Annotated in this window: 117 protein-coding genes, 2 tRNA genes and 3 rRNA genes (2 of these 122 running past the window's edge); 40 read left to right on the top strand and 82 right to left on the bottom strand. The window is 43.6% G+C overall.

Features of this window, described 5'->3' with window-relative positions:
* Nucleotides 1-168 carry the final stretch of a TraR/DksA family transcriptional regulator gene (locus tag IMZ28_RS10255; RefSeq protein WP_197548499.1) on the top strand. It extends 171 nt beyond the left edge of the window, so 168 of the gene's 339 nt are visible here — the last part of the coding sequence; its start codon lies off the left edge, out of view; its stop codon occupies nt 166-168.
* Between the two features lie 133 nt (nt 169-301).
* Here the strand turns inward: IMZ28_RS10255 and IMZ28_RS10260 are convergent, their stop codons facing one another.
* The 5 genes from IMZ28_RS10260 to IMZ28_RS10280 form a co-directional block, all read right to left on the bottom strand.
* The gene (locus tag IMZ28_RS10260; RefSeq protein WP_197548500.1) at nt 302-529 is read right to left on the bottom strand and encodes a hypothetical protein; all 228 of its coding nucleotides are present in this window, start codon (nt 527-529) and stop codon (nt 302-304) included.
* Between the two features lie 88 nt (nt 530-617).
* Entirely contained in the window at nt 618-1,274 is a 657-nt protein-coding gene (locus IMZ28_RS10265) for a LexA family transcriptional regulator (protein ID WP_332061152.1), read from the bottom strand.
* Nucleotides 1,275-1,737: 463 nt separating this feature from the next.
* Nucleotides 1,738-2,937 (bottom strand): molybdopterin molybdotransferase MoeA, encoded by a 1,200-nt coding sequence (locus tag IMZ28_RS10270; RefSeq protein ID WP_197548501.1) that lies wholly within the window; start codon nt 2,935-2,937, stop codon nt 1,738-1,740.
* A gap of 97 nt (nt 2,938-3,034) precedes the next feature.
* Nucleotides 3,035-3,469 carry a molybdopterin synthase catalytic subunit gene (locus IMZ28_RS10275; RefSeq protein WP_197548502.1) on the bottom strand — a complete coding sequence of 145 codons (435 nt, stop codon included), beginning with the start codon at nt 3,467-3,469 and terminating at the stop codon, nt 3,035-3,037.
* 198 nt (nt 3,470-3,667) lie between these two features.
* The gene (locus IMZ28_RS10280) at nt 3,668-3,889 is read right to left on the bottom strand and encodes a MoaD/ThiS family protein (protein ID WP_197548503.1); all 222 of its coding nucleotides are present in this window, start codon (nt 3,887-3,889) and stop codon (nt 3,668-3,670) included.
* Between the two features lie 88 nt (nt 3,890-3,977).
* Between IMZ28_RS10280 and IMZ28_RS10285 the strand changes: the two genes are divergently transcribed.
* Nucleotides 3,978-4,625 (top strand): MqnA/MqnD/SBP family protein, encoded by a 648-nt coding sequence (locus IMZ28_RS10285; RefSeq protein WP_197548504.1) that lies wholly within the window; start codon nt 3,978-3,980, stop codon nt 4,623-4,625.
* Nucleotides 4,626-4,677: 52 nt separating this feature from the next.
* Here the strand turns inward: IMZ28_RS10285 and gltX are convergent, their stop codons facing one another.
* The 15 genes from gltX to IMZ28_RS10360 all read right to left on the bottom strand — a co-directional run bounded on the left by gltX (nt 4,678) and on the right by IMZ28_RS10360 (nt 22,412).
* Nucleotides 4,678-6,066: a glutamate--tRNA ligase gene (gene gltX, locus IMZ28_RS10290; RefSeq protein ID WP_197548505.1), complete on the bottom strand. Its 1,389-nt coding sequence runs from the start codon at nt 6,064-6,066 to the stop codon at nt 4,678-4,680.
* 119 nt (nt 6,067-6,185) lie between these two features.
* A complete protein-coding gene (locus tag IMZ28_RS10295; RefSeq protein WP_197548506.1) occupies nt 6,186-6,470 on the bottom strand; it encodes a ComEA family DNA-binding protein in 285 nt (94 codons plus the stop codon).
* A 58-nt stretch (nt 6,471-6,528) separates the two neighbouring features.
* Complete coding sequence (locus IMZ28_RS10300) at nt 6,529-8,310, bottom strand: polysaccharide biosynthesis protein (RefSeq protein ID WP_197548507.1); 1,782 nt, start codon at nt 8,308-8,310, stop codon at nt 6,529-6,531.
* Complete coding sequence (locus tag IMZ28_RS10305) at nt 8,310-9,407, bottom strand: aminotransferase class V-fold PLP-dependent enzyme (protein WP_197548508.1); 1,098 nt, start codon at nt 9,405-9,407, stop codon at nt 8,310-8,312. Before IMZ28_RS10305 ends, IMZ28_RS10300 begins: the two co-directional genes overlap by 1 nt.
* Nucleotides 9,408-9,411: 4 nt before the next feature.
* The gene (locus IMZ28_RS10310) at nt 9,412-11,532 is read right to left on the bottom strand and encodes an STT3 domain-containing protein (protein WP_197548509.1); all 2,121 of its coding nucleotides are present in this window, start codon (nt 11,530-11,532) and stop codon (nt 9,412-9,414) included.
* Nucleotides 11,529-12,131, bottom strand: a complete 603-nt coding sequence (locus IMZ28_RS10315) for an acetyltransferase (RefSeq protein WP_197548510.1) — start codon at nt 12,129-12,131, stop codon at nt 11,529-11,531. The genes IMZ28_RS10310 and IMZ28_RS10315 overlap by 4 nt, the downstream gene beginning before the upstream one ends.
* Nucleotides 12,128-12,712 carry a sugar transferase gene (locus IMZ28_RS10320; protein WP_408646987.1) on the bottom strand — a complete coding sequence of 195 codons (585 nt, stop codon included), beginning with the start codon at nt 12,710-12,712 and terminating at the stop codon, nt 12,128-12,130. The genes IMZ28_RS10315 and IMZ28_RS10320 overlap by 4 nt, the downstream gene beginning before the upstream one ends.
* 4 nt (nt 12,713-12,716) lie before the next feature.
* Nucleotides 12,717-13,928, bottom strand: coding sequence for a glycosyltransferase family 4 protein (locus tag IMZ28_RS10325; protein ID WP_197548512.1), 1,212 nt, complete (start codon nt 13,926-13,928; stop codon nt 12,717-12,719).
* On the bottom strand, nt 13,925-15,031 hold the full coding sequence (locus IMZ28_RS10330) for a glycosyltransferase family 4 protein (RefSeq protein ID WP_197548513.1): 1,107 nt from the start codon (nt 15,029-15,031) through the stop codon (nt 13,925-13,927). Before IMZ28_RS10330 ends, IMZ28_RS10325 begins: the two co-directional genes overlap by 4 nt.
* A complete protein-coding gene (locus tag IMZ28_RS10335) occupies nt 15,028-16,143 on the bottom strand; it encodes a glycosyltransferase family 4 protein (RefSeq protein WP_197548514.1) in 1,116 nt (371 codons plus the stop codon). The genes IMZ28_RS10330 and IMZ28_RS10335 overlap by 4 nt, the downstream gene beginning before the upstream one ends.
* 2 nt (nt 16,144-16,145) lie before the next feature.
* On the bottom strand, nt 16,146-17,402 hold the full coding sequence (locus IMZ28_RS10340) for a lipopolysaccharide biosynthesis protein (RefSeq protein WP_197548515.1): 1,257 nt from the start codon (nt 17,400-17,402) through the stop codon (nt 16,146-16,148).
* Entirely contained in the window at nt 17,403-18,488 is a 1,086-nt protein-coding gene (locus tag IMZ28_RS10345; protein ID WP_197548516.1) for a DegT/DnrJ/EryC1/StrS family aminotransferase, read from the bottom strand. It abuts the gene before it with no gap.
* The gene (locus IMZ28_RS10350) at nt 18,485-19,054 is read right to left on the bottom strand and encodes an acyltransferase (protein ID WP_197548517.1); all 570 of its coding nucleotides are present in this window, start codon (nt 19,052-19,054) and stop codon (nt 18,485-18,487) included. The genes IMZ28_RS10345 and IMZ28_RS10350 overlap by 4 nt, the downstream gene beginning before the upstream one ends.
* Nucleotides 19,054-20,016, bottom strand: coding sequence for a Gfo/Idh/MocA family protein (locus IMZ28_RS10355; protein ID WP_197548518.1), 963 nt, complete (start codon nt 20,014-20,016; stop codon nt 19,054-19,056). Before IMZ28_RS10355 ends, IMZ28_RS10350 begins: the two co-directional genes overlap by 1 nt.
* Nucleotides 20,016-22,412, bottom strand: coding sequence for a multiheme c-type cytochrome (locus tag IMZ28_RS10360; protein ID WP_232087476.1), 2,397 nt, complete (start codon nt 22,410-22,412; stop codon nt 20,016-20,018). The genes IMZ28_RS10355 and IMZ28_RS10360 overlap by 1 nt, the downstream gene beginning before the upstream one ends.
* A gap of 103 nt (nt 22,413-22,515) precedes the next feature.
* On the opposite strand from IMZ28_RS10360, the gene IMZ28_RS10365 reads away from it, so the two are divergent.
* The 5 genes from IMZ28_RS10365 to IMZ28_RS10385 all read left to right on the top strand — a co-directional run bounded on the left by IMZ28_RS10365 (nt 22,516) and on the right by IMZ28_RS10385 (nt 28,245).
* Nucleotides 22,516-23,334, top strand: a complete 819-nt coding sequence (locus IMZ28_RS10365) for a peptidylprolyl isomerase (protein ID WP_197548519.1) — start codon at nt 22,516-22,518, stop codon at nt 23,332-23,334.
* Nucleotides 23,335-23,344: 10 nt separating this feature from the next.
* Nucleotides 23,345-23,911 carry a dCTP deaminase gene (gene dcd / locus IMZ28_RS10370; protein ID WP_197548520.1) on the top strand — a complete coding sequence of 189 codons (567 nt, stop codon included), beginning with the start codon at nt 23,345-23,347 and terminating at the stop codon, nt 23,909-23,911.
* Between the two features lie 133 nt (nt 23,912-24,044).
* Nucleotides 24,045-26,243, top strand: coding sequence for a type I DNA topoisomerase (gene topA / locus IMZ28_RS10375; protein ID WP_197548521.1), 2,199 nt, complete (start codon nt 24,045-24,047; stop codon nt 26,241-26,243).
* On the top strand, nt 26,244-27,092 hold the full coding sequence (locus IMZ28_RS10380; protein WP_197548522.1) for a biotin synthase: 849 nt from the start codon (nt 26,244-26,246) through the stop codon (nt 27,090-27,092).
* Nucleotides 27,079-28,245: a cation:proton antiporter gene (locus IMZ28_RS10385; RefSeq protein WP_197548523.1), complete on the top strand. Its 1,167-nt coding sequence runs from the start codon at nt 27,079-27,081 to the stop codon at nt 28,243-28,245. Before IMZ28_RS10380 ends, IMZ28_RS10385 begins: the two co-directional genes overlap by 14 nt.
* Here the strand turns inward: IMZ28_RS10385 and IMZ28_RS10390 are convergent.
* The 13 genes from IMZ28_RS10390 to IMZ28_RS10450 form a co-directional block, all read right to left on the bottom strand.
* The gene (locus tag IMZ28_RS10390) at nt 28,242-28,898 is read right to left on the bottom strand and encodes a hypothetical protein (RefSeq protein ID WP_197548524.1); all 657 of its coding nucleotides are present in this window, start codon (nt 28,896-28,898) and stop codon (nt 28,242-28,244) included. The two genes, IMZ28_RS10385 and IMZ28_RS10390, sit on opposite strands and share 4 nt — an antisense overlap.
* Nucleotides 28,899-28,901: 3 nt before the next feature.
* On the bottom strand, nt 28,902-29,153 hold the full coding sequence (locus IMZ28_RS10395) for a hypothetical protein (RefSeq protein ID WP_197548525.1): 252 nt from the start codon (nt 29,151-29,153) through the stop codon (nt 28,902-28,904).
* Between the two features lie 15 nt (nt 29,154-29,168).
* Nucleotides 29,169-30,443: a phosphopyruvate hydratase gene (gene eno / locus IMZ28_RS10400; RefSeq protein ID WP_197548526.1), complete on the bottom strand. Its 1,275-nt coding sequence runs from the start codon at nt 30,441-30,443 to the stop codon at nt 29,169-29,171.
* Nucleotides 30,444-30,887: 444 nt separating this feature from the next.
* The gene (gene recA, locus IMZ28_RS10405) at nt 30,888-31,922 is read right to left on the bottom strand and encodes a recombinase RecA (RefSeq protein ID WP_197549857.1); all 1,035 of its coding nucleotides are present in this window, start codon (nt 31,920-31,922) and stop codon (nt 30,888-30,890) included.
* A gap of 222 nt (nt 31,923-32,144) precedes the next feature.
* Nucleotides 32,145-32,930 (bottom strand): energy-coupling factor ABC transporter ATP-binding protein, encoded by a 786-nt coding sequence (locus IMZ28_RS10410; RefSeq protein ID WP_197548527.1) that lies wholly within the window; start codon nt 32,928-32,930, stop codon nt 32,145-32,147.
* Nucleotides 32,923-33,462, bottom strand: a complete 540-nt coding sequence (locus tag IMZ28_RS10415; protein WP_197548528.1) for a hypothetical protein — start codon at nt 33,460-33,462, stop codon at nt 32,923-32,925. The genes IMZ28_RS10410 and IMZ28_RS10415 overlap by 8 nt, the downstream gene beginning before the upstream one ends.
* Entirely contained in the window at nt 33,455-34,096 is a 642-nt protein-coding gene (locus IMZ28_RS10420; RefSeq protein WP_197548529.1) for an energy-coupling factor ABC transporter permease, read from the bottom strand. Before IMZ28_RS10420 ends, IMZ28_RS10415 begins: the two co-directional genes overlap by 8 nt.
* 8 nt (nt 34,097-34,104) lie before the next feature.
* A complete protein-coding gene (locus IMZ28_RS10425; RefSeq protein ID WP_197548530.1) occupies nt 34,105-35,079 on the bottom strand; it encodes a transporter in 975 nt (324 codons plus the stop codon).
* Nucleotides 35,076-35,501, bottom strand: coding sequence for a hypothetical protein (locus IMZ28_RS10430; RefSeq protein WP_197548531.1), 426 nt, complete (start codon nt 35,499-35,501; stop codon nt 35,076-35,078). The genes IMZ28_RS10425 and IMZ28_RS10430 overlap by 4 nt, the downstream gene beginning before the upstream one ends.
* Entirely contained in the window at nt 35,498-36,169 is a 672-nt protein-coding gene (locus IMZ28_RS10435; RefSeq protein WP_197548532.1) for a DUF4198 domain-containing protein, read from the bottom strand. Before IMZ28_RS10435 ends, IMZ28_RS10430 begins: the two co-directional genes overlap by 4 nt.
* A 148-nt stretch (nt 36,170-36,317) precedes the next feature.
* The gene (locus tag IMZ28_RS10440) at nt 36,318-37,706 is read right to left on the bottom strand and encodes a hypothetical protein (protein ID WP_197548533.1); all 1,389 of its coding nucleotides are present in this window, start codon (nt 37,704-37,706) and stop codon (nt 36,318-36,320) included.
* 11 nt (nt 37,707-37,717) lie between these two features.
* A complete protein-coding gene (locus tag IMZ28_RS10445; RefSeq protein ID WP_197548534.1) occupies nt 37,718-39,454 on the bottom strand; it encodes a nickel-dependent hydrogenase large subunit in 1,737 nt (578 codons plus the stop codon).
* On the bottom strand, nt 39,444-40,646 hold the full coding sequence (locus IMZ28_RS10450) for a hydrogenase small subunit (RefSeq protein WP_197548535.1): 1,203 nt from the start codon (nt 40,644-40,646) through the stop codon (nt 39,444-39,446). The genes IMZ28_RS10445 and IMZ28_RS10450 overlap by 11 nt, the downstream gene beginning before the upstream one ends.
* Before the next feature lie 325 nt (nt 40,647-40,971).
* Here IMZ28_RS10450 and IMZ28_RS10455 point away from each other — a divergent pair, with 325 nt between their 5' ends.
* Together IMZ28_RS10455 and IMZ28_RS10460 are read left to right on the top strand one after the other, a co-directional pair.
* Nucleotides 40,972-41,838: a menaquinone biosynthesis family protein gene (locus IMZ28_RS10455; RefSeq protein ID WP_197548536.1), complete on the top strand. Its 867-nt coding sequence runs from the start codon at nt 40,972-40,974 to the stop codon at nt 41,836-41,838.
* 193 nt (nt 41,839-42,031) lie between these two features.
* The gene (locus IMZ28_RS10460) at nt 42,032-42,808 is read left to right on the top strand and encodes a UDP-N-acetylmuramate dehydrogenase (protein ID WP_197548537.1); all 777 of its coding nucleotides are present in this window, start codon (nt 42,032-42,034) and stop codon (nt 42,806-42,808) included.
* Between the two features lie 11 nt (nt 42,809-42,819).
* Here the strand turns inward: IMZ28_RS10460 and IMZ28_RS10465 are convergent, their stop codons facing one another.
* From IMZ28_RS10465 to IMZ28_RS10515, 11 genes are all read right to left on the bottom strand, one after another.
* Nucleotides 42,820-43,311 carry an Lcl C-terminal domain-containing protein gene (locus tag IMZ28_RS10465; protein WP_197548538.1) on the bottom strand — a complete coding sequence of 164 codons (492 nt, stop codon included), beginning with the start codon at nt 43,309-43,311 and terminating at the stop codon, nt 42,820-42,822.
* 87 nt (nt 43,312-43,398) lie between these two features.
* Nucleotides 43,399-43,992: a L,D-transpeptidase family protein gene (locus IMZ28_RS10470; protein ID WP_197548539.1), complete on the bottom strand. Its 594-nt coding sequence runs from the start codon at nt 43,990-43,992 to the stop codon at nt 43,399-43,401.
* A gap of 20 nt (nt 43,993-44,012) precedes the next feature.
* Nucleotides 44,013-44,492 (bottom strand): hypothetical protein, encoded by a 480-nt coding sequence (locus IMZ28_RS10475; RefSeq protein WP_232087477.1) that lies wholly within the window; start codon nt 44,490-44,492, stop codon nt 44,013-44,015.
* The gene (locus IMZ28_RS10480) at nt 44,414-44,992 is read right to left on the bottom strand and encodes a L,D-transpeptidase family protein (RefSeq protein WP_232087478.1); all 579 of its coding nucleotides are present in this window, start codon (nt 44,990-44,992) and stop codon (nt 44,414-44,416) included. Before IMZ28_RS10480 ends, IMZ28_RS10475 begins: the two co-directional genes overlap by 79 nt.
* Before the next feature lie 93 nt (nt 44,993-45,085).
* Nucleotides 45,086-45,607, bottom strand: coding sequence for a thiol peroxidase (gene tpx, locus IMZ28_RS10485; RefSeq protein WP_197548540.1), 522 nt, complete (start codon nt 45,605-45,607; stop codon nt 45,086-45,088).
* 85 nt (nt 45,608-45,692) lie between these two features.
* Nucleotides 45,693-46,115 carry a hypothetical protein gene (locus tag IMZ28_RS10490; protein ID WP_197548541.1) on the bottom strand — a complete coding sequence of 141 codons (423 nt, stop codon included), beginning with the start codon at nt 46,113-46,115 and terminating at the stop codon, nt 45,693-45,695.
* Nucleotides 46,116-46,117: 2 nt separating this feature from the next.
* The gene (locus tag IMZ28_RS10495) at nt 46,118-46,507 is read right to left on the bottom strand and encodes a DUF6858 family protein (protein WP_197548542.1); all 390 of its coding nucleotides are present in this window, start codon (nt 46,505-46,507) and stop codon (nt 46,118-46,120) included.
* A 380-nt stretch (nt 46,508-46,887) separates the two neighbouring features.
* Nucleotides 46,888-48,057, bottom strand: coding sequence for an NAD(P)/FAD-dependent oxidoreductase (locus IMZ28_RS10500; protein WP_197548543.1), 1,170 nt, complete (start codon nt 48,055-48,057; stop codon nt 46,888-46,890).
* A 9-nt stretch (nt 48,058-48,066) separates the two neighbouring features.
* Nucleotides 48,067-48,255, bottom strand: a complete 189-nt coding sequence (locus IMZ28_RS10505) for a hypothetical protein (protein WP_197548544.1) — start codon at nt 48,253-48,255, stop codon at nt 48,067-48,069.
* 9 nt (nt 48,256-48,264) lie between these two features.
* The gene (gene ccoG / locus IMZ28_RS10510; RefSeq protein ID WP_197548545.1) at nt 48,265-49,722 is read right to left on the bottom strand and encodes a cytochrome c oxidase accessory protein CcoG; all 1,458 of its coding nucleotides are present in this window, start codon (nt 49,720-49,722) and stop codon (nt 48,265-48,267) included.
* Nucleotides 49,723-49,724: 2 nt separating this feature from the next.
* Nucleotides 49,725-50,402: a recombinase family protein gene (locus tag IMZ28_RS10515; RefSeq protein ID WP_197548546.1), complete on the bottom strand. Its 678-nt coding sequence runs from the start codon at nt 50,400-50,402 to the stop codon at nt 49,725-49,727.
* Nucleotides 50,403-50,559: 157 nt separating this feature from the next.
* Between IMZ28_RS10515 and moaC the strand changes: the two genes are divergently transcribed.
* The gene (gene moaC / locus IMZ28_RS10520; protein ID WP_197548547.1) at nt 50,560-51,033 is read left to right on the top strand and encodes a cyclic pyranopterin monophosphate synthase MoaC; all 474 of its coding nucleotides are present in this window, start codon (nt 50,560-50,562) and stop codon (nt 51,031-51,033) included.
* A gap of 66 nt (nt 51,034-51,099) precedes the next feature.
* On the top strand, nt 51,100-51,369 hold the full coding sequence (locus IMZ28_RS10525) for an HP0495 family protein (RefSeq protein WP_197548548.1): 270 nt from the start codon (nt 51,100-51,102) through the stop codon (nt 51,367-51,369).
* 307 nt (nt 51,370-51,676) lie between these two features.
* On the opposite strand, the gene IMZ28_RS10530 is transcribed toward IMZ28_RS10525, so the two are convergent.
* From IMZ28_RS10530 to glmM, 4 genes are read right to left on the bottom strand one after another with little or no spacing between them, the layout of a single operon-like run.
* Complete coding sequence (locus IMZ28_RS10530; RefSeq protein WP_232087479.1) at nt 51,677-52,522, bottom strand: paraquat-inducible protein A; 846 nt, start codon at nt 52,520-52,522, stop codon at nt 51,677-51,679.
* Entirely contained in the window at nt 52,519-53,466 is a 948-nt protein-coding gene (locus IMZ28_RS10535; protein WP_197548549.1) for an esterase-like activity of phytase family protein, read from the bottom strand. Before IMZ28_RS10535 ends, IMZ28_RS10530 begins: the two co-directional genes overlap by 4 nt.
* Nucleotides 53,463-53,912, bottom strand: coding sequence for a signal peptidase II (lspA, locus tag IMZ28_RS10540; protein ID WP_197548550.1), 450 nt, complete (start codon nt 53,910-53,912; stop codon nt 53,463-53,465). The genes IMZ28_RS10535 and lspA overlap by 4 nt, the downstream gene beginning before the upstream one ends.
* The gene (gene glmM, locus IMZ28_RS10545) at nt 53,912-55,249 is read right to left on the bottom strand and encodes a phosphoglucosamine mutase (protein ID WP_197548551.1); all 1,338 of its coding nucleotides are present in this window, start codon (nt 55,247-55,249) and stop codon (nt 53,912-53,914) included. The genes lspA and glmM overlap by 1 nt, the downstream gene beginning before the upstream one ends.
* 178 nt (nt 55,250-55,427) lie before the next feature.
* Between glmM and rpsT the strand changes: the two genes are divergently transcribed.
* Together rpsT and prfA are read left to right on the top strand one after the other, a co-directional pair.
* Nucleotides 55,428-55,697: a 30S ribosomal protein S20 gene (rpsT, locus tag IMZ28_RS10550; protein WP_197548552.1), complete on the top strand. Its 270-nt coding sequence runs from the start codon at nt 55,428-55,430 to the stop codon at nt 55,695-55,697.
* 57 nt (nt 55,698-55,754) lie between these two features.
* Nucleotides 55,755-56,822 (top strand): peptide chain release factor 1, encoded by a 1,068-nt coding sequence (prfA, locus tag IMZ28_RS10555; RefSeq protein WP_197548553.1) that lies wholly within the window; start codon nt 55,755-55,757, stop codon nt 56,820-56,822.
* Nucleotides 56,823-56,957: 135 nt separating this feature from the next.
* Here prfA and IMZ28_RS10560 read toward each other — a convergent pair whose 3' ends face one another.
* Nucleotides 56,958-57,917, bottom strand: a complete 960-nt coding sequence (locus IMZ28_RS10560; protein ID WP_197548554.1) for an MBL fold metallo-hydrolase — start codon at nt 57,915-57,917, stop codon at nt 56,958-56,960.
* A gap of 258 nt (nt 57,918-58,175) precedes the next feature.
* Here IMZ28_RS10560 and IMZ28_RS10565 point away from each other — a divergent pair, with 258 nt between their 5' ends.
* On the top strand, nt 58,176-58,643 hold the full coding sequence (locus IMZ28_RS10565) for a hypothetical protein (RefSeq protein ID WP_197548555.1): 468 nt from the start codon (nt 58,176-58,178) through the stop codon (nt 58,641-58,643).
* Between the two features lie 75 nt (nt 58,644-58,718).
* Here IMZ28_RS10565 and soxZ read toward each other — a convergent pair whose 3' ends face one another.
* The 4 genes from soxZ to soxC all read right to left on the bottom strand — a co-directional run bounded on the left by soxZ (nt 58,719) and on the right by soxC (nt 62,055).
* On the bottom strand, nt 58,719-59,018 hold the full coding sequence (soxZ, locus tag IMZ28_RS10570) for a thiosulfate oxidation carrier complex protein SoxZ (RefSeq protein WP_197548556.1): 300 nt from the start codon (nt 59,016-59,018) through the stop codon (nt 58,719-58,721).
* A gap of 45 nt (nt 59,019-59,063) precedes the next feature.
* Nucleotides 59,064-59,519, bottom strand: a complete 456-nt coding sequence (locus tag IMZ28_RS10575) for a thiosulfate oxidation carrier protein SoxY (protein ID WP_197548557.1) — start codon at nt 59,517-59,519, stop codon at nt 59,064-59,066.
* A 93-nt stretch (nt 59,520-59,612) separates the two neighbouring features.
* A complete protein-coding gene (locus IMZ28_RS10580) occupies nt 59,613-60,743 on the bottom strand; it encodes a c-type cytochrome (RefSeq protein ID WP_197548558.1) in 1,131 nt (376 codons plus the stop codon).
* Nucleotides 60,724-62,055, bottom strand: coding sequence for a sulfite dehydrogenase (soxC, locus tag IMZ28_RS10585; RefSeq protein WP_197548559.1), 1,332 nt, complete (start codon nt 62,053-62,055; stop codon nt 60,724-60,726). Before soxC ends, IMZ28_RS10580 begins: the two co-directional genes overlap by 20 nt.
* Nucleotides 62,056-62,332: 277 nt before the next feature.
* Here soxC and IMZ28_RS10590 point away from each other — a divergent pair, with 277 nt between their 5' ends.
* Entirely contained in the window at nt 62,333-62,770 is a 438-nt protein-coding gene (locus IMZ28_RS10590) for an MOSC domain-containing protein (RefSeq protein WP_197548560.1), read from the top strand.
* Nucleotides 62,771-63,384: 614 nt separating this feature from the next.
* Here IMZ28_RS10590 and IMZ28_RS10595 read toward each other — a convergent pair.
* From IMZ28_RS10595 to IMZ28_RS10620, 6 genes are all read right to left on the bottom strand, one after another.
* Nucleotides 63,385-64,329, bottom strand: a complete 945-nt coding sequence (locus IMZ28_RS10595) for a DUF302 domain-containing protein (RefSeq protein WP_197548561.1) — start codon at nt 64,327-64,329, stop codon at nt 63,385-63,387.
* A 289-nt stretch (nt 64,330-64,618) separates the two neighbouring features.
* The gene (locus IMZ28_RS10600; protein ID WP_197548562.1) at nt 64,619-66,049 is read right to left on the bottom strand and encodes a DUF3373 family protein; all 1,431 of its coding nucleotides are present in this window, start codon (nt 66,047-66,049) and stop codon (nt 64,619-64,621) included.
* 780 nt (nt 66,050-66,829) lie between these two features.
* Nucleotides 66,830-66,945: ribosomal RNA gene (rrf, locus tag IMZ28_RS10605) — 5S ribosomal RNA — on the bottom strand.
* A 137-nt stretch (nt 66,946-67,082) separates the two neighbouring features.
* Nucleotides 67,083-69,961: ribosomal RNA gene (locus IMZ28_RS10610) — 23S ribosomal RNA — on the bottom strand.
* 293 nt (nt 69,962-70,254) lie between these two features.
* Nucleotides 70,255-70,331, bottom strand: a tRNA-Ile gene (locus IMZ28_RS10615).
* Between the two features lie 127 nt (nt 70,332-70,458).
* Nucleotides 70,459-71,973 (bottom strand): 16S ribosomal RNA (locus IMZ28_RS10620).
* Together the 16S, 23S and 5S rRNA genes with 1 tRNA gene alongside form the textbook arrangement of a ribosomal RNA operon.
* 374 nt (nt 71,974-72,347) lie before the next feature.
* Between IMZ28_RS10620 and IMZ28_RS10625 the strand changes: the two genes are divergently transcribed.
* The 5 genes from IMZ28_RS10625 (at nt 72,348) to pyrE (ending at nt 75,114) form a co-directional block, all read left to right on the top strand.
* The gene (locus tag IMZ28_RS10625; protein WP_197548563.1) at nt 72,348-72,536 is read left to right on the top strand and encodes a hypothetical protein; all 189 of its coding nucleotides are present in this window, start codon (nt 72,348-72,350) and stop codon (nt 72,534-72,536) included.
* Nucleotides 72,537-72,607: 71 nt separating this feature from the next.
* Nucleotides 72,608-73,297 carry a Bax inhibitor-1/YccA family protein gene (locus tag IMZ28_RS10630; RefSeq protein WP_197548564.1) on the top strand — a complete coding sequence of 230 codons (690 nt, stop codon included), beginning with the start codon at nt 72,608-72,610 and terminating at the stop codon, nt 73,295-73,297.
* A gap of 118 nt (nt 73,298-73,415) precedes the next feature.
* Nucleotides 73,416-73,748: a preprotein translocase subunit SecG gene (gene secG / locus IMZ28_RS10635; RefSeq protein ID WP_197548565.1), complete on the top strand. Its 333-nt coding sequence runs from the start codon at nt 73,416-73,418 to the stop codon at nt 73,746-73,748.
* A gap of 201 nt (nt 73,749-73,949) precedes the next feature.
* Nucleotides 73,950-74,507 carry a ribosome recycling factor gene (frr, locus tag IMZ28_RS10640; RefSeq protein ID WP_197548566.1) on the top strand — a complete coding sequence of 186 codons (558 nt, stop codon included), beginning with the start codon at nt 73,950-73,952 and terminating at the stop codon, nt 74,505-74,507.
* A 1-nt stretch (nt 74,508) separates the two neighbouring features.
* Entirely contained in the window at nt 74,509-75,114 is a 606-nt protein-coding gene (gene pyrE / locus IMZ28_RS10645; protein ID WP_197548567.1) for an orotate phosphoribosyltransferase, read from the top strand.
* Nucleotides 75,115-75,150: 36 nt separating this feature from the next.
* Here the strand turns inward: pyrE and IMZ28_RS10650 are convergent, their stop codons facing one another.
* The 9 genes from IMZ28_RS10650 to IMZ28_RS10690 form a co-directional block, all read right to left on the bottom strand.
* A complete protein-coding gene (locus IMZ28_RS10650) occupies nt 75,151-75,657 on the bottom strand; it encodes a PAS domain-containing protein (protein ID WP_197548568.1) in 507 nt (168 codons plus the stop codon).
* 195 nt (nt 75,658-75,852) lie between these two features.
* Nucleotides 75,853-76,410: a PulJ/GspJ family protein gene (locus tag IMZ28_RS10655; RefSeq protein ID WP_197548569.1), complete on the bottom strand. Its 558-nt coding sequence runs from the start codon at nt 76,408-76,410 to the stop codon at nt 75,853-75,855.
* Nucleotides 76,410-77,921: a GspE/PulE family protein gene (locus tag IMZ28_RS10660; protein WP_197548570.1), complete on the bottom strand. Its 1,512-nt coding sequence runs from the start codon at nt 77,919-77,921 to the stop codon at nt 76,410-76,412. The genes IMZ28_RS10655 and IMZ28_RS10660 overlap by 1 nt, the downstream gene beginning before the upstream one ends.
* A gap of 2 nt (nt 77,922-77,923) precedes the next feature.
* On the bottom strand, nt 77,924-79,936 hold the full coding sequence (gene gspD / locus IMZ28_RS10665; RefSeq protein ID WP_197548571.1) for a type II secretion system secretin GspD: 2,013 nt from the start codon (nt 79,934-79,936) through the stop codon (nt 77,924-77,926).
* Entirely contained in the window at nt 79,923-80,765 is an 843-nt protein-coding gene (locus tag IMZ28_RS10670; RefSeq protein ID WP_197548572.1) for a PDZ domain-containing protein, read from the bottom strand. The genes gspD and IMZ28_RS10670 overlap by 14 nt, the downstream gene beginning before the upstream one ends.
* Nucleotides 80,749-81,258, bottom strand: coding sequence for a hypothetical protein (locus IMZ28_RS10675; RefSeq protein ID WP_197548573.1), 510 nt, complete (start codon nt 81,256-81,258; stop codon nt 80,749-80,751). The genes IMZ28_RS10670 and IMZ28_RS10675 overlap by 17 nt, the downstream gene beginning before the upstream one ends.
* Nucleotides 81,252-81,653 carry a hypothetical protein gene (locus IMZ28_RS10680; RefSeq protein ID WP_197548574.1) on the bottom strand — a complete coding sequence of 134 codons (402 nt, stop codon included), beginning with the start codon at nt 81,651-81,653 and terminating at the stop codon, nt 81,252-81,254. The genes IMZ28_RS10675 and IMZ28_RS10680 overlap by 7 nt, the downstream gene beginning before the upstream one ends.
* Nucleotides 81,650-82,549, bottom strand: a complete 900-nt coding sequence (locus IMZ28_RS10685; RefSeq protein WP_197548575.1) for a hypothetical protein — start codon at nt 82,547-82,549, stop codon at nt 81,650-81,652. Before IMZ28_RS10685 ends, IMZ28_RS10680 begins: the two co-directional genes overlap by 4 nt.
* 7 nt (nt 82,550-82,556) lie before the next feature.
* Nucleotides 82,557-83,486 carry a hypothetical protein gene (locus IMZ28_RS10690; protein ID WP_197548576.1) on the bottom strand — a complete coding sequence of 310 codons (930 nt, stop codon included), beginning with the start codon at nt 83,484-83,486 and terminating at the stop codon, nt 82,557-82,559.
* Nucleotides 83,487-83,556: 70 nt separating this feature from the next.
* Here IMZ28_RS10690 and gspG point away from each other — a divergent pair, with 70 nt between their 5' ends.
* The 8 genes from gspG (at nt 83,557) to mobA (ending at nt 89,493) form a co-directional block, all read left to right on the top strand.
* A complete protein-coding gene (gene gspG / locus IMZ28_RS10695; RefSeq protein ID WP_197548577.1) occupies nt 83,557-84,003 on the top strand; it encodes a type II secretion system major pseudopilin GspG in 447 nt (148 codons plus the stop codon).
* 8 nt (nt 84,004-84,011) lie between these two features.
* Nucleotides 84,012-84,560, top strand: a complete 549-nt coding sequence (locus tag IMZ28_RS10700) for a type II secretion system protein (protein WP_197548578.1) — start codon at nt 84,012-84,014, stop codon at nt 84,558-84,560.
* Entirely contained in the window at nt 84,557-84,973 is a 417-nt protein-coding gene (locus IMZ28_RS10705; RefSeq protein ID WP_197548579.1) for a prepilin-type N-terminal cleavage/methylation domain-containing protein, read from the top strand. Before IMZ28_RS10700 ends, IMZ28_RS10705 begins: the two co-directional genes overlap by 4 nt.
* Nucleotides 84,974-85,057: 84 nt before the next feature.
* On the top strand, nt 85,058-86,272 hold the full coding sequence (locus tag IMZ28_RS10710; RefSeq protein ID WP_197548580.1) for a type II secretion system F family protein: 1,215 nt from the start codon (nt 85,058-85,060) through the stop codon (nt 86,270-86,272).
* Nucleotides 86,273-86,566: 294 nt separating this feature from the next.
* On the top strand, nt 86,567-87,325 hold the full coding sequence (locus IMZ28_RS10715) for a TIGR04219 family outer membrane beta-barrel protein (RefSeq protein WP_197548581.1): 759 nt from the start codon (nt 86,567-86,569) through the stop codon (nt 87,323-87,325).
* Nucleotides 87,325-87,813 (top strand): RDD family protein, encoded by a 489-nt coding sequence (locus IMZ28_RS10720; protein ID WP_197548582.1) that lies wholly within the window; start codon nt 87,325-87,327, stop codon nt 87,811-87,813. The genes IMZ28_RS10715 and IMZ28_RS10720 overlap by 1 nt, the downstream gene beginning before the upstream one ends.
* A complete protein-coding gene (locus IMZ28_RS10725) occupies nt 87,810-88,934 on the top strand; it encodes an MFS transporter (RefSeq protein ID WP_197548583.1) in 1,125 nt (374 codons plus the stop codon). The genes IMZ28_RS10720 and IMZ28_RS10725 overlap by 4 nt, the downstream gene beginning before the upstream one ends.
* The gene (gene mobA / locus IMZ28_RS10730; protein ID WP_197548584.1) at nt 88,924-89,493 is read left to right on the top strand and encodes a molybdenum cofactor guanylyltransferase MobA; all 570 of its coding nucleotides are present in this window, start codon (nt 88,924-88,926) and stop codon (nt 89,491-89,493) included. Before IMZ28_RS10725 ends, mobA begins: the two co-directional genes overlap by 11 nt.
* Here the strand turns inward: mobA and IMZ28_RS10735 are convergent.
* Nucleotides 89,480-90,397, bottom strand: a complete 918-nt coding sequence (locus IMZ28_RS10735; protein WP_197548585.1) for a LysR family transcriptional regulator — start codon at nt 90,395-90,397, stop codon at nt 89,480-89,482. The two genes, mobA and IMZ28_RS10735, sit on opposite strands and share 14 nt — an antisense overlap.
* A gap of 137 nt (nt 90,398-90,534) precedes the next feature.
* Here IMZ28_RS10735 and IMZ28_RS10740 point away from each other — a divergent pair, with 137 nt between their 5' ends.
* Nucleotides 90,535-91,602 (top strand): YeiH family protein, encoded by a 1,068-nt coding sequence (locus IMZ28_RS10740; RefSeq protein ID WP_197548586.1) that lies wholly within the window; start codon nt 90,535-90,537, stop codon nt 91,600-91,602.
* Nucleotides 91,603-91,790: 188 nt separating this feature from the next.
* Here the strand turns inward: IMZ28_RS10740 and IMZ28_RS10745 are convergent.
* From IMZ28_RS10745 to IMZ28_RS10765, 5 genes are all read right to left on the bottom strand, one after another.
* Nucleotides 91,791-91,866, bottom strand: a tRNA-Val gene (locus IMZ28_RS10745).
* 61 nt (nt 91,867-91,927) lie between these two features.
* On the bottom strand, nt 91,928-92,563 hold the full coding sequence (locus IMZ28_RS10750) for a tetratricopeptide repeat protein (protein WP_197548587.1): 636 nt from the start codon (nt 92,561-92,563) through the stop codon (nt 91,928-91,930).
* An 11-nt stretch (nt 92,564-92,574) separates the two neighbouring features.
* The gene (gene dapF / locus IMZ28_RS10755; RefSeq protein ID WP_197548588.1) at nt 92,575-93,321 is read right to left on the bottom strand and encodes a diaminopimelate epimerase; all 747 of its coding nucleotides are present in this window, start codon (nt 93,319-93,321) and stop codon (nt 92,575-92,577) included.
* Nucleotides 93,318-93,911: a dephospho-CoA kinase gene (gene coaE, locus IMZ28_RS10760; RefSeq protein WP_197548589.1), complete on the bottom strand. Its 594-nt coding sequence runs from the start codon at nt 93,909-93,911 to the stop codon at nt 93,318-93,320. Before coaE ends, dapF begins: the two co-directional genes overlap by 4 nt.
* A 3-nt stretch (nt 93,912-93,914) precedes the next feature.
* Nucleotides 93,915-95,588 carry a L,D-transpeptidase family protein gene (locus IMZ28_RS10765; RefSeq protein ID WP_197548590.1) on the bottom strand — a complete coding sequence of 558 codons (1,674 nt, stop codon included), beginning with the start codon at nt 95,586-95,588 and terminating at the stop codon, nt 93,915-93,917.
* A 140-nt stretch (nt 95,589-95,728) separates the two neighbouring features.
* Here IMZ28_RS10765 and IMZ28_RS10770 point away from each other — a divergent pair, with 140 nt between their 5' ends.
* The 5 genes from IMZ28_RS10770 (at nt 95,729) to IMZ28_RS10790 (ending at nt 101,215) form a co-directional block, all read left to right on the top strand.
* A complete protein-coding gene (locus tag IMZ28_RS10770) occupies nt 95,729-96,637 on the top strand; it encodes a vWA domain-containing protein (protein ID WP_197548591.1) in 909 nt (302 codons plus the stop codon).
* Complete coding sequence (locus IMZ28_RS10775) at nt 96,634-98,181, top strand: vWA domain-containing protein (RefSeq protein ID WP_197548592.1); 1,548 nt, start codon at nt 96,634-96,636, stop codon at nt 98,179-98,181. Before IMZ28_RS10770 ends, IMZ28_RS10775 begins: the two co-directional genes overlap by 4 nt.
* Nucleotides 98,162-99,301 (top strand): BatD family protein, encoded by a 1,140-nt coding sequence (locus IMZ28_RS10780; protein WP_197548593.1) that lies wholly within the window; start codon nt 98,162-98,164, stop codon nt 99,299-99,301. The genes IMZ28_RS10775 and IMZ28_RS10780 overlap by 20 nt, the downstream gene beginning before the upstream one ends.
* A complete protein-coding gene (locus IMZ28_RS10785; protein WP_197548594.1) occupies nt 99,298-100,245 on the top strand; it encodes an AAA family ATPase in 948 nt (315 codons plus the stop codon). Before IMZ28_RS10780 ends, IMZ28_RS10785 begins: the two co-directional genes overlap by 4 nt.
* A 142-nt stretch (nt 100,246-100,387) precedes the next feature.
* A complete protein-coding gene (locus IMZ28_RS10790; protein ID WP_197548595.1) occupies nt 100,388-101,215 on the top strand; it encodes a DUF58 domain-containing protein in 828 nt (275 codons plus the stop codon).
* Nucleotides 101,216-101,219: 4 nt separating this feature from the next.
* Here the strand turns inward: IMZ28_RS10790 and IMZ28_RS10795 are convergent, their stop codons facing one another.
* The 6 genes from IMZ28_RS10795 to IMZ28_RS10820 form a co-directional block, all read right to left on the bottom strand.
* Nucleotides 101,220-103,721, bottom strand: coding sequence for an AsmA family protein (locus tag IMZ28_RS10795; protein ID WP_197548596.1), 2,502 nt, complete (start codon nt 103,719-103,721; stop codon nt 101,220-101,222).
* A gap of 77 nt (nt 103,722-103,798) precedes the next feature.
* A complete protein-coding gene (locus IMZ28_RS10800) occupies nt 103,799-104,905 on the bottom strand; it encodes a calcium:proton antiporter (RefSeq protein ID WP_197548597.1) in 1,107 nt (368 codons plus the stop codon).
* A gap of 1 nt (nt 104,906) precedes the next feature.
* Nucleotides 104,907-105,560 carry a DUF3972 domain-containing protein gene (locus IMZ28_RS10805; protein WP_197548598.1) on the bottom strand — a complete coding sequence of 218 codons (654 nt, stop codon included), beginning with the start codon at nt 105,558-105,560 and terminating at the stop codon, nt 104,907-104,909.
* 494 nt (nt 105,561-106,054) lie between these two features.
* Nucleotides 106,055-106,690, bottom strand: coding sequence for a protein-L-isoaspartate(D-aspartate) O-methyltransferase (locus IMZ28_RS10810; protein ID WP_197548599.1), 636 nt, complete (start codon nt 106,688-106,690; stop codon nt 106,055-106,057).
* Nucleotides 106,691-106,744: 54 nt separating this feature from the next.
* Nucleotides 106,745-107,476, bottom strand: coding sequence for a carbon-nitrogen hydrolase family protein (locus tag IMZ28_RS10815; RefSeq protein WP_197548600.1), 732 nt, complete (start codon nt 107,474-107,476; stop codon nt 106,745-106,747).
* Nucleotides 107,477-107,487: 11 nt separating this feature from the next.
* On the bottom strand, nt 107,488-108,507 hold the full coding sequence (locus IMZ28_RS10820) for a ribonucleotide-diphosphate reductase subunit beta (RefSeq protein WP_197549861.1): 1,020 nt from the start codon (nt 108,505-108,507) through the stop codon (nt 107,488-107,490).
* Nucleotides 108,508-108,672: 165 nt separating this feature from the next.
* On the opposite strand from IMZ28_RS10820, the gene IMZ28_RS10825 reads away from it, so the two are divergent.
* The 3 genes from IMZ28_RS10825 (at nt 108,673) to folE (ending at nt 110,843) form a co-directional block, all read left to right on the top strand.
* Nucleotides 108,673-109,191 (top strand): hypothetical protein, encoded by a 519-nt coding sequence (locus IMZ28_RS10825; RefSeq protein ID WP_197548601.1) that lies wholly within the window; start codon nt 108,673-108,675, stop codon nt 109,189-109,191.
* Nucleotides 109,188-110,180, top strand: coding sequence for an A/G-specific adenine glycosylase (gene mutY, locus IMZ28_RS10830; protein ID WP_197548602.1), 993 nt, complete (start codon nt 109,188-109,190; stop codon nt 110,178-110,180). Before IMZ28_RS10825 ends, mutY begins: the two co-directional genes overlap by 4 nt.
* A gap of 84 nt (nt 110,181-110,264) precedes the next feature.
* Entirely contained in the window at nt 110,265-110,843 is a 579-nt protein-coding gene (gene folE / locus IMZ28_RS10835) for a GTP cyclohydrolase I FolE (RefSeq protein ID WP_197548603.1), read from the top strand.
* Here folE and IMZ28_RS10840 read toward each other — a convergent pair.
* Nucleotides 110,840-111,226, bottom strand: a complete 387-nt coding sequence (locus tag IMZ28_RS10840) for a SpoIIAA family protein (protein WP_197548604.1) — start codon at nt 111,224-111,226, stop codon at nt 110,840-110,842. The genes folE and IMZ28_RS10840 overlap by 4 nt on opposite strands.
* 204 nt (nt 111,227-111,430) lie before the next feature.
* On the opposite strand from IMZ28_RS10840, the gene IMZ28_RS10845 reads away from it, so the two are divergent.
* Together IMZ28_RS10845 and IMZ28_RS10850 are read left to right on the top strand one after the other, a co-directional pair.
* Nucleotides 111,431-112,633 carry a NifS family cysteine desulfurase gene (locus IMZ28_RS10845; RefSeq protein WP_197548605.1) on the top strand — a complete coding sequence of 401 codons (1,203 nt, stop codon included), beginning with the start codon at nt 111,431-111,433 and terminating at the stop codon, nt 112,631-112,633.
* Between the two features lie 100 nt (nt 112,634-112,733).
* The gene (locus IMZ28_RS10850; RefSeq protein ID WP_197548606.1) at nt 112,734-113,705 is read left to right on the top strand and encodes an iron-sulfur cluster assembly scaffold protein; all 972 of its coding nucleotides are present in this window, start codon (nt 112,734-112,736) and stop codon (nt 113,703-113,705) included.
* Between the two features lie 61 nt (nt 113,706-113,766).
* On the opposite strand, the gene IMZ28_RS10855 is transcribed toward IMZ28_RS10850, so the two are convergent.
* Complete coding sequence (locus IMZ28_RS10855) at nt 113,767-115,062, bottom strand: YifB family Mg chelatase-like AAA ATPase (RefSeq protein WP_232087480.1); 1,296 nt, start codon at nt 115,060-115,062, stop codon at nt 113,767-113,769.
* Between the two features lie 192 nt (nt 115,063-115,254).
* Here IMZ28_RS10855 and IMZ28_RS10860 point away from each other — a divergent pair, with 192 nt between their 5' ends.
* Nucleotides 115,255-115,343: the 5' portion of a hypothetical protein gene (locus IMZ28_RS10860; protein ID WP_197547849.1), read on the top strand. It continues 220 nt past the right edge of the window; only the first 89 of its 309 coding nucleotides appear in the window; it begins with the start codon at nt 115,255-115,257; the stop codon falls past the right edge of the window.

The raw sequence follows: 115,343 nt of genomic DNA on the forward strand, positions 1-115,343 counted from the left end.
GTACTTGATGAGTCCAAACTTCGTCTTATCAGACTTCAAAATGCGCTGCTTCGTATTGACAAGCCGGTGTTCGGCATCTGCATTAAATGTGATGACCCTATAGGTTTTGAACGGATGAAAATACGTCCTGAAAGTATACGATGTGTGGAGTGTGCAGGTAACAGGTAACTGTCAGGCAGCAAGATAACACAGGATAGGTTTTAAGGATCGCCACAAGGGCGACGACCCCTACAGTCGGAACGGTGCAGATTGATGTAGGGGTAACCCCTGTGGTTACCCTCTCAATATACTTTTTGACTCACTATATATACCCTCGTTTCACCATCCCCACCGCCATCGCAAGTGACATGCCGTCATTGTGATACCCTTCGGTATGACAGTTCTCACATGTATCTCCGCATTCAAAATTCAGATCTTCCACGATCTGCTCCCACTTTTCTATCTTATGTTCTTTAATATACTTGGCGATCTCCCCCAATGTCTTGTTATGACAATGGCAGATCATCATATCAGCAGTCGGCATTTCCATAAATAATAGTACCTTTTTATAAAAGCTTTTCGATAGGAAAGCATACCGAAACTATTCATTATTCACTATTAATTATTCATATTGAGAATCAAAGACTCTCAATATTCCCAACAACTTTCCCAACAATTGTCACCTCATCAGGTGCAAGGACTTCCGGAGAATAGGCCTTGTTGTCAGAAATAAGCTCTACCATGCCATCGGCTCTTTGACGGATGCGCTTAATAAAAAGCCCTGCCGTAGTTGCTGCAATAAAGATACCGTCTTTATTAATATTGGTCTGCGTTCTGTCCACAAAGACAATACTTCCATCCTGCAGTGTCGGCTCCATCGATTCTCCGTCCACATGAATCGCTTCAAGTTCTGTATTGCCCATTCCTACCATATTCTGCATGATCTTCTCATCGACCGTGATCGTTTCATAGTTCTCATCAAATACTTCTGCTCCCCCTCCGGCACTGGCCCGGATATCTGCAAAATAACGTACCTGAAAGAACTTCTCAGTCTGTTCTTTGAGCATATCAACTGTCTGATCAAAAAAGAGCCAGTTTACTGATATCTTTTTCAGTGCACAGAAAGCAAGTATCTCCTCATAAGGAATAGAGTTTCTTTTTTTCATGGTCGCAAAGGTCGCCTGTGGTATATTCAGTGCATTGGCTACATCTTTATCAAACACTTTTCCCCCGATCTTTGTCTCGGAGATCACATCTTTCAGTTTTTCTATAATTTCAGCCAGTGTCAACATCATCAAACTCCTTTTATATAGTATATATGTCAAATTATAGACTTTTTTTCTTAAAAGTATGACAATTTGACATATTTTAATATAAATATATAGCATTAATATATATTTTGTATAGAAAACAACTCAAGGAGAGAAAGATGGATTACAAATTGAACAAAGAACTACTCAGCTATGCAGTAAAAATGGGGTGTAAGACAGCAGCGGATTTCGCACTTTTTCTCAAAGCAAGGGAGTCTATTTTGGCACTATAAGTGCTAAGTGCAATTTTTCATAAGTGACCTTAAGCGGTCAAGAAGTTTGACTCAAAAAACTTATATTGCCCTACAAACTTTCCAGCATGGAGCAGGCAACTGACAACACATCAGTTCTTCTGCTTTTCTTTTTTTTCATTGCTTCGTTTCTCTTTTTTCGTTGTGCTGCTACAAAGAAAAAAGAAATGAAGAGGGATACAAGAGATAATAGTATCTCAATCTAAAAGTAAAACCATTACCTCATCACCAACTTCTTTTGACGTATCCTCTTCAGAGGTAAAAAGCAGGGCAATATCTCCAAGCATATTTGTAAGGATGGCAGATGTACCGACTTTCTTTCCCTTGAAGTCAACATAGTATTCTCCATGTATCAAAGAGACATTACAGGCAGTGAACTCCGCTTTTTTCGCACGCTTCACAAAAGGCTCTTTGAGCTTTGCTTTCACATGTTTGAGGGCAGACTTGCCTTTTTGAAGTTTTTCAATGAGCGGTACCACATAGACAAGAGCCATCACTGTCGCAGAGTAGGCAAACCCGGGCAGTCCAACAACAAACTTGTCTCCTTTACGTGCAACCATAATATGCTGTCCGGGTTTGACCCGCACACCTTTGAAAACCACTTCACAGCCAAGTTCAAAGATAACATCTTTGACAAAGTCAAAATCTCCTACACTCACGCCCCCTGTAGTCACGACAATATCACTTTTTTCCAACGCTTCCGAGACAGCTGCGGTAATACTCTCTTTATCATCTTTAATGCATCCAAGCTGCATGGAAATACCGTCATACTTCTTTACAATCGCCTCAATAACATAATTGTTTGAAGAGCGAATCTGGGCATCATTCATCTGAATCTCACCAAGATCAAGCAGTTCAGAGCCTGTAGAGAGTATGGAAACCGTCGGTTTTTCATAAACCAGGACATGGACAATATTCAAACTGGCCAAGACACCGATATGGGAAAAGTCTATTTTCGTTCCTGCCTCAATAAGTTTCTGGCCTTTGGCATAATTCTCCCCTATTTCACGGACAGCAAATCCCTGCGGAACTTCTTCTTTGATAAGAATCTCATCACCATCGATCTGTACATTCTCAATAGGGATAAGCGTATCAGCCCCTTCTGGCATCAGTGATCCCGTAAATGTCTTGATACAGGTGCCTCCTATCACCTTATCCCTAAGTGCCGAACCGGCCGGATTGATACTGGCAACTTTAAGTCTTCTCATCGCCTGATCTTCATGGATGATAGCATATCCATCCATTCCGGAAGTAGGAAATTCCGGTGAGTTGTGATCAGCAATAATATCTTCTGCCAGTACATAACCGACTGCATCCATCAAATAGAGTTTTTTTGTTTTATATTTACTGACCTGCAACCCCTCAAGGAGTGCCATTGATTCATCAAAATGCATCATGTTAAAAAAGTTCCTTTTTTAGGTAGTAGAAACAGGGAGTAGGGAGTAACAAAAGAAATTGCTACCTTGTTCCCTGCTCCCTACTCCTCATATAAAGTTATGCAAGCAATCCCGCACCGTCCATCGGGGTGCTTCTGTCTTCTGCATAAATTCGCTTCCCGTTCTTCACATCATACTTCCAGATAGGAGCATTTGCCTTGAAATCTTCTACAAATTCCTCAATGAGCTCTAAGGCTACACGTCTTTTGGGAGAGAACACTGCTGAAACATACGAAGAGGTATGTACAGGTACATCCCCAATGGAGTGTGCCATCTTCACCACTGCACCTCTTGCTTTGGCTCTTTCCTGCCAACTATCGAACCACTGTTTGAGTACCGGTTCATAGATATCAAAGCTGAGTGCCTCTATACCGTCTTCCGCACGGATCGTTCCTACAAATGGGATGTACGCACCATAGTTCGATTCCGCCTCCTCATCCAGCCATCTGCCAAAGATCTCTTTGACATTAAGGGGACCATTATAGAGTTCCATTTTAAACCTTTTTTAAAGCACTGAACATATTTCTCCGGGACGCTATGCCTTTGGTATATACGCTTACCCGTTCGATCCTACAAACGTGAAACTATCCTCATTTGCTTAACGTTTATGCCTTCGGCGGTTCGCTTCGCAAACATCACCTCCGGTTTCGACCCTACAAACGTGAAACTATTCACATTTGCTTAACGGGTCTCATCCTCCACAAACCGGGGGCAAAATTGAAACTCTGTCCCCGTCTTTAAGTGGTGTATTCAGATCTTTTACCATCGTATCATTCACTGCAACTGCACACTTCTCAAGCCAGGAAGCAACCACTTCATCTTCTTTAAGTTTTGCTGCCACGTCACCGAGTGTTAATGCTTCCATCTCCACCTGATCTTTCCCGATAGGTCCTAAAAATTCTACTTTTACCATCATTATACTCTTTCTCTGAATTGCGCTGATTATAATTCTTGTTTGGTATAATTACGCTTAAATTCAAAAAAGGAAGGGGCAATTCGATATGCTGTTCGGTTCTATATCCTACCTCAACCTCCTTCCTTTTCAGCTCTTTCTCAAACGCTACCTCAAAAGCACTTCCGCAAAAATGAGTTTCCGCTACAAGCGCGCTGTCCCGTCACAGATCAACCGAGCACTCAAAAGAAGAGCAGTCAATGCCGCATTCATCTCTTCGGTTGAATCAAAACAGTGTACCTGCACCGATCTGGGGATCATTGCATATAAAAAAGTCTACAGTGTACTGCTTTTGGAAGGAGAAAGCCAAAATGACCCGGCTTCTGCTACATCAAACCAACTGGCCAAAGTATTAAATATGAAAGGGAAAGTGCTGATCGGTGATGCTGCACTCAAATACTATATCAACGGAGGGAAAGGCATTGATCTGGCGGAAGCGTGGCATGAGCATACCGGTTTGCCTTTTGTCTTCGCCAGACTTTGCTATAACAGACATGGAAAGCAGATCCAAAAGCTGGCAAGACACTTCAGCCGTACAAAAGTAAAAATTCCACAGTATATTTTAAAAAAAGAGGCAAAAAAAAGAGGCATTACTGCCAAAGAACTTACCTGGTATTTGGAACATATTTATTACGAGATGGACTGGAAAGCGAAGCGGGGGTTAAAAAAATTTTTACAGGCAGCCGGTAGCCGGTAGCCGGTAGCCGGTAGCACATTTTTTATACCTGACCTTAACTACTCCTTGCTCTCTACTCTATCGTTGCAACCGCTCTTTCTATTCGTTCAATCGTCTCATCCACACCAATGATCGCCATGATCTCATCTAGTCCGGAACCTGTCATCGCCCCCAAAAGACTCACACGTAACGGTTGACCGATCTTTCCAAAACCGATCCCCTTCTCTTCTACAATCTTTTCAAGTACCGCATGGTAATCAGAAGGAAGATGCAGCGGCTTTTCCCAGGTTTGAAGCATTGCAATAAAATCGGTCAATATCTCTTTTGCTTCGCCTTTGAAAGCTTTTTTAACTGCTTTGGGATCATACTCTGTCGGCGTATGCAAAATAAGCCTGATCTGCTCTGCCAGTTCTACCAGTGTCTTGCCTCGCTCTTTGGTCGCATCCAGCAGCATCTCCAGCTTATCATGTTCAACGACATCTACACCAAAATCCTTCAAAAGCTCTGCAAGCTTAACGTTGGGTGTATTCTTGATGTAGTGGGCATTGAGCCAAAGAAGCTTATCAAGATTGTAACTGGAGGAAGATTTGTTAATATCCTTCGGGTCAAACAGTTCTATCATCTCTTCTAAAGAAAATATCTCCTGATCTCCATAGCTCCATCCCAAACGGACAAGGAAGTTCAGCAGTGCTTCGGGAAGGAAGCCCTGTGTTTTGTACTCCATCACATCTGTCGCACCGTCACGCTTACTCAGTTTTTTTCCCTGTTCGTTATTGATCATCGCCACATGATAGAACTTTGGTATCCTAAACCCTAATGCATTGTAAACTACGATCTGTTTAGGCGTATTGTAAAGATGGTCATCCCCTCTGATCACATCTGTCAGCCCCATCAAGGCATCATCGATCGCAACTACAAAATTATAGGTTGGGGTGCCGTCAGCTCTGGCAATAATAAAGTCATCCACTTCACTTGCGGCTATGTTGATCTCACCCTTGACACCATCTACAAACGATATCACTCCTTCCTGGGGTGCCTTGATACGGATTACCGGCTCGACACCTTCAGGCGGAGTACCGGTAAAGTCACGGTACCGTCCGTCATAACGAGGACGCTCTTTTTTGGCCATCTGTTCTTCTCTGAGTGCATCGAGCTCCTCTCTGGTCATATAGCACTTATAAGCCTTTCCTTCCTCAAGAAGCTGTTCGGTATACTGTTTATAAAGATCAAAGCGCTTGGATTGATAGACTGCTTCACCGTCATAGTCCAACCCAACCCAGTCAAATGCCTTAATGATCGCTTCAAGTGCCTCTTCTGAGTTTCTTGCCATATCGGTATCTTCAATACGGAGTAGAAATTTCCCGTTATTGTGTTTTGCGGTAAGCCAGGAAAAAAGAGCAGTTCTAAGACCGCCTATATGGAGATAGCCCGTTGGGGAAGGAGCAAAACGTGTGACTGTCATGATTGTACCTTAGTATCTGAGTTGCTGAAATTGTACCGAAAATGTGGTAAATATGGGATGTACCAAATAGGAAAGCAGGTTTTGGTCCGATAAAAGTATATTTTCTTTATTTATACAGTCTATATTCTCTTTTTCTTTTTAGCCACTTTTCTGACCCGTTTCTTTTTCACATCGTTTTTGACATTGGAAGCGATCTGTCTTCCAACTCCCTTGACACGCTGAAAATCTTCAAATGATTTAAATTTTCCATTTTGACGCTCCCTGATGATCGCCTCTGCCTTTTTTTCACCAACACCGTTGATCTGCATCAGCTCAGTTTTGGATGCCCTGTTCAATTTCTCCAGACTCATACCGAAACTCTTACTTGCCAACACCATCACTACCAAAAGTACTTTTTTCAACATCTTCTTCTCCTGTTCTGAAAATACTTTTACATTATAATCAAAGAATATAATGTAAAAATCATAATCCTTTATCATTATGAACAAATTCGGGAACGATCTTTTGCAGTATCTCTATTTTATTTTCTGTGCTCAGCAGCACTTCAATATCCTCTTCAAGCTGTTCAATGTCATAGTCTGATGGACGGGCGATAAAGATCGAACTGTATTTTGTCTTCTGTTCACTTTCGTCCAGCAACAGCTCTTCATAGAGCTTCTCTCCAGGGCGAAGACCAGTGAATACAATTTCTACTTCATCCTCTTTTCCGTAAAGACGGACCATCTGTCTGGCAAGGTCAACAATCTTGACAGGTTCACCCATATCCAGAATGAACAGCTCCCCTCCCTTTGCCATTGCTGCTGCCTGAAGTACCAGCTGGCATGCTTCTGGAATCAGCATGAAATAACGTGTAATTTCCGGATGGGTAACTGTCACCGGTCCCCCCTTCTCTATCTGCTGTTTAAACTTTGGAATCACCGAGCCGCTTGAGCCAAGTACATTGCCAAAGCGTACGGCAACAATTTCTGTCTCTTCTGCATCAACATTGCTTGCATACAGTTCTGTCACACGCTTTGTCGCCCCCATGACATTGGTAGGACGAACAGCTTTATCAGTTGAAATGAGCACTACTTTCTGGACTCCACAGGCAATACTGACATCAATGACATTCTTGCTTCCAAGTACATTGTTAAAAACCGCAGAAGCCTGATTCTCTTCACAGATAGGCACATGTTTGTATGCTGCCGCATGGATAACGATATCCGGGAGGATATCCTGGAACAGTGTTTCCAGACTTTCCCTGTCTGTCACACTAACAAGTTTCAAGGAGGCACTTTTGACCTCCTCTCCTATCTGGTAAAGGTTGAATTCACTGTTGTCGACCAGTGTCAATGCCTTCGCACCGAAATGCTGACACTGCTTGGTGATCTCAGACCCGATACTTCCTCCAGCTCCGGTGATAAGTATAGATTTCCCCCTAATAAAAGAGGAGATCAATGTCATATCGAGATCCTGCGGATGTCTTGCAAGCAGATCTTCAATAGAAAGGTCTTCAAGTTTTTCATGCTCTCCTCCCAATAGTCTAACCTGTTTTATCTCGTTAATCCCTGCCTGATTCAGTGCTTCAACAAGTCTTTTCAGCTCTTTCTGGCGAAGCGTTTGGGTGATGATAGCCGAAACAATCTTCTTTTCCTCGATCACACTTTCAAGATCACTGACTGCATAGACTTTAACATTGTTGATATAGGTATGCAAACTGCTGTCATCATCCAAAGAGATAATCGCTACGGGATAATAGTCTATCTCCTCTTTCAGAGCACTCTGTATCATTGTACCTGTCTTACTGTTCACCCCGATAATCAATGTCGGCTTGATCTTCTTGGTATACCGTCCTTCCTTCCAAACCCTCTTAGCAACACGGACCGTCCCGATAAAAATAAGAGAGAGAAAGAAGTCTATGATAATCACCGAACGGGGGAAAGGGTTGAACACTTCACGAAACAGTACATAAATGAGCACAAAAAATAGATACGCAGCTATATGTGCCTTGATAATGTTCTTTGCGTCAGAAAATGAGAAAAATCTCCAAATCACAGAATAGGATCTGAAAACATACAAAGAGGAGAGCTTTAAAACTGCCAAAACTGAAAAAACCAGCCAGAACGAACCTAGAAAACGCTCCGGTATATGAAAGTTAAAACGCAGTTCATAGGAAAAATAGAGTGTAAGCAAAGAGAGCAAGACATCTAGTACAAGAAAAAACAGTGTTCTTTTAAACGATGTAGGTCTTAACCAGTTTGTCATTACAGTATGCCCTTAATGATCATACAGATACGTATGAGTGATTCATCTGTCATGGCAGAACCGCTCGGAAGACATAACCCTTTTTGAAACAACCGTGCAGAAGTACCATCCTCATATCGCAATGCATCTTTGAACAAAGGTTGTAGATGCATCGGTTTCCACAGGGGTCTGCTTTCAATATTTTCAGCCTCCAAGGCCTGAATGACACGGGTCGGATCAGTATGCTCAAATGTAACGGTAGTCAGCCATCTGTTCCCTTCACTCCCTCCAATCTCCGGCATAAAACCAATCTCATCGATCCTTCCGAGATGTTCACGGTAGAGTGCGAATATCTCCCTGCGCCTCTTTACTCGCTCAGGAAGTACCTCCATCTGTGCCACACCAATAGCGGCAAGCACATTGGACATACGGTAGTTGTACCCAAACTCCCGATGTTCATAATGCAAAAAATCCTCTTTCGCCTGTGTGGAAAGGAACTTCGCCTTTTCAATCCACGCTTCATTATCGGAAACCAGCATACCTCCACCTGAGGTGCTCAGGATCTTGTTGCCATTGAAAGAGTATACACCTATATCACCGAATGTTCCGCTCTGTCTTCCATACAGGCTTGCCCCCAGTGACTCTGCGGCATCTTCGATCACAAAAATGCCCTCCCTTTGGCAAATATCCATGATCTCATCCATCTTTGCCATCTGTCCGTACAGATGTGTCACAATAAGTGCTTTGGGTTTTTGGGGAGCCTTTTCAATTGCCTCTTTTAACAATACAGGGGAGAGATTCCAGCTCTTATCACTGTCTACAAACACAGGATGGGCATGCTGGTACAAAATGGCATTGACTGAACCGATAAAAGTAAAACTCGAAGCCAACACATAGTCACCCGCACCAATACCCAGTACACGGAGAGCCAAATGCAGTGCTGCCGTTGCGGTGTTGGTCGCCAGGGCGTACTTTGCTCCGGTATAACGACAGATATCTTCTTCAAACCGGTTCACAAATACACCAAGTGGCGCAATGTAGTTGCTTTCAAACACCTCTGCAATATACTGTTGTTCTTTTCCGCTCATGTGGGGAGGAGAGAGAAAGATCCTGTCCATCCTGCTATCTCTTCAGTTTATAAATTCTGCTATAGGGTGAGGAGACAACCAGTTCGAACAGTTTTTTATCATATTTCCCCAAGATAAACATCTGCACATAGATAGAGTTGAAAGTCTGTCGATCCATCACAATAAATTTTCCGTAACTTTGCATATAGACAACAATGAATTCTCCATTGGGATGATAAAACTGTGACTGCAGTTTTATCTCACCGTTTTTATTCAGTGATGTTGCAATAAAGTACTTGACAGGTACCTTCTGTCGTCCCATTGCAAGCATTCCCTTTCTGGTATCAAAAACAATCCCGTTTGAAAATGTCAGCATACCATTTTTATTCTTGACTACACCAGCCGGATAAAAGGTACTCCTCCTCTCCTCTTTGCCCGTGTTCAGATCAAGATTTCCAAAGAGCATGACCGTAGGAAAGATATTAAGCATTCTGTAGGGAAGATACAGATAGATATCCCTAGTCTTAGGAGGCAGTTCATAGCTGCCACTTTCAAGTTCTTCCAAAAAAATGTTTGGGTCAACCTGATCTTTTTTCCCGTTTCTAAACAGCGTATCGGTCACGACAGAATAATTGGAATCCACATATGTCTCTACCGCCAGACGACTTAGGTTTGCCGCTAATTCAGGAGAAGTGCTCTGCATGATCTTGGAGATGATGAAGTTGTCGTTGTTGTGTTTTCCTCCGTCAATTAGTGTATTGGTATTAGAATAGTACCAAATAGGATACCCATAGTCCCACCAGCTGAGAGTATAATCTTTGGACTGTGCCATTTTATTGAGCTTGACCAGGTCTTCCACTTCCGGTTTGTTAAGTACTGTAGGTACTTTGTATCCGATGATATGCATAATATTCGGATAAAGCATTGCTGCTGTCGAGATGATAACAAAAGCATACTTAGCACGCTTATCTTTAAAAAGATCTCCTATGACAAAGAAAAGGTACACGGCACTCATCGCAGCGACCGGTACAGCATATACGGTAAAGCGCAATCCTCCCCAAAGTGCGAAGATACCGATACCTACTAGAGGAAGTGCCAAAATGAACGCCCGGTGCCTGATCACCAAAAGGATATAGCCAATAAGAGAGAGCACTACCCCCATCTGAGAACCAGAGATTCTATTGGCAAAGGTTGAAAAAGGGATCTGACCTGCTTCACGGACAGTTTGAACAACTGAGTAAAAATGCAGACCACTCTCTTTCGTTCCCGTTGAAATATAATTCGCTATCTTTCCAAGAAGTAGATGGAATACATTGCCAAAAAAGAGAAACGCAACAAACAGCATACCAGCAACAAGCATCGCTTTTTTCTGATCAAGTGTCGATCGCGGCAGTGCCATGTACAACACTACAAGCACCGCTATCTTGACTACATAAGAGAATGGAGAGACAAAAGGGAGTGGCAGGAGAGAGACAAATACCAGGGTTAAAGAGAAATAGGTTACTCTCTCATTACGATGATAGAAAACCATATAAAGAGCATACATGATCCCCATAGCATATACGATAGAAAGTCCGGAATCATACAGGAAAGGGTAGATTGCGATGGCAATCGCCGCATACAGTGCACTGCGCAAATTGAAATCCACTGTGCTTTTCATCAGGAAGAACAAAATGAACATGGGTGCCATTGCTGAGAACATATCGGTATCGTAGTAGCCTGTCATAGTACGGTTGTAGTAGCTCCATGCTATAGAACCTAGCAGTGCAGCAAAGAAACCCCACAAGGTTTTCCTATAAAGTCTCGCAATTAAAATGACCGGGATCACTACCAGACTTGAAACAACTGCCGGCATGTAGAGGATGACCGTCTCCAGTGAGAACGGTGTGATCTTCACCAACAGCGTAGTAAAAAAGATCACCCCGTAATCCCACATACCGAATACTCTAGGGTTATCCATATGCATACCAAAGAGCTCCTTTTGTGCACCGGAAGCAAAGAAGTAGCCATCATTGGTATTAATCATGAGTTGACCGTTCCAGTAAAAACTTGGATTGTCCTGAAGCTGGTACACCCAGATCATTCGTATAGCAAGACTAAAGATGTAGGCCAAAAGCATAAGTCCCAGCATCTGTTTAGTTGAAACCTGATATCTATTTACAGTATCGTTCTTCATGAAGTCAATTCCTTTATGGGTTTACACGGATTTCCGTAAGCAAGAATGTGGTTCTCTATGTTTTTAACAACGACAGAGCCGGCACCGATCACGGTATGAGAACCAACGGTAATCCCTTGAATGATACAACTGCCTATGCCTATATGACTATAGTCACCTATCTTGACACCACCTGCACAGGCAACCTGGGGTGCTATATGCACAAAATCACCTATACTGTTGTCATGTTCGATCACACAGGAGGTGTTGAGTATGCAGCATTTGCCTATGTCCGTATCGCTGTTGACAACCGAATTTGCCATAACTACCGTACCTTCTCCAACGATCACACCGTCTGCAAGTACTGCACTTGGGTGTACAAGTGTTTCAATGGACAAACCATGTTCCCGACATCTCCTGTAGAGTCTTGCCCTTACCTGAGCATTTCCTACACCAAGTGCAACAGGAATATCCAACTGCTGTTGTACGAACCTCTCAAAAGAGAGATATGTAGCAATACCGTCATCGATGAAAAGTATATCGTCATACCCATTTAATCTTGCTATATCCGCTACAACTTTTCCGTGTCCGCTTGCTCCATAGATTGCTATTTGTTTCATCTTCGGGAACCTTTGAACTTTTCTATGGTCACACTTGTATCCGAACTGATACCACTTCGGTCAAAGACTTTCAGAAAAGTCATCCAGAGGATCTTCATATCGAGCAAAAAAGACTGATGTTCCACATACCATACATCATAGTCAAACTTCTCCTCCCAGCTAATACTGTTTCTCCCATTGACCTGTGCCCACCCTGTGATACCCGGCTTGACATTATGCCTCTTTTTTTGTTTTTCATTGTAGAGAGGAAGGTACTCTACCAATAAAGGGCGGGGACCCACAAAGCTCATATCACCTTTAAGTACATTAAAAAGCTGAGGCAACTCATCAAGCGATGTAGATCGTATAAATTTTCCCATCTTTGTCAACCGTTTTTCATCTGACAACAGTCCCCCCTTTTCATCTGTTTCATCCGTCATGGTACGAAACTTATATATCTCAAATATTTTACCATCTTTCCCCGGTCGTTTCTGTTTAAAAAGTATAGGACTTCCCATGGTTATCACAATCAAAAGCGACACGATCATGTAAACCGGTAGCAAAAACACAATGAGTATCAACACCAGTACAACATCAAACATACGCTTAAGCATACTGTTCCTCCAGCTCTTTTTGAAGTACCGATTCCAGCTTGTCTGCCAGTACTTCAATAGTGTAGTATTTCTTGACATACGCTCTGCTTTGTTTACCGATTCTGTTTCTTTCTGCCTGTGACATACGGTAAACTTTAATCAGGGTATTTTTCAATGCTTCCGCATCATCAGGAAGAACCGTGAATCCGGCATTCGCATCTTTAACCGGATTATTCCTTACATTTGTAGCGAATACAATCACCCGTCCTGCTGCCATATAGTCATACAATTTGTTCATACTCATTCCGTATTTGTACAACGGAGAATCTTTCAAGCCAAGGTACAGTACATCACTTGAATGCAAAATAGTTCCGACTTCCTGTTTGGGTACGCCAGCCTCAAGGGTAATATTTTCAAGCTTTTTCTGTCTTATTATTGCATTAAGAGCCTCTTTCTGCGCCCCTTCTCCGACAATGCGGAAGCAAATCTCTTTTTTCTCCTTTAAAAGTTCCGCTGCCAAAATAAACACCTTGAGGTTGTTCGCAATCCCTATTGCTCCGGTATAGCTGATGACGAACTTCTCTCCTGGTTGTTTCTCTATATAGGGGATATTGGCAATATCCACACCGTTGGAGACCCAAACCACCTTCTCCTGTGGTACTAACTTTCCAATATGTTCATGAGCATACGGCAGTGTTGTGATGATCCTGTTCGCTTTTTTATAGAGATATTTCTCAAGCCGTCCAAGCAAGAAAATGAACGGATGCCATTTGGAAACACCCATATCGATCAGAGTTTGCGGCCAGATATCACGTACTTCCATGATAAATGGTGTATGATATCGTTTCGATAGTCTATAGGCTGCATATACGGCAAAAAGATGTACAGATGACCCGATGATGATATCCGGCTGTTGCAAATGAAGTGTCGGAATGATACGCAACACTTTATAGGTATAACTCAACATATTCTTGACTCTTGCCACACCGTTCCCAAAATACGGAGGTGTTTTTATCCAAATGAAATCTACACCGTCAATGTTTTCCTGAAGGTATTCCTGATCAGCATACTCCTTCATCTCTTTGTATTTAGCATAGTGAAAGCTCGAAGCGATAAGCGTCACACTGTGCCCTCTTCTGATAAGTTCTCTGGCAAAGTCATAATGTCTTGTCCCTCCACCCATCCGAGGAGTGAGTGCATGATGATTGAAGATCCAGATATTCATACCAACAACCCTTCATAAAGGGTATAGAGTTTTTGCTCTTCGATGCCCCAGTTGTATTTCTCTTTTACCGCTTTTTTACCACTTTCACCCATCTGCTGCGCCTCTTTTGAGTGAGACAGGATGTAGGTGATCGCTTCTGCAATCTCTTTGGGATCAAACGGGTCCACACAAAGACCACATGCACTCTCTTCAATGATGCCTCTCCAAAGAGCAATATCCGATGCGATCACAGGAAGTCCTGCCGCCATATATTCAAACATTTTTACAGGGAGTGCGTCTTTATAGTTAATGATGGGATGCAAAATAACAAGCCCTGCTTTTGAGGTACTCAGGAGCTTTGCGATGTCACTGCGTCCCAAAAAGCCCAGTTCATTGACCTTACCCCATCCTGCGTAATGCTTTACCTCCTTTTCAGTCTCCGGCTCACTGAACACTCCCGCAAGGTCCAGCATGATACCCTCTGTAAACTCCAGCGCTTTGACGATCTCTTTAATCCCCCGTATTTTGGCAATGCCACCGACATAACAGACAGCATCCTTTTTTTCCTGCCATGCTACTGCTTTTCCAAACTCTTGCAAAATCGGAAAATTATTAATATCTATACTGTTAGGATTGATATGGAGAAACTTGTCACGAATATACGGTGTTGCTGCAACAATGGCATCAAACTTTCTGCACACATGTTTTTCATATACTTCTACTGCTTTGGAAAGGACCATAAGCAGAAAGCTGTTCAGGTAGGGTTTACCCAATATCTGCTTTGGTAGATCTTCGTGAGCATCGAATATTACTATTTTCCCCAGTCTTTTAAGCTTTAATCCTATGGGTATCAGCTCTGGGTCATGCAGGTGGTAAATATCACTATCTAACTCAAATGCTTTTTGAAAAACCTGTTTAGTAGTTTTAAATATACGATTCACTCGCCCTTGTAGTCTTCCTACATCATAGATAGTTATACCATTTTTGAACTCATCGCCTTTACCGTCGGCTACGATCAGGCTGACCTCATAATGATCTTTCTTTGCTAAAGAGCTACACATTTTAACAAAAATACGTGTATCGTAACGGGGGTGTGCAGAGGTGAGATGGGTGATCTTTTTCATACAGGTTTTCCTTCAAAAACGGTTCTCCAAGCATCTATATTTTCACACCAGGCTGAAAGACTGGCAATGATCTTTCTGTTGACCTCAGTCCGGGCTCGCAGCGTATCCAGCTGCTGTACAGCAAAACTCAGCCGATCTGTCAATGCATCCAGTCTGTCTGTCTTTAGGTAGAACACTCCTGCATCATCAAAAGTTCTATATGGAAGCCATGATCCTGCAATGACAACATTGTTCGCATACAGAAACTCCTGCATACTCCCTGAAAAACTGTCCGTTTCAAGTACATTGATCATAATATCTGATGCCAGTTTAACATAAGCATTATCATCTCCATATAAAAAGGCTTCCAATACTACAAAGTCAAATTTGACACTAGCAAGTTTTTTAATGACCTCTCTTTTATATACATCATCACCGTAGGTAAGCGGAAAAACAAACTGACACTTTTTCTTTACATCACTCTCAAGTTGTTCGATCACCTTTATCATTTTAAAATGCTGTTGCGCTGAAGTGGCATTGTATCCGCAGGTAACGATGATCTTTCCGGTATCGTAACCAAGCTTCATGCGCATACTCTCCCGGTCAATATCACGCTTTTTATCTATGTACTCAAGTGTCTTCAGACCAAACCTACATATATGGCTTTTTTCAGAAAAGTCCTGATAGAAGTCTACAAACGCTTCCTTTGTCATTTCGTTGGTAAAGGTAACGGCATCGGCTCTCTGGTAGATCGGTCTCAATTTATTTCGAATCTGTACAGATGCCCTGTAAAAATCACTTCCGTAGGTGCTGATGACCAGTTTTGTCCGTATATGGCTGAAATATGGCATGAGCCAACGGTAATACCAACGATTGTAGTGAATGTTGACCACATCATAATCACCCCTTTTGATCACTTCCCATATAAAATAGAGACGAAAAAACATACTCGCTTTGGGCAGCTTTTTAAAAGATGCGAACTTCTTTGCCACGCTCTCATCCTGCTCTTCTTTTGTAAAGAGGTATAAATGTTCGAAATCCAAAAGTGTTACCTCGTCTCCACACCTTTCAAGTTCGTATTTCAACTCTTTGCCAAAGACAAGGGAACTGTTCGCAATTATCAGTATCTTCATCATCAACTCTTCAGGGATCTGAGCATCCAGTTCAGATTATATAGTAACACTGCGCTGTTGATAACAGACAAAGCTGCCAACGCACTGTACACTTCTCCTTGTATGGAAAAATAGTAAAGAACGCTGCTCAAGAGTGCCACATGCACAAAAGAGACCAGAAATGCTTTCTTCTGTGCTCCTACCAGGTTCGGAATGAATGCTATGGTTGACACAAGGACATTCAGAAAAAGAAATGGTGCAAGTATTTGCGTATACTGTCCGGCCTCTCTCCATGTCTCTCCGAACAACACACTGAAAACAGATGGAGCAAACAGCAGAATAACAAGAAATAGTAGTAAGACTTTTTTTCCTAGGGAGAAAAGCATCTTCATGGTAAAAAGGTAAGCATTCTCTTTTTTATGATACAGTGCTACGACCTGCTGGCTGTACACTTTTGCCGTCGCTCCCGCAAGAATCATCAGGGGCGTGAACACGATCATGAGAGAAAAGGAGTAGTACCCAACTACAGTACTCCCGAAAAACGGGGTAAAGAGATAGACCGGAAGATTGGAAGAGAGCGTAGAAAACAAGGCATGTGGTAAATTAAACTGCGGAAAACCCTTATATCTCTTTGCCAATGAAAACATTTTCAATCTGGAAACTTCATGAAAAAAGTTTTTCGTTGAGAAAATGTTTTTAGCCAATTTCACATTGGCACTCAACTGTGCTACAATCTGCCCGCTTATCAGTCCTGAAGCTCCTGATTTTGCAAACCCCATACCAAGCTGTATGGTTGCCAGTACAATCGCTTTGACGATCGACGCCTGAGCAATATCCCGATAATTCTTTTGCCGATTGTTAAACACACTCAGTTGATTGAATAATCCGACCACAAACACAGTCAATGGAATAAAATAAAGCCAGAAAGCCATCTGCTCGCTGTTAAACAAATGAACGATCCATTCACCGAAAATAATAATAATGAGCAACAGGCATAGAGAAAACGCAAGGTTGATCAAAAAAGAGAGTACCAGAACATTCATTACATCACTCGTTTTTTTAGGTAGCAGTAAAGCCATCTCATATCGCCCTGATGAGATCGTACTGAAGATACCTACAACCGCAACAAACAGTGCGAAAATCCCAAAATCCTCCGGTGTATACAGTCTTGTCAAAACGGGGCTGATGGCAAGAGGAATTGCCTGTGCAATAGTTGTTCCCGTCATCAGGGTCAATACATTACGAGAGAACTCCGATTTCGGTTTCAACCTGTGCAACAATTATAACTCCTTGACGATATATGCTACCTCATCATCCCTCACATAAGGATTCATCGGTAACGATATAATCTCTTTGCTCACCTGTTCCGCCACAGGAAAGTCTCCCTCTTCTCCGCCAAGATATGCGAAACACTCTTGCAAATGCAGAGGCATTGGATAGTGTACCGCCGTTGGAATGCCAGCCTCTTTTAATCCGGCTTGTACTTCATCTCTGTTTTTTACCCTAACACTATACTGAGCAAATACCGAGGTAGTATTTGCATCTATAAACGGCAACATCAAATCTTTTTCCTGAAGTGCTTGCGTATATTTCCGAGCTACTTCCTGACGCTTTTTGAGATCTTCAGCATAATACTTCAGCTTTACATTGAGCACAGCACACTGGATGGTATCCATTCTGGCTCCAAGCCCAATGTATTTGTGATGATAGCGTTTGTTCTGCCCATGCACACGAAGCATACGCATCTTTTCAGCCAGCTCCCCATCATTGGTCAATACTGCACCGCCGTCACCGAAACATCCCAGTGGTTTGGCAGGGAAAAAACTGGTGGTATATATATCACAGTGGTGCACTTCGGCTTTCCCTTTGTAGGTGGCACCGAAAGACTGGGCCCCGTCGATGATAACTTTCAGATCATGTTTCTTCGCAATTGTTCGGATCGCATCCATATCAGCTGGTTGCCCATAAAGACTTACAGGGATAATAGCTTTTGTTTTAGGAGTAATTTTTTCTTCTATCTTGGATACATTTATGTTATAACTCTTCTCATCAATATCTACAAAGACAGGCTTTGCACCTAAGAGTGCTATAGTTTCGGCTGTTGCTATAAATGTAAATGGAGTAGTGATGATCTCATCGCCGGGTTTTATATTTAGTGCCATCATAGCAAGAAGTAGGGCGTCTGTTCCACTAGAGCAGGTGATTACATGTTTTGCACCTGTAAAGTTTTGAAGGTTCTCCTCTAGTTTATATACCTCTTCTCCCATAATATAATTAGATTTATCCAATACATTATGAATTGCACTGTCTATCTCATTTTTATAAAGCTGATATTGATATTGTAAATTCGCAAAGTCTATTTTCATTTCTTTATTACCTTAAGATTCTCATCTATTAATTCATACGTTGCAAACTCATCTTCTGCTTTATTGTCTCTAAACTCTAAAGTATTCCCAGATATTCCTACCCAACCAATCTGACGAGCAGGGACTCCTACCATAAGAGCATAAGGGGAGACATCTTTTGTTATAACTGCACCACTTCCAATGAGTGCATACTCTCCAATAGTAACTCCACATACAATCGTGGCATTTGCCCCAATACTACACCCCTTCTTAAGCAGTGTCTTTTTAAACTCTTCTTTTCTCTGGATGAAGGCTCTGGGATTGATGACATTGGTAAAGACCATAGAGGGACCGAGGAATACATCATCCTCTATCTCTACACCTTCATAGACGGAAACATTGTTCTGCACCTTGACCCCATTGCCGACCCTGACTCTAGGACCAACAACACAGTTCTGTCCAAATGAACAGTTCTCTCCGATTGAAGTATGGGATAAAATATGACAAAAATGCCAGATCTTGGTATTGCATCCTATTTGAACATTCTCATCTACAAAGGAGGATTCGTGTACAAAATACCTAGACATCAAATGATCACCTTTTTACAGAAAGGATGATACTCTCCTTTCAACCCTACCGCCTCCAGATTTCTGATGGTAGAAACGGTATTGATCGAGGGGTAGGCTTCATCAAGCCCAAATCCGTTACCTTTAAGTATCTCTTCGTAGCTTCTGGTATGCAGATCTGCAAATCCTCCAGAGAACTCCAACTCTTCCCCATCCACAGCGATGGAGCGGTAGGTTCTCTGTCCCTGTGCTTTGATCTCATCAGGTATATAGTCATAATTGACCGAAAGGAACCAGCGTACATTGGCATGTTTGAGTTTGAAGGTTCCAGCATTGCAGTCAGGGGTCTTTACATTGACAATGTTCTCTTCAACCTCTCCGAAAATCCAGCAGAGCATGTCATAAAAGTGCACACCAATATTAGAAGCAATACCACCTGATTTGTCTTCATCACCTTTCCATGAAATAAAGTACCACTTACCCCGACTGGTCAGATATGTCAGATCAATCTCATAGACCTTGCCGGGGTCTTCTTCCAGTTCTTTTTGCACCTTCTCTTTCAATGCAATGATCGAAGGATGCAGTCTAAGCTGCAAAATATTGTAGACTCTATGCCCGGTCTCCTCCTCGATGATCTTTAACTGGTCAATATTCCACGGGTTAAGCACCAAAGGTTTTTCACATATGGCATCTGCGCCGCTTTTTAAAGCGAAACGGATGTGCGAATCATGCAGATAGTTGGGAGAACAGATAGAAACATAATCTATCTTATTCCCAGTATCTCTTCGCCACTTGTCCACGAACCTGTCAAAACGTTCAAACTCTACAAAAAAGTTCGCCTCGGGGAAATAACTGTCGATAATACCGACACTATCACACTTGTCCAATGCTGCTACAAGGCTGTTCCCCGTCTCTTTGATCGCTTTCATGTGTCGTGGAGCAATATAACCTGCTGCTCCTATCAGTGCAAAATTCTTACGCATTACTTTTTTCTCCTCCTTCTCATGAGCCAGTAGACAAAACCTCCACCAAACAATAATCCACCAAGAACCTGCACCCAGGCACTCAGTAAAATACTCTTGTTGACAAGTGTTTTGTGCATACTGTTGTCGATCTTGACACCAGCATATTTGGCCGTGTGTACAAGTAGCGAGACAGCAAGGTCTTCACTTGGCATCTCTTTATGGCACGCCAGACAGGTCCCGCGTCTGTCAAGCCTGCTGCGTGTTTCGTTGTCAAGTGCCTGGGAGAGTTTCCAGTGGTTGCCTACTGTTTGCAGTTGTGTACCGTTCTCGTCAAGCAGAGATGAGTAGTCGTGATTTAAGTTCGGTATGGCAGGGATCTGCTCATCAACTTGCTTTGGCAGTACTTTCTGGTCTGCGGTCATCAGGTCGACAATGGTCGTTTTACGCTGGTCGGCAAAATATTTTCCACTGTTTATCCCATACCCCAACGCTTTGGGTGAGTTGTGACAACTCTCACAGCTTCTGGACTTCTTGCTAACCGTATGAGGATGTACCGGTGACATTGTGATGGAGTTGACACCCTCTTTTGGAGTCTTGATACCTTTGCCCTGTTCGACCCCTTTGAGCTTCCATATGTGGTTTTGCAAGAGTGCATTTCCGTCTTTGCCGATCACCGTCAAGGTTACCTGACATCCCGGGATGGTCGGGGAGATACGTCCCTCCCCGTTCTGGCTCAATGCCGGATCTTCCCAACGCAGGTAGCTTCGTGTCTCGGTTACTTTCCCGTCAACCAAAAACTCCTTCAAACTCTCAACCTCTCCTGTCTTTCCATTGACATGGTGTTTGGAGGCAGCCAGGTAGTCGGGGTTTTGTTTTCCTTCAGAGTAGTCCACTTTAACATGACACCCATAACACTGCGGTGCCCAAGTGGCATGGCAGGTGTAGCACTCCATCCTGTCAATATGGGCAGCTATCTGATCCATCGCAATAAGCCCTTCTTCGGAGATCTTCTTCTGCTCCTTGAGCAGCTTAAGCGGTTTTAGCTCCACTGTTTTACCTGAGGCCAGATGCATGACCACTTTATTGCCTTTCCTAACAGCTTTTGTCAGCGGGTTGCCTCTTGCTGAAAGCAGGAAGCCGTCACCTGTATCTTTTGTAATATCTCCCTGCCTCAGATACTCTGCCAGTGTTTTGGTTGTCCCTCTGGCTTTACCCTTTTTTGGTTTGGTATCAAACTCATCGGAGTAACCAAGCGGCAGTTCCCATGGATACTTTGTTGTTGTCCCGTGACAATCCTGACACTCTATCTCCACTGCTCCGAGGTTGGCACCTCTGAAGAAACCGTCACCATGCATATCGTTGGAGGTATGACAGTCCTGACAGAGCATCCCTTTGGTATAGTGGATATCTTCAGTCAGATGCAGATAACGCTTGGTATGCAGTTTGGGCTGTCCATTGCCCTGGGCATCGAAAGTTGCCTGATACTCCGTCTCCATCAATCCTTGATAGCTCACCCCGATACGCTTTCCCCTGTTGTGGCATGTTGTACAGGTCTCTACCGGAATACCGGTATAATTAATATCATGTACCTGCACCTTGACCTTGCTGGAGGATTGGATAGCATGTACCAGCATATGTCCATCCTCTTTTTTGGAAACAGTTGGGTCTCCCCCCTCATACAATCCGGCATTGGAATAAGGAATATGGCAGGAAGAACATCCAATCCCACGGTAGTCTCCTCTGCGTTTACGCCCTTTCCCTCCGGTATGGCATCGCAAACACTCCTGCCTGAGATAGGTATAGACCGAGAGAGAGGGATCTTTCTCTACTTCGTCTGCTGTCGGTGCCCTGGGCAGCTCTTTGGTCTCTTCAGAGAACCCTTGCGGTTCAAGCTTCGCCAGTTGTTCCATATACTTTTTATAAGCCTCTATTCCCAGACGCTCATGCAGCTGGGGAGACTTTCCTCCGAAATTGGTGAACATATGGTTGTAACCGTCCTTGGCACCAAAACCCCAAAGTGCACCGTGTATCTTTCCCTGTTCTGTCGCCATCAGATTGTTCTCCTGGGCAGCAACCTGCTTCTCATGGCACATACCGCAGGTGTGTTCATTGATCCAGGGACTTCCCGGATAGGGATAGAAAGCTTTTGGCCCCTTGTGATTCTTAAAATACGGTAAAGTACCGCTGTGGGCATGATCTTTGTCAGGAGAATCCGGATTTCCTCCGTGACAAACTACACAGTCATTCCCCCGGACACCAGCTTTTTGGGCAACCTTAAAGATCTCCTGCATCATCTTGGACTGGTGGTCCCTTATGGGCTCTATGCCCTGATGACACTCCAGACAACTGTTCCTAGCCTCTGAAAAAAGCAGCGTACCTGCCAATATAAAAAGAAAAAGCATTTTTTGCAACATACTACAAACCTTACAATATTAAAAAATTATTATATCCAAAACCTAACTCTATCCATCCTTATGCTATAATTTTTGAAATTTACACGACAATTGGAACTTTTACATGAAAAAATCAATACTTTTTGCCTTTATGCTGCTGATCTCCTTCAGTCATGCCAGAATGGTTGATGCGATCGCGATGATCGTCGAAGGTGAACCGGTCACAACCGCTGAAATACGTGCAGTACAGTCCCAGGCAGGTATTTCCAGGCAGAAGGCAATCGATCTGCTTATCCAGGACCGGCTGCAAAAAGCTGCGATGAAAGAGATTGTTGTCCCAGAGAGCGATATCGATCGTGAGATCTCCAGAATTGCACAACAAAACGGTCTTACAATATCTAAAATGCAGAAAATTCTGAAACAACAGGGAACATCATGGAGCAAGTACCGGGAAAGCATTCGTAATCTACTGAAAAAAAGAGTCTTTTTCCGGGAAAAGGTCGCCCAAAACATTCCGACCCCAAGCAAAGACGAGCTCAAACTCTTTTATGAAAATCACAAATCGGAGTTCAAGATCCCTTCTGTCATCAATGTTACCGAGTATTCCGCACCCACAGAAAAGAAAATAAAACAGTTTCTAAAAGACAGGAATACCAAAGGGGTCCGAAGCAAAAAGATGGCCAAGCATACCAAAAATATGAATCCGGCACTTATGGGAATGCTGCTGCAGACACCTGAAGGGAAGTTCACGACACCGATCAATGCCGGTGACAGATATGTGGTCTACAGGGTCCGTTCCAAACAGGGCAGAGTACAAATGCCGTTCGAATCTGCACGTTCCGCCGTTACAGCACGCTGGAGACAGCAGCAGCAGGAACAGGCACTTAAAGACTATTTCAAAAAGATGAAAACTGAAGCCAATATTCAGATCATCCGCCGATAAAAGAGGAAATATGGGTTTAAAATCAGATAAATGGATACGTGAAAAGTCACTTAATGAAGCAATGATCACCCCTTTTTGCGAAGGACTTGTCGGAGAGGGTGTAGTCAGCTACGGGCTGAGCTCTTACGGATATGATATCCGGGTAAGTGACGAGTTCAAGATCTTTACCAATATCAATGCCGAAGTAGTAGACCCCAAAGACTTCAGTGAGAACAATGTCGTCGATTTCAAAGGGGATATCTGTATTGTTCCGCCAAACTCTTTTGCACTGGCACGGACAATAGAGTATTTCAAAATGCCTCGAGATACCCTGGCTGTCTGTCTGGGGAAAAGCACCTATGCCCGCTGTGGAATCATCGTTAATGTCACACCGTTTGAGCCGGGCTTTGAAGGGCACATTACCATCGAAATCTCCAACACCACCCCACTTCCTGCAAAGATCTATGCCAATGAGGGGATTGCCCAGGTACTCTTTTTGCAGGGAGATGAACAGTGTGAGACAACCTACTCCGACCGTAAAGGAAAGTATCAGGCACAGACTGGTATCACCCTTCCGAGAATCTTGAAAAAAAGCTAATATTTTATATGGTACTCTGTACCATATAGCTACACCTCTCCTCTTTTTTCTCAATAAAAGTGAAATAGACTTATATCCTTTTATTTACTTTTGTGCTACAATGCCAAAAATTTCTTATATAAAGTAAGTATTGATGAAAAACCTAATTATCGTCGAATCACCGGCAAAAGCACGAACTATTACCAATTTCCTTGGCAAAGACTTTAAAGTCATCGCTTCCAAAGGGCATATCAGGGACCTTCCCAAAAGTACATTTGGTATCACTATCGATGATGAAACAGGTGATCTTGTTCCCAAATACTCTATCCCAAGAGATGCCAATGCAACCGTCAAAGAATTAAAAAAGCTGGCAAAAGAAGCGGAAACTGTCTATATTGCAACGGATGAGGACCGTGAAGGGGAAGCAATAGGCTATCATATTGCCAAAGCAATAGGCAAAGAGCCTACCGAACTACCACGCATTGTTTTTCATGAGATCACCAAAAGTGCCATTGAACATGCTCTGGAGAATCCCAGAAAAATAGATATGGATTCAGTTGATGCACAGCAGACCCGAAGACTGCTTGACCGTATCGTAGGGTATAAGCTCTCTCCGCTGTTGGCAAGCAAGATCCAAAAGGGACTCAGTGCCGGACGTGTCCAGAGTGCAACACTCAAGCTGGTTGTAGACCGAGAACGTGAGATCAAAGCATTCAAGCCTGAAGAGTACTGGACCATCGATGCACTTTTCCAAAAAGAGATCGAAGCAGCCATCTATGACTATAACGGCCTGAAGATAGAAAAACTGACTATTAAGACCGAAGCAGATGCTCTGGAGATCGTCAATGCCGCACAAACAGAATCTTTTATTGTCTCATCCATTGAAAAAACCCAGCGGAAGACAAAAACACCGCCTCCCTTCATGACCTCAACGCTACAACAGGCAGCCTCTACACAGCTTGGTTTTTCTCCGAAAAAAACCATGATGGTTGCGCAAAAGCTCTATGAGGGAGTTAAAACAGACAAGGGAGTAATGGGTGTCATCACCTATATGAGAACCGACTCTCTTAATCTTGCGAAAGAAGCAGTCGATGCAGCCCGGACACATATTCAGAACATTTATGGAGACAAATATCTTCCGGCAAAACCAAAGAATTATGCAACCAAATCCAAGGGAGCACAGGAAGCCCATGAAGCTATCCGTCCGACTATGGTCGAGTTTGATCCAAAAACAGCAGCCGGCTATTTGGCAGCTGATGAGCTTAAACTCTACAAACTTATCTATAACCGTTTCCTCGCCTCCCAAATGACCGAAGCACTCCTTGAATCACAAACCATTCTCTTTAAGGGAGATAAGTGTACTTTTAAAGCGAGCGGAAGGAAACTGCTTTTCGACGGCTTTTACAAAGTGACCGGATACAGTGAAAAAGACAAACTGCTTCCTGAACTCAAAGAGGGGGAAGCTGTTACGCTTGACAAAATTAAAAAAGAGCAGCACTTCACCGAACCGCCGGCACGATACAATGAAGCAAGCCTTATTAAAAAGCTTGAGTCTCTGGGTATTGGACGGCCAAGTACTTATGCACCGACAATAACCATACTGCAGACCCGAAAATATATCGAGATCGAGAAGAAGCGTATACATCCTACCGAAATTGCTTTTACAGTCATAGAGATGCTTGAGAAGCATTTCCCGGAGATCGTGGACAGCAACTTTACCGCACAGATGGAAGAGACACTGGATAAAGTAGCAGAAGGAGAGACAGACTGGCAGACCATTCTAAAAGAGTTCTACACACCGTTCATTCAGAAAATAGAAGAAGGGAAAAAGAACATTAAAAGCCTCAAAGTAGCAACGCCAACAGGAGAAATGTGTCCAAAATGCGATTCCGAGCTTCTGCTTCGAAAAGGACGCTATGGTGAGTTTATAGCCTGTTCCAACTTTCCAAAATGCAAATATACCAAAAATACAGACGGTACTGAGGTGGAACAACCCGAAGAGACAGATGAAATCTGCGAAAAGTGCGGTTCGACAATGGTCATAAAGAACTCCAAACGAGGAAAGTTCCTTGCCTGTTCGGCATACCCAAAATGCAAAAATGCCAAATCCCTCACACCTCCCAAAGAGCTTGATGTTCCTTGTCCGGAGTGTGGCGGGAAACTGCAGGAGAGAGAAGGTCGCCGCGGAAAATTCTACGGCTGTACCAACTACCCCAAATGTAAGTTTATTGCAAACTTTGAACCAATGGACAGAAAGTGCCCCGAATGTGACTATATGATGGGGAAAAAGACACTCAGAGGAAAAGAGATCTATGAGTGCTTCAAATGCAAACACAGAGAAGAGGTGAAATAGATGCAGCCGATATTCTTATGTGCCATAAATAATATCCTCAGCGGCACCTGCCTTGAGGATTGCAAGTTCTGTACACAGAGTGTCCGTTACCATGCGGACATTGAACGCTATAACTATAAGCCGATCGATCAGATCGTAGAAGAGGCAAAGCAGGCAAAAGCACATGGTGCGCTGGGGTACTGCCTGGTTACGGCAGGAAAAGGACTCGATGACAAAAAGGTGGACTTTGTTGCACGGGCAGCAAAAGCGATCAAAGCAGAGATAGACGGCCTCAACCTTATTGCCTGTAACGGTACTGCATCCAAGGAACAGCTTCTTTATCTCAAACAGCATGGTCTTGACAGCTATAACCATAATCTGGAGACCTCAAAACGCTACTATCCGAATATTTGTCAAACCCATGAGTGGGAAGAACGCTATGAGACTTGTCTCAATGTCAAATCAGTCGGTCTGGCACTCTGCAGCGGGGGAATATTTGGAATGGGGGAGAGAGAAGAAGACCGAAATGACCTGCTGCAAGCCATAGCCTCACTTGAGCCGGAGTCTACACCCCTCAACTTTTATCATCCCAACCCTGCACTTCCTATCAAAACACGAAATATTGAGCAGGATGAAGCCATAGAGATCATACAAAAAGCGCGTCATCTGCTTGGGAATGAAAAACTCCTCATGGTTGCAGGAGGAAGAGAGCTTCTCTTTCATGGAGAAGAAGCAAAAATGTTCGAAGCCGGTGCCAATGCCATTGTCATTGGCAATTACCTGACCACACCGGGAGAAGCACCTCAAAGAGACAGAGAAGTCCTGGAGGCACTGGGTTATGAGGTAGCCACAAGCTGTGATAGACACTAACATACTTCTGATACTTACCCTCTCTCTGCTTATCTGGGGGAGCCCCTTTATGGCAAAGTTCCTGCGCCTTCCCATCCCCACGGTAGAGATCATACTCGGTTCACTCTTTGCCTATTTCGGACTTATCGGAGAGAACCAGTATTTTGACCTTATCGCAGAAGTCGGCTTTCTCTATCTTATGTTTCTGGCCGGTATGGAAGTGGATCTCAAACAGATTACCCGAAGTTCCCGCACCATACTGCGCCAGAGTATGCTCTTTTTGCTGCTCATGGCATCTTTCTCCATTGGTACTGGTCTTCTTTTTGGTTTAAATACTATTATTATTATCTCTATGCCTCTTATCTCTATCGGCCTTCTGGCATCCCTCTCCAAAACCTATGGAAAAGAAGAACCATGGATCAAACTGGCTTTCATTGCGGGGATTCTTGGAGAGATCATCTCTATTGCAGTCCTGACTATCTATGATGCTGCCACTACTACCGGATTGACCTTTGAACTACTGGAAAAGATCGGCTATCTTTCTGCTTTCATGTTCACTGTTTACATACTTTACCGCCTGTTGCATCTGCTCTTTTGGTGGTTTCCGGAACTTAAAAGCACTCTGGTACCCAAATTTGATACTTCTGACCAGGATATCCGTCTGGCTATGGCACTCTTTTTTATTCTTATCACCGTCATGCTGGCACTGGATCTGGAGTTGGCACTTGGTTCATTCATCGCAGGTGTAGCGATCTCCGCCTTCTTCCATCATGAGAAAGCACTGGAGATGAAAATGTCAAGTCTGGGATTTGGGTTTCTTGTACCGCTTTTCTTTATCCATGTAGGAGCATCATTTGATATACGTTCATTGGCTGTGGAGGGAGTGGTGACCGGTGCGCTGCTGATCACCTTTCTGATGATACTTTCACGTATACTGGCTGCTGTTGCACTGAAACATATCAACGGCTCAAGAGATGCTCTGCTTGTCGGACTGTCTCTCTCTATGCCGTTGACCCTGCTTGTGGCTGTTGCAACCATAGGATATGAAACAAAACTGCTGGATCTGCTAAGTTATTACCAGTTGATACTGGCCAGTATTTTCGAAATCCTGATAGTCATGGCAACTATCAAGATATTGCAGTCAAAACAGGTCAAGGAAGATCACACCTCTTAGTCGACCTCCTGTATCGCCTTTTTTAACTCCTCATCCGCTTTTTTGGCTGCTTCCATCTTTTCTCTGCTAATATTGATGTCAATGCTTGACTCCGCCTCAGGATCTGCTTTCACAGGTTCAGCTTTGGTTTCTACTGTTTTTACTGCCTCCGCTTCTGCTTTAGCTTTAGCCTCTTTTTCCAGTCTCTCCTTTTCGGCTTCCAGACGGGCTTTTTCCGCTTTCAGTCTTTCCAGTTCTGCTTCCTCTGCTCTTCTCTTCGCTGCAGCACGCTCTGCTTCAAGTTTAGCAAGCGCTTTCTGCTCTTTTTCGGCTTTCTCTTTTTCGGCTCTTCTCTTCGCTTCCTCTGCTTCTTTAGCCTCTGCTTCAGCTTTTCGTGCAGTATCATCTTTTATCTGTTCTTCTTTTGTTTTTTCTACACGGATAATCTCTTTGGTATCTTCCTCTGTCGCCTCTGCTTCTATTTCTTCTTCATCTTCTTCGTCTAGCGCCTCATCATCTGCTTCCTGTGCAGCAGCGATCACCTTGAGTTTTTCAAGTAAGACCTCCTGCTCTTTTTCGATCTTTTGAAAATTCTCATTCAGCTCAAAAGGGTTCTCAGAGGCATTTATACCTACTGCCGTTACCAATACCGCCAACCATACATATCGTTTCATCTTCTACTCCTTAGGTTCTAATTGTTTCAACTCAAAATACTCTTTCTGCAGCCTTTGATTCTCTGCTTTCAAGATTTGTGCTTCCTGCTTCAGTACCACCTTCTTCTCTTTAAGATGCTGCAGTACGGTCAACGAGTTCTCGCCATAGATCAAAATACCCACATAAATACCAAAAAGCAAAATACCGATGGTTGTAATAAGCAGTGTCTTGAGTGACAACCCTGCTAATCCTTCAACCACACCTGTATCTGCCAAAAGACTTTCTCCTTTCTATTTTTTAAAAATGGATGCACCCAGATACTCGAACTGTCCAAGTTCAGCTTCGATCTCCAAAAGCCTGTTATATTTGGCTATCCTGTCCGACCTTGCAGTTGATCCTGTCTTTATCTCTCCGGTATTGAGTGCCACTGCAAAGTCTGCGATAAAGGTATCTTCACTTTCTCCTGAGCGGTGACTCATCACACAGGTATAGCCTGAACGCTGAGCAAGACGTACCGTTTGCATTGTTTCAGAAACCGTACCAATCTGGTTCGGTTTGATCAGAATTGAGTTTCCAATCCCTTTCTCTATCCCTTCGGCAAGAATGGAAACATTGGTTACAAACAGGTCATCCCCTACAAGCTGTACCTTCTCTCCAAGTACTTCCGTCAGTTCTTTCCATCCGTCCCAGTCATCTTCACTCAAACCATCTTCAATGGAAACAATAGGGTACTTTTCACACATATCGGCATAGTAAGCGGTAAGTTCAGAACTTGTAAGCTCTCTGTTCTCTGACTTGAGTACATACTTTCCTTCCTCATTAATCAGTTCACTCGCCGCAACATCCAGTGCGATAGCAATCTCCTTGCCAGGCTCATACCCCGCTTTTTTAATTGCTTCCATGATTACCTGAATAGGTTCTTCATTGCTTTTAAGGTTTGGTGCGAATCCGCCCTCATCACCCACAGCAGTACTTTCACCCATACTGTCAATGATCTTTTTAAGATGGTGATAGACCTCTGCAGAGGCTCTAAGTCCTTCAGAGAATCTGTCAAACCCTACAGGCATGACCATATACTCCTGAAAATCTACAGAGTTGTTCGCATGCTCTCCGCCGTTGATGATATTAAGCATCGGCACAGGCATGACTACCGCATTGGCACCTCCAAGATAACGGTAAAGGGGCATTTTAAGTGACTGCGCCGCTGCACGTGCTACCGCCATGGAGACACCCAGTACCGCATTGGCACCGAGATTGCCATAGTTATGTGTCCCGTCGACCTCTTTCATCGTCAGGTCAATCTCTGCCTGGTTGAACGGACTGAGCCCTACAAGCGCATCATTGATTGCTCCGTTGACGTTCTCACATGCCTGGAGTACTCCTTTCCCCATATAGCGCTCACCGCCATCTCTGAGCTCGAGAGCTTCACGCTTTCCAGTACTTGCACCGCTTGGTACGATCGCACTGGCTACTGTGCCGTCACTCAAACTTACTGTTGCACGGACTGTCGGGTTACCCCTGCTGTCCATTACTTCTGTTGCTACCACATCATCTATAAAAATCATTATTTTCCTTTCCCATATCTTCATATTAAATAGTTATCTATTATTTTATCAAAATTAACCCTATACTTAAATGAGTCTGGAGATATCAATACCTGCTTGTCTGGAATTTCAACAGGGGCATATTACCTTTTTCAAATTCGCTATGGCAAGTCCTTCAAAAACCTGCCTTTATTATGAACGAAATTGCTGTATCAAAAATTAAAATGTTGAGTTGGTGCGATAATAAGAAAATGAAGTAAAAAAATGGTTTTGATAATATTGACTGAAGATCCGGCTGTCTGCGCCCCAAGTAGCGGTCAGCTTTGCTGCAAAAATCCGGAACTTCTATTTGGAAGAGCCGTACACTTCTCCTACAGCAAGGAAGATACTCTTGCACAAAGCTGTCATAGGCTGTAGGAAAGCCTGTTTTATAGAGAAAAGAAGATATCAGGAATAAGTATTGTACTACTCCTGCATCTCTTTCTCATCCACTATCAAGGCTTCTCCAAATCCAAGCGCCTCTTTGATCTTCCCTTCAATCTCAGTTCTAAGCTCAGGGTTCTCCTTGATAGTCAGCTTTGCATTCTCCTTTCCCTGTCCCAGTTTCTCTGCACCATAACTGAACCATGCACCTGACTTGTCAATAATGTCAAGCTTCACCCCATAGTCGATCAGTTCGCCTTCATAACTGATACCTTCACCGAACATGATATCAAACTCTGCCTGTCTGAATGGTGGAGCTACTTTATTTTTGACAACTTTTGCCTTCACACGGTTCCCTATCTGAGACTCTCCCTGCTTAAGTGTCGCGATACGTCTCACATCAATCCGTACCGAGCAGTAGAACTTAAGTGCATTTCCCCCTGTTGTCGTCTCAGGTGATCCATACCCCATAGTACCTATCTTCATACGGATCTGGTTAATGAATATTACTGTGGTATTTGTCTTATGCAGTAACCCGGTCAACTTTCGAAGTGCCTGCGACATCAAACGTGCCTGAAGTCCGACATGGGTATCCCCCATATCACCTTCTATCTCTGTTTTGGGAGTCAATGCTGCTACGGAATCTACAACGATCAGATCAACTGCACCCGAACGTGCCAGCGTCTCAAGAACATCCAGAGCCTGCTCACCGAAATCCGGCTGTGAAACCAGAAGGTTATCGGTATCTACCCCGAGGTTTTTTGCATAGACCACATCCAGTGCATGTTCCGCATCAATAAAAGCGCAGACCATATCTTTTGTCTGTGCCGAAGCAATGGTCTGTAGTGCCAGTGTTGTCTTTCCGGAAGATTCCGGACCGTACACTTCGATAATACGTCCCTGAGGCATACCGCCGATCCCCAGTGCCATATCAAGGCCCAGGGAACCGGTCGATATCGCCTCTATCGGTTCAAACTCTTTGTCTCCCAGACGCATCAGCGTTCCCTTGCCGAATGTCTTGTCGATCTGCTTGATCGCCATCTCCAGTGCTTTTTGTTTCTGTGCATCCATTGCCATTGTCATATCCTTATTCCTTTAGTTCTGTTTGAATTTTATCCAAATCTTGATTATTTAGTACCATTGTAAACAGCTTTTGAAAAAGAGGGATAAAATATGTCATATTGTCATATTTTTTACTCTAAACTCCCCTTTTAAAGCAAAAAATAGAGACATAATACAAAAGTACCGTTATAAGACGATACGATTACCGCCAAACGGCAGAGGAAAAAGAGAAATGAACTATCCCTTCCAGTCGTGCAGATGAAAATGGCTGTGCTCCATTCCTTTGTGTCGATGCTTGTGCTTATGAAGCAGATTGGCCTTCAGCAGCAGCTCTTTGTTTGAAAAAAGCTGTTCCAAAGCACCATCGAAAATCAACTCATGCGTTTTTGAAAGAACCAATGCTCTCTCTCCAAATTCATAGGCAAGACTGAGATTGTGTGTGGAAATTATAGTAGTGACCTCCATATCGTTCAACAGATCAATAAGCCAACCTGTTGTGGGTGGATCCAGATTGGAAGAGGGTTCATCCATCAGCAATACCTTCGGTTCTATGGCCAAAACAGCGGCCAATGCTACCCTCTGTTTCTCTCCACCGCTTAGATAATAGGGAGGTGTATCAAGATACTTCTCAAGATCGAACCGCTTGGCGATCTCTATTGCACGCTCTTCAACCGCATCAAAACCGAACTCCCGTAAACCAAACTCGATCTCCTCTCTGACCGTTGCATTGAACAAAAGGGTGTTAGGGTCCTGCATAAGGAACGCTACATCTTTCCTAAACGCTTTGGCCCTCTTTTTGAAATCTTTTTTTCTAACTTCACTGCCTTCAAAAACAAAATATCCCTTTTGGGAGAAAACAAGTGCATCCAAAATCTTCAGCAGGGTACTTTTCCCACTGCCGTTCACCCCAAGTAGAACAACCCGTTCTCCTTTTTTTATCTCAAAACTTATATCTTTTAAAAGCGCTTTTTTTCTCCCTCTGAAATCCTCATATTCAAAAAAGAGATTCTCTACCTTAATCATCAAAAAATCCTCTGCTCTTCATTCCCATACCAATCTCTGTACTGTTATGAAGTGTTTTGTTTAAAAAATAAAAGCTCATTGCCTTGAGCGATTTAAACCACTTGAGATAACCAAAACCATTCCATCTGGAGTGAACCCCCATCCAAAAATCGAGAAATGCCTTACGAAAAAGATATATTTGAGAAAAAGAGAGCGCCACCAGTGCTGCTGCCTTCTTGGGAAGGACTCTGAAGATATTGACCCTCTCCAGAAACCAAAAGCTCACATAAGTAAGTAAAAAGACCCTTAGGTTAAAAAGCACTAAAAAAGTATAATCCACCTCCTTATACAGACCCATCAGCAGATAAGAGAGTGATACAACCGTATTGAATACAAGAACGGAAAGCAGCGTCTTTTTTACAAGGTAGAAAAGGTCTTCTCTTGAAAGAATAAACACACCGGCCAATACCAGAGCAAGTATCAGCGTATTATGTATAAACGTAATGCCTGTAAGTGCCGCCAGATAGAGGTAGAAGTAGTTCTTATCATGCATTAAAAATCACTTTGAAGTTTTTTTTCAAAAATCTGTAAAGCGCTATGGTCACAATTCCTTCTGCCACACCGATCATCAAATGCGGTATCATAACCGCCAAAGTGGTTGTTTTAATATCAAACGGGAAAAAGAGTGCTTTACTGCCTTCCGAAGCAATAAGGGGCTGAAGTCCGAGTATAACCGCTATAAAAAGAGCAGAGAGATTGACACTCAGCCATCCGGCAGCAAACAGTGCAAGAGTTTCACTTCTGTTTTTTAACAGGCGAAAGATCAAGTGGGCACTGAAACTTCCGATAAACGCTATTGCCAGAATATTCACTCCAAGGGTGGTTATACCACCCTCTCCAAACAAAAATGCCTCTACAACCAAAACAAGCGATGTCGCCAAAAACGAAAGCCACGGAGCAAAAATAACCGCCAGAAGAGCAATGCCGCTCAAATGGGCTGATGTACCTCCCGGAAGCGGTATAGCTATCATCATGAAGACAAAACTCAATGCCGAAAGTGTTGCCAGAAAAGGGAGGGTTTCACTCTCAAGAGAGACTTTTTTTGATGCCAGATACCACAGCATACCACTTGCCGCATATGCCGGCAGATAGGTAAGCGGTGAAATAAAACCGTCAGGTATATGCATACATACTCCTAAAAGAGTGACGAAAAGGTAAAGATAAGTCTGGTTCTTTCATTTCCCTCCGCCCCCTGCTGCAGTGCTTCTTCATTTAGGTCTTTCCAGACAGGCACCTTTACTCCAACAGTAGCACTGACTGATTCATAAAAGAGCCTCAATCCAACAGTTGTATATAAAATATCACCACCGGTTGCTGTTTGGTCAACACCGTTTTCCCTGTCTCGACCAAGATGTAAAAAGTTTGCTTCCACAGTACCGTCTACTCTCAACTTTTTTTGCATATTGCTGTAGAACTTGTAAGAGAGTGCACTGTTTGCTCGTATTTCATCCCCGAACTTCATGGTTCCGCCGTCACTGTAGCTGCTTTTGAAAAATGTATTGTAGGATGTATCAAAGACCAGCGTTGTATCTCCCCCGAACCACTTTGTGGCACTTAGACCGACCATGAACGAAGGAGCACCGAAGCTTAACTGCATACCATAGTCATACAGGGTACCGTCCGGCTTCTTAACCGCTTTATCACCTGTCGGGATTGAGACATTAAAAGAGGTCGTAAAGTGCCAATCTTCCATATCATCCAGACTCTCGTTATCAGGTGTCAGCATTAAGCCGTCATCATACTTAAACCCCAGGACACCGGCGAACTTTATATCATGAAAACCGCTGGTACCGACACTTCCCTCCTCCTCTTTGGTGAAATAGGGTATAAACACATAAGCATCAAAATAGGAGGTTACGCCATACCCCAGAGCGTAGGTGAAATACTCATGCTTTTCCATCTCACCGTCTATCTGTGGCGTATCCAGTGTATATGAGATGTACTCTGCTCTTGTATATACCAAAAATTTACCCTCCGGCAAAGTAGCCGAGCTCGTAGTCTCCAATGGTGCTCCGGGACCTTCCAGCCCTGCTACTCCCAAAGAGGCAACGCCGTGATGGGCATAAGCCAAAGTTCCGGCAAGCAAAGATAGACAAACCGCTTTTTTCATTTCTTTCTCCTTTTAAGATAAAATTGCAACAATAGGAAAACCATGAAGATGACCGCAATACCTACAAAAAGCTTTTGAAATTTCTCAAAATTCGTTTTTGAGTACTCCTCTACTGCAAAATCCTCTCCGACCGTAATCCCTACCTCTTTCCCGTGTCCGTCTTCACTCATAGCTTTGATCTTCCACTTACCTGCTTTGTCAGGCAGAAATACGATACGGGAAAGGCTGTCTGTTCTTCCGACAGCAAAAGGTATATCACTGTCAGGTGCATAGATTTCATATTTTTGATAAGAGAAATCTGTATCTCCACCAAATGAAAATGTCACAACGATGGCTTGTTTTTCTACAACCGTATGGTGCAGGTCATGTGCCTGCAGCCATGAAGTACCCAGAAGAAGAAAAAAAATAGTTAGCGTTTTCATTCTTCAATCTCAAAGTTTAATGTTGCAGTTCGAACAGTTTCATCGGCGAGCTCTCTGTTTGCAGCCTTCTCTTTATAGGTTGCCTGTATGTTCTGCAAACCGCTGTGGCGGATACGTATATTTATCTTTCCCTCTTTGTTGCTAAGTCCCCGTACACTTCCGTCATACGCAACAGGTATGCCCGAAAGCGGCTTTTTATTGTAAAAAATCTGCAGGGTCGCCTTTTCTCCTGCTTTAGAAGGCCTTTTCAACAACACAAGTTCCAAGCCAGAGGAGAGAAGAGTATCGGAACTGCTGTCAACTCTCTTGACACTTTCAATACTCCTCCAACTTTTAAGAGACATTTTCAAACGGTTTTTGGGAAGGTTCTTAGTACCGTACGGGGTTTTTGTGAAGTATCCGTTATCTAATGTAATGCACAAAGCATCACAATGCTTACGGATACGGACCGGATATACCCTGGGAATATTCAGTGTTTCTGATTCAGTACCATGTTTACAAATGATCTCTTTGATCTTCTTTGGCGTATAAGGGATAATCTTATTCCCTTTGTGTTCCTGGCTAGGATGAAGGTGTCCATAGCGCAAAACAGATATCCTGTCTTGCTTTTCTATCCAAATATCATGTGCAATAACGCATAAAGGCAAAAGCAGTAACGCAAATTTCAAAATGATACTCCTGCAATCAAATAGATAGGAGCATCATAGAGGAACAAAAATAATAATGTTATTAAAATTATAACTTCTGCTCTATTTTAGGGACTAAATTTTTCTTTTTTCTGTATCTTTCATCTATTTTACATGCCACACGCAGAGTTTACCACTCTTTTCCGTGACAGTCATAACAACTTACATTATTTGCGATTTTGGTTCCCCGCAAATCTTTGCCATGACAAAGTGTACAACTGACAACCCCATTGTCTTCTACCCATTTTCCATGACCATCCTCATCCCGCCACTGCGATGTAAAGGGATGAACGATATCTCCATTGAAGGTCTTGGCAATAGTTTCACCAGGGTGGCAGGTAAGACAGTTATTGGCCCCTGTAATATTTGGTTCGCTTAAATTGGCATGGAGATCATGTATCGCATTTGTAAGAGAAGGAACCGTACTGAATCCACTGCCTTGAACCGCATTGATCCCATGACAGTCCGTACATGAAACACGCATGGTTTTGGATGTCTCTTCCAATCCTGCCGGATTATAGTCTTTCCCCACGGCTTGCAGTTGTGTCAAATAGTTCTGCACTGCATCCGGATACTCTTCATCATGCTTTCTTAAGATATTTATCTTATAGTCCTCTTCGGGGTCAGCAAGATTTGCCGGACCTGTTTTGGCATATGCCAAAGGGTATTTTGAATTTGAAGCATGACACACCATACAATTATTCGTACCACTATCATACATTATGATACGGTCTTTGGTGACAACTGTGCCATTTGCATCGCTGACTGCTTCTACCCAATAGGATGGATAGATATCTTTTTTGTCAACATACGTGACCGGTACACACTCATGTATCCACTTTTTTGCCGCTGTATCATACTGTAAGTCAACAGTCACATTTGAATTTCTTGCCTGTACTGCTTTGAGCGTATACCCCTCAGGATACATAGGTGTTGATGTATAGTCTACAAATCTTGTATCGATAGAGGTATGATACGGACGAAGTGAAAATATTTTATCTTGATTACAGACAGGGTTTGCATTGACCCTGGCATACACTCTTGGCGCTCTCCAGTCATGTAAACCATTATTCATACCAACCGGCGGAGGCATTGGTGTAGGTGTTGGCGTTGGTGTCGGTGTCGAGCACTCTTGTTCATAAAAATCACTCAGATCAAATTCACCATCATTTTTGTCAAGTGTGACAAGCATCGTTTTGTAACACGGTGTATCTGTCGTAATAAGAAGTTGACAGGTTGCATTTTCTGGCAGATCAAGTTCCACCTTGTCATTGACAGGTACATTCTCATCATCACTCTCTTTAACGCTGACTGCAGGATCTTTGTCAACCCCGATTTCTGCGGTATAGCCATTGTCGCAACTGACCATGATCGTTGTATCCGGCTGCACCTGGGTAACACTTAGCGTAACTGTCGTAGAAGCAGTGGTATCACTTGAGCTTCCTCCTCCCCCTCCACAAGCATTCATTAAAAATACCGTCAAGGTCAGTATTGTCAGTTTTGCAAATGTATTTTTCATTTTATCTCCTTTTACAGTCCACATATCGGGTCAACTTTAAACGATCCAAGCTCTTTCCCCCGTGTATCTACCACATGTACCGCACATGCGATACATGGATCAAAACTGTGTACCGTACGCAAAATCTCCAGTGGTTCATTGATGTTGGCCACTTTAAGACCTTTGATACTCTCTTCATAGGCTCCCAACCGACCCAAATGATCTCTTGGCCCTGCATTCCATGTCGAAGGAACTACCGCTTGATAGTTGGCAACTTTACCGTTTTCTATACGTATCCAGTGTCCCAAGGCACCCCTTGGTGCCTCTTCCACACCATATCCCTGTGCATTTTGGCTTACAGCATTGAAGTCAAATTTTGTCCAGCTTGTTAAATCCCCGGAAGCAATATTGGTATTGAGTTCATCAACCCAGTCGGTAATAATATCCGACATAAGTTCAGACTCCAATGCGCGCCCTATAGTTCTGCCTGCTGAACTATAGAGATGATCAACAGTTATGTTTGCACGGGTAATAAAATTGTCTACATATCCTTTAATACGTACATCTCCTCTTGCATATCCGACGATCATTCGGGCAAGTGGTCCCACCTCCACGCGCTGATCATCATAAAGTGGTGATTTTATCCATGAATATTTGTTATCTGTATCAAGATAGGCTACGCCATTGGTAATATTTTTAAATCCGGTATAATCAGGTGTTGTGGTACCGACGGAGGGATGTTCCGGAGATGGGGCAGCATACCATGCATGTGTTACATCCTCTGTCACAAGTGCAGGATCAAAATCAGTGACCTTTGTTAAATCACCATTATGAACGATCCCTCCCGGGAAAAGTTTTGCAGCCTGTTCAATGGGACCGTCATTGAGAGGAAACCCGCCATATACCAGAAAACTTTTTAGCCCGGCACCCGAACCGGCACTCATCTCATCTTTGTACATTTGAGCCAACATATACATATCCGGTATATAGGCACCTTTGATAAACTGACGTACTCTAAGTGCAAGATCTCTGAAAAGCTTCATGCGCTCCGGGTCCCGAATATCATTAATGGAAGTGATCCCGCCAACCACCAGACTTTGCGGGTGGGGGTCTTTCCCTCCTATAATGGTCATCATCTGCCCTAAATCTCTTTGAACTTCCAATGCCTGAAAATAGTGTGTAATGGCTACAAGATTTTGTGCGGGTGTCAACTTGTAACTGCTGTTACCCCAGTATCCATTACCAAAGATACCCAAACGTCCTTTTGCAACAAATTTTGCCAATCTCTCTTTCATCGCTGAAAATATCGCGGCATCTGCTGTCCATGGTGTCTCACCTGCAACATTGGCCCACTTTGCTGCCTCTGTAGCTGCAGCATGGGGATCTGCATCAAGTGCGGAGATGACATCTACCCAGTCAAGCGAATGAAGATGATAGTAGTGGACAAGATGATCATGCATAAAGAGTGCCCCTTGTATAAGATTACGCATAAGTCTTGCGTTAGCAGGGACCTGGACATTAAATGCGTTCTCAACCGCTTCGATACTTCTTTGAAAATGTGTTACCGTACAAACACCACAGATACGCATTGCCATCAGACCACAGTCTCTTGGATCACGTCCTTTTAGAATAGTTTCAATTCCTCGAAACATTGTTGATGAACAGAATACATCTACAACTGTGTTTGTCGCATCATCAATAACAGCCTCTATACGCATATGCCCTTCTATGCGTGTGATAGGATCAATTACTATATGTTTATTCGCCATGATATCCCTCCTGTGCAGACTCTTCCTGTGTTGCAGTTTTATAAGCAGCAAACAGGCCTATGCCTGCTGCGATTTGAAAATCTGAAGCAGGATTGTAGTTGGGATTAAAAGGCGTTGGTGCTTCAAATCTGTCAAATTTATCAAAAAATCCCGGTTCAGAACAGCCAATACACCCATGTCCTGCAGCAACCGGCCAGCTTGTTCCCCTGTTGTATTTTACTGTTGGACAGTTATTGAATGTTACAGGTCCTTTACATCCCATTTTGTAAAGACAGTGTCCAGCCTGTGCAGAAGCATCCCCCCACTCTTCCACATATTCACCCGCATCAAAATGCACACGCCTTTCACATGCATCATGAATACGGTAACCAAAAGCAAACTTGGGTCGCAAAAGCGAATCAAGCTCCGGCAGTTCTCCCGTCATAGCATAAAGCAGAATGACACCCAGCATATTCGCAGGGTTTGCAGGACAAGCCGGAATATTGACAATAGGTTTGTTGCTCACAATATCCATTACTCCTCTGGCACCGGTCGGGTTTGGTGCAGCTGCGGGGATACCTCCAAACGTAGCACATGTTCCTACAGCGACAATCGCTTTTGCATCAGCTGAAAGCCGGACCAGGTGGTCTACATATGTTTCGCCGCTTGTTCCTATGGTTCCATAGATACCGTTTTCGGCTGTAGGAATAGCACCTTCCACAAAAAGCAAATATTCATTTTTAAAAGTAGTCATGGCATTTTCCAGCTGCTGTTCTGCATGTTCACCAGAAGGTGCCATAAGCAATTCATGAAATTCAAGCGAGATAATCTCCAGAATCAATTCATCAACAGTAGGACCATCTGTACGTAAAAATGCTTCAGAGTTTCCTGCACAATCCTGAAGGTTTATCCAGATCACAGGCACCCTGTTCAGTACCTGTACTGTTTTAGCTACCAGGGGTTCAAAGAAACCGGGCAGCATCAACATAGCTGTTGTTGCACTCACCCATTTCATAAAATCACGACGATTATATCCCTCCTCGACCAATACCTCTTCCAGCTCATCTTCGGTAAAAGGGTTTACAGCCTGTAATGCATCAATACGCTCTTCACAACGCTTATACAGATCTTCATAGAAATCATCACCTTTATTGGTATCAATACCTGAAATCTTACTAAATATGGATTTTTGTATTGCCAAATCTTTTTCCATCTTTTATCCTTTTTTGTATGGATGTTGTAAACAATTATATTAATTTCTGAATTAGCGGAGTGTTATCTAAGTGGTACCGGCAGATGCATACCTTTAAACAGAGGATAGTGATCAGGCACTTGCTATCCTCCTTCCTAAAGCCTTCACCTATCAAAATCTTCCACATTCAGAAGGCTTAAAAAGCTAAATCCTTGTATGATAGATGCATCGTTCTGAACCAATGTGCTTGAAACAATAATCATTTTTACACAACAGTGATATACACTTATTTTACTCTTTGTCCCTATATGCTAAAATACACCAATCAAAATAAAGTGAGTCTCCCATGCCAAACCCTATCCAATTAGCGCATTCTCCTGATGCCGATGATATCTTTATGTACTATGCCATAAAATTTGGCTGGGTCAATACCAAAGGACTGAAGTTTGAAAATACTGGCCTCGATATCGAAACACTGAATGTAGAGGCACTCAAGGGAACATATGATGTCAGTGCCATCAGTTTTGGTATGTACCCTTTGATTAAAGAGGAGTATGCCCTGCTTCGCACAGCAGTCAGCTTTGGTGAGGGGTATGGACCAAAACTGATCCGCCGCAAAGACAAAAGGCTCAAGCGCAATTTCAAAGTAGCCCTTTCCGGACAATACACAACCAATGCCATGCTCTTTCGTATCTATTACCCTGATGCACGCCCGGTCTATATGGATTTTCTTGAGATAGAAGAAGCTGTCATAAACGGGAAGGTGGATGCCGGTGTTCTTATCCACGAATCAATCCTTGACTTTGACGAGAGCCTTGAAGTCGAAAAAGAGATATGGGATATCTGGGTCGAGCTTGCCGGAGAAGGCCTGCCGCTGCCCCTGGGAGGAATGGCCCTGCGACGCAGTCTGCCCCTGAACCGTGCGATCGATATTGAGAACATTCTGATCGATGGTGTCAAGATCGCGAATGAAAGAAAAGAGGAGCTTTGCACAAAACTTGAGGAGGACAGCCTCGTACGAATTTCAGATAAAATGCTTAAAAAATATCTGGACATGTACGCCTCCGATGAGTCTGTTCAACTCTCAGACCTGCAACTCAGAGCACTGGACAAACTTTATCAAATAGGCTTCGAATATAACCTTTGGAAGTGTCCGATCAAAACAGAAGACTATCTAATACCCAAAGAGTACAGCGCACTTCGTGCGAAGTAGGAAGTAGGAAGTAGGAAGTAGGAAGTAGGAAGTAGGAAGTAGGAAGTAGGAATGATAACACTAAATGAACTTTTGTCAAACTTAACAAAAACCAGCCTTTTTTCCTTTAATAATAAAGGCATTGCGCAGCAATGCATACCAACACTCTTCACTCTTTACTCTTCACTCTTCACTAAAAAACAAGGGGCACTCCTTGTTTTTTAAAATCATCGACTTTTCCAAATACTCCAGTATCAGGATCGGTCAGCCCACAGAAGTGCTGATGATAGAAAAAGATGATCCCATCCCGACAGACCGCTATCTTGTCGGCAGTGCGAATAATCTGCTCATCTCCCCGGCACCTCCGCCTCTGATGATGTTAAGCAAGGATTTTGCCTACTTCAGAGAAGCAAACGGTTTTTTGGAGATCGGTGCTGCAACGCCGACAGGACGTATTGTCAGTTATGCCAAAAAACATGATCTTGCGGGGTTTGAATTCTGTGCAAAACTGCCAGGTACATTGGGTGGTATGCTTGCCATGAATGCCGGAGTGAAATCCTATGAGATCTTCAATATCCTACACAGCATCCAGATCAATGGCGTATGGATAAAAAAAGAACTGATACCCCATGGGTATCGGTATGCCTTACTCGGAGGCATTGCTACAGCTGCAAAGTTCAAGGTCCGTTCCGGATTTGATCAGGAGACTCTTGAGACACTGCGTTCTCTACGTAGCAATCAGCCTCATGAACCCAGTGCAGGCTCTGCATTCAAAAACCCTCCCGGAGATCATGCCGGGAGACTGATCGAGGCCGCAGGACTAAAAGGATACCGGCATGGAGATATGGCATGGAGCAGTGTGCATGCCAATTTTCTGGTCAATCTGGGGCAAGGAAGCTATAGTGATGCGATCGTGCTCATCCATCTTGCGAAAGAGCGGGTCAAAGAAGACTTTGGGATCTTGTTGGAGGAGGAGATCAAACTCCTCTGATAGATATTTCTTTACTTGTTTTTGGTACAGCGTACACAACGAATATAGTTTGACTGGCTTTTACTTCTTTTATACTTATAGGCATCGGCCGGATATATCACGTAGTACTTCCCGTCCGATGTCGGCGTGGAGCTCCAGAAATCTTTATCTCTGAAGTTTTTAAACACCTCTCCTTCAATACGGTGAACTGCCATCAGTTCATCAACTGTCGGAAGTCTCCAGTCTCTGTACCCTGCATAATCGAGCCTGCGACAGTAATCTACCGCATGTCTCAGGTTACCTGCTTTACCAGCAGAGTATTCACGTGCATAGGCACCGTCCTCAGCATCTGTATAAGGTGCATCCTGCCACATCAGATTTGTATCGGAGTCAACATAGACTGTTTCAGCCTGACATGGGTTCCCGATCTTCGCAACTGCCGGAAGTGCCTTGGCTGCATTTCCGCCTGCAAATACAAATGATGCAGCCAATAAAATACCCAGACCTGTAACCATTTTTTTCATAGATTTCTCCTTCATAGCCCAATATTATTCAATATGATAATATAACCTTTCTCAAAGATAGCTAAATTTTCCTGCAGCCTCTGTCAATTAAGGATGAATTGTGATCGGTGTACCATTTCTTACCCCCTGCCAAAGCTGGAGCATTTTTTTGTTCGGTACCGCCATACACCCTTCTGTCCAGTCATGTGCAAGCGTATAGGCATCCCCTCTTCCGTCTGCATTCCACTTTGGCTGACCATGGATCGTGATATAACCCCCCGGACACACTCCTTTGGCTTTACATCTGGCAAGATCCTCTTTATTTGGATAGGAGATCATCAACGATCTGTAAAGCCTGGGATCACACTTCTTTCTCACAATCGTATAGGAACCCTCCGGTGTTCTGTAGTCTCCTGCCTGAAGCTTTGTTCCTTTATCTCCGTTTTTCCCAAGCGACATACGGGATTCAAATACTTTTTTACCATTTCTGTATCCTTCGAGTATACGCCTTGACTTATATGCCACCAATTGGTCTATACGTTGTTCCTGACGTATCTCTTTGCCCAGTGCAAGTTCTCTCAGGCACTCTTTTGTCTCATAGGGTGTTTTGTCAACCTTTCCGGTAAATACAGGTTTTCCACATCCCGCCATAAAAAACATCATTCCTGTCGCCAACAATGCCAATACAATTTTCAATTTCATTTCTCCTCTCTGATCTTTCATCATCCCCAATCCTCATTCTCCCGTCGTGCTTTATGTTTGTCTTTTTTGTAACTGCTTGCATTCTTCAGTTTTTGTAAACGATTGAGATTGCTCATCTCCGCTTCCCGTATATCATCAAAACACTCATCATCAAAACTATCCACTCTGCACGTGTCTCTGTAAAGCCGCTCTATATACTGTTTAAGCTGATGATGATACTCTGAGTCGAGCTGGACTGCTTCCCTCTCATCCAGTTTTTGCTTCAGCTGCTCAAATTTTACCGTAAACTCTTGAGAAGTGACCTTCTCATCTCTTAACATACGGAAAAGATTCTTGCTGATCTTCTCCAGTTCTGTAATATACTTCTGCCGATTGAACTTGTCTATCTGTTTCTGGGTATATCTGCTGATGTGACTCTCCTCTATTTGATAGTAACAGGAACACCTTCCCGTACGGCATACCAGAGCTGTTTCATAGCACTGTTTGTCACAGCCACACACCCTTGTGTCCAGTTGCGTGCAAGCGTATAGTTGTCACCGTGGCCATCAGCATTCCATGTCGGCTGAGCATGGATCGTAATACTTCCCCCCGGATCAACCCCACGTCTTTGTGCTGCTTCCACATCCTCTGGTCTTGGGTAGGAGATACATAGTGAACGATAGTATTTTGGTGAACATAGTTTACGATGTATCCAGAAGGTTCCTTCCGGTGTTCTGTTATCACCCTTTTGCATCTTATGCCCTATAGGGTTTTTGCCGAGAGAAACAGGAAAAGTACTTTGCACCTTTCCATTTCGGAAAAGATACATTTTCCGATCTTGCTTTACGACGACAATATGGTCTATTTTTTGGCTTTTGTCAAAATCTTTTGCTTCAAGCAGCTCTTTTTTACACTCATCCAGTCTATACTGATTTCCCTGTATATCAGGCTGTCCGCAGCCGTTAACCACCAAAAGCAGCAACAATACATAAAAAAAATGGGAAATCTGTCTCATATTCATGGGGTGATTTTAACAAAATAAAAATTAGGTTGAAATAAGGAAAGGGGAAAGAAGGGGGACAAAGCCCCGTTAAGGAGCTTTGAAAGAAGATAATTATGCGTTAGCAGCAGCTTTTGCAGCTTCGATCGCCTCTTCGTAGTTAGGTTCTTCAGTAATTTCAGGAACTACTTGTTTATAAGCAACTTTTCCGTCTTTACCTACTACAAAGATTACTCTTGCAAGTACACCGGCCAAAGGACCATCTGCCAAAAGTACACCGTAAGCGTTACCAAAATCTTTGTTTCTGAAGTCAGAACAAACTTTGATATTTTCAATACCGGCTGCACCACACCATCTTGCTGCTGCAAACGGAAGGTCCATAGATACAGTGATCACTTCAACACCTTCAAGGTTCGCTGCCTCCTGGTTGAATCTTCTTGTCTCTGCGTCACATACACCTGTGTCGAGTGAAGGTACTGCAATTACAAGTTGAACTTTACCTTCTCCACCTACCTGCTCATCTTGAAGCATTGGGTTGGAGTTTACTACTGTTACTACCGGAGCTGTATCTCCAACATTTACTTCATTACCTGCGAGATTACATACGATGTCATTTTTAAATGTTACTGTTGCCATTTAATATCCTTTAATTTAATTTGATAGTCGTAGTATGACCTAATTAGGATAAAATTAGTCTTAATTAGGATAAAATTGATCCTATTTAGAGATTTTTGTTTTTTTTCTGCTCTTTTTGGGTTTTTTCGATACGCTTCAATACCCTCTCAAATGCAGTCTCTTCGCTGTTCTTGTAATCAGACTGTATCTTATAGTAACACTTAAAGCCTTTTTTGATCTCCACCCGAACATATCCGTTAAAATCTCCGCCCACACTCTTGACCACAGGATTGTTGCAGTTACCCACACGATATCTGGTAAGCATTACATGATAAGGACACAAAGGATCATCCTTTCTGGCAAATGCTTTAGAAAGCGCTTGTCTCTCTTCTTTGATGTGAACCATATAGTGCAGGCAGGACGGAAAATTTTGTAATGAGGCTTGAGGAAACTGCTGATAAACAGGATACTCTTCTTTGCACCCTGCAAAGAAGAGAGAGATAAAAAAGATCAGGGCAAAACTTTTCACTTCTACTTAAGGAGTCCTTTGACCCACTGTTCCATTGCTTTATTGGCATCTGGGTTTGGTGCCTCCATAAAACTGACCACAAAAGCATCTTCCAGTTCTGCCACCCCGATAGAACGTGGGCGGATTGCCAATACTTCGGGTTTGGGAAGTACCTTGCCGAAACAACAGATAAAGTTCTTTGCCGCTTTAATCTCACTACTGATCTCCCCAACATCCAATGAAGCGGTATGCGTATAGTGGTCAAACTCTCCGATATAAGTAGCAACAGGATGCAGGTCAGCCTGCACTTTCAGATAGGTAAAGATCTCATCGATCGTCTGATAATCCGTCTCGCTCTTTTCGATCTGCATCGTAAAGACCGGATACTTTTCCATCACAGTAATTTGTTTCATTATATATACCTTTTTGTTGACTTTTTGGAATTGTAGCTACTTTAAATAAAGCAAAGCTTATGAAAGTAATAAGATTTTGATATATTTTTTTGATCTTTCTGTGCAGTTCAACTCCTGTAAACTACCTCTCCTGTCTGCGGTACTCTCCTGCTTCATTCAATACATCGTCTCCGGTTTCTGTATTGCAAAGGCAAAGCAGTTTGACTTCGTTTACATTGCCTCCCGGCCTTCACGGGTCGTTATGATCCTTCCTTCGGTGGTCTCTTCGAGACAGCACCTCCGGTTTCAAGCCTATGAACAAGAAACAATTCTTGTTCACTTACGGCTTTCACAGTTTCGACGCTACAAACGACACGCAGGTGTCGTTTGCTTCACGCGTCTCACATCCCAGGTAGTCTTGGGATCTTGCCTAGTTTGGAGTTACGGCAGTACCAGCCCCACCCTTTCTTCATCCAGTGACCGACTACCGGAAGCGGGATCATCTTCCCTCCTTTGCTGCTTCTGTACACAAATGCTGCTCCGTTTCCCGTATCCATTACACACAGAATATTCAAATGTTCCATATAGCTCTCTTTGGAATCGATATTTTGCTGATTCTGAAAAATATTGTAGGCTACATTACGTGCCATAACTTCTGCCACATGCCCCTGCTTTGCTCTCCACTCAGGTCCCATCAGTGATGCTGAATCACCGATGGCATAGATCCCATCAAAATCTTCTACTTCATTATACTCATTGGTCACAACAAAACCTGCTTCACTAAGCGGCAGTCCGGACTCTTTAAGAATAGTGTGTCCTGTACCTGCAGAGATGAACATAGTAAGGTCGGATTCGATCTTCTCACCATCTTCAAACAGAATACCATCTTCAACAAACTCTGTAATCTTTGAACCGACCTTCTTTTTAATATCTGTCATGCTGAACATCCTGTCCATCATCACAAGAGCTTTCTCTCCCATCTTCTGTCCCGGTTTCTCCATTGGAGCAAAGAAGGTAAGTTCAAACTTGTCACGCACTCCTTTCTTTTTCAGAAAATCATGTACATTGAACAATACCTCGAAAGCAGGTCCGCCACGTACTGCCGATGAATCTTTAGGGTTCCCGCCAAATCCGAAAGCGAGCTTTCCGCTTCCTTTGCGCACCAAGGCATCCAGACGATTAAAGAGTTCCGTTGCCTCTTCAGGTTTACCGCATATAGAGAGTGTATGCTCCATCCCCGGATGCTGCATCTTGTCCTGTCCCATCGCCACAACGATGTAGTCATACCCTTCAAGTGTACGTCCGCTCTCCAGAGTTACTTTTTTCTCTTTGGGCTCCAGTGCCGTGACCGGATCGACGATCAGTTTGAAACCATGTGCAAATGCCAGTTCATCCAAAGGCACAGCAACATCCTCCAGAGTGGCATCACCGGTCGGTATCCAAATCGATGTCGGGTAGATATAGAAAAAGTCCCTGTCGCTGACCAGTGTTACGTCCAACTCATTTTTTCGCAGATAGATCGCTGCTTCCACTCCTGCAAACCCACCACCCAGTACCAATACTTTTGTCATCTCAGGCTCCTAGTATTTTATAATATCTGTTCTCACTTTCAATGTATCATCAACCACACTGTTCATACTGATGATACTGTAAAGAGCACCAATAAGCAGACCGGACAGGATCACGATCCATACCGTCATACGCTTCTCTCTACTCTCCTGGTTATAGTAGTCTTCTATCTTCTCCAGTGTCGGTTCATTCTGCATCATATTCTCACCTTACTTTTTTAACAGGTCTGCACGTGGATAGACAAATACCGTATGTCTTGTGACCACGACCTTCTCTTTGTCATCTACTGCATACGCTTTGATCGTTACAGGAATCGGTACATCTTTACGTGCATTGTCCGCCAGTTTCTCTTTTGTTCTCAATACAACGACTTTCTTGCGTTTTTTGCCTGGTGCAATACTGAACGGCTCTTTTGGTCTGACAATCTCGATCTTCTCTTTCAGGTCACCCTCTATCTCGAAGAAGTAAGTATGTCTCTTGCTATCGGTATTGGCAAAGAGGAATATATAATCGTTCTCAATCTCTCCATTATCAAGGATCTTATAGAGTCTTGTTGTCTTGTTAATGTTCAACAGCATATTCTCCTTTGTGCTTCCCATAGCAAAAAGTGCCACAAGCACGAGTACCAACACTGTAAAGTATGCAATCACTTTCGGCCTGAAGATACGAGTCTTTCCTTCATGTCTCTCCGTCTCTCTTACACTCGACCATTGGACAAGGCTTGGTTTGCCCAATGCACCCATAACTGTTGTACAGGCATCCACACACTCCAGACAGTTGATACACTCAAGCTGCAGTCCTTTACGAATATCAATGTGTGTAGGGCAGACCGTTACACAGCTTTCACAGGTAGTACACTCTGCATTTGGATTGACAGCAAGCAGTTCTTTTTGCTTACTGAACTCCTTATGCCTTTCATTCCCATGCCCTTCATAAATCTCCCCTCCACGGATCGGATCATAGATCGCCATCAGTGTATCATCGTCATAAAGTACCGACTGTACACGGCTGTAAGGACAGATATAGATACAGAAGTCCTCTTTGATGAACACAATATCCGCGATCAAAAAGAGTGCTGTACCAACCAGCATTCCTATCAGTACCATATGTTCACTCGGGTTCTGTATATACTGGAAAAACTCTTCGGGAGGAACGAAATACCAGAGGAAATCTGCTGCCGCTATGAATGCCAGCACAGACCATAGCAGAATTGCGATCACCTTCTTAACCTTATTCTCCGGTTTGCTCATATCAGGTTCTTTCTGCTTATTTTTGATACGTTTGCGGAGTCCCAGAAGTTTTGTCTCGATAAAATCTCTGTAGATCACACGAAAAACCGTTTGAGGACAGGCCCATCCACACCATGCTCTCCCGCCCACTGCCGTCACAGCAAAGATACCAAGAAAAAGAAGCATAAGCAGGAACGGCATCAGATAGAGCTCCTGCATATCAAATGCTACACCGGCAAGGTGCAGTTTCTTATGGTCAAAGCTCAATAGGAACAGATGGTTTCCGTTAATGGTGATCCAAGGCATGACCAGTGCTATGACCGTTGCTGCCACATAGGCCCAGTAGCGCTTGATACGGTACGGTACCCACCCTTTTAAATACTCTTTTGCCTGGTTTTTTTTAGGCTTTTTCTCTTCAACTTCAACTGCTGCTTCCATAGCTATATCCTTTCTTCATTATGATTATTATTATCCTGTTCGAACGGACAGATCAGTACGGTGTTGTCCACACCGGGGATCTGCCGAGGCGAAGATATCTCCATCCAAGACCCTTCCACCAACTCCCTGATACCTCTTGACTCGATGTAATCCTTCAGTGAACTGCGGCTTACTCCCAGCTCTCTTGCAATGGCACTTACACTTTTTCCCTCTTTTAACAGAGAGATGATCTGCGGCTGATAGACATCGAACTTTGAAGAGGAACGGCTCCCTTTGGGACGACCGATCTGTCCTGTCTTGGCTTTCTGTGCCTCTCTGAGATCATTGAGCAGAGGAAAGACATCGACCAACACAGCCTCTTTTTTAATAACAGTCCCTGTATTTGCGATATAGAGAACGATTTCCCGGCTCAACATACAGTTGATCACCTTGACAAGCTCCTCTACTCCGTCACTCAGGATCGCCAAATGCTCGACTACAATCATATCTTCACCTTCATTTAAGGAGTGAAGGAACTTTTCGAACTCTTCACGCTCTTCAATGGGACGGTTCTTCGTACTGTACTCGATCACCTCTTTATCTATCTGTAACCCTTGTGTCAATGCAAAAGAGAGAATATTACGCTGCTGTTGGGACAGGTTGCTGCAATTTGGCATCTGTCTTAAATATGCATAAGTCATAATTCTCCTTTCTCATTTGTGGTATTCTACTCTTTTTGATGTTAAAAATCAATTATAAATTAAATATTATCGTCATTTTATTCTTTTTAACGTCATAGTGCATTTATTTTCGTCATTTTTTATGCTAAAATGCAAAAAACATTATTTAGGACAGATCGTGAACCTCACTCATTTAGATGACCAGAACAAGCCCAAAATGGTCGATGTTTCAGACAAAGACAATACCGTACGTATCGCTGTGGCAAGCGGTATCATAGAAGTAGGGAGGGAAGCCTATGACGCAGTGGTCTCCAATACGGCAAAAAAAGGCCCGGTCCTTCAAACCGCTGTTATTGCAGCGATACAGGGGACAAAGCAGACAAGTACACTCATTCCTATGTGTCATCCGCTTATGCTTACTTCAGTCAAAACAGACATTGAAGAGTTACCGGAACTACCTGGCTTCAAACTTACTGTCACTGCCAAGCTTAACGGACAGACAGGTGTAGAGATGGAAGCACTCACCGGTGTCAGTATCGGACTGCTTACCATCTACGATATGCTCAAAGCAATCGACAAAGGCATGGTCATTAAAAATATACAGCTTGAGCATAAAAGTGGTGGAAAGTCAGGTGATTTTAACCGAGCTTGACTAAAGTTGCATGCCTTTTGGAAGAAACTTTACTATAATCTATAAACTACAATAAGGAGTCTATCAATGGTATTGGACAACAACACACAAGAACAACCCAAAATAGAATATCCGACCCGGTGGGGGTTCAAGATCATCGGACAAGACAAAGAGAAGCTTAAAGCCTGCATCAAAGAGGTAATGGGAGAAAAGGAACATCTCTGTTCTCTCGGGAACAGTTCCCGAACAGGAAAATTCCATACCTATAATGCTTCATGTGTCGTTGAGTCCCAGGAAGAGAGAGACAGACTCTTCAAATGCTTTCAAGACCATGAAGATGTCAATATGGTGATCTGAAACAAAGATCATTAAAGCACCAAAATACCATCGGAACTGCCATACAGACAGCTATTACCGTACCAATTAAATACCTCAATCTTTGATGCTGCAATTTCATTCACAGACAAGGCAGATTTTCGCAGGACTAGCCGGAGGCTAATTCAAGAAAATCTAACGCCGTATGTGGGCGAAAGTGCTGCACCCTTCGGGGAGAACGATACGAGACAACCTGCACGCAAAAAAATCTTTGAATTACCTACGGGTAGTCCTTCAGGTTTTTTCACGCACATCTTGCCTCGTCTCGTTCTCTCAAAGTTTGAGGTATTTAGTTGGTGCGGTAATAAAATGCTTTTCCCCTCTCTCCTTGGTGCAGCATCCTCTCCGCACTCAGGCTTACCAGCATAGAGACGATCACATAGGCCAAAAAGAAATACAGCCCCACCTCAACCTCTGCCCGACTGACACTCTCTTTATTACCGGTCAGATAAACAAGGAAAGTCGCCACCACAAAGACATCGACCATCGACCATTTTCCGATCATTTTAAAAAACTTTACAACACCATGCGCAGACGGGCTCTTCATAAAAAGGCTTACGAACATCATGAACAATGTCTTCGCAAAAGGGATCAGTACGGAAAAGAGCAAAATGACCAGAGCGACCACACTCTCTCCACTTTCAAAGAGCTTCGTTATGGACCCAAGCACGCTTTTGGACTCAAATGAGAGTATCACGTCCCCCAGGTACTCCACCTCTTTATGGATCGTTACCATCAGTATCGGACTCAAGAGTCCGAAAAACAGTACAATCCCGGCAGCTGCTGCACCAAAAAAAGTAAATGCACGCAAAGAGAGGAGAGGGAAGAACGCAAGCAGTATTAACAGAAGTATCATTGCATTTCGTGTATACTCCATACTTTTGGCTTTGTGCCTCTGGAGCTTTTCCTTTGTCTTTTTCAGTCTTTCACGTTCCTTATTTTCATAAAGTCCGAACGAGAGCTTTTCCACCCACTCCCTGGCCCGATACTCTGCCAGTGCCTTCGCATCCATTTGTGCTGTCAGTGAAGCGGTATCTTTTTCATATGCTTTAGCCTCCTTATAGGCTTCCAAGCCCCAAAAAACAATACCTGCAAGCAGCAAGACCATCATACCGTAGAGCAGTATCTTTTTCACTCTTTCACCTCAAAGTAGATCAAAAGAGTACGCTGAAAAAAGTTGTCATTATCATCACTGACCATCACATAACGGTTTTTCCCGACTCTCGCCAAACCTTCAAAGTTATCGACACTCCAACCTTTATGAGTGTTCATTTTTGCCAGTACCTCTGTCCGGCACATCCCTTTCTTGCAATTTTTCAAATAGACTCTTTTCAGGGTCACTACAAAAGGGTTTGTCAAGCCTGTATAGGAACGTTCAAGGACCAGCAGATCACCACTCTCCATAACCTCAATAGCCGATACTGCACTTCTTCTCTCAGGTTCTGCTTTAAAGTGCCATTTTTTTCCGTTCAGTGCATAAACGGTCTGCTGTTTTTTATCATCCTGTTTCAGCGGCCATTCAGCAACAGTCAGAATACCATACTCCGGATGCCAGGCCAGCGCTTCAAGCGACTTGTTCCTTGAACGGTAGTTTTTGGGGTTCTGCAGCAGGGCAGGGATAGTATATTTTTTAATACGCTGTCCGATCTTATCAGAGTTTTTATGGAACCGGCCGATCTTCGCTTTTCCTTCAAAAGAGATCAGAAGTCGTCCTTTGGCATCGATCGTCATCCCTTCACTGTCTTTGGCCCATTTTTTAAATGCCTTGCCGCCTTTTTTAGTCAGATTCGCCGCTTCTATTGCTTCCAGCTCCTCTATCTTCTCTCCGAACCTGACATGAAAAACAAACAGTTTTCCCTCATCACTGATCATAAAGAGCTTCTGCGCTTTGGCCCAGTAGGCAACATCGGAGATTTCTGAGAATTTCAGCCCGTCGATCACACTATAGTTCAGCACTTTCTGATCCAAAATCCGTATACTTTGCGTACTGCCATTGTTATCAGAAGGGGTGATGTCGATCGTCCGTATCCCTGCAAAAAGATTTACCGCAAGAAGAGAGAGGAGTAAAAGATATTTCATGATGTTTTGGTTTTTTCCGGGAAAAGATAAACCATAATGATGATCCAGACAACTGCCAGGTCGATCGCAACATCTGCAAAATTGAAAACGGCAAAATTAAAGCCGCAATGCCAAGCCACATAATCAACCACCCCTTCATGTACGAAACGGTCATAGAGATTCCCCAGCGCTCCACCTATCAACAGGCCGACAGGAAAAGCATAACGCTTCATGTATCCCTCCTTCAGGACATAAAAGAGGATCATTGCGATCAACACTGCCTGGATCCACTTCAAATACGGTCCCATAAATGCAAACATCGAAAAGGCCACCCCTTTATTGAAGTGAAGTTCCAGGTCAATACACGTTCCCGGGCGGAAATACCCTTCCAGGAAGAGTGCTTTGATATTTTGATCAATAATAAAAGTACCGATTGCCACCAGCAAAAAAACAGAAAAAGCGCGCATTAAATGAGTACACCTTTAAAGAAGGCTACACTCTTCTCCATCATCTCTTCGAGTACCTTCGCATCTTTTCCCTCAAGCAACAGACGGACCTTGTTCTCTGTCCCTGAATAGCGGAAGAGATGCCGGATCCCTTTTGATTCGATCTCCATTTTGAGGTTTTCTAGTCCATCTATCTCCTCAAACGGCCGCTTCTCTTCTACCAAAAGGTTCACCAACATTTGCGGGTACGACTCATAGGGGTTGAAGGCTTCACTCGCTTTTTGTCCGGTGGTTACCAGGTAAGCCAGTGCCTGAAGCGCACTTGATATCCCGTCTCCTGTCTTTGCATAATCACTGAAGATAATATGCCCGCTCTGCTCTCCACCGAAATTGATACCCTTTTCCTGCATCAGCTTCACAACATTCTTGTCACCAACAGCAGAGCGGTAGAGCTTAAGCCCATATGAGGCAAGATACTCTTCCATCCCCTGATTGCTCATCACTGTAGCCACCATACCGTCTCCCCTGAGTGTTCCCTGCTCTTTCATATACACAGCAAGTACCGCCATCAGCTTGTCGCCATCGACTACTTCACCCTTCTCATCCACCAGCACAAGTCTGTCTGCATCACCATCCAGTGCGATCCCCAGGTCAGCACGTTTATCCAGCACAACTTTGGCCAGATTCTCCGGATACATCGCACCACACCCTTCATTGATATTGAAGCCGTCCGGTTCATCACCGATAACCACAACTTCCGCACCAAGCTCTTGCAATATGGTCGGACCGACAATATACCCCGCACCATTGGCACAATCGATCACTATACGCATTCCTGCTAAAGTCAGGGACTTGGGAAAGGAGTTCTTTATATGGACGATATAGCGCCCGATGACATCATCAATACGCTTGGATTTTCCAATCTCCTTTCCCGTCACTTGTGCCGCTTCAAGTGATTCTTCATTTCTATAGATCGTCTCGATCTTCTCTTCCTCTTCACGGTTAAGCTTATTCCCTTCGCTGTCGAAGAACTTGATACCGTTATCGTAGTAAGGATTATGACTGGCAGAGATCATGATCCCTGCATCACAACGCATATTCTCTGTCAAAAATGCGATAGCAGGTGTCGGCATAGGACCGATCTGGATCACATCAAAGCCTACTGCCGTCAAACCCGATACCAATGCATTCTCTATCATATAGCCGCTGCGGCGTGTATCTTTCCCTACCAGTATCTTGTTAGTCTTTGCAAACTGTTTGAAGTAGATCCCCGTTGCCATTGCCAGACGCATCGTATTGATCGCACTTACCTTTTTCCCCGCTTCCCCCCGTACACCATCTGTTCCAAAAAGAGTCACAATAAGTTCCTTGCCATAATTTATCAGACTTAATTTTATCGAAATTTCATTAACCTCCCTGATTTTAGCCTCTTTTAAGTTTATTAATAAATATTTAATCTTTTTTTAGATATTATTCGCCAACTATTTTCACTCTATAGTATATGAGTGTTACAACAATATCCAAAAAGGAATCCTAATGGCACACCACAAGTCAGCAAAAAAGCGTATTTTGCAAACGGCGAAGAGAACAGAAAGAAACAGATACTATAGAACACGTATCAAAAATATCGTAAAAGCGGTTCATGAAGCAGTAGCAGCAGCAGACAAAGAAGCTGCCGCTGAAGCATTCAAGATCGCAAACAAGCAGATCCACTCACTTGTAAGCAAAGGTTTCATCAAGAAACAGACTGCTGCAAGAAAAGTAAGCCGTCTTCACAAGATGGTAAACAATATCGAAGCTGCATAAGCAGTCTTCGACCTCCCCTTCAATATCTCAATTTAAAATTCAATACAAAGAACGCCTATGTTCAAAGAAAAACTTCAACCTTTTATCGATAGACACAATGAGATCAGTGAACTGCTGAGTTCCCCGGATATTGCCAGTGATATCAACCGCATGACAGAATTAAGCAAAGAACAGGCGGGACTTAATGAACTGGTAGAGAAAGCCAGGCGCTACATTGAAACAGCAGAAGCCATAGAAGAGAACAAAGAGCTTCTGGGTGATCCCGAACTGGGAGACCTTGCCAAAGAGGAGCTCTCCATACTTGAACCTGTACTCCCGGAACTCGAAGAGGAGATCAAGGTGTTGATGATCCCCAAAGACAAGAATGATGACAAGAATATCTATCTTGAACTTCGTGCCGGAGCAGGAGGGGATGAAAGTGCCCTCTTTGTTGCAGATATGTTCAAAATGTACACACGCTATGCCGAACAGATGGGATGGAGGGTTGAGATCGTCAGCTCCAGTGAGGGGACAGCAGGTGGCTACAAAGAGCTTATTGCACAGATCAAAGGAGAAGGTGTCTACTCCAAGCTCAAGTATGAGGCGGGGACACACCGGGTACAACGTGTTCCGGATACAGAAACACAAGGGCGTGTCCATACCTCAGCGATCACTGTAGCCGTTATCCCGGAGGTGGATGATGTCGAGGTAGATATCAAACCAAACGAGATCAAAATGGATGTCTACCGCTCCAGCGGCTGTGGAGGACAATCGGTCAATACTACCGACTCGGCTGTACGTCTTACACACATCCCTACCGGTATTGTCGTCGCGATCCAGGATGAAAAGTCACAGCACAAAAACCGTGACAAGGCAATGAAAGTACTCAAAGCACGTGTTTATGAAGCAGAGCTTCAAAAACAGCTTGACGAAACAGCCGGGCAGCGTAAACTTCAGGTTGGATCAGGAGATCGCTCTGAAAAGATAAGAACCTACAACTACCCGCAGAACAGGCTCACTGATCATCGCATTGGACTTACCCTCTATGCTCTGGATGATGTCATGAACAACGGGAACCTGCAGCTGGTCATCGACCCGCTTATTGCCCATGCACAGGCAGAAGCCATCCAGGAAGCAGGACTGTAGGCATCTGATCTCTTGGTGCATGAACACACACCCTGCATGCCAAACATATTACGTTGGTCTGTCAAAACAGGAGAACGTTTGGCAACACCTAAACCTGCAACACTCAATACCAAATAACACCAACAGTGTTACGGTTCATTCATCCATTGCCTCTATCTCTGCATACACTTTATCCAAATGGCGTCCCAGCGTATGTTCTATACCGTCCCATGCTTTATAGGCTTCCAATCGTGCCTTTACTTTATCTGCAACTTCATAAGGTTCCACTTCATCTTCATATGCTTTTGCTATCTCTTCTGTGATCACCTTCAAATAGGCAAGGTATGGTTCTACCGTCTCTTTTCTTCTGCCTGATTGTCCGTGTCCCGGTACATACATCTTCATTTCCGGTTCGGCCATGATCTCCTCAAGCAGCTTTCTGTTCCCAAAAACACTGGAGGTACTGTCAAAAGCACCAAAGCGTCCCCTCATTACATTGTCTCCCAAAAAGAGTGTATTTGAGTTGACATGTTCGATAAGCAGGTCAGTATCTGTATGTGCTGTTTTGGGATGTCTTACTACAAATATTTCACTGTCAACTTCTATTTTGTCACCCATCTTCAAGGCTCTTGTCGGATAGGCAAATTCCTTTGTGCCTTTGAGATTCCCGGTCATACGATCCAAAATATTATACCATTTCTCCGCCTCACCTGCCTTGGCCTCGGCTATCATATGCTCATCTGCATAAATAACCGCTTTGGGATACTTCTCTGCAATTGCCTTGTTGGCAAACCAGTGGTCACCGTGCTTATGCGTATTAAAGATCGCCAGGATCGGTTTTTTGCTGACATTCTCTATCTCTGAAAGTACTTTTTCCCCTATATTGTAGTTCCCTCCCGGATCAACAATGATCAATCCGTTCTTCCCTTCAATCACCGCAGGGTTGTTCATAAACCCTTCATTCTCTTTGTTCGGTTCAGTAACTGGTCCATGCATGACATAAATATTCTCATGCAGTTTTTCAAATTTGAACTCTCCGTATTTTCCCAATACAAAAGCATTCAGACCTGTCATCAACAATAGTACCCCTATCAAACTACCTGTTACTCTTTTCATTGTATACCTTCTCCATTTTCTTATTTCTTACTAAAATTATAGTGAATCCGATATAATAATCACCATAATCCCGAAATATGCATTAGAATCACTCGAAGTTCACCAAATGCTTGCGCTATAGGTGTTTGCAAAAAATTTGAGGTTAACCCAAAGGTTAATCGATGATTTTCTCGTAAATGGCTATGGTGCAATGATTTGTGTGAAATAGAGTGGTTTCTATTGCATAATTCGGGATAATATAATATCTTAGGAACAACTATGTCGCAATTTCAACAGATCGACTCAACTGAAAATATCCGAACTGTCATTAAAGCAGCTTTCGATACTGACCTGCCGCTTAGCGGTGGATGGGGATACACACAGGATATTGCTACACTGATTGATGACAATCCAGACAAACTTCCTCTCTCACAACTCGAGCATATGATCGCCTCTATGCGGGCATATCTTGAGATGAATCTGACACAGGAAAAAGCCAAGCGGTACGGAAGCATCAATCTCAGGGAAGTAGACAGAAGTGTCGTTGAAAAAGAGAAGCAGCTTTACCATAAAGTGATCTATGAGATCTCAGCCATGCGAGAAGAGGTCTATGCTGCTTTCATCGATGAATACAAAGAAGGGTACGGGAAAGAGAACTTTGACATAGCATTACACTTTCAACGCAGAAAAGAAGCAACACTCATTCGCAAAGAGATACACTGGTTCGAAGTGAGTCAAGTCATTTAAGTGATCCCTTGATCACTTAGAGTACCTGAATCCTTTGCCTGTCCCCAGGGATCAGGCAAAAAGAAAGTAAGAAGATTACTTTATCTTCTTGCTCTCTGTCACAGTTTTTCCCGAAAGATCTGTCCATGTAATCTCGATCTTTCCGCCTTTCTGTCCTTTAAACTTGAATTTCCACTGCGGGTTCTTGGACCAGAATTGACTTGTAGAGACATCATATACTACTTTATCACCCACTTTTGCAGAAATGTGCGTAATAAAGTTTGCTTCTTTCCCTTTTTTCTTTGCCTGGTCGTAAGTAAGCATGTCATGTTTAGCCATTACTTTTACGCCAATAACACCATTTTTTTCTTTTGCTTTGATTTTCATATTACCCATGATATTCCTTTATCTTTTCTCAATTCTTTACAAGTCGTGCAGGTCTTAACCTTCACATCCGCCAAGTGCAACTTCAAGAGTCATAGCACCCTTGTAGAATTTACCGTCCGCACCTTCGAGGATAGCTGTGATCGTACCGGATTTTTTCATCTTGATCTTAAACATATAGTCAATGATAGAGTCTTTGTCACATGAGAATACACATACTGTTGCTTCCGGGTTTGCATCCTGGAATACCGCTACAGATTTCGCTACAAGATCAGACTTCACTGTTACAGGGATTGCTCCTCCGTTACTTGCCACCTTTGGTGCTTTTACTGTTACTCCGCTCTCTTCGGGCTTGATATCACCATACAAAGCTTTGATCGCATCAGGTACAGTATGTGCTGTCCAGGCATCAGGCTTTGTTTTTCTAAAGTCGATCGTGCTCAGTGCACTTAAAGTTGCTGGCAATGTTGCCATTGCCAACACACCAAAACCAATAAAATTTCTTCTGTTCATACTATTTCCTTTTATCTGAAATTGATAGGTACCAAAGGCTTGTAACCTTGGATACCATTATACACTAATAATCGTGAAGCAAATGTGAATTTACTATTTGCTTGCACCCACCATATAGTCTACGATCTCTTTGATCTTCTCATCAGAAAGTGATGTACCGCCTTTTGGAGGCATACCGCCTTTACCATTGATCGCATTATCGTAAACTTTGTCGATACCTTGCTTCAGCACTGCTGCCCAGGCTTTTTTGTCACCGACTGCAGGTGCACCCATTGCATCTGTAGCATGGCATACAGAACAAGATGCTTCATATGCTTTTTTACCAGGATGTTCTGTACCTGCTCCCTCTTTTTTTGCAGGAAGGTCTTTTTTGTTAGACAAAGGTGGCTGATAGTCACTAATACCTGCTCCCTGAATTCTTGCGATCTTTGCTTCACCTTTGAAACAGTTTTTCATACAGCGTGTTCCATTTCCGTAATTGCTGACATCGTTGAAATACTTACGTGCATTCTCAAGACCGTTCTTTCCGTCAATCTTCGGCTCGAAACCATCTTTATTTGGCATAACAAGTTTCAAGAACTTCTCTCTGTTGAGCTCATATTCATCATCAAGCTCTTCTCCATCAATCATCAATTCATTGATAGAGATAATATATGCACACAATGCATATACTTCATCATCAGTCAGAGTCATTGGTGCAGGGTGAGGCATACCGGTTTTAATATACCACCAAAGTGTACTAGCCTGCGGCCAGTATGTACCGAATACACGGATCGGACCATCATCATCCGGAGTCAGTCTCTGGTTTGTCAAACTCTTTTGTCCTTCATAGGCATTCCCTTTTTGAAGTGCCGGATATCCTGCTCCGCCTGTACCGAAATCAAAGTGACAGGAGGCACATTTTGCCTCATATACTGCATCACCTTCTTCAACTGTACCTTTTCCTTCAGGAAGACCGGTACCGTCAGGCATTACATCGATATCCCATGCTTTTATCTCATCAGGAGTTGCTGCTCTTCCAAGATTAAAAGATGTTTTATGTGCCTTTTCATTTACATAGTAAGCTGATGTCTTTCCTTTTTTCACAGGATATGTCACACCACCATCGATAACTTTTTTACCATTCGCATAGGTACGTGACGCATCACTTCCTGCAAACAGTGTCGTTGATGCAGCCGCTACAACAACTGCCGACAACAATACATTACGATAAGACTTGAACATTGTTCACCTCCCCTTTTGCTGTTACTTCCCAGGTATGGATACCGTTTCTGTGGTAGACTGATTCTACACCCATTACTTCTCTCTCATGCTTGACTGTCGGCTGAATATGTCCGGCATTGTCTCTTGCACGACTCGAAAGCAGCAATGGTTTTCCTTCATACTTGTAAATGTAGCTGAATCTTGTCCATGCTTTTGGCAATACAAGACCTTTCAAACTGGCCTCTACCCAATTCTTACCACCGTCAAATGAGATATCAACACCTTCTATCGTACCCATACCAGACCATGCAAGACCTTCAATCTCTACAATATCGCCTTTTTTGAGATCCGTCCAAGGCTTCTCAGGGCACGGTGTGGTAATGACAGAGTTCACTTCGTTTGCATAGAAGTGCTGGATCGCTTTACCTGATTTTTTAAGTGCTGTATATTTTGCTGTCTCTTCTTTTGCATAGTATGGCTCAGAAGCAAACTCAAGACGGCACAGCCATTTCACACACAAGTTACCTTCCCATCCCGGTACAAGCAGTCTGATCGGATATCCCTGCTCTGGTCTGAGTGCTTCACCGTTTTGTCCCCAAACGATCATTGCATCATCAAGTACCTTGTCGATCGGTACCGTTCTCCCCATATGAGAGTTGTCTGCACCCTCTGCAAGCATCCATCTTGCATTTGGTTTCAACCCAAGATCTTTAAGAATATCTTTGATATAGACACCGGTCCACTCTGCACAGCTCATCATACCTTTAGCGAACTGAATAGACGGGAACTGCGGGTTTCTCCACTCCGGACCACCATTTGCCGGACACTCTATGAAGTGGATTCTGCTTACACTCGGGTAACGCTTAAGTTCATCCATGGTAAGCACCAATGTCTTCTCAACAAGACCGTGGATCATTAACCTGTGTTCATTAGGGTCGATCTCTGCTGTACCACCGTGGCAACGGCTGAAGAAAAGACCGTTTGGTGTGATCACCCCTTGCATATCCTGGATCGGACACATCGCGATCGATGCATACCAGTTACCTGAAGAGAGGAGTTTGGTGTTCCTTCTTGTAACATTATGCTCATACGGTGATGGTTGCCCATACAAGTTATGTGTTACAGGATAACCGAATGTTGTTCCCCATGGTTTCTCTTCCAAAATTGCTGGATCGCCTTTGAGCTCTTTATGCTCTTTTGCATCTATCTTCACCGGTGCCATTACACTTGCAGCCGCCATTGCACTGACCGAGAATGCCGCCGATTTTCTAAAAAAGTCTCTTCTGCCGGACTGAATGGTTTCAGCTTCAGAAGCTTTACTTATCTTAGTCATATTACCTCCTTATTTTTCTTATGTAGCACTCCTATCTCGATATGAGCAGAGACACTATTGTCATTGATTGTAATCGAAATTGAGTTAAATTGTCAAGCAAAATAACAAATATTTTCTTTTGTCTCACAATATTCGTAAAAAATATACATATTATTAGCAATTCCAATATATTATCAATAAAATATTTTAATATAATCAGAAAAATAGAACAAATGAAAGCATACTTCATTATCTTAATTATGATAAAATAAAGGATCATAAACAAGAGGATAATACCATGAAAGAGGTCGGGAAGATACATGCCCTTTTCATTTCCCAGAAAGGCATAGAATACCCTGTTGCCAGACAGAGTGTTCTTGTTGATCCTAAAGGGATCAGCGAAGACAAGCATTATAATACGGCTCCGGAACGTACAGTACTCATTACCTCCCTTGAGAGTTACCATATAGTCAAGGAGCAGCTTGGTACCAGCATGCCTCACGGGTACCTGGGGGAGAATCTCCTCATAGACTACAACCCGTATCATCTGCCCCTTGGCACACAACTGCAGGTAGGTACTGCAACTTTGGAGATCACCCAGAACTGTACTCTCTGCAACCACTTGGCAAAACTTAACAAACACATCCCGAAACTTCTAAAGGATGACAGAGGTATCTTTGCAAAAGTAGTCAAAGAGGGAGAGATCAAAACCGGGGATTCTATCCGTATTCTCTAAATCCGGTCGCGCTTTTACTTTGCGTTACCTACGGGTAGCCCTACACATTTCTCAGTTCACACCTTACCTCTTCTCGTTCTCTCAAAAGTTCAGCTTATTCGTTGGGGGAGCAATAACATCTCCACCTGCTTCTTCCAGGCTTAGTTACAACAAATGTCTGTAAAAAACGACATTAGACCGAAAGTCATTATATATCCAGCAAACCCAAGATGCATTATTTGACTGTAAACGTCTGGCATCGCCAAACCTGCAATATATCATTTTTTAAAAGAAACGTAGTTTATTACCGTACCAATTAAATACTTCAAACTTTGATGCTGCAATTTCGTTCACAGATAAGGCAGATTTTCGCAGGACTAGCCGGAGGCTAATTCAAGAAAATCTAACGCCGTATGTAGGCGAAAGTGCTGCACCCTTCGGGGAGAACGATACGAGACAACCTGCACGCAAAAAAATCTTTGAATTACCTACGGGTAGTCCTTCAGATTTTTTCACGCACATCTTGCCTCGTCTCGTTCTCTCAAAGTTTGAGGTATTTAGTTGGTGCGGTAATAATATGGAAAGTTATGCAGTGTGCAGCCGGAGTCTTTGCCTCCGGCTGGAGAAGTAAAAGACTATTTGCCCTCTTTCAACTCTTTAAGCATTTTTTCAAATTTTGCCTGCGCATCGAGAAGTACATCAATAGACGGTTTGTCTGTGATATTGAGAGATCCAATCCACTTGTGAACATTTGGAAATGCCATATGGATAGTCTTTTCACCTTTTTTCTGATACTTGTATGCAGAACATGGTGCAAACGCTCCTGCTTCAGGGTGAAGTTTTGATACTTCGTAAATAACCGGGATACTACAGATTGAATACACATCATAGAAGAGATACCAGTCTTTATCATGCTCATCAAAGTCATAGTTAAGATCGGTAAATCCTGCCATAACAAAACCATTTGGTGCAAGCTTCTCTTCAAATGCCGTTTCAAAGTCATCTTTGGCATCTTCCCAGTCATCACCCTGCTGTTCCATAGTGATACGTGTGATCACCTCTTTAGCAGGCTTTTTAGACGCATACGGAAGTTCGATGAACTTTCCTTTTGGCATTGCTGCTTTAAGAGCCTCTTCGATCTTTTGACCAAGTTTGATCATCTCAGGATGGTCTCTTGGAATATTCATCATGTCTGCCATTATCTCCGGTCTGAGTGTAGATACAGAGATAGTCTTTGCACCTTTTGGTGTGTAGATAGACATACTTATCGGTGTGAAAAGGCCGATATCCGGGTACTTCTCAGCCAATGCAAGTGCTGTATCTTTTCTAAAGACTACCATCAGGTTATACACATCCATATGTGTTGTTTTGAAGTCTCTTTTGAACGGGAAGTTCATATCATTGTTTGCTGCAATGACGAAACCGGCATTTTTAAAAGCCTCTTCTATCGTCTTCGGTGTAATCTTTTTATCAGCATTGTCTGCCTGCCACACTCTTACATCATTCTTGAACGTTTTGTCCGCCGCTGTCAGTCCGGTCACCACTAAAAGTGCTACCAGTAAACCTTTGATCAGTTTCATACTGTTCCTTTATTGTGTTTTATCATAGCTTTCGGTATTACCCGAAATAACGCATTAATTATAGCTGAACTTCATTTAATATAGATTTATAACAAATCATAAAGGAGTATAAAAAGAAAAAGTGTGAAAATTGTGGAGAGAGGTTATACGAGAAAAAGTTGCTGATTGCCGCTTTGTAAGTATTTTGGTAATAGAGGAACATCGGCTGCAGTATATTGAATCGGCAAAGTATCACCATTAATCAACATACCACTAATCCGTTAGAAAAAGAGGCAATGCCTCTTTTTTCTTAGAATCTGTATCTAATGTAGAATCTTGCATCCTGTGCTTTTTCTACAATATAAGGAAGCATTCCCTGTGCCATTGGATCACCACCAGCAGCCCATGCTTTAAGATCATCAATACTGTAAGAAGCCCCTGTTGTACTTCCGAAGAATCCGTTACTTCCTGTATAGTCGTAATTAATAGACGTATATCTAAGCTGTGCGCTTAAAGACTCAGTCAACTGGTATGTATAATATACTTCAAAAGCATCACCACGCGCTGCCAATTTGGAACCTATCATTGTGTCTTCTGCATATGTAAATGGTCTCCAGTACTGACTTCCGTGATTAAATTCAGCACCAAGTTTTCCACCCAAAACCGGAACTTGCGCACCAAACCAGTAAGAAGTACCTGTTTCGCTCTCTGCAGAACCTAGCATTGTTTTTCCTGAATCAGGTCTAGTTTTAGACCAAGCGAGTGAACCAAATACTTTTGTGTCAGCCAAGATGCCGTCATCACTCAAGCCATCCACCAATACAGAAAGAGCCGCACCTTCCATATCACCTACGTTTTCCATTCCAAGCGATGGATTCATAGGATCAATGAGGTCAGGCAAATCAAATGCTTTGTAGTAAGTTGATTTCACAATATACTGACCATCATTGTATGGTTCAAAGATAAATCCTGCAAGTGCAATATCATTTACTGCTCCATCGATATTTGCATAATCTGTAGAAGTAGTGAATCTTGCCGCTGCATTTGTTGAACCCTGTCCCATACAAAGTTTGATAGACATACCCGGTACACCTGTAACATTTGAAAGGTCAAGCTTTGAACTCAAACCATCAAATTCAACATTGATAATATGACCAAGTGGCGACTGGGCTGCATCGTCATCTCTAAGATTGGCGAGGAAACCATTTGTAGATGGTCTTCTACCAATAGAGAATGTCCAAGGGATATCGGCACCGAATGCTTTTTCACCCAAATAAAGCCAGTATGCTTGACGTACTCTCAAATTGTCATTTGTTAGTGCTTCATTCGTTACCCAGTCAAAGTTGTCCATACCCCAACCTCTAAGTCCGAAGTCTGCACCAAATGCTTTATGCATTGAAAGCTGTCCTTTGAAGATATTGTGGCTGTCTGGCGCATATGCCATGTTTAACCAAAGTCTTAGACTCATAAGATCATTCTTTCCTTGACTTGATCCATCTGCCATATCATAGTTGATGTTATCAATAGCAGTTCTTAAGTCAACACCCCACTTGATGTTATCGTTTGCATCGTGTGCTCTTACTTGATTGATCTTTTTCTTCTGCTTCTTCATATCTTTCTTAACTGCTGCAAGCTCTGCTTCCAATGCAGAGAGTTTTGCTGCAAGTGCCGAATTTGAAACCGCATGTGCACTGGTCATTGCCATTGCTGCCACAAGTGACATAGTTACAATTTTCTTCATGTTTTACTCCTTAAATTTATGTTTGTCCAAAAACATGTGAAACTAGTTTAGAACAGAAAACCTAAGTCTATACTTAAATTAATGATAAATTAACAGAATTTAAAGTTAATTAATATGAAATAATGGTTCTTATAATGTATTATACTTATTTTATGATCATATATAAGAAACCCTAGCGATTTACATAACAATAACTAAAAGTAGTTTGTAGTCTTATCATTTATGTATGCTGCTTGATAAACTTATGATCTTGAAAAAGATATGCCAAAGAGGAGAAAGAAAAAAAAGGTGAAGGGGAGAGAAAAAGAGGCACAATGGCTGAAAGGCAGCCTGAAAGGGAAAACAAGAGAGGGAAAAACAAGGAAGTTTACAAATTGGACAAGGAGTAAAACAAAAATCTCTTGAAAGGTATCGGCTGCCTTTTCTAATAACATTATAAACTATAGGTGTTAATAGAGCATTAACTGACGGATAATAGAATATTTCATCATTAGAAGAGAGAGTAGGTTTGGTCGTAAAAGATCTAATCGAGATATGTATAAAAAAGAACTTGAAATAAAAAATGGATGGCACGTACGTGCCAAGCGTTCAGCGTGTAGCGCTAAGCGTTAAGAAGAACATTAATTTCATGCTCTTTCTCTTTCTGAACGCTACGTGCTTAACGCTGAGCGCTCTTCTACATAGTTTATTGGCAGACAGAAGTATAGCTTTGAAATAAAAAGTAACAGTGATAAAAAGTGATTGATTATTGTTAAAGTAGAAGTAGTAAGTAAAAACTCAAAGTGGCAGCGACCTACATTCCCACCAGCGTAGCCGGCAGTATTATCGGCGATGGGAGGCTTGACTTCCAGGTTCGGAATGGAGCTGGGTATGACCCTCCCTCTAACCCCACCACTAAGAGAAGTAAGAACACCTTGATGTGCTTAATTCTCTTTGCTTTGAAGCTTTGAGATACTTAGTATTGTTAAGAGTCTAAATAATGTTGGATTACAATTCAAGTTTGCACTTAATAAGGTAGTACCTTATGAAGAATAAAGTAAATACAAACGATCTATTAGTACTGGTCAGCTAAATGACTTTCATCACTTACACACCCAGCCTATCAACGCAGTAGTCTTCTGCGGATCTTCAGGGAAGATTCATCTTGGAGTTGGCTTCCCGCTTAGATGCTTTCAGCGGTTATCACATCCGAACATAGCTACCCAGCGATGCCCTTGGCAGGACAACTGGTACACCAGTGGTTCGTTCACCCCGGTCCTCTCGTACTAGGGGCAACTCTCCTCAATCTTCCAACGCCCACGGCAGATAGGGACCGAACTGTCTCACGACGTTCTGAACCCAGCTCGCGTACCGCTTTAAATGGCGAACAGCCATACCCTTGGGACCTGCTTCAGCCCCAGGATGCGATGAGCCGACATCGAGGTGCCAAACCTCCCGTCGATGTGAGCTCTTGGGGGAGATCAGCCTGTTATCCCCGGCGTACCTTTTATCCTTTGAGCGATGGCCCTTCCACACAGAACCACCGGATCACTATGACCGACTTTCGTCCCTGCTCGACTTGTAGGTCTCGCAGTTAAGCTGGCTTGTACCATTATACTCTACGATGGATTTCCAACCCATCTGAGCCAACCTTTGTAAGCCTCCGTTACTTTTTAGGAGGCGACCGCCCCAGTCAAACTACCCACCAGACATTGTCCTCCGCCGGGATAACCGGCGCAAGTTAGCAATCAGAATATATAAGGGTGGTATCTCAAGGATGGCTCCGCTACAGCTGGCGCCATAGCATCAAAGCCTCCCACCTATCCTGCACAAATATATCCCAATTGCAGTGTCAAGCTATAGTAAAGGTGCACGGGGTCTTTCCGTCTTGCCGCGGGTAGGAGGAATTTTCACCTCCACTACAATTTCACTGGATCCCTGGTTGAGACAGCTCCCATCTCGTTACGCCATTCATGCAGGTCGGTATTTAACCGACAAGGAATTTCGCTACCTTAGGACCGTTATAGTTACGGCCGCCGTTTACTTGGGCTTCGATTCAAGAGCTTCGCACCGAAGTGCTAACCCCATCAATTAACCTTCAAGCACCGGGCAGGCGTCACACCTTATACATCCTCTTACGAGTTAGCAAAGTGCTGTGTTTTTGATAAACAGTCGGGAGGGACTCTTTGTTGCAACCTCTTCCGCTTTCAGACGTAAAGTCCTATACAGAAGGAGGCACACCTTATTCCGAAGTTACGGTGCTAGTTTGCAGAGTTCCTTAACCAGGGTTCTTCCACGCGCCTTAGAATACTCATCTCACCCACCTGTGTCGGTTTACGGTACGGGCAACTACTAATACACTTAGAGGCTTTTCTTGGCACGACGGTATCAACGATTCTGACGTTGTTCCGAAGAACGCGGTCAGCCTGTCAGGTCTCGAAAACAGCCAGCGGATTTTCCTATCCGGCTTATCTACACCCTTCGAGCCACTATTCCATCAGTGACCTCGTTTAACCCTATGCGTCCCCCCATCGTACTAAACTAGTAGTTGGTATCGGAATATTAACCGATTTGCCATCGCTTACCCCTTTCGGACTCAGCTTAGGACCCGACTAACCCTACATTGACGAGCATCGTGTAGGAAACCTTGGGTTTACGGCGAACAGGATTCTCACCTGTTTTATCGCTACTCATGCCTGCATGCTCACTTCTAGCCGCTCCACCACTCCTTACCGGTATGGCTTCAACGCTGACTAGAACGCTCTCCTACCACTCACACTTCTGTGTGAATCTACAGCTTCGGTGTCTATTTTAGCCCCGTTATATTTTCGGCGCAGAATCGCTAGACCAGTGAGCTGTTACGCTTTCTTTAAAGGATGGCTGCTTCTAAGCCAACCTCCTGGTTGTCTAAGCAACTCCACATCCTTTTCCACTTAAATAGAACTTTGGGACCTTAGCTGGTAGTCTGGGCTGTTTCCCTTTCGATGATGGATTTTATCACCCACCACCTGACTGCCATGAATTCACTATGGGTATTCGGAGTTTGACTGGGTTTGGTACCTTGGTGTAGGCCCTAGCCCAATCAGTGCTCTACCCCCCATAGCTTCGAACATGACGCTATACCTAAATATATTTCGGAGAGAACCAGCTATCACTAAGTTTGATTGGCCTTTCACCCCTATCCACAGGTCATCGGAGGAGTTTTAAACCTCCACCCGTTCGGTCCTCCACTAGCTCTTACACCAGCTTCAACCTGCCCATGGATAGATCACTTAGTTTCGGGTCTACAGCAACTAACTTGGCGCCCTGTTCAGACTCGCTTTCGCTACGGCTTCGCGTGTGCTTAACCTTGCTAGTCACCATAACTCGCAGGCTCATTATGCAAAAGGCAGTCCATCACCCCGCATTTAGCATGGGGCTCTGAATGATTGTAGGCAGATGGTTTCAGGTTCTATTTCACTCCGCTTGCCGCGGTTCTTTTCACCTTTCCCTCACGGTACTGGTTCACTATCGATCCTGGAGTAGTATTTAGCCTTGGAAGGTGGTCCTCCCATATTCAGTCAGGGTTACACGTGTCCCGACCTACTCGAATAAAATGTGGTTAGTTTTCGTATACGGGACTATCACCCTCTACGGTCAGGCTTTCCAGCCTATTCTACTAACACCCCACACTCTTTAGGGCTAATCCCATTTCGCTCGCCGCTACTTTGGGAATCTCGGTTGATTTCTTTTCCTGCAGGTACTGAGATGTTTCACTTCCCTGCGTTCGCTCCCTTAAAGGGTGACATGATTCTCACCATGCCGGGTTGCCCCATTCGGAAACCCACGGATCAAAGCTTCTTGGCAGCTCCCCGTGGCTTATCGCAGCCTAGTACGTCCTTCATCGCCTCTCCTGGTCTAGGCATCCACCATCTGCCCTTAGATTAATTTACTTAATTCTAAGGTACTACCTTATTAAATGCAAAATGAACTTCATGTGTTACCACTTGGTTCGTTGTTGTACATTAATAAGTGTCTTGTTAAAGACGTTATTGAGTTTCTTGCACATGAAAGATATCATTGCTGATATTTTCTTGTTAAATTGTAATTTGTTTAAACTTGACTCGATAATTTTTTACCTCGTCTCGTTTGCAACATTACGTTAGACTCTTAACAATAATAAGTTAAATAACTTTTAGACAATATGTCTAATTCAAATTTTCCATTGAAAACTTGCATTAAACATATGGTGGGCGTACCAGGACTTGAACCTGGGACCTCACCCTTATCAGGGGTGCACTCTAACCAGCTGAGCTATACGCCCATATGTACTACTTAAAGAACCTAATGATCTTTATCAACCAAACATAAGCTGTACAGCGTACCAAACAAACCAAGTCTTTTCGATTGTTGCTTCCTGCATTGTGAGACACAGAAAGTCTATACTCTTGAAAGGAGGTGATCCAACCGCAGGTTCTCCTACGGTTACCTTGTTACGACTTCACCCCAGTCGCTAATTCCACCGTGGAGGGTAGCCAGTTTAGCTTCCCCGCTTCGGGTGAAATCAACTCCCATGGTGTGACGGGCGGTGAGTACAAGACCCGGGAACGTATTCACCGTAGCATAGCTGATCTACGATTACTAGTGATTCCAGCTTCATGTAGTCGAGTTGCAGACTACAATCCGAACTGAGAGTAGGTTTATAGATTTGCTCCACCTCGCGGTATCGCGTCTCATTGTCCTACCCATTGTAGCACGTGTGTTGCCCTGGCCGTAAGGGCCATGATGACTTGACGTCGTCCTCACCTTCCTCCTCCTTGCGAAGGCAGTCTCACTAGAGTCCTCGGCCGAACCGTTAGTAACTAGTGACGAGGGTTGCGCTCGTTGCGGGACTTAACCCAACATCTCACGACACGAGCTGACGACAGCCGTGCAGCACCTGTTTTCAAGCTCCTCAAAGAGGCACTCCAGTATCTCTACCGGATTCTATCAATGTCAAGGCCAGGTAAGGTTCTTCGCGTATCTTCGAATTAAACCACATGCTCCACCACTTGTGCGGGTCCCCGTCTATTCCTTTGAGTTTTAATCTTGCGACCGTACTCCCCAGGCGGAATGTTTAATGCGTTAGCTGCATCACCGATGTCACTAGGACACCGACGACTAACATTCATCGTTTAGGGCGTGGACTACCAGGGTATCTAATCCTGTTTGCTCCCCACGCTTTCGCGCCTCAGCGTCAGTACTGTTCCAGAAGATCGCCTTCGCTTTTGGTATTCCTAGTTATCTCTACGGATTTTACCCCTACACAACTAATTCCATCTTCCCCTCCCAGACTCTAGACTGACAGTTTTGGATGCAGTTCTACGGTTAAGCCGTAGGCTTTCACATCCAACTTATCAGCCCGCCTGCGCGCGCTTTACGCCCAGTGATTCCGAGTAACGCTTGCACCCTCCGTATTACCGCGGCTGCTGGCACGGAGTTAGCCGGTGCTTATTCATATGGTACCGTCATTATCTTCCCATATAAAAGGAGTTTACACACCGAAATGCGTCATCCTCCACGCGGCGTTGCTGCATCAGAGTTTCCTCCATTGTGCAATATTCCCCACTGCTGCCTCCCGTAGGAGTCTGGACCGTGTCTCAGTTCCAGTGTGGCTGATCATCCTCTCAGACCAGCTAGGCGTCATTGGCTTGGTAGGCTCTTACCCCACCAACTACCTGATACCATATAGCCCGATCCCTTGGCGAAAAAACTTTCCCAACTATGATTAACATAGAAGGAATATGGGGTATTAGCAGTCGTTTCCAACTGTTATCCCCCTCCAAGGGGCACGTTAGCTATACATTACTCACCCGTCCGCCACTTAGCTGACAACCTTAGCAAGCTAAGGCCCGTTCTCGTTCGACTTGCATGTGTTAAGCACGCCGCCAGCGTTCACTCTGAGCCAGGATCAAACTCTCCATTATAAAATAGAATGGTTTGAACCATTGTCAGAATCACTTAAATATTTGCTATCTAAGTTCATCTTTATCACTTTTTATTAAAAAAGTGCAAAAATTAAATCTCAAATAGACGTTGATTTGTTTACTTATATTTGGTTGTCAAAGATCACTCACTCTCACTCTCTTAGCTAACTCAGCTAAGGTCTCTGTGTTTGTGGACGCGTATTATAGCACCGAATTACTCCCTTGTCAAGAGGTTTTCCTAAAAATTGCAAAAATTTTTACATTTTTTGATTTATTTTTACACTACTAACATTAATATATAAAGAGTCATATATTTTTGCCCTTTATAAGATGATTTCTTTTACAATAAGATCCACTTTTAACAAAGGATACCAATGAAATACCTGATTCCCACCCTTCTTATTTTTCTATTTAACGGATGTACTGATACACCGACACCACAATCGGGTAAAGAGATCAAGGCCAAAGAGGCAATTGCTACAAATCTCTCAGAAGCGGAAAAAGCGCGCTCTGAATATTCTGCACTTCAGGAGCAGCGCAAAAAAGAATCTACCTCACAATAAACTTCTCAGGTTAACCTTAGATTAATCTGACTCGACTATACTTCCAAAAACCATAATGAAAAGGATTATCAATGGCTTTATACGATAGAAATTATACTACTGCACGGGAAACAGGCTATGTACAGGAGTCTGCTTCCGTTGATTTTATGAAAAAAACCTATCAGCTTTTAGCAGCAAGTATGATTGCCGCTGCTGCAGGTGCCTATGCAACCATGCCGTATGCTGAGACGATCATGCAGTATAAATGGTTCATCTTCGGTGCTGAACTGCTAATACTCTTTTTTGGACTGAGTCTGACAAGAGGAAAGCCGGGTGCAAACCTTGCCATGCTCTTTACATTTACTTTCCTGACGGGAGTTTCACTCGTACCTCTTTTAGCCTCACTTATAGGTATGGGCAATGGGGCTGTCATCGGCAACGCTTTCCTGATGACATCTGTGCTCTTCGGTGCGCTCAGTCTTTTTGCCATTAACAGCAAAAGTGATTATGCAAACTGGGGTAAACCGCTCTTTATTACATTGATCGTAGTGATCATTGCTTCACTGGTAAACTACTTTCTGCTTCAAAGTCCAATGATGCATATTGTCATTACTGCGGGAATACTGATCCTGTTCAGTTTCTTTACCATTTATGATACCCAGAATATCGCCAATGGTGCATACGACTCACCGGTAGATGCAGCCGTCTCGCTATACCTTGATTTTCTGAATATGTTCACGGCACTGCTTCAGCTTCTGGGTATATTCGGCGGAGAAGACTAGAATACTTAAAACTTCGCCCTGTACGCCTTTTACAGAGCTTTACCGCACTTTCAATATAGTTTGGGTATAATCGCCCAAATTATTGTCCACGAAAGTGTGGACCACTGAAGAGGAACCCATGACATCAACACTTCTTATCGTACAGATTATTTTGGCGATCGCCATTACCATTGCAGTCTTACTACAGAAAAGTTCAAGTATTGGACTTGGTGCCTACAGCGGAAGTAATGAATCTGTATTTGGAGCAAAAGGACCTACAGGCTTTCTTGCAAAAATGACCTTTACTCTTGCATTGGCATTTATCATCAATACCCTGGCACTGGGATATCTCTATACTCAAGAGAGTAAAAGCTCTGTAGCAGACAAGATCATACCAAAAAACAATGCCGTTGTACCTGCTGCTCCGACAGAACCTGCTTCTACAGCGCCGGCTGCTCCTACTGCACAATAATCCTATTTGTTACTACTTTAGACTTTTTCAACCAGGTTTGGCACACAGGCCAGCCTGCAGGAAACACATATTTTAATCTTATTACAAGATCACTGATTGTGCTATTGACTGACACCATCATCCGGGATAAACCATTTTGAAGTACACAAAAAGGTAAAAAAGGGTAAAATTCACACAAATAACCCTCCAGGAGAGAATAAAATGGTCAATGAAATTTTTGAACACACCAGAGAGCATATGGACAAAAGTATTGAAGCACTTAAACGTGATTTTGCATCATTGCGTACAGGAAAAGTCACAACCAGTATAGTCGATAACATCAAGGTTGACTACTATGGTACACCTACCCCGCTAAACCAGGTGGGAAGTGTCATCGCTATGGATGCAACAACGATCAGTATTACACCATGGGAAAAGAACCTTCTGTCTGATATTGAAAAAGCCATTCAGGAAGCAAACATCGGTGTCAACCCCAACAATGACGGTGACTTTATTAAACTCTTCTTTCCTCCAATGACCTCAGAGCAGAGACAAGAGATCGTCAAACAGGCAAAAGCTATGGCAGAGAATGCCAGAGTCGCAATCAGAAATATCCGTAAAGACGCAAACAACAAGATCAAAAAGCTTGAAAAAGAGAAAGAGATCAGTGAAGATGAGTCAAAAAAAGCATTGGATGAGATTCAAAAGATCACAGATGACCATATTGCAAAAGTCGATGAGCTCTTTAAAGCCAAAGAGGCTGACATACTAAAGGTATAACATGAATGTAGAGCAAGTCTATAAAGATGCCAATGCCCTTCTTGACGGGCACTTTCTCCTTGCAAGCGGGAACCACTCAGCACGTTATCTGCAGAGTGCCAAAGTATTGGAGTATCCTCAAAAAGCAGCAGAACTTACCGATGCTCTTGCAAAAATGATCCGAAATGCAGATATCCAGGTAGACACCGTTTGTGCTCCGGCACTCGGTGGCGTCCTGGCAGGATATGAACTGGCACGTTCCCTGGGTGTACGTTCTATCTTCGTAGAAAAGAAGGAAGGGGGCATGGAACTTCGCCGCGGATTTGAAGTGAAACCGGGAGAGAAGATCATTATTTGCGAAGATATCATCACTACAGGTGGTTCAGCACTCAAGGCCGCGCAGGCTATCGAGGCACTTGGTGCAAAGGTAGTCGCTTTTGCCTCGCTTGCAAACAGAGGCTTCTGCAAACGCGTAGGCGGTCAGAGTGAAGCCAAACCCGAATGCAAACTACCAAAAGATGTGCCGCTCTTCTCTTTGGCGGACTTTACATTTGAAATGTATCTGCCGGAAGAGTGCCCCATGTGCAAAGAGGGGAGCAGAGCTATCAAACCGGGCAGCAAAGGCTGATAAACTCTGTTACACTACGTACCACGTACACTTCTCCTAGAAGTGGCACGCGTCTCTTCCAAGATAAACTTCTCCGCAGTATTGGCTTCTCTCTGCAGTATTGTTCTCTTTCAGTCTGTCATATTCATCCATCACTGATTCAAGCTCATCTGCATTGGGTGCACGTCTTGTTGCCATATATCCGGTGATCTCTCCTGCATCATTGAACTTGGGTTGAATAATCGCCTCAGTCCAGTAACTTACTCCCTCTTTTGAAATATTTCGGAGATAGCCGCTCCATGTCTTGCCTGCAGAGGTCATTTGACAGGCATCTTTAAAAATGGCTTCAGGCATCTGTGGATGCATATGCATACAGTGAGGCGAACCGATAACTTCTTCTTTGCTATATGCACTCACCTCTATAAAACGTCTGTTCGCGTAAGTAATAATACCTTCAAGATCAGTCTCAACAAGAAGTGCTTTGCCTTCATAAATGAACTCCTCATCTTTTGCATCTTCACGACTTATCGTACTGCCTGTTCTACTGTTTGTAAATGTAACCATTACTTTTATCCTTCAATATCAAGGAGTCTGTCAGACTCGAAGTGGTTTTGAAAGATTATAGAACAAACTGTTTTAAAGTTGACTTTATCAATAAATATAATTTAGTATTATTTTATACCCTCCATACAATGGAGCAATGATCTGTCTGAGGATTTAACAGAGATTTTATAGTGTGGAAGCAGATATATTACCCTTCTATGCTTCCGGTTCCTTTTTTAATGTTTTTTCTGGCAGCTTCTTTTTCTTAGGTTTTGGCTTGGTAATACCCTGTACCATAAATGTCACAGGTTCTTCTGCTTTTTGCTGAAGAAGAACCAATACTTTATCCTTTTCCCAATAGACATCAAACAGCTCTATATCTTTCATAACAGAATCTACTTCTACCCGTTCATCAATCCCTACAGGCAGACGGTAGCTCCCTCCTTCAATCCTGACAAGTGTATGCCCGTTTTTCAGCACCACCCAGCAGACTTTGGCTTTGGAGAGACCGTAAAGCGAATTTTTGGTCTGCTCCATACAGAGCCTGTCAAACTCCCCGTTTGTCAATGTCAGATTACCGTCACTGCTTGCAATATCAAGATATAAAGTTTGGGTTGCACGGGTCTCTTTTTTGCTTTTTTGCAGATACTCGAACAGATGTGCATTAGAGTCGCGCAGCAAATCGACACTTTTGTAAAGTGCCGGAAGGATAAGCCCCAGAAGAGCTATGGAAATAAGAACTTCAATAAGCGTAAAACCATCACGTCTCTGCATCAACCATCCATCAATCCCACACGAATTGCCTCTTCATAGCTTGTCTCCCCTTCAAGCAGCATCATTTTGAGTTTGTCTGAAATAGTCACCATCCCGCGTCGTTTCATCGCTTCACGCACCTGGTGGTCATTGAAGCCATCCTTCATCATCATCTTGACCTCATCATCAACAATAAAAAGCTCGCCTATGGCCTGTCTGCCTTTATAACCAGTAAAATCACACTCTTTGCATCCTACTGCAGTAAAATAGAGTTTCTCTGACGGTATACCGATCTCCTCCGTAACTGCAGAAGGAAGTGTAGTCTGTGTTTTACAGTGGATGCAGAGTTTTCGGGTCAGGCGCTGTGCAAGGACACCAAGAAGCGTGGAAGAAATGAGAAAACTCTCAATACCCATATCCATTAGACGACTCAGGGAAGAGGTAGAGTCGTTGGTATGCAGTGTGGAGAGCAGCAGGTGCCCGGTCAATGCCGAACGCAATGCAATATCTGCTGTTTCAGAGTCACGTATCTCTCCCACCATAATAATATCCGGATCCTGTCTGAGGATGGAACGCAGTCCTGCTGCAAATGTAAGCCCGACTTTATCATTGACCTGGATCTGGGAAATGTTATCAGCGTTGTATTCTACAGGATCTTCAACCGTGATGATATTCTTGTCTGGTGTAGCAATATGCTGGAGACAGGCATGCAGCGTAGTTGACTTACCCGAACCGGTAGGACCGGTTACCAGAATCATTCCGTGGGCATGTGTAAGCAGTTTATAGAGACTTCTGGTGACATCTTCATGGAAGCCCAGAGACTCCAGTGTAGGGATCTGGTCACTCTGTGCCAGAATACGCATCACCACACGTTCTCCATGGTAAGTAGGCAGAATGGAGACCCTGACATCAAGAGTCTTTCCTGAGATAGATATCTGCGTACGTCCATCCTGCGGAATACGTTTTTCGGAGATATCCAGGTTGGAGATGACCTTGATACGGTTAATGACCAGGCCGATGATCATCTTGTCCAGATCAATATGCTTTTTGAGTGCGCCATCTATACGCAGACGCACTTCTCCTTTATACTCCCCACTTTCAATGTGAATATCACTCGCTCCCTTTTGGATCGCCTGAAAAAAGAGAGAATTCACCAGCTTGATAATAGGTGCGGACTCTTCGTTGGAAAGAAGATCCTGCGAGTTCCGGATAAACTCAAGAAGATCGGACTCTACTTCGATGAGCTCTTCTGTCGCGGTGGACATCTTTTCAAAATCCGAACCGGTCTGAATTTCAAGGAATTTGTTTCGAAGGCGTTCAAAACTCTCTTCATCAACAATACTAATGGGATAATCCAGTCCCAGCTTGGCAAGATGATTTAGCGCTTCACCCATACTTCCTTCTTCAACAATTGCCCGTTTCTCCCCTTCTATTTCAGAGAAAAGCAGTGCATGTCTAATAGCAAGTTTATGATTGATATCCTCTTCCCAGAGCGGTTCAAGATTGACATCCTGCAGGCGGGGGAAAAGCATCGCTAGAACTCCTCATCTGTATTGAGGATATCAAGGTTGCTCCCCGGTACACGGCTGCGTACTGTGCGGTGTGAAGCAGGCGCATTGGAGACTCCTTCTCCCGGCAGTTTTCCTTCTGCTTTTGCCTCCAGCCCTTTACGCACAAAAGCATTGTATTTGGTTTGTATCTCTTCCAGTTCTGCAAGCGCTGCCCGTAAACGCTGAAGGTCATTACTGTTTCTTACAATATAAGGTGTGAGATAGATGACAACATTTACTTTACTCTGAGCATTGTCTCTGGAAGTAAAGAGTTCCCCAAGTACAGGAATATCTCCCAAGAAAGGTACTTTTGTAATCGTTTTTCCCCCTGCACTTTTAATCAAGCCACCTAAAATAATCGTCTCTCCATTATTTACAATTGCATTGGTCAACACTTTACGTTTTGTTGTTGTCGGACGGTCTGCGGAAGCACTTGAGCCTGGCAGAACATCTTCGATCTGTGTTTCCACCTCCAATGTGACTTTGTTATTACTGGAGAGTCTCGGTTTTACTTTGAGGGTGATACCGATATCTTCTCTTGAGTAGTTATTGATAATATTGCCCTGCCCCTGCGTAGTCTGCTGTGCCTGCGTCAAAATAGACTGTGTCTGCCCCACATAGATGGACGCTTCTTTATTATTGGTACATAAAATAGAAGGTTCACTCAGAATGTGTGCAGCACCGTTTTGTTTAAGAAGGTCAAGTTTTGCACCAAGGGCAAAAACCTGTGAAATATTGGAATCAAAACTGAAAGGTGCATTTGTTTCTGTTCCAATTGGATTTCCAGCATCATTATAAATGGTTGTACTCCCTCCCTGATTAAGGAATCCCAACAGCGTCTGAGAGACCATCAAAGAAGAGGCTCCCATATTTCCTGCCAGAGAGTAAAGCCCCGTTGATGTAATCTTTCCTCCTTCAAACCCGTATTTGAGCCCGATCTGCTTTGCAAGATTCTTATTGATCTCCACGATACGTGCTTTAACATAGACCTGTACTTTGGGAATATCTATTTTTTTGACCGTCTCCCTTATGTTCCTGATCTGCTCCCCGGTTGCAAGTACTATAAGCGCATTTCTTTCCACATCTGAAACCACCATAGCCTTACTGGGCGGCTTCCCGCCTTTTTTAGGCTGTTTGAGAGCTACGCTGTTCATCTGGGAAACAAGTTTACTCAAAATCTTCTCCATCTCTTCCACATTGGAGTTCTTCAGGCGGATCACATACATCTTCTGTGTCTGGTCCTCTCCTTTAATATCCAACTGTTTGATATAGTGGATCATTCGCTGGATGTTATCCTCTTTCCCTACAAGAATAATAGAGTTTGTAGCATCATCTTTGAATATATCGACCTTCTCACTCTCAATTGTTTGGGGGAAAAGCTTTTTAGCCATATTCTGTGCATTGGGAAAGAGATCTTTGACGCTGGAGTTTTTGAGCTTGATGACTGTCGAACGTTTCACACCGCGTTTTTCAATGGCATTGATAAGCTTGGAGATGGATCGGAGTGAACGGGGTGTTGCCGTAATGGCAAGTACATTATTTTCCTTAAACGAGATCACTTTGTCATTCTTGTGCAAGAGAGGTTTGATCTTGGCACGAACGACAGCCGCATTGGAGCTCTTCAGCGGGAACATAACCGTCTTCATCGTCTCACCCTCAATAGAGCTGCTGACATCAAGTCCCTCTCCTGAAGCAGTTGAGCCTTTGACAACCTTGTAGAAGTCGCCCTGGTCGATAATTGTCAACCCTTTACTGCCAAGAATAGAGTTCGCCAGAGGGATCAGGGAAGATTTTTTGATAGGCTCCTGTGCAATGAAGTTTATTTTTCCTTTGAGATCTGCATCGATCAGAATATTCTTATGGGTAATCTTGGAGACCATCTCAATAAAGTCTTTTACACTGACATCTCGAAGATTCAGGTCGACTTTCTGCTCTTCTGCCTGTACCAATGCTGTTGACAACATCAGCAATACCATAATGATCTTAATTGATTTCATACTCTAACTCCATCTCTTTATTTCCCCTTTGTATCGTTAGTGTGACGTTCGGTGTATCGTCAATATGCTTATAGGCCTCAAACGCTGCATTATAGCTTGTCAACTCCTGTCCGTTGACAGACTTGAGTATATCTCCCCGCTTGACACCCAGTTTTTCAAATGGACTGCCGCGCCTGACAAAGGTAATACGGAACCCTTCAAGCTTGTCTCCTTTTTTTACCTCTTTGATACCGATATTCTTATAGGTATCATCCAAATTCTTGATATAGTGGTCAATGAGGGACTTATCAATGATCTTATGGTCCCCCATATCGATCACCTCTCCTTCTACTGCAGAGGTGCTCTTTTGATCACCCCTGTTATTTGATGACACAGGCCGTATAGTAGCACTCCCCTTACTGCTTTCAGGTTTGAGAAGTGTCACTTTATATACTTTGCCGTTCTTTCTGAAAAGAGCAAAGTTGCTTCCTGCACCTTCAAGGACAAACCCGTTGACTGCTTCCCCTTTTGCAAGCACCTTACTTTTCCCTTTATACTTAACCGTGACAACTGTCTTGTCCGGTGCATGATAGAGTGCAAGCAGTTTGATCTCCTTGATACTTCCTGCCTGTTTGACAACCTTTGTCCTTTTTGGGGGGACAGGGGCATCATTTGGCGTAAGTTTGATACGGTAGTAAAGCGGTTTGGCTCTTCTCTCCTCTGTATGGTTCACCCCCTGCACAGGAGTGAAAGCAACCTCAACAGAAAACCAAAGCAGTTTGATCAACAGCAATATGATGAGAATACCAATAAGCTTTTTGATCATTTGAGGGTTAAAAAGCGGTTTCATAATACCATCCTTTTTCCCCTTGTTTCAGCTGTGGCAGAATTGCCTCGATATCTTTAGTCTCGGTAAAATCTACATGCAGTGTACGCTGTGTTACAGAAAGTGTTCCTTCCGCTTTGCCGAAACTTCCCTCTGCGCTAATAGACAGACGCATCGGATGGAGTATCGAGTGGGTTACAATGATACTTTCTGCCCGTTCTGGCATCATTGTCTTGAGCCCCTCGTCTACCGCAAGGCCTGTTGCCTCTACTTTCGTATAGAACAGCAGGGTTGAAAAAGATATCTCTTGTACCGTTGCGATCCGGATCCCTTTGACATACACCACAGCATCTTTAAGTGTCAATCCGAACAGATTTTCTTCAATCGCAGCTTCATTGATCTCGACCCCCTGTTTGGCCAATACCCTTTCCAGACTGAAATAGAGCTCCTCTTTGGGCATAAACACAAACAGTGCAGTCCAGACAATCAGAAATCCAAGAAGGAGTTTTTTTACCATTTGCATCGTATCTCCATGCTGTAATTCTCCCCTCTCTTTTTAACCTTTAGAGATTCGATCTGTACGGCGATATTCAGGAACTTTGTCACCAGAGTGTTGACCTCCGAAGCCTTCAGCTCACTGAATACTGCTGTAAGTTTCTTACCTTTTTTTTGCCATTGTACTTTTGAAGAGGGGATCAATGTACGTACTCTGTCGAGTTTTTCAGAAATACGTTTATCGCCCCAGATCTTCTTGAGGCTGCCTATTTCCCGGAGTGTTGCGACTTCTGTTTCCATAACCCGGTTTACCTCTGCAGTTGCAGAGCGTTGTTTCATTTTATACCCGAATGCAGCCAAAGCAAAGAGCAGAGAGGCACCAACAATAAGCTCATTACGGTAATGTTTCCAACTCATAGTTTTCCCTTAACCACAATTTCATTGTTTGCGGAACGGCTGCTTTTACTGAAGCCTGCGCTCTTGAGCAGATCATCCAAACGTTTGGCAACACGCTTGTCTCTGGTGACAAATACTGCCTTAAAGCCCTTTGGATCAAGCTCGAAATCTGTTAAGGTGACTCCTTTGAAGATCAGCCCTGAGATCTTTTCAATGATCTCCCGCTTGCGCCTTTCCAGCCTATCGATATTGCGATACTTGTCTGCAATACTCTTCCGGCTATACGCACTCTGCAATGCAGGGTAGGTTTTATAAAGTTCATTCTGCTCTGCCTGGAGCCCGATATTGTTCTTCCCGTAGCGCCACCCTTCTGCGATCCAAACCACACCAAAAAGGGAAAAAGCCACGGCAAGTACAACAGCCTGTTTTTTACTTAAAAGTGAAGCACTCCCTGTCTCCAGCTGTATACCTTTATTGGGCCTGAACTGTTCATTAAACGTCGTGAATGTCTGCTGTGCCACGGCCAAACGGGGTACGACCACCACTGTATCGTCAAATACTGCCAATACCTCTTTTTCTCCAAGGGAGAGAGGTGCAGTGAAGTGTTCAAGTGCCTGTTGTGCAAAGAAGAGTTTTGAGACTTTGTCAGGCGTGATTCCTTTTTCTTCAAGGAATGCCGTAATCTCTTCTGCATTGTAGGCGATAAACACCCACTTCTCTCCCTGCTGAAAGACGAAGTAATCATACCTGGAGTGCTCTTCCAGCAAGCCTTCGAAGAGAGAAGGCGCAACCTTTCTTGCCCGATAGGCATACTTGACAGGAAGCGCCTCTTTTTTCATTGTATAGAACTGGGGGGTCAGCATGATATCTACAGGGGCATCCAGTGTTACCTGCTCCATATTCCGGTGGACCAACATAAGCCTTCTACTGCTTCCCATAAAACTCAAAATCTTTTACCTCTCCCTCTTTATCTATAAATGCGAACATAAACTGTTCCCCCTCGTACCCGAAGGTCACCTCACAGTGTGACTGGTCAACGAACTTTTCTGTATACAGTTTTTGGTCAAAGGCAATACCGTATCGGGACAAAAGACTTTTAAGCGCTCCCTCTGCTTCTACCCACTCCTCTTTAAGTGTTTCCCTGTCAATATCAAAAAGGATTGAGAGCAGTTCTATCGAAAGGTAGTCTCCCGCGATCACATTCTTTGCTGCTGCTTTGGAGACAGGGTTGAAAACAAAATATTTTCTCCACGCTATACGTCCGACTTTCTTGTCATCCACTTCGAACTGATACCGGTTTAGAAGCTGTTCAAACTGCTGATATGATATAATACCATCTTTTTGTCTCAAACGTCTTTGCTCTTCCCCGACCCCGCTCTTATCATTTCCTATAGCTTCAAAAAGTATCTCCTCCAGTCTGGAAGGATCTTCAATATCATACTCCTGAACCAATGCTTCAAAGACCTTTTGTACAGTATTGTACTGTACGACCATTAACGGGTCATTACCATATCCAAGCCAATTGATATTCACCCCGTTGGTCAACGGACGGCACTGCAGGACCATGGAGAAACGTCCGTCTTTGGACTGTAACGGAACGGGGGATGTGTAGAGCGTATTATAAAGCGTTTTCTTCTCTTTGAATTTACCGATGATCCCTTTCAGGTCAGCAAAATAGAGATTGGCCTGAATCAAAGCTTTGGTCGCACTTGCTTCTTTTCTGGCAATATCCAGATATCCGATCAGCACTCCGGCCAATGCAATAAGTACTGTCAGTACGGAGAGAGTGATGATAAGGGCAAACCCTCTTTTCTGGGAAGTGCCGGAAGATATCAATGCAAGGGGTTTATCCATCTAAAAGCTCTATTAAAGTAAAATCGTTAAAATATTGTAAATATTATACCAAAGTAAACCAAGGATTGTTATGAAAGCACCTGTAAACAGACAGAACAAAATGCTTAGAAGCGGCTTCTCTCTGATCGAACTTCTTATTGTTATCGTTATTCTGGGAGGCCTTGTTGCCGTTGTCGCACCCGGTCTCATGGATTCAGCCGATCAAGCCAAGCGTGATACCGTCTGCCTGAAAATGAACGACCTTAAAAAACGTCTGGACATGTTTAAGCTTGACAACGGTATCTACCCTGATACGGAAGAAGGTTTTAACGCACTTCTCAACAACCCCGATCCAGACAAGTATCCGAACTACCGTACAAAACCCTACCTGAAAAAACTGCCGAAAGATTCATGGAAAACACCGTTTGTATATATCAATAAAGGGGATAGTGTAGAGATCATCTCCTTTGGAGCGGACAGAAAAGAAGGAGGGGAAGAGAACGGCAGAGACATTCTCTTCTCCGAGTGTAACAAATAGTCCCCTGTATGCCACCATACACAAGAGAAAGGATGCACCGGGGCTTCTCCCTTATTGAGCTTCTTCTGGTCATCTTTATTGTCTCTCTTGTCTACTTCCTGGGATTCAGCGGAGTGGAGAAAACTGCAGTAAAAGCGGAACCTCTTACCCCGCTCTCTCTGAAAAAAAATATCAGGGGGAGTTCCCTTTTTCAGGGAGAAGGGACTTTTATCTGCATCAACCGCTGTTCCTCCTGCTATCTGCGCAAAGATATCACTTCACCATTTGAGGTATATCCAGGGAAAACCGACTTTCCCAACCTTGAGGTCTATACGATTGATGCAAATGACAATCTGCAAAAAAAGGAGTATGGACGCTATCAGGATACAAAGATCTGTCTGATGATCGACTTCTATCGCAACGGAAGCTCTTCCCAGCTTATTTTAAAAACGGATAAAGGAGTCTATTTCCTTCCTTCCTATTTCGGTGAGGTCAAAAAAGTTGATTCACTTCAAAAAGCGCAGGAGCTCTGGCTTTTACATACACAGGATCTTAACAGACAGGGAGACTTTTATTGAATACTTTACGCCCTGCTTTCACCCTTATCGAGATCCTGGTCTCTGTACTGATACTCTCTACCTCCATCATATATGTACTGCAGATCCATTCCCAGAACCATGAACAGGTTATCTATATTTCCGAACGCAACAAACATGCTCTGGAGGACTCTCTCTTTTTAGACCGAAATATTATGTCTTACCACAAGGAAGAGAAGAGTGCCTACGATCTTCTGCAGAATGAATTAAAGGTCGATACTTTCAGGAGCAGAAAGATACTCAAAGAGCTCAAAAGAAATATCTTCATTCCTGAAAAGATCAACCTGACACCTTATGAAGAGATGAAGGGTGGACCGGCTGCAATCATTAACGAAATCAAACTCAAGGGAGATTACGCCTCTTCCTACTTTCATTTTCAGATACAGTCATTTTAGGACATAGAGCAAAATACCTGTCGCTTCAACTAAAAGCTAAAAAAGTTATAATACTCCTCATGATCACAAGGAAGAGAGAGACAGATGCTATTCAAGTACAAAGGGTTTGACAAAACGGGGAAACGTGCCAAAGGCACGGTCACAGCAAGCTCTATAGAAGAAGCTGGACAGAAGCTGCGAAACCAGAGCATCTATTATGAATCACTCACCCCTGCCAAAGCTTTTTCCCTTGAAAGCCTGACCAGACGACAGATGCCGGGTGAACTGCTTGCCTCCTTCTCCAAGGAGCTCTCATCATACCTTAATTCCGGCATGACCATTCTTACTGCCATCAAGCTTCTGGAAAACCAACATGAGGGTGAAAAACGCTATGTCTCTTTTCTCAACTCCCTCAAAACAATGATTGATGAGGGGAAGTCTCTCTACCATGCATTGAACACCCAAAAGGTCTATACACTTCCAGAGTTCTATATTCAGAGTCTGAATATTGCCGGACAGAGTGGGAAAATGGTAGAAGTACTGACCAATATGGGGGCCTTTTTCTCTGCTCAGGATAAAATACGCAAACAGGTCAAAGGGGCAATGGTTTACCCCGCCGTTATCTTTACCGTTGCCGTTGCCATGACAGCATTTCTTATCACCTTTGTCGTACCGAAGATCACAGAGATATTTGAAGATACGGATCAGCAACTTCCTCCTATCACACAGTTCGTTTTGAATATTAGTGACTTTCTAACCGCTTACTATCTGTATCTTATCATGGGGATCATACTCTTCATCATCATTTTCAAGCTTGTTTATACAAAGACCGATGCCTTTCACCGCTTTATTGACGGATGGCTCTTAAGAGTACCTGTACTGGGAACACTCATACAAAACCATGAACTCGGAAGATTTTCCTATATCCTATCATTACTGCTAAACAGCGGTGTCGCTTATGCACAGGCTGTCAAACTTGCCGTTGCCTCTTTTGGGAACTATAAACTGATCAGCCTTTTTGAAAATGCCTCGATCAAGGTAATGGAAGGGAACAAGCTCTCCAATGCTCTGCAGCTGAGCAAAGGGATCAAACTCAAACGGAACTTCATGCAGTCGCTTGCATTGGGAGAAGAGTCCAGTGAAGTAGGAGAGATACTGGAAAACATCTCTAAACTGTATGCTGAAGAGAATGAAGAAAAACTTAAAATACTTCTGAGTATGCTCGAACCGTTCATGATGCTTGTCATCGGAGCTGTAGTGGGGGTGATCATCTCTGCCATGCTGCTGCCGATCTTTACCATGACACAGGGATTGAAGTAAAATATGGGCACCTCTAATAACCCCATACGCCCATAATGGGTTTTGCAGATGTGAGATTTTACAAGAGGCTTTCAAGTCCTAGCCAAAGCTAAGACGATGGAAGCATCTTGTGAAAGATCGCGTCTGCAAAGCCCACCCTTTGGGCAATGCCGGCTTTGCCCTATGCGGCGTTACACTTTTTCGACTTAGCTACGGCTAGGTCTGTAAAGTGTGCCTTGCCTAGAACAAAGCCGGCAATGTTATGAGCATATGGGGTTATTAGAGGTGCCCATATATGAAACAAGGAGAAACATAATGACAATTTTAAAAAAAGTGGGATATTCAGCACTGTTTGCTACATCTGCTCTTTGCGCAGACGGTATGGGGGGAGAGATCTCTTTGGGTATTTTCAGCCATTCTCCGAATGGTTATGCCTCCTATGAAAGTTCTTCTTCTGTAGATCTTGAAGAAGATCTGGGGTGGAGCAGAGAGCAGGATATGATGTTCAAAGCCTATCTGGAACACCCCGTACCTTTTCTCCCGAATCTAAAGGTAGGCTATACAAACCTGTCACATAATGGACGAGGTACCGTTACCGCCTTCTCCTGGGGAGGTATCATTAATGTAGACGGAGATATAGACTCCTCCCTTGATCTTAAAATGTATGATGTCACATCCTACTACGCATTGCTGGATAACACCATTGAAATCGATACCGGTATCACACTACGCTATTTGGATGGCAACATCGATGTTACGGTCACACCGTTTCTTTCACTCCTGGAAGAACATGAAGTTGTCAGTTTTACTTCCCTGGTCCCTATGCTCTATGGAAAATTCAGAGCAAATATTCCTGCAACCGATATCAGTTTACAGGCCGAAGGAAATTTCATTACCTATGAAGATACTACTTTTTATGACTATGAGATAAGTACACGCTATACTTTCAGTATGGGAATCGGTATCGAAACAGGGTACAGAGCCATACATCTTGACAGTAAGGATCTTGAAAACGGATTAACTGCCGATATGGACTTTAAAGGGCCGTATGTATCTCTTGTCTGGAATTTCTAATGGCAAAACAACGATTTAGAGATATCAAACAGGGAAAAGCCGCCCCTGTAGAGACAAACAACTCCAAGAGAGAAACGCCTCGGAAAAACTATGCAACTGTAGGTGACAAACTCAAAGCTTTTCTCACTGACAGCTTTATGCTTCTGATGCCGATTATGTATGTGGTTTTCTATCTGGTGATGGGCGGACGCGAGGGATTTGCTGAACATAAGATAGTGGGATGGCTCTATATTCTTGTACCGCTTGTTGTCTTACAGACACTTTTCATGTACAAAAGCGGACAGACACCAGGATACCGTGCCTACAAGATAGAGGTCATCGATGAGGCAACAGGGAAACGTCCTTCTCTTTTTCTGATTCTGTTCAGAAATCTCTGTGCCATTCTCTCCATGGCAACGCTCTTTGGCTGGATGCTGATGTTCTTCAGAAAGGATAACAAGAACCTGCATGACTTGCTGAGCGGAACAGCTGTCATCAGAAAACCATGAAAACACTACTGACGCCCCTGGCACTCTTTTTGAGTGCTTTCTACTTTTTCTATTTTGCCCTGGTGGGTGTCTATGTGATATTTATGCCAAAGGCTCTGCTTGACCTTGGGTACAATGCTGTGGAAGTAGGGATCATCTATGCAGCTGCTCCCTTTATGCGCTTTCTTCTCCCTTTCATCTTCAGACACTTTGTCACACTGACCCCCAAAGTCTACCTTGCAGCACTCATTATTACCTTTGCTGCGACCCTGCTTTTTTGGGCTACAGTCAATCACTTTATGCTATACCTCATCGCCAACCTTCTCTTTGGAGGTGCCATGGGGGTCTCTCTTCCCTATGTAGAGACCATTGCACTTGCGATACTTTCCAAAAGCCGTTACGGTAAAGTACGTTTATGGGGTTCACTGGGTTTTATGGCTATTGCACTATGGCTGGGGAAAGTACTCACTGTACCGTTTGAAGCACTTTACTACCTCTCAGCCATGACTTTTCTTACAATGCTCTTTGGTACTCTTCTCATCAAGTATGACAGAACAGAGCATACATCTTCCCTGGAGGATGCAACCTTCTCGTTATCAAAGTACTGGGCATTCTGGATTTCGGTCTTTTTGATGCAGGTTGGTTTTGGAGGATTCTACAACTTCTTCACCATCTATGAGACCTCCCACGGTATTTCATTGGAGATGACCAGCTGGATGTGGAGTTTCGGCGTGATCTGCGAAATCGTGATGCTTTACTTCCAGGGGCCTCTTTTGCAACGGAATCTGCTCAATATTCTGCAGTTTGCCACACTGGTGACGGCAGGAAGATGGCTTATACTCTATCTCTTTCCTGATTCTGTCACACTAACCTTTGCATCACAGTCTTTACATGCAGTCAGTTTCGCTCTCTACCATACCGCTGCCATCACTTATGTCTTCTCTCTCTATACCCAGAAAAAACTGGCACAGCAGTTCTTCCTGGGTATCGCTTTCGGACTGGGAGGCTCTGTCGGTGCTGTACTCTCCGGACAGATATACGGAGAGTACCTCTTTTTGGTCGAATCAGGCATTACCTTTATGGCTTTTGTGGTATTGTGGATCCATCAGAGACGCAAGAAGGAGGTACTGCATGAAACATAAAATGCCCGCTGTTATCTTTGCCGGAGGGAAGAGCTCCCGCATGGGAGAGGACAAAGCCCTACTCCCTTTTGGCAGTTTTCCTACCCTTGTACAGTATCAGTATGAACGTTTGTCCAAAATATTCGAGAAAATCTATCTCAGTACAAAAAGTGCAAAGTTCAACTTTGAAGCACCGCTTATACAGGACCTCTATAGTGAAAGTTCACCGCTTGTCGGACTTGTTTCCGTTTTTGAAACTCTGGATACGGATGAAATCTTTATTTTGAGTGTCGATGTACCTTTTATAGAAGAGAATATTATTAAAAGCATACTGAAAGAACCGTCTGGCTATGATGCTGTGATAGCTAAAAACAAAGGACAGCTACAGCCGCTGTGCGGACGCTACTCACGTTCGATACTCCCCCTTGCCAAAGCAGAGCTGGAAAGAGGTAACCATAAACTGGGCATACTGCTGCAGCAGGCAAATACCTCTTATATGGCTTTTGAGGAGAAAAAAGCGTTCATGAACCTGAACCATCCCCATGAGTACAGGGAAGCTCTCAAGATCATTTCTTCTTAACCTGTAGCTGATTTTCATTCTCAAGCATCTGTATCATCAGTTTTTTGGAGAAGAAGAGGAACTTCTCAAAAAGCGTACTGTGGTATTTGTCTTTATGATAGATTAACAAAAAGTCACGCTTACACTCAAAGTTCTTTACCTTTACACGGTAAAGCTTCTCTTCTTGCAGTTCATTCTCTACAGAAATTTTCGAGATACAGGTAAGACATTCCCGGTTCATCAAAATACTTTTGATCGATTCTGTATGTCCAAGCTCAAAAAAGATATTCAGGTTATCCACCTTATCTTTGATATAGTCAAGAAAGACTTCGCGCGTTCCGGACCCCTCTTCTCTCAGTACCCACCGTTTATCCGCCAACTCATCAATATAGCATGAGTCGCATAGATCCTTTTGGGAAGAGACAACAATCAGCTCATCTATCCCAACTTTCTCCTTAATAATATCTGACCCCGAAACAAAGCCCTCAACAAATCCGACATCGATCTCGCCGCTTTGGATCATCTCTGTGATCTCTTTGGTATTACCCTCTTTAAGCGTGATCTTTACATCAGGATAAGAGCTCATATAGCTGCAGATGATCGAAGGCATCAGATAATCTACGATCGTTGTACTCGCCCCTACACGGATCATCCCTTTGTTCTCAGAGTTTTGGAACTCATACTCTATATCCGAAAGCTTTCTAAAAAGCGGCTCTATCTCTTTGTGAAAAGCACGTCCCACCTCATTCAGTACCAGTTTCTTGTTAATACGGTCAAATACCGGACGACCCAGAATACTCTCAAGCTCTTTGATGGACATTGAAATCGCTGATTGACTGAGGTTCATCTCTTTGGCTACATTGGTCAGGTGCCCTGAGGCTACCACATTAAGGAAAATTTCCATCTGTCTGAGTGTTAGTTTCATGATTGACTCTCTTTTATTCTAAAAAATTTATTATTGTACACTATTTGATTTATTTCATGATTATATCAGAAATATGGTAGAATTTCAAAAAAGTAATCAATTTTTTTGAATGAAATTTTACTAATGAGGAAAAAAGTATGCCATTTTCACCAGAACACCGCAAAGGTACCTTAAGTGGTATCATTTTCGTTGCTATTTTTGCTGCAGGTGCAACCTACCTCGCCGGCATGGGTCCGATCAAAGCACTTGGCCTCTCTCCATTGGTCATCGGTATTGTCATGGGTATCTTCTACGCCAACACCCTCCATAACCAGACACCGGCAGAATGGCAGGGCGGAATCACCTTTTCTGCAAAAAAGATCCTTCGTTTTGCTATCGTGCTTTACGGTTTCCGTATTACCTTCCAGGAGATCGCTGCAGTCGGAATGGACGGATTTCTTGTTTCGCTTATCATGCTGACATCCACACTTATCCTTGGGTCATGGCTTGGCTACAAGATGTTCGGTATGGAGAAAGATACTTCCATTCTTACTGCATCCGGAGCCGCTGTCTGTGGTGCTGCTGCTGTTCTTGCCACGGAACCGGTACTCAAGTCCGAAGAGTACAAAGCAGCCATTGCTGTATCGATGGTCGTTCTTTTTGGAACGATATCTATGTTCCTTTACCCGGTACTCTACACAACACTCATTGAGAATGCTACAGGTTTCCTGCATATGACAGCAAGAGAGTTCGGTATCTATGTGGGAGGGACCATCCATGAAGTAGCACAGGTTGTTGCAGTTCCTGCTTCTGTACCCGGTTCCCCCAAAGAGATGGCGGATGCTGCCGTGATCGTGAAAATGACACGTGTTATTATGATCGCTCCAATGCTTATACTCCTCGGGCTTTATCTCTCGTACAGTGCCAATAAAGAGGGAGGAGCGAGTAAAGAGAAGACGCCTCTTGTTATTCCCTGGTTTGCTGTCTACTTCATCATGGTTGCCGGCTTCAACTCATTGCATCTGCTTCCTGAGAACATTGTATCTCTCATCAATGAAGTCGATACTTTTCTGCTTACTATGGCAATGACCGCTCTTGGTATGGGAACTATCTTTGCAAAGTTCAAAGGGCTCGGACTCGCACCGGTCTATACAGCATCGAGTATGTTCGTATGGCTGGTTGTCGGTGGCTTCCTTGTAACAAAACTTATTGTTGAGGTGATATGAGTCCTCTTGACTTTTTCTGCTCTGCCTGCGTTACAGAGTAGTTTGTTTTTCTTCACAACGAAAAGTATTGAACTACAGAACACCATATGAAATATTTTTTGAAAAACTTACCAAGAAATTGACTGCATGATTAAATTTGAATAGCACTTATAATTTTAAGGGCATATGTAAAATAGACTTTATGATAGTGGTGGCCACGAATGGACTCGAACCATCGACCACCACCATGTCAAGGTGGTGCTCTACCAACTGAGCTACGCGACCACATATTTTGTAGGTGGGAATTATATACGAAAATAGCTTAAACTCCTCTCATAAAGAAGAGTTAGTTTTGACAAACCCAACTGCTCTCTGCACAGAGTCTGTCCAGGTATTTACCTGCTTCTGTCTTACCAAGCTTCAAAGCTTTTTTGAGATTCTCATATGCTTTGAGCTTATCGGTCGGAATACCCTCTCCCCAGGCATACAGAATACCTACATTAAGCTGCGCATTGGCATCACCCATATCGGCTGCTTTCCTAAAATGTTCAAATGCTTTTTGTATATCCTGGGCAACACCTTTGCCTTCAAGATAAAGCGTACCCAGATTATTGTGTGCCTGTATGATCCCATGCTGTGCAGCCTTTTCATACCAGTACTTTGCCCGCTCATAGGAATGTTCTTCCTGTTCGCCAAGACTATGGTAGATCTCTGCAAGATTATACTGTGCAGAAGCCAGTCCCTGCTTGGCCGCCCTTTCATACCACTCCATCGCCTTTTTAATATCCTGCCGGGCACCTTTCCCCATAGCATACATCAATCCGACATTATACTGTGCTTTTGCATCACCATTCTTGGCCAGTATATAAAAACCGTTAAGTGCTTCAATATAACTTCCGTTCCTGTAGGCCTGCATTGCATTGTCAAACTCACCGGCAAACAAACTAACTGCCAATGCTGCACCTAAGAGTATCTTTTTCATTCCCGTCCTCTTCATATCAATGTTTCGGCAATAAATGTCTTGGTCACTTTCCCGCCAAATCTGTATACACCCTCTTCACAGCTGACATACAGCTCATCTCCGCTTTTAGGGTGTACCTTGACCTGGCCGGGCACTTTCCCCTCTTTATGATTACGAATGAAACAGGCCACCATACCCGTTCCGCACGCCAGTGTTTCATCTTCCACACCACGCTCATAGGTACGGACATACATCGTATTCCCCTCTATCTTACAGATGTTGACATTGACATTGTATTTTTCTCTAAGCTTTCGTGCCTGTTCCAGATCAAATGTATCAATATTGTCACGTACTGCTACCAGGTGCGGTACACCTGAATCGATCAGCCACCATATTTCATCATCCTCTTCAATATCGGTTCGGATAATACGTGGTTCAACCATATCACTGACCACATACAGACCGTTGATCGTGGCATGGATCACTCCCGCACCGGTAAGGAACTCCGCTTTACCGTTCTTGCTGATCCCTTTCTCATGGGCGAAGTGAGCCACTGCACGGCTGGCATTTCCGCACATTGCCGCATAAGAGCCGTCTGCATTGTAGAATTCCCATTCAAAATCGTACTCAGGATGAGGCAGCACTACCACCATCCCATCTGCTCCCACACCATTCTGGCGATGACAGAGCTTCTTTGCAAGCTCAGATCTGTCTGCTTTCTCCTGCGCAATGAAGATGATAAAATCATTTCCGTTGGCAGAGTATTTGGTCACTGTCATGCAAACTCCTTCAGTATCGCATCTTTTACTTGCTCGTATTCTATCCTAAGTTGGGTTTTATCACAACTATTGTCGATGACAAAATCGGCCATATAGCGCTTCTCTTCAATATCTATTTGTGCAGCGATCCGTTCCAGTATCGCTTTTTTGTCAAGTCCGTCCCTGAGTATCGCTCTTTCTATCTGTTTCTCCTGTGGTGCATAGACAACAAGAGAGCGCTTTATAGGATAGCGTTTCCCTTCAAAAAAGAGTGGGATATCCACGATATACGGCTTCCTTTTTGCATCTTCTGTTTGTGCTTCCGTTTCAATCCTCTCATAGATCAAAGGGTGTAGCAGATGCTCGAGAGCTTTACGTTTCAGAGGATCTGCAAAAATCACGGTACCCAACGCTTTTCGGTCAACCCTTCCCTCTTTTACCATCTCCTCTCCAAACATTTTAACGATCCGGTCACGCTGCTCTTCCAATATCTCATGTGCGATCCGGTCGGCATCAATAACTGTAAACCCATCTTCTTTAAACATTTTTGCCACAGAACTTTTTCCTGTCGCTATGCCTCCTGTCAGTGCCACAGCATAGTCAAATGTCATCTTTTACCACCTTTTGTAAGACTGCAGCTGCATCCGGTCATAATGGTACACATCATCCCTGAACTGCAATTTTCCGTCATAATCCACCCAGGCGGTCAGATAGACAATATCGACCGGTACCTTTTTGCTCAAACGCATATGGACATTCTTTTTACCTTGAAGGATCTGTTCAGATTTTGCAAGATCAATGTTCTCTTCAAACGCTGCAAACGTTCTAAACAGCTCCCTTGGTTTTTCCAGGCGTACACATCCGTGGCTGAAAGCCCGCTTCTCTCTTTTAAAAAGAGGTTTTGTCGGTGTATCATGCATATAAACAGAAAATCTGTTAGGGAAAAGAAACTTAATCTTTCCCAGGGCATTTCTGTAGCCGGGTGGCTGGGCAAAACGATAGGGAAGATGTTTACTGTACCGGTAAGCTGCCCAGTTAACCGAAGCAGGATCGATCTTTCTGGCATCTCTGCCCCAGCCCGTATAGACATCGATCCCCTCTTTCCTCATTGCATACGGATTACGCAGGAGTTTAGGGATCATCTCCTTTTGAACAATACTTTTTGGCACATTCCAGTAGGGGTTGAGCACAATTATCTCCACCTCATCGGAAAAGATCGGTGTCGGGTGATTTGGTTTACCCGTAATCACTTTCATACTCTGAATCAGCTTCCCGTTCTCTTCAAAGTAGAGTGTGAAAAACGGAATATTGATGATGATATGCCGATGCGGCTGTCTCGGATTGAGCCACTTGATACGGTCAAGGTTGAGGCGAATTGTTGCAATGCGCTCAGAGACAGGAGTGTTCAATGCTCTCAGTGTTGCCGGTCCCACAACACCGTCTGGTTTAAGTCCGTTACGTTTCTGAAAATGCCTGACTGCTTCCTGAAGACAACCGTCATACAGCTCCCCCTCTACACTCTCACTGCATCCGGTATAATCACCTGTGACCTTCAGTCGTTCCCGAAGAGAGTATACTCCTTCGTCATGGCTGCCAGGGTCAAGTTTTCTTCTATGCAGCACTACCCTCTGCCAACCGCCATCAGCTTCAATATCCATATAGTGTTTAAGCGCTTTTTGCAATGCCCGGTAGTGGTAGGCTGTCGGTACAGCAGCCTGAAGTTCCTTCTTCATGTCTCCTCCAAGCAATGCCCTCTCCACCATCTTCACAGGATCCACATCCGGCCGGTGCAGTACCCATTCTGTACTTACCCCGTTGACCTTCAGGTTGGAGATGCGTGCCTGAAATGCCCCCCAGTTGATACTGCCAAAGTAAGCATAGTCTATATAGGCTTTATAGAGCAAAGAGATCTTAAATTCCATCTCCATTTTTTGAAGGAATGTACTTTGGGAAAGATAAAGGTTTTGCGCTTCCTCATAAAGAAGTCTGGCATCACGGTAGAGCTTACTTTCCGGATCGAGTGTAAAATCCTCCTGCATCGTTCCAAAAAGTCCTTTAGCCGGTGAAGAAAGACCCTTTTCCTGCATCCAGACCGGTAAAAACAGAAGCTCTTTGTAAAACCTTTTCAAAAAACTTTTGGAAGGCTGGGTCTTCAAAGAGTTGAATATTACATCCGTTGCATGCTCTTCAAATGCCATTTGACCGGCATACAAAGGCGTCATGTGCAGTGACAGTATCATCACTGCTGTACCCAACCAGAGCCTTGCCTGCTTCCAACTTTGCTGCATCTTGTCTCGCTTTACCGTAAGTTTTTGGGTTATCAGAGGTGCCCTTCAAATAATTATATCGTAACGTTATCAGATAAATGCTAAAATAAGAACGCTTTGAATACTTCATGCATTCACAGCAGGATCGGAAGAGGAAAGGTATGCATTTTACACTCGGGTCACCCTGGTTCCTACTGCTTCTACTGTTACTGCCCTGCTTTTTCTGGTGCAGAGAAACAGACAGAAGCTTCTATGTTTCAAAACTTGACTGGGCAGGAAAGGAGAGTTCTCTTCTCTCATGGAAACAGTGGTTCAAAATTCTCATTTTTACACTTATGGTCATTGCTCTGACCAAACCCTTTGTCTATGAGAGTGAAGGCAACCAGTATAAAAAGGGCCGTGATCTTATCCTTGCCATTGATGCAAGCGGCTCCATGGCACAAAGCGGTTTTGATGCCAGGAACCGTTTCAGTAGCAAATATGAAGTCACCCTCAAACTGGCTAAGACCTTTACCCAAAAACGTTACGATGACAATATAGGTGCCGTGATCTTCGGTACCTTTGCCTACACTGCTTCCCCCCTCACATACGATCTGGAAGCTCTGGAATATCTGCTTGACATGACCACAGTCGGTATTGCAGGAGAAAGTACCGCCATTGGTGATGCCATCATGCAATCCATCCGTACACTCTCCTATGGAAAAGCAAAAAACAAAGTGATTATTCTGCTTACTGACGGATATCATAATGCAGGGAAATATTCACCAAAACAAGCAGTTGCCGAAGCAAAAAAGCTTGGAATCAGGATCTATACTATCGGAATCGGCAAAAAAAGTGACTACGATGCCGCACTTTTGCAAACTATAGCCAAAAAGAGTGGCGGGAAAAGCTACAGTGCAAACAGTGCAGAAGCACTCAGTGCAGTCTTTTCCGAAATCTCAAAACTTGAACCCAGCCGCATCCGCGGGGAGAATTATCTGAACCAGAGACTGCTTATCTTTTTCCCGCTGATCATTGTGATAGGTCTTCTGCTTTTATGGATATTCCGTCAAGAGAGGGGGAGAGAATGAGTCTTCTCTATCCACAGTTTCTCTGGCTGCTGATCCCTTTCGGATTACTCTTTCTCTACCTGAAACCCAATCTCCTGATACAAAGAGTCCATCTGATCATCCTTCTATTGCTGGTCTTTACGCTTACGCGTCCACAGCTGCAAAAAGGATTTCAGGAAGAGAGCATCGAAGCAAAAGAGGTGCTTATTGCACTGGATGTCTCCTACTCAATGCGGGCTACCGATGTCAAGCCTACCCGCTACGACTATGCCAAAGCAACTATTGATACCCTCTTGAGAGAGAATGTACAGGATAACATCATGCTGATCGCCTTTACAACCAACCCCCTGCTTCTCTCTCCCCCTACAACAGACCATATACTCGTAAGGACAGCACTCAATGCTCTTGATCTGAACAACATTCTCACCAAAGGTACATCACTTGAAAAACTCTTTAAAAAGATCTCAAGCATGAAAAAAGTCCACCGTGAACTGCTGCTCATCACCGATGGAGGAGAAGAGAAAGACCTGAAGAGGCTGACAACAGCACTTGAAGATACCGATATTCACTTGACTATCCTGGCACTGGGAAGCAAACAGGGGACAACCATTCCCACAGAAGATGGAAGTATGCTCAAAGACAGCGACAACCATCTGGTCGTTTCACGTATCAACCCTCTTCTCAAAGAGCTTGCACAAGCCATGAACGGTACATACCTGACCGCATCAGGGAATCCACAAAGCACTTCCGATGCCATCAACCGCAGTTTTTCACAATCACACCTGGAAGCCAAAAGAGTGAACAAACTGCACTATACCACTACCGAACTCTACCAGATACCTCTTTTATTGGCTCTCCTGCTCTTTTTGATGCTGCATACCCGTGCCTCGAAATACCTGCTGATACTTTTTGCCCTCCTGGGTATACCGCTTCAGGCATCCTTCCTCGATACCTTCTACCTTGACCAAGCCTATCATTCCTATGAAGCCAAAGAATACAACACTACGAAACGTATCCTTACAAAAATAGAGACACCCTCTTTACAAAAACAGTTCGCTCTGGCCAATACCTTTTACAAGCTGCACCAATACAAAAAAGCCATTGCCCTCTACTCAGCCATCCATTCTACCTCAGCATCGGTCAAACAAAAGCTTTACTACAATATTGCCAATGCCTATGCAATGCAAAGAGCGTATGATAAAGCCAAGATATATTATACTAGAGCCTTGCAGCTGGGAGATGACGAAGATGCTCTGCACAACCTGAAAATCATTGCACTTTTAAAGAAAAAAAAGCGTGCGGAACTTGGTATTTCCCATCCCAAATCCCAAAGCAGCGACAGCAGCAAAAGTAATGCAGAAAAGGGCAGTCAGTCCAAAAAAACTCAGGATGAGGAGCAGCAAAGTTCCGGCTCCGGCTCCGGAGGCGAAAAACAGGAAAGTACAAAAAAGAAGCAGGAAAAACAGAAACTGATACTCGATAAAAGAGAGGAACAGCAACCACTCAGTTCGAAGGTTTACGAGCTCATCAACAAAGGATACATCCATGAAACACATCCCTGGTAAGTTTCTGCTGCTGTTGACACTATGGCTTGTCACCCTGCAGGCAGAAGATTTCAGCTTTAACTATCATATCCGGAAACATAACCCCTATGTGAAAGAACCTCTTCTTCTCTCCATCGATCTGAACCAGACCAACCATGATATTGTCCTGCTTTTCAATTTCGATCTCAAACCAAGCGATGACTACACTTTTCAACGGATCGATTCGGAAGAGACCGACACACACCACAATGCAAAGGTGCACTACCTCTACCTCCTCTATCCGCTAAAGTCCGGAGAGGTCAAAGTCCATTTCGATCTTGTCAAACGTGTAACCAATGACGAGAGTGTTGCATACAGTTTTTCCGGTGACAGAGACAATGTCAAAGGTTTGGTTACAGAAGATACCAAAATAGATCTGCCTCCACTTACTCTGCATGTCAAAGCTCTTCCAAAAGGGACACAGATCGTAGGAGACTTCAATCTCACCTATGACCTGAAACAAAAAGAGGCAAAAGCCTATGAACCGATCCCTTTCCAAGTCACCATTAGCGGAGAAGGGTACCCGCCTCTGCTCACGCATCTGCTGCCAAGAGATACCAACTTCACTCTCTTCAGTGAAAAACCGATCATCCATACGAGTCACTCCCAAAAAGGTACACAGAACAAGATCATCTACCCGATGGCTCTCTCCCACAACAAAAGTTTTGTACTCCCTGCCATAATGATCAGAGCATTCAATCCCCAAAAAGAGCAAAGCTATACGCTTGAGATCCCTTTACAAAAGATCAATATAGACAAAAGAGATATCAATGAACTGGTTGACAAGGTTGACACTCCTCCTCCATTAAGTACCGACTGGAGCTGGATGACAACACTTTTTGGCTATCTGCTAGCATTTGCTTCCGGATTTGCCGCAGCATGGCTTGTCAAATGGCAGAAAAAAAGAACAAAAAATACCGCCCACCCGCTTATTGAAAAGATCAACGTATGCAATAACAAAAAAATGCTTCTGCAACTGCTTTTGGCACATGATGCAGCAAAGTTCTCCAAAGTCATTGCAAAACTGGAAAAAGAACTTTACGGGGAAGGGACATACTCACTAAAATCACTCAAACAAGAGGCAAAGGAGCAACTGATATGACAACTAAGATCACCAAACTCAAAGAGGAATTACACAAAGCAGTCATTGGCCAGGAGGCAATGATAGAAGGACTGCTCATAGGACTGCTCAGTGACGGACACATTCTTGTTGAAGGAGTACCCGGACTTGCAAAAACCACGACTATCAATGCTCTTGCAAAGACATTGGGGCTGGATTTCAAGCGTATCCAGTTCACTCCGGACCTTCTGCCTTCAGATATCATAGGTACACAGATATACAATCCCAAGGACCATACTTTCAGCATCAAAAAAGGTCCTCTTTTCACCCATCTGCTTCTGGCCGACGAGATCAACCGTGCTCCCGCAAAAGTACAGTCCGCGCTACTTGAGGTGATGCAGGAAAGACAGGTAACCATCGCCGATGAGACTTTTACTCTTGAAAAACCCTTCCTTGTCATGGCAACCCAGAATCCCATCGAACAGGAGGGGGTCTATACATTGCCGGAAGCACAGCTTGACCGTTTTATGATGAAGCTTGTTGTCTCCCATAATACAGAAGAAGAGGAACTGGAGATCATGCGAAAAGGGGCGACCAAAAGTTTTGAAGCAGTACAAAAGGTGCTCAGTATCGAAGATCTCTGTGCTCTTCAGGAGGAACTGGAAAAGATCCATATTGATCCGGAACTGGAGCAGTATATCGTCCAGCTTGTCACTGCTACAAGAACTCCGGAAAAATTTGGTCTTGAAAGTATTTCACAGAACATTATGTACGGTGTCAGCCCCCGTGCCTCCATCGACCTCTACAAGGCAGCCCGTGCAAAAGCCTTTTTGCGCGGTAACAACTTTGTCACCCCTGCTGATATCGGATACATAATCCATGATGTCCTGCGCCATCGTATTGTACTCAGCTATGAAGCACGGGCCAGAGGGATTAAAACCGATGAGATCATCACAAAGATCATAGAAACAGTGCCGATACCATGAAAAGTATTCAGTGTTTAGCGTTTAGGATGCTTTGCATCTGTCATTGGTTACTAGCAATTGATGATTGGGAAGATTCTCTTTTGAATAAAAGCTTTGCAAAGCAAAGCATACCAACACTACTCGTGAAAAAAAAGGTCACTCTATGAGTTCTTCTTTCAAAGCGCTCCAGCTCAAGGCAAGACACCAGGTCTACACTCTTTTAAGCGGCCATAATCTTTCCCGACTGCATGGTGAAGGGTATGATTTTGCCGAACTGCGTGAATACCAGATGGGAGACGATATCCGAAAGATCAACTGGACCGTGACAGCAAAGCTTGGCAAACCCTATATTAAAGAGCTGCATGCCAACAGGGAACTCTCTGTCGTTGTCTCTGTACTTATGGATGGCGGGGTCTATTTTGGTGCCGGTAATGCCAAACAGAAAACCATGACAGAGGTAGCTTCACTGCTGGGCTATGCTACCCAGCACAACAACGACCTGTTCAGTGGGCTGCTCTACACCAAAGATCAGATATATATGACACCTCCTACCAAACAGCTCTTTGAGATAGAACATTTTTCAGAACAGATCCATTCCCTCGAAGTGCTTCACTCCCAACTTGACCTGCAAGCTTCAATTGATGATCTTTTCAAACGGATACACAAACCCTCCCTGCTCTTTATTCTTCACGACTTCCTTACCCCTGTTGACCTCTCTCTGCTGGCACAACGCCATGAAGTGATCGCTGTTGTCATTCGTGAAAGAGAAGAAGAGTTTCCGGGGGAAAAGGGTGAGATCATCATGCAGGACCCCAGAAGCGGAACAAAGTTCAATACCTACTTTGGCAAACGGAGTGTTACCCGCTACCTTGCCAGACGGGAAGCAAATGATGAGAAGATACTCGAACACTTTTCACAGTATGATATACGTTATATAAAGATATTTACGGATGAGGAGTCTGTAGAAAAGCTTATCTCTCTGTTCCGGTAGCGTCTTACAGACCGAGCCCTTTCAGCAGGGATCCTGCTCCCTCTCCCCACTTCTTTTCCAACTTCTCTCTAAGCTTGTTGCCAAATTTCTCTTTAAGTATGGCACCTGTATCAAGAACGATCTTCGGATGATCGGTCGTCCCTGTGATCTTTCCATAAACCGTATACCCTTCATACACGAACTTCAGTCGCCCACTTTGCATTTTGGTTCTTTTATTGACCCTGCCTTTTGTAATCTCTATGGCACTTCGTGTGCCTTTTGCATATAAAGTATAAGCGATGTCATCACCCTTTATATTGGCATGCAGTGTGGTTGACAGGAAGATGATCCGTGCCGGATCTTTTCCCAGTACCCCCTTTAGTACCTCAGTCAATGCACTCGGCTTGATCTGAAAAGATGTGATATTGAGATCGGCAACACCGATTTGTGATCTCATATTATACACTGCCTTACCCGAAGCCTTTCCCAGAAAACTTTGCGGATACCCCATAAACTTTAAGATATTTGGCAAAGGAACGGCTTCTATATTTGTCTTAAGTTGATCTCCAGTCAGTGTATAGTTCACACTTCCACCCAAAGATCCCGTATTTCCGGTTACTTTCAACTGCTTTGTCCTACTGAGCTTGCCATCGAGTGTTAACGGTCCGTAAAATTTGAAACCTGTCAGAGTATAAAGCCTTGCAAGATCCGGAATATCCAGATGGTATTGTGCAGAGAAGTTTCTCTGTTCCGTATCTGCTACGATCTTTTTGAGATGAATATCACCCAGTTCCGGCATCTTCACTGCAGTATCTCCATAAACCACATGCTCTTTCATCACCCCTTTAGCTGCCAAGGAAAGCTTCATCTTCACCGGCTTACCCGTAAGCTTCTGCATGGCCTCAGGCTGAAGGGTCAACGTTTTCCCTTTGAAATAGAATGTGCCGTCGAGATGCTTAAGATCGGTGATGTTCACTTTTGCATCCATGGTTCCTTTCACATAGACAGGCAGGCCCATAAGTACCAATACTTTATCTGTATAGAACTGCAGAGCATCCAGTTCAGCTTTCACTCCATCATAGGCAAATGCCACCTTCTTGCCAAGACCTTTTGCTTCACCCCTCACGGAGATCGTTTTATCATACTCAACATTTCCGCTTAGAGTGACCGCTTTTCCTTTTTGTGCACCGGTTCCGGTCACTGGCAGCGCTGCATCATGAACCTTGACATCATACTTCGAGACCAGTCTCTGTCTACCGATATCGTACTTCATCGATCGAAGCATGATATCAGCTGCAGTTGAACGTACTTTTGTATCTGCCTGAACTATCTTGTTTTCGATCTTCCCTTCCGAATGCAGTATCAGGCTGTTATGTTCACGGATCTTATACTTGAATACTTTTTCGATCACTTTGGCATTGAGCTTTCCTTCCTCTATATCGATCACATAACTACCCGACTGCACTCTTTTGTCATCGATCCTGATTTTTCCATGAAGTACTCCGTCCATCCATACAGGCTGCTTTACAAAACGCAAGACCTTTGCCACAGAAAGTGATGCCATATCGATCTCGGTATGCTCTCCTGTATTGAACATAAGCATACCGCCCAAAGAGTGGCTTTCCCCTGTAATCTGTACTCTTTTCTCTTTTACTTCTACTTTCCCCACTGCACTGAATGGGCCAGAAAGTCTGTTATCGGTCAAAATACGCATCTCTTTGACATCCATCTCATACAGGGCTCTGAGTGTTCCCTCTTCCGTATAGAATACCCCGTCATGCACCTTCATTCTGAACAGATTGCTTTTCCCGTCCGCCGAAAAAACGATTCTCCTGCCGTTGAGTGCTGCATCTGCCCGGAGAGAGAAGTAGCTCTCTTTGGGCAAAGAGTAATGATAGTACTTTTCTACCAGTTTATAGTCAAACAGCGCCTTATTTACACTGAGTCTGGCATACCCTTTGGCTCCCTGTTTGCCGATACTGGGCATATTGATCTCCAGGTCAGCCTTTCCTTTTGCCAAAGGCGGCTGCTTGGTGAGTTCCAGCACTTCTGCCAAAGAGAGACCCTGCATGGATGCTTCGACCTGTCGGACTTCTCCATTGATTAAACGCAGCCTGTAGGCGATCGGCGCATTCAGTGCCGTTCCTTTACCGCTGAGACGGATATCCTCTGCAACCCCTTTGAATCTCCCCTTGATATCTGCCTGCCGGAGCTTCATACCTCCATATGCAAAATGATCTGCCACGATATGATATGCACCATCAAAAGAACGTGTCCACAGATCATATCGTGAAACGATATCTGTATGCACTTCTCCATTAATCAGCAAATTCAGCTTCAGGCTGCCCGCACGCAACCGGTACGCTTTGATTTCCACCGGCATACCTGTCTTTTTTTCAAGCTGCTCCTTCAGATAGGGCTTCATTGTTGCATTTCCAAAATCACTGAACACAAAGAGAAAAAGTGCGGTAAGCACTAAGAGAGAAAAAAGCAGCAGTGACAAAAGTGTGATCATAATTTTATACATGATTTTATTATACATCGATTATCAAGAAAGTAAACCAGGATATTCACTTTTTAAAGTTCCCGGCAAGGTTCTGCACCCTAGATAAACAGTAAAAAGACAAACACTATAAAAAGAATAAAGTGGAGAAAACCTTCAAGTACATTTGTCTCCCCGTCATTAAAGTTCACCATACTTACCAAAAGTGTCAATGCGATCATCATCGTCTGTACCGGAGTCAAAGAGAGATTAAGCTCCATCTCAAGATAGTAGGAGGCCATGATCACTGCAGGGATCGTCAGCAAGACCGTTGCCAATGATGCACCGAGTGCAATATTGATAACTGTTTGCATACGGTCATCAACAGCCGCCCGTACAGCGGTAATCAGCTCCGGTGCAGCCGAAATCACAGCAACGCCGACCGCACCAATAGCAAGCGGCAGCCCAAAGGTCTCTAAAGTATTACCCATAAACAGAGAGAGAATTTCTGCAAGTACGCCGATGACAATGATCGAAATAACCAGATTGAAAGCGTGATACCAGGCATTGATCTCATGTTGCAGTTCGCAGCTCTCTTCCTTCTCACATACTGTTTCACTGTCCCTATTTTCACTGTCCCCATTATATTCAAAAAAATATTTGTGAGACAAAAGCTGCACACGAGTGAAAATGATGTAAAGGAAGACAAAGACTACCACATTGAACCACATAAACCGGTGATGATAAACAGGATCAATGAATTCAGGCAGCACCATTGCTATACCGATAGCAACCAGCAGCATAGAGAGATAGGAGTTTGAGGAGTCTACATTGTAAGGCTGTTCTCCATGCTTGATCCCGCCTATGATCGCTGCAAGGCCCAAAAGCCCGTTTATATCAAGCATCACTGCTGAATAGATGGTATCTCTGGCAAGTTCCGGATTCTCTGCATGCATCATCATGATAACGATGATCACGATCTCTACTATCACAGCCGACATCGTAAGAATAAGCGTTCCGTAAGGCTCTCCAAACCTTTCGGCCAGTTTTTCTGCATGATGTGCTACCGACATTGCCGCATAGATGATCACTACAAAAAGAGTACCAAACCCTATAAGGTTTCCTGCTGTAGTCTGCACCAGTGCATGTTCAAAGTAGGTTATACCCAGAAAAGTAATAACTGCCAGAAAGAGACTGTACTCTTTGGAGAACTGTTTAAAAAGACTCATCTTACTTTAAAAGATCCTCATATGTTTCACTGGCATCAAGTCTGAACTTCCCTTCTACTTTTACAATACGTTCATCCCCCGATTTCCATGCCTTTTTCAAACGCTTCAGAAATTTCTCCTGCTGTTTTGTTTTATCCAGTCCAAACTTTTTAAAGAGCTTTTTTACACTGATCCAGTGCCTCTTCTCCTCAGCCTCTTCACTCAGCACATCGATCGCTTCTTCAGTCGGTTTCTGGAACTCGAGCTGATGCATATAGAGTGCACGCATTTCATGGAATGCCTCTTTAAGAAGATCTATCTCTCCGCGAAGTGTCCTGGTGATCTGTTTGTTCGATTTTTTAAGATCCTTGACTGTATCTTTAAGTACGGCAATCGTCTCATCTTTTGCAGACAACAGTGCTTTATAGTCTTTATGAAGCTCTTTTGAGACAGGCTTGTCCGATTTCAAGGTTGCTGTTTTGGCACTTTCTGTACTTTTGGGGGAAGGGGGCCTTGCAGTCGTTTGAGACTTATTATCTTCATTGTCAACCACAATGTAAAGCTTACCCTCTACATCCTTCGCTGTCAATATACCACGCTTGATCTTTGCATAGACCGCCTGTCTGGAGATACCAAGCTCTTTGGCATACTCTGCAGGTTTCATCAGCTTTTCCATTTCTTGCCCCTCTTTACCTCCGGGTAACATATGGGCACCTCTAATAACCCCATATGTACATAACATTGTCGGCTTTGTTCTAGGCAAGGCACACTTTACAGACCTAGCCGTAGCTAAGTCGAAAAAGTGTAACGCCGCATAGGGCAAAGCCGGCATTGCCCAAAGGGTGGGCTTTGCAGACGCGATCTTTCACAAGAGGCTTCCATCGTCTTAGCTTTGGCTAGGACTTGAAAGCCTCTTGCAAAATCTCACATCTGCAAAACCCATTATGGGCGTATGGGGTTATTAGAGGTGCCCATATGAGACAACCCGGGTTTACAGTTTAGTAAATCATAGCATAAGTTTAATGAAAGGTATAGAAAAACCGATTAAATAGAAAAAACAGCACCTCCGCTCTGAGCTGTCAGCCTACAAGCATCCAAATAGCAGTACTCCATATTGGATGATAAAGCATTTCATATTCAGAAACTCTGTTTCTGAACACATCAGCATAGCTACTTTTGTGTACCGTCAAGTACCGGAACAAAGAGGCATGGTTCAATGCTCTCGGAGGTAATACGCCCGTTCTTTTTGTAAAAGCGTGTCAAAATATGGTAATTTTCACTCTGTTGAATAGGTGCAACCAGTATACCATCCTCTTTAAGCTGATCAAAAAGTACCTGCGGCACCTCTTTTGCTGTTGCCGAGAAGAGAATACGCTCAAACGGTGCATACTGTTTCCAGCCTCTCTGACCATCATCAAAACGGGTAAAGATATTGTGCATTTCAAGTTCACTGAAACGGCGTTTTGCCTCTTTGAGCAGTTCATCAATTCTCTCAATGGTAAAAACACGGCGACAGATCTTGCTGAGTATTGCCGCCTGATATCCGCTCCCGCAACCAATCTCCAGAATGGAATCCACACCTTTCAGTTCAAGGTGCTGGGTCATTTTGGCAACGGTCAGCGGTGAGGATATCCATTGGCGGGCTGCAAGGGGCAGGGCATCAAGTTTATAGGAGAGGTGCTTGAACTCATTAGGAACAAATGCTTCCCTGTCGACTTCCAAAAAGGCCTCTTTGACATGCGTATCAAGCAGAAAATGCTGTTCTATTTCATTCACAAGATTTTGTCTGTTTCTCGCTTTTATCATACCCTGCTTTTCCTCTGCCCCTTATTTATGCTGTGAATTCTATCGAAAATATGGTTAATTCATCACGATATAACGACGAAGCTTCTTGATCTCTCTAAAATCGACCCTGCCTTCTATTGCTTCGAGGCTGTCATCCATAATGACATTTCCGTTTGGAGAGATGACTGCAGAAGAGGCTGCCATGTCACTGTCACTGCTGTTGGAGACGATTACATAACACTGATTCATCACAGCCAGTGCCTGAGAGAGGATCTCCAGATGACGCTTTCGAGGCAATCCCCAGCGTGCAAGAACAAATACCACATCTGCTCCCTCAATCTGTTTCCAGAGTTCTTTAAAGCGTAGTTCAAAACAGATCAGGATCGCATACTTGACCCCGTCTATTTCAAAAGGTTTAATGCGTTTTTTCCTCCCCTCGGCAAGGTAAAGATCTTCATCACCCAGCTTGAAAAGCTTCACTTTCTCCTGGCGATGCACCACTTTATGTCTGTGTATCACTACAGCCTGATTATAGAAAACATCCCCTTCCTCTACCAGAAGCGTGAACACCAGTATAGGTTCATCGATCTCCTGTTTGAGTACCTTCAATGCTTTGGCCGAGAACTTCGCTGCCGTTGTCAGGTGCTCATAGTCATAGGCTGTCAGAAAGACCTCAGGCGCAACAATAATCTCTTTGTCACGATGGGTATGGATATACTCTAAAAGTCTCTCCAGATTGGTTTGATAGCGTTTTTCCGAGGGCAGCTGCAAGGCAGCAACCGGCATAGGTTTACGTCGGTACAGCATGATACTATCTTTTAAAAGTCATCAAGATCGAGACTTCCCTTGGAGTAGTTGGTTACATTCCCCTCGAAGAAATTGGTCTTCTGATCATTGAACTGTGAGAAGTTATCCACCCATTTGATCGGGTGTTCAACATTGTAAAGTTTCTCAAGTCCGACTGCATGGAGCCTTTTGTCTGCCAGATACTGAATATACTGCTCTATGATCCCATCTGTCAGTCCAAGTATCTGCCCCTGGGTAATATAAGCCCCCCATTCGCTCTCCAGTTTGACAGCTGCTCTGAACATTTCATAAATATCATCGATGAGCTCTTTTGTAAAAAGCTCCGGTCTTTCACGTTTGGTCGTATTGATCATATTCTGAAAGATCAGCAGGTGTGTGACCTCATCTCTCTGGATAAAACGGATCATCTGTGCAGTTCCAAGCATCTTGTCTGAACGTGCCAGCGTATAGAGATAGGCAAAGCCACTGTAGAAATAGATCCCTTCCAGGATCTGGTTGGCAAACATTGCTTTGACGATATTGGTATCGGTCGGATTTTTCGAGAGGTCCTCATAGACTTTGGCGATCGTGTCATTCTTGGACTTGAGTTTCATATCTCGTCTCCAGAGATCGTAGATCTCATCCGTGTTGGTAGAGATACTGTCGACCATCACCGCATAACTTTGTGAATGCAATGCCTCTTCAAAAGCCTGACGCACCAGAATAAGGTTCACTTCCGGAGAGGTAATGAAAGGGTTGAGGTTGTCAATGATGTTGTTCGTCTGAAGCGAATCCATAAAGATCAGTTGTGCCAGTACCTTGTCATAAGCTGTTTTCTCTGCATCGGTCAAATGCTTATAATCATTCACATCCCTGGTCATATCAACCTCTTTGGGGAACCAGGTATTGTTCAGCATCATCTCCCAAAGATTGTATGCCCATTGGTATTTAATGTCGTTCAGTTCGAATATCCCTGTCGGGTCTCCGCCAAAGATCTTTCTTTCATTAGTCTTCTCCCGGGAATCAGGATTATATATCTTTTTACGTATCATTGATGTATTCACCTTTTGTCTATCCACAGTCTGCCCATGCAACCTGACAACAGTACACTATATCGCTCATTCAATATTGTTGACAAAAGAAGCATTTAGACTTTGGAGTAAAATATTTTTAAATTATTATACACATCTATGCTGATTTTTAGCTACACTCCGAATATGAAACCCATCGAAGAAGAGAAACTAAAACAACTGCTGCAGATTGTTCCGGACTATCCTATGATACGTATCGTTCATTTTGCAGACAGCGGAGAGACCATGCCCCGGACCATTGGAGAATTCATAGAAAAAAAGGGGTATGAATATCAGATCAACTGTCTGGATACGGACTATTTTGAAACTCTGCAGAAAACATTTGATACACAAGAGAGCATCAAACCTGTCAAATTCACCCTGTCGCGTCCCCGTTATATGGTACAAGGCAAGGTTTTTGAGTATGTGTTCGTCACAGCCGCTGTAGAAGAGTCTATACGGGAGGATTTCCTAAAACGGGTACATCCTATCATGAAAAATGCGGGAAATATCATTATTTTTCTTCCCAAAAAAGACCATATCCAGCGATATGAATGGATGAGACTGCTGGAAGAGAACTATTATGTTGCGACCAATACCATCGATGATCTTTTTGAACACTACGATGTCCTGATCTCCAAAAAGATGCATGGTTGGGGCGGATGACAGACAGGGAGATCAGTGCAGCACAACTGAAGATAAAAGAGTGGTATGCCCGTTACGGAAGAGATAACCTGCCCTGGCGTATGACCGATGATCCCTACCACATCTACCTCAGTGAAGTAATGCTGCAGCAGACACAGGTCAAAACTGTACTGGAGCGCTACTATTTTCCTTTTCTGAAAAAGTTCCCTACGCTCAAAGCACTTGGAGATGCACCGCTTGATGAGGTACTCAAAATGTGGGAAGGGCTGGGTTACTACAACCGTGCCAGGAACCTGCACAAAACTGCTCAAACACTCATTGGGCAGGCACAAGGCGCTGCCCCTACGTTACCCACAGAAATAGATGAGCTTATCAAACTGCCCGGCATCGGTAAAAATACAGCTCATGCCGTAGCAGCCTTTGCCTTCAAACAGCCTGTTCCCGTTATGGAGGCAAATGTCAAACGCATTCTGTGCCGTCTCTTCCTGCTAAAATCCCCAAACGATAAACACCTATGGGAATATGCCTACAGACTGGTAGACAAAAACAATCCTTTCGATTACAATCAGGCAATGATGGATATCGGTGCGACCATCTGTCTTCCTAAAAAGCCTGAATGCGGAGAGTGCCCTCTGGAAGAGATATGCAATGGCAAAAAAGATCCTGAGCACTACCCTGTAAAAAAAAGCCGAAAAGTACCTGTAAGAGAACAGAATATCCAGCTTCATATCTATGATGACAAACTTTCACTTACCCAGCGTACAGGGAAGTTTCTTCATAGACTATGGGGATTTGAAAGTGTTGAAATGCCCCAGTGTGCAACCAGACACATCGGGATGGTCACCCATACCTATACCCACTTCAAGCTGGTTTGCAATGTCTTTGCCTACTACGAAACAGAGCCTGAACAGGAACACTATTTTTCGGTCAGTGAGATCAAAAAACTGGCGATCTCAAAAGTAGATGAAAAAATTATAAAATTGTATTTACATACCATTTCAGGTGAATAGTTAAGAGTGAAGAGTAAAGAGTTTTGGTATGCTTTTCTTTTAGAAACTGAAAAGATTTTATTAGATTGACTGAAGGTATAATAGATGAATAAAGAAGAAGAATTTGAACAAGCCATTACAAAAGTATTGGAACTGCTGGGAGAAGATCCCAGGCGAGAAGGCTTGCTTAAGACACCCAGCCGTGTAGCCAAAGCATTGCAGTTTTTGACAGAAGGGTACCATCAGGACCCCAGAGAAATCCTCAACCAGGCACTCTTTTCCACCAGCAATGACGAGATGGTACTTGTACGTGATATCGAGTTCTACTCTATGTGTGAACACCATATGCTGCCAATTATCGGAAGATGCCACGTAGCCTATATCCCTGACGGCAAAGTGGTTGGACTCAGTAAAATACCTCGTATTGTCAATGTCTATGCCCGCCGTCTGCAGATACAGGAGCAGATGACCGAGCAGATCGCCGATGCCATTTTGGAGACCATCAAACCCAAAGGGGTCGCGGTGGTTGTGCATGCACGCCATATGTGTATGGAGATGAGAGGGGTACAGAAGATCAACTCCACTACTGTCTCTTCGGCACTGCGCGGACTTTTTAAAAGTGATGAACGAACCCGTAACGAGTTCTACAACCTTATCAACACACCCGCACCTTCAAACTTTTAGGTTAAAAGCCAGGAGAGTGCCTTTTCTCTATTTTTGAAGAATCTGGTCTTGCCTGCCATGAAATGGGCCATCATTTTTACAGAGATCTCTTCCCACTGCCTGTCACCTACGATCGCCATCTTGTCAAAGGCGTTTCGGTGCTTTAGCCCAAACTTCAGATCATCCCATGCCGCTTTCATCTCCCAGCCTTTGAAGGCACGCATATCAACCAGCAGATCTACTTCCAGTCCTTTGGCTTTCTTCAGTGCTTTGTCTATCATGGGAACGAATATCTGATAATCTTCATGGGTCAGTTTCCCCAGCATCGATACCTCGATAAAAAGCTTTTTTTTCGCACGTTTGATCGCTATCCCAATACCATGTTCTTTTACTTTTAGTGCCATTTCTACTCCTTTTTTGTTTAATTTATCTATTATAACAGTAAATTACCAACCAAAAATGACTATGATAACACTTTAAATAGGAGTAAAATCGTCTCTTTTAGATACTATTTTATCTCAATTTAAGAAAAACAGCGTATTATGCAGGAAATCAATTCGGACTATTTTAGTCTTAATTAAAATGAAAATCGTTCTCAAAGGAATTTAATGAGAGTTTATTTAGATAATAATGCAACGACTATCGTCGATCCGCACGTCTTTGCAGAGATGGAACCATTCTTCGTGCAAAGATATGGCAACCCCAATTCTCTCCACAGTTTTGCCAGTGAAACCCATCCGGCACTCAAAACAGCTATGGAAAAGATCTATGCAGGGATCCATGCACCAAAAGAGGATAGTGTCGTCATCACTTCCTGTGCAACAGAGAGCAACAACTGGGTACTCAAAAGCATATACTTTGAACAGATCCTTACAGGCAAGAAGAATCATATCGTGGTCTCTGAGGTAGAACACCCTTCCGTTATCGCCACAGCCAAATTTATCGAAAGCATGGGATGCCGCGTCACCTATCTTCCGATCAACCATGAGGGTCTCATAGAGCCTGACACACTAAGAGAAGTGATCACCGATAAAACAGCTCTTGTCTCCATTATGTGGGCGAACAATGAAACAGGAGCGATCTTCCCGGTCTATGAGATCGGAGAGATCTGTGCAGAATACGGTATCCCTTTCCATACAGATGCAGTTCAGGCTATTGGCAAGGTACCGGTGGATGTGCAAAGTATGAATGTTGACTACCTGACATTCTCTGCACACAAGTTCCACGGTCCTAAAGGGGTTGGTGCACTCTACATTAAAAAGGGAAGAGAACTTACACCACTCCTCCACGGCGGATCACAGATGGGCGGTTACCGATCAGGTACACTCAATGTACCCGGAATTGTAGGGATGGGTAAAGCCATGGAAGCAGCAGTCGATGCACTTGATTTTGAAATGTCCGATATCAGAGAGATGAGAGATGCATTTGAAGATGAACTGCTCAAGATCAAAGATACTTTTGTTGTCACACCAAGAGAGAAAAGAACGCCAAACACCACACTGATCTCATTTAGAGGGATCGAGGGTGAAGCAATGCTCTGGGACCTTAACCGTGCAGGAATCGCAGCAAGTACAGGATCTGCCTGTGCCAGTGAAGATCTGGAAGCGAACTCGGTCATGGAAGCAATCGGTGCAGCTGAAGATCTGGCACATACAGCCATCCGTTTCTCTTTGAGCCGCTATACGACACAAGAGGAACTTGACTATACGCTGGATGCGGTCAAACAGGCAGTCGAGAGACTTAGAAATATTTCAAGCTCCTATGCATATGCACCTGAGGGGCATGAGAGTGGACTTGATGCACACCACTGATAGAGAAGGGCAACCACAAGAGTTTGCCCCTACAGCATACGTAGAGGTGCCCTTTATGGGTACCTGCCTAAAAATGAATACAATATAAAAAGGAATTATTATGGGAATGGATAGTTTGATTGGCGGTACCATCTGGGATGAGTACAGCAACAAAGTAACAGAATTAATGAACAACCCAAAAAATATGGGTGAAATTACCGAAGAAGAGGCTGAAGCAATGGGTGCAAAACTCATCGTTGCCGACTTCGGTGCGGAGAGTTGCGGGGATGCCGTACGTCTATACTGGGCAGTGGATCCAAAAACCGACGTGATACTCGAGTCAAAATTCAAGAGTTTTGGCTGTGGTACAGCGATCGCTTCTTCAGATACAATGGCAGAGCTTTGTAAAGGCAAGACCGTTGATGAAGCAGTGAAGATCACCAATATCGATGTGGAAAAAGCAATGCGTGATGAACCTGATACACCGGCTGTTCCACCTCAAAAGATGCACTGTTCGGTCATGGCATATGATGTTATTAAAAAAGCAGCAGCCCAGTATAAAGGTGTTGATATCGACTCTTTTGAAGAGGAGATCATTGTATGTGAGTGTGCACGTGTAAGCCTCTCAACACTTAGAGAAGTAATCCGTCTCAATGACCTTACCACTGTAGAGCAGATCACTGATTATACAAAAGCCGGGGCTTTCTGTAAATCCTGTATCAAACCTGGTGGTCATGAAGAGAAAGATATCTATCTTGTAGACCTTCTGGAAGAGTATGAAAAAGAGAAGATATCAAAAGCAGCAGATGCCACTGCATCAGGTGCTGATGTTCCGTTCAAAGAGATGACAATCGTACAGAAGATCAAAGCGGTCGATAAAATCATTGATGATAATATCCGCCAAATGCTCATCATGGACGGTGGAGATATGGAGATCCTTGATATTAAAGACAATGGAGAGAATATCGATATCTATATCAGATATCTTGGTGCATGTAACGGATGTGCCAGTGCAAGTACAGGCACACTCTTTGCCATTGAAAATACCCTCAAAGAGAAACTTGATCCGAACATCAGAGTCCTTCCTATCTAATTTCTTTCTCTTCCCTTTTGTTCCGTATCACCTGATATGGAACAAACTGTATAATACTCTATTACTTTCTTCTCCTGTAACTCAATGCCTCCAGTATATCCCGTTTCTCTATTGTTTGATGCCCTTCAATATCGGCAATGGTGCGTGCCACTTTCTTCACAGAAGCTATACTCCGGTGTGAAAGCCCGAACTTTCCTATGGCACCTTCAAGTATCTTTTGTGCCTCACTGTTCAGTTGACAGAATGCCTCTATCTCCTCTTCACTCAGCTTACCGTTAAGTCTCGGCTGTCCTCGCTTCTTTTGCATCTCAAAGGCTCTAAGTACCGCTTCATGCATTGCCTTTGAAGTCACATCCGCCTTGTCTGTGCTTTGTACCTCCTGCATTACAACAAAAAGATCTATACGGTCAAGGAACGGATCGGAAAGTTTGTTCTGATAACGTTTTATCTCTACCTCAGAACATCTACAGCTTTTATTTTTTGAAAGCAGGTTGCCGCATGGACAGGGGTTCTGTGCTGCTACAAACATAATATCAGCCTCATATTCTATCTTGGCATTGACTCTGGCTATATGCACCTTTCTGTCCTGCAACGGCTCTCTCAGGGCTTCAAGAACACTCTTGGAGAAGTGTGGTAGTTCATCAAAAAAGAGGATTCCATGGTTTGCAAGGGCGACCTCTCCTATCTTTGCACTGCCTGAACCTCCACCAAAGATGGAAGCAGAGGTTGCGGTATGATGAGGAGCCCTTTGCACACGTCTGGGTTCAAAAGTCGGTATCTGTCCATCAAGAAACTGGTGCTTGGCAATGGAGAGCAGTTCTTTCTCACTCACCGGTGGCAAAATATCACACAGTCGCTTGGCAATCATACTTTTTCCGCACCCGGGGTTCCCCTCCATAAATAAATTATGCATCCCGGCAGCAGCAAGCATCGCTGCACGTTTGGCCACCATCTGCCCTTTAACATCCTTGAAGTCATACCGATAGTCTGTTCTGTAATAGTAAGGTATATCTCTAAGTACTATTTTTCTGGCATCATACTCAAACTCCACAGACTGCGCCCGAAACTCCCCTTTATGCATAAGATCGATCGCTTCTTTCAGTGTTTCTACAGCAATAAACTGCACACCTGAGATATGTTTCAAATATTCCATTGCCTCTTTAGGCACGATCGCCCGCTCAATCAATCCCTGCTCTTTAAGAGACAAGATCAAAGGGAAGAGCATCGATGAACTCTTCACTCTCCCGTCAAGCCCCAGTTCACCAAAAACAAACAGATCCTTATAATCAAAGGCCTTTTTATTCATCGCTACAAGCAGTGCCAGAGAGAGGTCAAAATGGGTACCGTTTTTTTTCACAAATTCTAAGATATAACCACGAAATCAACTAACCACAAATCACGATATATCTTTGTTTCTACATAGTTAATAAATACACTACGAAAAAGAACACTTAACTTTCAAGTAAATACACAAACTGTGTATTTATCACCAATTTCCCTTTTATATACTATAAAATCTCATCTCACTATCATTTATAAAGGGATACTCATGAAGACATCCAAAGATTTTTTATCGTCTGTCAGCAACCACATCTATTCTCAAATAACCATGTATCAATTCAACAAGAACACCATCAC

The organism is Sulfurovum indicum (assembly GCF_014931715.1).
Classification (GTDB): Bacteria; Campylobacterota; Campylobacteria; order Campylobacterales; family Sulfurovaceae; genus Sulfurovum; species Sulfurovum indicum.

Excerpts from the sequence above, each read along its gene's own strand:
- IMZ28_RS10680 (WP_197548574.1), bottom strand. The coding sequence starts at position 81,653 with ATGAGTTGGAAACATTACCGTAATGAGCTTATTGTTGGTGCCTCTCTG.
- IMZ28_RS10515 (WP_197548546.1), bottom strand. The coding sequence starts at position 50,402 with ATGACTTATGCATATTTAAGACAGATGCCAAATTGCAGCAACCTGTCC.
- coaE (WP_197548589.1), bottom strand. The coding sequence starts at position 93,911 with ATGACATTTGACTATGCTGTGGCACTGACAGGAGGCATAGCGACAGGA.
- IMZ28_RS10600 (WP_197548562.1), bottom strand. The coding sequence starts at position 66,049 with ATGAAGAAAATTGTAACTATGTCACTTGTGGCAGCAATGGCAATGACC.
- IMZ28_RS10350 (WP_197548517.1), bottom strand. The coding sequence starts at position 19,054 with ATGTCTAGGTATTTTGTACACGAATCCTCCTTTGTAGATGAGAATGTT.
- IMZ28_RS10775 (WP_197548592.1), top strand. The coding sequence starts at position 96,634 with ATGAGTCTTCTCTATCCACAGTTTCTCTGGCTGCTGATCCCTTTCGGA.
- IMZ28_RS10740 (WP_197548586.1), top strand. The coding sequence starts at position 90,535 with ATGCCATTTTCACCAGAACACCGCAAAGGTACCTTAAGTGGTATCATT.
- mobA (WP_197548584.1), top strand. The coding sequence starts at position 88,924 with ATGAAACATAAAATGCCCGCTGTTATCTTTGCCGGAGGGAAGAGCTCC.
- IMZ28_RS10280 (WP_197548503.1), bottom strand. The coding sequence starts at position 3,889 with ATGGTAAAAGTAGAATTTTTAGGACCTATCGGGAAAGATCAGGTGGAG.
- IMZ28_RS10650 (WP_197548568.1), bottom strand. The coding sequence starts at position 75,657 with ATGGTTACATTTACAAACAGTAGAACAGGCAGTACGATAAGTCGTGAA.
- IMZ28_RS10700 (WP_197548578.1), top strand. The coding sequence starts at position 84,012 with ATGCCACCATACACAAGAGAAAGGATGCACCGGGGCTTCTCCCTTATT.
- ccoG (WP_197548545.1), bottom strand. The coding sequence starts at position 49,722 with ATGGAAGCAGCAGTTGAAGTTGAAGAGAAAAAGCCTAAAAAAAACCAG.
- dcd (WP_197548520.1), top strand. The coding sequence starts at position 23,345 with ATGGGTTTAAAATCAGATAAATGGATACGTGAAAAGTCACTTAATGAA.
- IMZ28_RS10765 (WP_197548590.1), bottom strand. The coding sequence starts at position 95,588 with ATGCAGCAAAGTTGGAAGCAGGCAAGGCTCTGGTTGGGTACAGCAGTG.
- IMZ28_RS10655 (WP_197548569.1), bottom strand. The coding sequence starts at position 76,410 with ATGCAGAGACGTGATGGTTTTACGCTTATTGAAGTTCTTATTTCCATA.
- IMZ28_RS10845 (WP_197548605.1), top strand. The coding sequence starts at position 111,431 with ATGAGAGTTTATTTAGATAATAATGCAACGACTATCGTCGATCCGCAC.
- IMZ28_RS10415 (WP_197548528.1), bottom strand. The coding sequence starts at position 33,462 with ATGCATGATAAGAACTACTTCTACCTCTATCTGGCGGCACTTACAGGC.
- IMZ28_RS10335 (WP_197548514.1), bottom strand. The coding sequence starts at position 16,143 with ATGAAGATACTGATAATTGCGAACAGTTCCCTTGTCTTTGGCAAAGAG.
- IMZ28_RS10285 (WP_197548504.1), top strand. The coding sequence starts at position 3,978 with ATGCTGTTCGGTTCTATATCCTACCTCAACCTCCTTCCTTTTCAGCTC.
- IMZ28_RS10815 (WP_197548600.1), bottom strand. The coding sequence starts at position 107,476 with ATGCTGTACCGACGTAAACCTATGCCGGTTGCTGCCTTGCAGCTGCCC.
- IMZ28_RS10850 (WP_197548606.1), top strand. The coding sequence starts at position 112,734 with ATGGGAATGGATAGTTTGATTGGCGGTACCATCTGGGATGAGTACAGC.
- IMZ28_RS10445 (WP_197548534.1), bottom strand. The coding sequence starts at position 39,454 with ATGGCGAATAAACATATAGTAATTGATCCTATCACACGCATAGAAGGG.
- topA (WP_197548521.1), top strand. The coding sequence starts at position 24,045 with ATGAAAAACCTAATTATCGTCGAATCACCGGCAAAAGCACGAACTATT.
- lspA (WP_197548550.1), bottom strand. The coding sequence starts at position 53,912 with ATGCGCGCTTTTTCTGTTTTTTTGCTGGTGGCAATCGGTACTTTTATT.
- IMZ28_RS10500 (WP_197548543.1), bottom strand. The coding sequence starts at position 48,057 with ATGACAAAAGTATTGGTACTGGGTGGTGGGTTTGCAGGAGTGGAAGCA.
- IMZ28_RS10800 (WP_197548597.1), bottom strand. The coding sequence starts at position 104,905 with ATGAGTCTTTTTAAACAGTTCTCCAAAGAGTACAGTCTCTTTCTGGCA.
- IMZ28_RS10345 (WP_197548516.1), bottom strand. The coding sequence starts at position 18,488 with ATGAAAATAGACTTTGCGAATTTACAATATCAATATCAGCTTTATAAA.
- IMZ28_RS10450 (WP_197548535.1), bottom strand. The coding sequence starts at position 40,646 with ATGGAAAAAGATTTGGCAATACAAAAATCCATATTTAGTAAGATTTCA.
- IMZ28_RS10300 (WP_197548507.1), bottom strand. The coding sequence starts at position 8,310 with ATGACAAACTGGTTAAGACCTACATCGTTTAAAAGAACACTGTTTTTT.
- IMZ28_RS10750 (WP_197548587.1), bottom strand. The coding sequence starts at position 92,563 with ATGAAAAAGATACTCTTAGGTGCAGCATTGGCAGTTAGTTTGTTTGCC.
- IMZ28_RS10590 (WP_197548560.1), top strand. The coding sequence starts at position 62,333 with ATGAAAGAGGTCGGGAAGATACATGCCCTTTTCATTTCCCAGAAAGGC.
- gspD (WP_197548571.1), bottom strand. The coding sequence starts at position 79,936 with ATGAAATCAATTAAGATCATTATGGTATTGCTGATGTTGTCAACAGCA.
- mutY (WP_197548602.1), top strand. The coding sequence starts at position 109,188 with ATGACAGACAGGGAGATCAGTGCAGCACAACTGAAGATAAAAGAGTGG.
- IMZ28_RS10630 (WP_197548564.1), top strand. The coding sequence starts at position 72,608 with ATGGCTTTATACGATAGAAATTATACTACTGCACGGGAAACAGGCTAT.
- IMZ28_RS10480 (WP_232087478.1), bottom strand. The coding sequence starts at position 44,992 with ATGAATATGAGACAGATTTCCCATTTTTTTTATGTATTGTTGCTGCTT.
- IMZ28_RS10320 (WP_408646987.1), bottom strand. The coding sequence starts at position 12,712 with ATGTTTGATGTTGTACTGGTGTTGATACTCATTGTGTTTTTGCTACCG.
- IMZ28_RS10825 (WP_197548601.1), top strand. The coding sequence starts at position 108,673 with ATGAAACCCATCGAAGAAGAGAAACTAAAACAACTGCTGCAGATTGTT.
- gltX (WP_197548505.1), bottom strand. The coding sequence starts at position 6,066 with ATGACAGTCACACGTTTTGCTCCTTCCCCAACGGGCTATCTCCATATA.
- IMZ28_RS10390 (WP_197548524.1), bottom strand. The coding sequence starts at position 28,898 with ATGAAACGATATGTATGGTTGGCGGTATTGGTAACGGCAGTAGGTATA.
- IMZ28_RS10440 (WP_197548533.1), bottom strand. The coding sequence starts at position 37,706 with ATGAAAAATACATTTGCAAAACTGACAATACTGACCTTGACGGTATTT.
- IMZ28_RS10425 (WP_197548530.1), bottom strand. The coding sequence starts at position 35,079 with ATGAAAAAAGCGGTTTGTCTATCTTTGCTTGCCGGAACTTTGGCTTAT.
- IMZ28_RS10710 (WP_197548580.1), top strand. The coding sequence starts at position 85,058 with ATGCTATTCAAGTACAAAGGGTTTGACAAAACGGGGAAACGTGCCAAA.
- folE (WP_197548603.1), top strand. The coding sequence starts at position 110,265 with ATGAATAAAGAAGAAGAATTTGAACAAGCCATTACAAAAGTATTGGAA.
- IMZ28_RS10670 (WP_197548572.1), bottom strand. The coding sequence starts at position 80,765 with ATGAAACCGCTTTTTAACCCTCAAATGATCAAAAAGCTTATTGGTATT.
- soxC (WP_197548559.1), bottom strand. The coding sequence starts at position 62,055 with ATGACTAAGATAAGTAAAGCTTCTGAAGCTGAAACCATTCAGTCCGGC.
- IMZ28_RS10805 (WP_197548598.1), bottom strand. The coding sequence starts at position 105,560 with ATGGAAAAGCTGATGAAACCTGCAGAGTATGCCAAAGAGCTTGGTATC.
- gspG (WP_197548577.1), top strand. The coding sequence starts at position 83,557 with ATGAAAGCACCTGTAAACAGACAGAACAAAATGCTTAGAAGCGGCTTC.
- IMZ28_RS10690 (WP_197548576.1), bottom strand. The coding sequence starts at position 83,486 with ATGGATAAACCCCTTGCATTGATATCTTCCGGCACTTCCCAGAAAAGA.
- IMZ28_RS10720 (WP_197548582.1), top strand. The coding sequence starts at position 87,325 with ATGGCAAAACAACGATTTAGAGATATCAAACAGGGAAAAGCCGCCCCT.
- IMZ28_RS10780 (WP_197548593.1), top strand. The coding sequence starts at position 98,162 with ATGAAACACATCCCTGGTAAGTTTCTGCTGCTGTTGACACTATGGCTT.
- tpx (WP_197548540.1), bottom strand. The coding sequence starts at position 45,607 with ATGGCAACAGTAACATTTAAAAATGACATCGTATGTAATCTCGCAGGT.
- IMZ28_RS10305 (WP_197548508.1), bottom strand. The coding sequence starts at position 9,407 with ATGGACAGGATCTTTCTCTCTCCTCCCCACATGAGCGGAAAAGAACAA.
- IMZ28_RS10310 (WP_197548509.1), bottom strand. The coding sequence starts at position 11,532 with ATGAAGAACGATACTGTAAATAGATATCAGGTTTCAACTAAACAGATG.
- IMZ28_RS10465 (WP_197548538.1), bottom strand. The coding sequence starts at position 43,311 with ATGAAAAAAATGGTTACAGGTCTGGGTATTTTATTGGCTGCATCATTT.
- IMZ28_RS10260 (WP_197548500.1), bottom strand. The coding sequence starts at position 529 with ATGGAAATGCCGACTGCTGATATGATGATCTGCCATTGTCATAACAAG.
- IMZ28_RS10365 (WP_197548519.1), top strand. The coding sequence starts at position 22,516 with ATGAAAAAATCAATACTTTTTGCCTTTATGCTGCTGATCTCCTTCAGT.
- IMZ28_RS10380 (WP_197548522.1), top strand. The coding sequence starts at position 26,244 with ATGCAGCCGATATTCTTATGTGCCATAAATAATATCCTCAGCGGCACC.
- IMZ28_RS10790 (WP_197548595.1), top strand. The coding sequence starts at position 100,388 with ATGAGTTCTTCTTTCAAAGCGCTCCAGCTCAAGGCAAGACACCAGGTC.
- IMZ28_RS10420 (WP_197548529.1), bottom strand. The coding sequence starts at position 34,096 with ATGCATATACCTGACGGTTTTATTTCACCGCTTACCTATCTGCCGGCA.
- pyrE (WP_197548567.1), top strand. The coding sequence starts at position 74,509 with ATGAATGTAGAGCAAGTCTATAAAGATGCCAATGCCCTTCTTGACGGG.
- IMZ28_RS10735 (WP_197548585.1), bottom strand. The coding sequence starts at position 90,397 with ATGAAACTAACACTCAGACAGATGGAAATTTTCCTTAATGTGGTAGCC.
- IMZ28_RS10840 (WP_197548604.1), bottom strand. The coding sequence starts at position 111,226 with ATGGCACTAAAAGTAAAAGAACATGGTATTGGGATAGCGATCAAACGT.
- IMZ28_RS10275 (WP_197548502.1), bottom strand. The coding sequence starts at position 3,469 with ATGGAACTCTATAATGGTCCCCTTAATGTCAAAGAGATCTTTGGCAGA.
- IMZ28_RS10625 (WP_197548563.1), top strand. The coding sequence starts at position 72,348 with ATGAAATACCTGATTCCCACCCTTCTTATTTTTCTATTTAACGGATGT.
- IMZ28_RS10360 (WP_232087476.1), bottom strand. The coding sequence starts at position 22,412 with ATGTTGCAAAAAATGCTTTTTCTTTTTATATTGGCAGGTACGCTGCTT.
- IMZ28_RS10785 (WP_197548594.1), top strand. The coding sequence starts at position 99,298 with ATGACAACTAAGATCACCAAACTCAAAGAGGAATTACACAAAGCAGTC.
- IMZ28_RS10660 (WP_197548570.1), bottom strand. The coding sequence starts at position 77,921 with ATGCTTTTCCCCCGCCTGCAGGATGTCAATCTTGAACCGCTCTGGGAA.
- IMZ28_RS10325 (WP_197548512.1), bottom strand. The coding sequence starts at position 13,928 with ATGAATATCTGGATCTTCAATCATCATGCACTCACTCCTCGGATGGGT.
- IMZ28_RS10820 (WP_197549861.1), bottom strand. The coding sequence starts at position 108,507 with ATGATACGTAAAAAGATATATAATCCTGATTCCCGGGAGAAGACTAAT.
- IMZ28_RS10795 (WP_197548596.1), bottom strand. The coding sequence starts at position 103,721 with ATGTATAAAATTATGATCACACTTTTGTCACTGCTGCTTTTTTCTCTC.
- IMZ28_RS10470 (WP_197548539.1), bottom strand. The coding sequence starts at position 43,992 with ATGAAATTGAAAATTGTATTGGCATTGTTGGCGACAGGAATGATGTTT.
- IMZ28_RS10725 (WP_197548583.1), top strand. The coding sequence starts at position 87,810 with ATGAAAACACTACTGACGCCCCTGGCACTCTTTTTGAGTGCTTTCTAC.
- recA (WP_197549857.1), bottom strand. The coding sequence starts at position 31,922 with ATGGCAATGGATGCACAGAAACAAAAAGCACTGGAGATGGCGATCAAG.
- IMZ28_RS10575 (WP_197548557.1), bottom strand. The coding sequence starts at position 59,519 with ATGAACAGAAGAAATTTTATTGGTTTTGGTGTGTTGGCAATGGCAACA.
- IMZ28_RS10295 (WP_197548506.1), bottom strand. The coding sequence starts at position 6,470 with ATGTTGAAAAAAGTACTTTTGGTAGTGATGGTGTTGGCAAGTAAGAGT.
- IMZ28_RS10355 (WP_197548518.1), bottom strand. The coding sequence starts at position 20,016 with ATGCGTAAGAATTTTGCACTGATAGGAGCAGCAGGTTATATTGCTCCA.
- IMZ28_RS10675 (WP_197548573.1), bottom strand. The coding sequence starts at position 81,258 with ATGGTAAAAAAACTCCTTCTTGGATTTCTGATTGTCTGGACTGCACTG.
- IMZ28_RS10525 (WP_197548548.1), top strand. The coding sequence starts at position 51,100 with ATGGTATTGGACAACAACACACAAGAACAACCCAAAATAGAATATCCG.
- IMZ28_RS10495 (WP_197548542.1), bottom strand. The coding sequence starts at position 46,507 with ATGAAACAAATTACTGTGATGGAAAAGTATCCGGTCTTTACGATGCAG.
- IMZ28_RS10565 (WP_197548555.1), top strand. The coding sequence starts at position 58,176 with ATGTCGCAATTTCAACAGATCGACTCAACTGAAAATATCCGAACTGTC.
- dapF (WP_197548588.1), bottom strand. The coding sequence starts at position 93,321 with ATGACAGTGACCAAATACTCTGCCAACGGAAATGATTTTATCATCTTC.
- IMZ28_RS10595 (WP_197548561.1), bottom strand. The coding sequence starts at position 64,329 with ATGAAACTGATCAAAGGTTTACTGGTAGCACTTTTAGTGGTGACCGGA.
- frr (WP_197548566.1), top strand. The coding sequence starts at position 73,950 with ATGGTCAATGAAATTTTTGAACACACCAGAGAGCATATGGACAAAAGT.
- IMZ28_RS10455 (WP_197548536.1), top strand. The coding sequence starts at position 40,972 with ATGCCAAACCCTATCCAATTAGCGCATTCTCCTGATGCCGATGATATC.
- soxZ (WP_197548556.1), bottom strand. The coding sequence starts at position 59,018 with ATGGGTAATATGAAAATCAAAGCAAAAGAAAAAAATGGTGTTATTGGC.
- secG (WP_197548565.1), top strand. The coding sequence starts at position 73,416 with ATGACATCAACACTTCTTATCGTACAGATTATTTTGGCGATCGCCATT.
- IMZ28_RS10535 (WP_197548549.1), bottom strand. The coding sequence starts at position 53,466 with ATGAAATATCTTTTACTCCTCTCTCTTCTTGCGGTAAATCTTTTTGCA.
- rpsT (WP_197548552.1), top strand. The coding sequence starts at position 55,428 with ATGGCACACCACAAGTCAGCAAAAAAGCGTATTTTGCAAACGGCGAAG.
- IMZ28_RS10810 (WP_197548599.1), bottom strand. The coding sequence starts at position 106,690 with ATGATAAAAGCGAGAAACAGACAAAATCTTGTGAATGAAATAGAACAG.
- IMZ28_RS10685 (WP_197548575.1), bottom strand. The coding sequence starts at position 82,549 with ATGTTGGTCCACCGGAATATGGAGCAGGTAACACTGGATGCCCCTGTA.
- IMZ28_RS10505 (WP_197548544.1), bottom strand. The coding sequence starts at position 48,255 with ATGATGCAGAATGAACCGACACTGGAGAAGATAGAAGACTACTATAAC.
- IMZ28_RS10315 (WP_197548510.1), bottom strand. The coding sequence starts at position 12,131 with ATGAAACAAATAGCAATCTATGGAGCAAGCGGACACGGAAAAGTTGTA.
- IMZ28_RS10265 (WP_332061152.1), bottom strand. The coding sequence starts at position 1,274 with ATGATGTTGACACTGGCTGAAATTATAGAAAAACTGAAAGATGTGATC.
- IMZ28_RS10770 (WP_197548591.1), top strand. The coding sequence starts at position 95,729 with ATGCATTTTACACTCGGGTCACCCTGGTTCCTACTGCTTCTACTGTTA.
- IMZ28_RS10430 (WP_197548531.1), bottom strand. The coding sequence starts at position 35,501 with ATGAAAACGCTAACTATTTTTTTTCTTCTTCTGGGTACTTCATGGCTG.
- IMZ28_RS10560 (WP_197548554.1), bottom strand. The coding sequence starts at position 57,917 with ATGAAAAGAGTAACAGGTAGTTTGATAGGGGTACTATTGTTGATGACA.
- IMZ28_RS10715 (WP_197548581.1), top strand. The coding sequence starts at position 86,567 with ATGACAATTTTAAAAAAAGTGGGATATTCAGCACTGTTTGCTACATCT.
- eno (WP_197548526.1), bottom strand. The coding sequence starts at position 30,443 with ATGATTTTTATAGATGATGTGGTAGCAACAGAAGTAATGGACAGCAGG.
- IMZ28_RS10410 (WP_197548527.1), bottom strand. The coding sequence starts at position 32,930 with ATGATTAAGGTAGAGAATCTCTTTTTTGAATATGAGGATTTCAGAGGG.
- prfA (WP_197548553.1), top strand. The coding sequence starts at position 55,755 with ATGTTCAAAGAAAAACTTCAACCTTTTATCGATAGACACAATGAGATC.
- IMZ28_RS10330 (WP_197548513.1), bottom strand. The coding sequence starts at position 15,031 with ATGAAAAAGATCACCCATCTCACCTCTGCACACCCCCGTTACGATACA.
- IMZ28_RS10270 (WP_197548501.1), bottom strand. The coding sequence starts at position 2,937 with ATGATGCATTTTGATGAATCAATGGCACTCCTTGAGGGGTTGCAGGTC.
- IMZ28_RS10580 (WP_197548558.1), bottom strand. The coding sequence starts at position 60,743 with ATGTTCAAGTCTTATCGTAATGTATTGTTGTCGGCAGTTGTTGTAGCG.